We start from the raw sequence: 115343 nt of genomic DNA, 5'->3' as shown, positions 1-115343 counted from the left end.
GGCTGTTCGGCGAGGTGACCGTGTCGTCCGTCCACGTCAAGGACACCGCGCCCGAGGCCATGCGCTGGGCGATGAGGTCGCCGTCCGCCATCGTGATTCCGACGACCGGCACCCCCACGGGCGTCGTCCCTGCCGGTGAGCCCGTGGGAATCGTGACGCCGGGGACGAGCGCGCCGGCCGCATTGTTGTACAGGACGATCGCCGTGGCGCCCGCGGCCTGCGCATTCTTCGATTTCTCGAAGAACGTGCAGCCGCCGCGCTTGATGAGCGCCACCTTGCCCATGAGGCTTCCTGCCGCCGGCGGATTCACGTTGCACGCGTCCGTGGCGATCGTATTCGGCGTCGCCGTGGCCACCAGGGGCAACGTGCCCGTGAACGGCGCGAAAGGCACGCCCGTGCCCGCGTTGTACCCGATGGCCTTGCCATCCGGCGTGATGGCAAACGAGGGCTGTGCGATATGCGTGTTCTCGGCGGAGGCCGAGGCAATGACGTTCGCCCCGACGCCGGGCGCGCCCGTGGCCCAGACGCCGCGGTCGCCATTGTTGCCGCCCGAGCAGGAGACGATCGTGCCGCTCATCGAGAGGTTCGACGCGGCGACGGCCGTCGGATACTGCGGCCATTGATAGCCGGAGCCGATGCTCATGTTGACGACACGCATGCCGTCCTGCTGCGCACGCTCCATCGCCTGGATCATGATGTCCGGGTTCGTCGACCCCGCGCAGCCGAACACGCGATACGCGCCGAGCGTGACGTTCGGTGCGACGCCGACGATCCCCCCGTTCGCGCCGACGATGCCGGCGACGTGCGTGCCGTGCCCGCCGCAATCGTCCGGATCCGCGTCGGGAATGGCATACGCCCCCGCGACACCCGCCTGGAACCCGTCGCCGACGAAATCGTAGCCGTACTGGACCCGGCACCCCGGACCGAAGCACCCGTTGCCGAGATCGGGGTGATCGTAATCGACGCCGCTGTCGATGATGCCGACGCGGATCTTCTCGCCTGTGAGCCCGAGCTGGTTCCGCGCGACGTCGACGCCCGTCATGGCGATCGCCGTCGCCATGTCCATCTGCGCGCCGCCGCTGTCGTCCGGCGTGTCTTCCTGCTGGATCGGGATCACGGGCCACACCGACTTGACGCCGGGAATCCTCGAGAGGTCCGCGACGTGCTCGGGCGCGACCCGGATCGAAAGCCCGTTCCACAGCCGGTGGAACGAGAGCCGCTCGGTGAACGGGATGCCCCGCTTCTCGGCCTCGGCCTTGAAGACGACCTTTTGCTGGAGGAGCAACGACTCCGACCCGCCGCGCAAGAGCGGCGCCTCTTCGAGCTCCACGAACCAGAACGTGGGGGTCTCGTTCTGCTCCGGCGTGACGACCGACGAGGGATCGTACGCATCCCCGTTCTCGAACGCCTGCTCGCCGTCGGGCTTTCCGCCGCAAGCCGCGAGCAAGGAGGGCAATGCAAGTAGGTGAATCCAGCGAAAGCGCCTCATGTGTTACCTCTTCGGCCGCCGCGTTTGGGGCCCTTTCCAGACAAGTGCCCCCGCCGCAACCGGGCGTCAAGAGGGTGGAGGGCTTGCCGTCCGCCCCGTCCGCCCCATTGCCTTCGAACATGCCCCCGAAAGGGGGCGGGCCGGGGAGGGTGAAAATGCGAATCTCATCGCGGAAGACGCTCTTCGTTCTTTTCGGTTTGCTCGGCGCCCCGTCCTTCCTCGCACCGCGCGCCGCGGCGAGCGACGGGGCCGGCGAGATCACGAATCCGCCCGCGCCAAAGCGGGCGCCGCTGCTCGAAGGGATGGGATCCCTGCATCGACCCATCACCACCAGCGTTCCCGCCGCGCAGCGTTATTTCAACCAGGGCCTCACGCTGGCTTATGCTTTCAACCACGCCGAGGCGGAGCGATCGTTCCTCGAAGCCGCGCGCCTCGATCCCCGTTGCGCGATGTGTTTCTGGGGCGCCGCGCTCGTACTCGGCCCGAACATCAACGCGCCGATGAGCGACGACGCCGTCCCGCGCGCGTATGCGCACATCCAGCGCGCACGCGCGCTCGCGACCACGAGCGGCGTCACGCGGCCCGAGCGCGAGCTCATCGAGGCCCTCGTGCTCCGATACGCACCCGTCCCCGTGGCCGATCGCAGCGCGCTCGATATCGCCTATGCCGGAGCGATGAAGAAGGTCGCCGAGCACTTCCCGGACGACGTGGACATTCTTTCGCTCTACGCGGAGTCGCTCATGGACCTGAGCCCCTGGAATTACTGGGAGCGCGGGATGCCGCGGGTGAATACCGAGGAGGTCGTGTCCGCGCTGGAGCGAGCGATGAAGCTCGATCCGAACCACCCCGGGGCAAACCATTATTACATTCACGTGATGGAGTCCTCGCCGCACCCCGCGCGCGCGCGGGATGCGGCCGTCCGGCTCGGGGACCTCGTGCCCGGCGCCGGGCACCTCGTGCACATGCCGTCGCACATCTACCTTCGCCTCGGCCATTATCACGACGCCGCGATGGCCAACGAGCGCGCCATCGCCGCCGACGACAAATACGCGCCCCTCGCCGATCCCTCGAACATGTACCTGATCATGTACCGGATGCACAACGTGCATTTCCTGTGGGCCGCGGCCACGCTCGAAGGCCGGTCCGCCGAGGCGCTGCGCGTGGCGCGCTCGATCCCGAGGCTCCTTGGCCACGCCGCGCACGGCCACGGCGGCGCCATGGCCACAATGATCGAGCATTTCCAGGCTGCACCGCTTTATGCCCTGGTTCGTTTCGGGAGGTGGCAAGAGATCCTGCACGCGGAAGCGCCGCCCGAGGATCGCGCTTACTCTCGCGGAGTGCACCATTACGCGCGCGCCATCGCGTACTCGCGGCTCGGCGACACGGCGGCCGCGGATCGTGAGCTCGCCGCGCTGGAGAAGGTTGCGGCGGAGCCCGCGCTCACCCGCACGACCGTGTCGGGCGTGAACACGCCGAGCGCCGTGCTCGGCGTGGCCCTCGCGGTCGCGCGCGGCGAGCTCGCAGCGGATCGGGGCGATCTCGACACGGCCGTCCGTGAGCTCCAATTCGCGGTGGTGCTCGAAGACCTGCTCCGTTACATGGAGCCGCCGGACTGGCATCACCCGACACGGCAGATCCTCGGCGCCGTCCTGCTCCGCGCGGGCAGGGCCGCGGACGCCGAGCGTGTCTATCGCGAGGACCTCGCGAACCTGCCGGAGAACGGGTTTTCGCTCTTCGGCCTCGCCCAGGCGCTCGAACGTCAGGGCAAGGCGTCCGAGGCCGCGGAGGTCCGGCGCCGATTCGAGATCGCCTTCGCCCGCGCGGACATCCGGCTCGAATCCTCCCGGTTCTGAAACGTCTCTCCCGCCTCGTCCGCCGCTTCGGCTATCCTCGCCCGCGAGGAGGCCTTCGGTGACGAAAACACGTAAGAAGACGCTCGGTTGGATCGCCCTCGGGTTGCTCGGGGCGAGCTTCGCTGCCTGTGGGGACGAGGACACGAAGATCCCGGAACCCCCCCCGACCGTGGTCGATCCGCTGGCCCATTGCCAGTTCGAAACCCCGCCGGAGCGCCCGTCCAAACCGGCGAATGCCCCGACGGAGGTCAAGGCCGGCTACGGCGCCGCCGTCCTGCCCATGCCCATCGGCACGCCCGTGGGCGGCTACGCGTCCCGCGCCATCGGCCTCGGCGGCGCCAAGCCCGTCGACGACCGGCCCCGGCGCTTCGGCAAGAGCCTCGTCCCCACCGTGGGCATCCACGACGCGCCGCGCGCCGAGGCCATCGCCCTCGAAGCCGGCGGCGAGCGCGTGGTCGTCGTGCGCGTCGACGCGCCGCTCCTCAACGAGAACACGCTCTTCGAGCTCGAATCGAAGGTCGCCTCCGACGGCTCCATGCGCGGCCGCATCATCATGACCGCCTCGCATAGCCACGCCGCCTGGGCCGGCTACCAGCCGAGCTTCATCCTGATGCCCGGCGTCGATCGCCCCAAATCCGCGCTCGCCGAGCGCGCCATCGCCGCCATGGCCGACGCCGTGAAGCAAGCGCTCGACGGCCTCGCCCCCGCGAAGATCGGCGTCACGGTCGAGAAGGACTTCGACCCGAACGACGAGGTCAACCGTGACCGGCGCGGCGAAAACAACATGATCCCCGGGCCCGACGGCAACGACGCGGGCAAGAGGAAGGACCCGACGCTCTGGGTCCTGCGCGTCGACAAGGCCGACGGCACGCCCCTCGCGGCCCTCGTCGATTTCCCCATCCACGGCACGATTGGCGGCGGCGACAATCCGCTCGTCTCGACCGACGCCCCCGGCGCCATCGCGCGCGCGCTCACCGCCGAGCTCGGTTATCCCGTCATGCACGTGCAGGGCGCGGCCGGCGACGTCTCGCCCGCGGGCCACGAGGGCCGCAACGCCTGCCCCGACTCGCTCCGCTGCCTCGACATTCCGCGCCTGGAGACGCTCGGCGCCCGCGCGACCGAGCTCATCGCGCCCATCATCGGCGGCGTCCAGACCGGCGACAAGGCCGCGCTCGAGATCGTCACGCGGAGCTATTACATCGGCCGCGAGGGCGTGGTGAAGCGCCCCGACGGCACCGAGCTCCGCTACGCGGCGTACGATCCGAACGTGGAGGAATACGTGCCCGACGGCGTCCTCCTCGACGAGAATGGCAAGGTCAAGAGCCCCATCGACGAGTTCAACACCTACGCCGGCGCGGGCCTCTGCGGCGAGAAGACTGGCTTGGGCGCGATCGCCGGGCTCCCGGGCGCGATCAGCATGCCGGCCTATGGCTCGTGCCTCGAAATCGCCGAGGGCGGCGGCATCATCTTCGGCATCTTCGACGTGAGCGTCGACATGCCCCTGCCGCTCTGCGACTCCGTCCGCACGACGGCCGCGGCCCTTCGTATCTCCGGCACGCCGACCGGCGATTACCTCGTGGTCACGGCGCCTGGCGAGCCCGTCGCGCCCTGGGCCGCATACCTGCGTGGCCTCTCACCCGCAGGCCCGGATCGGACGCTGCTCATCGGGTATGCCGACGATCACGTTGGATACATCCTCACGGGCGAGGATTGGCTCGCTGGCGGTTATGAGCCCAGCATCAACATCTGGGGCCCGCTCGAAGGCGAGCAGATCCTCGCCGGCGTGCTCGAAGCGGCGAAGCTCGCCTGGACGCCCGAAATCGAGGATCCCGAGGTGGGCAGCTCGCGCTTCGCCGCCTGGAAATACCCCGACGAGGCGCCGATCACGAAGCTCGAGACCACCGATCACGGCACGTCTGCGTCTGCGTCGCCCGCGCTCTTCTGGCCCGATACGGTCACGGCGGAGGTCTCGACCGCGGAGGTCCCGCGGGCCGTCGGCGCGGCGCGGTTTGCCTGGTATGGCGGCGATCCGGCCGTCGACATGCCCGTGGTGTTCATCGAGCGCGAGGCGGCGCTCGGCATGTACCAGCCCCTCGCGGACGTGAAGGGCCGACCGGCCACATCGTACGAGGGCGCGATTGTCACGACGTACTCGCCCGACCCGGTGAACGCCGAGGCGCCGGAGCACCACGTCTACACGGCGACGTGGCAGCCCGTCCCGGCGGACCTCTACTCCGCGCAGAAGCCCATGCTGCCGTTCTCGCTCCCGCTCGGGAAATACCGCTTTCGCGTGAAGGGCAAGGCGCTCGCGGCGAGCGGGGAGACGACCTACGAGATCACGAGCCCGCCGTTCGAAGTCGTCGCTGCGCCGCTCTCGGCCGCGTCGACGGCGACGCGGGGCGCCTCTTCGATCGACCTCGCGGCGAACCTCGGGACGGCGCCGGGGCTTCGTGCATTGCGTGTGGGGCCGAGCGATACGGGCGTGCCGCTGCTCGGCCCCTGGACGGTGACGGTGACGTTCGCGAACAACCAGACGAAGGTGGTCGAGGTCGACCCCGACGCCGAGGGCAAGGCCAGCGTGCCGCTCACGATGCAGGAGGCGCAGGACGCGCAGTCCGTCGAGATTCGCGACGTGGCGGGCAATGGCGGCACGCTGAGCGTCCCCTGACCTAGCTCGCGCGCCTCTCGCGCTTCTCGTGCTTCTTCCCGTCGCGCCGCGCCTCCTTGCCGTACTTCTCCTGCGCGGTCTTCTTCAGGTCCTTCGCGAGCTTCTTCACGTCCTTCGCCTCGTCGCGCGTCACCTTGCCGTCCTTGCCGGCTTCCTTCGCGGCGGCGCGGATGGCGGCGGCGCCGGCCTCGAAGTCCTTGCGAATCTGCGCCTTCATCGACTCCGGCAGCGGATGCGCGGCGAGGAGCGACTCCATTTGCTCACGCGCGTGCTTGATCTTCGCCTCGACCTTCTCGTCGAAGCGGGCCGCATCGATGGGGAACTCACCCTTGCCGTGCTTCTTCTTATCGACCTTCTCGACCTTCGGCGCCTTGCCCTTCTCCTCGGCGGAGGCGGCGAGCGGGGCAGCGGCGAAGGCGAAAGCGAGGGCGAGCGCGAGGGGGCGGACGAAGGTACGAAGGGTCGACATGGCGGGGCTCCTTTACGGGCGATTGCCGTGGTTCGAGCAGAGGAAGAGCACGCGGCGTGCCAGGCGCGCGTGCCTTTGATTTCGCTGTTTTGGCGGGATCCCGGCCTGCGGAGCCGACGCCGCACCTGCGGAATCGCGCGCCCGCTGCGGCGCATCGCGCGCACCGGGGCGGATCGGGTACGCTGGCGGAGAAAGGACGGATCCCATGCAACGATGCTCCAGGCTCGGACGAACAGGGCTCGTCGGCCTCCTCGTGTTGGGCCTCGGCGGCTGCGGCATCTTCGGCGGCGGCGACGAGCTCACGGGCGACGCGCTCGTCCAGCACAACATCGAGGAATACGAGTCCCTGCAGGCGGAACTCGAAAGGAACCGCACGGAGGCCATGGGCAAGAGCGCCACCGAGGCCGCCGCCGTGGGCAATCGTCTGTTCTGGCTCACGTTCCCCACCACCGACGCCTCGCTGCACAGCCTCGACACGGTCTCCGGCGCGCGCATCGATTACACGTTCGGGGTCGGGAACTCGAACGCATGGAACTGGCGCGCAAGCGATTCGATCGTCGTCACGGCCAGCCAGGGCGGCGGGGGCCTCGCGTACAATGCGTACGACATCAACCAGCCCGAAAAGGTCCGCGGCACGCTCGGCATGCCTTCGCCGGGCGGGGGGATTCGCTGGTATGCTTATGCGCCGGACGGCAATCAGGTGTACATCGTGGAGAGCGGCGCGACGAACATGCTTTTGCGCTGGACCGTGGGCGCAGTGCAGCCCGAGTCGCTCTTCAGCCTGGAAGAGGCGGGCATGAGCGTTGGCGAATTCTGGGATTTCGGCGTCGAGGGCAATACCGCGATCCTCATCGAGAGCGGCCGCGTCTGGAGCCTCGACATCGCCGCGAAGAAGGCTACGTGGCTCGAAAACGAGACCCAGGCCATGGCCGCGCAATGGGATTCGAAGGGCGTGTTTTACCTCTCGGCCACGGGCCCGTTTTTCTACACGAACGATACCCGGAAAAACCGGGACATCGAGGCGGACATCGCCGCCTCGGGGTACGAGCTCAACAGCACGTACAACGCGATCCACGAATACGACCAGGGTGGCGCCCGGAACGGCGACGACGTCGCGTACATCGGGCGGGACGGGCTCTTCCTGTTCGACCTTGCGACCGGCAAGACGCGCCCGGCGCTCCTGAATGCGCGCGACAACAGCATCGTGTATCGGAACCCTGTCCTTCTGGAGAACGGAAAACTCTTCGTGCAGGGGCTCGAATCGAAGAGCGGCGCGACGGGCGCCGAGGGAGGCTGGTACGAAGTCGATCATTGATCGAGTTGCTGGTACGGCCATCCGGACGGCGGCGGGTCCGTCTTCCAGCGAAAGTTTTCGGGCTCGAGGAGCGATTCGAGGTTCTCCCGCCAGAGCTCGAGCATCGACCGGTACGTCGACGCCGTCACGAGGACCTGCATGGCCAAGCGACCCGCCCTCGTGGCCTGGTTTGGCCATTTCTCCGAGATGTGCGCGACCACCGTATATTCGAGCTCGATGATGCGGTCGACCGAATCCAGGCGCTGCTGGATCCACTCGCATCGGAAGGCGGTGATCTCTTTGAACCAGTCGTGTGCCTCCCCGGTCATCGCGCCCTCCCTTTCCGAGGTGATGGCGCGCGCCGCGGCCCCCCTCCTGGGTTGCCGCGGCGCGCGCCGTCGGCTCGTTCACGGCTGCTGCGGGGGCACCGGGGCCGGGGCCGGGGCCGGGGCGGGGGCGGGCTTCCCGCCGTTTGCGTAGCCGCCCGTCTCCGCGTCACCCTCGAGGAAGCGGAGCACCCTCCCGGCCTTCAGGTAAAGGATGAGGTTCTTGGCGACGACCGCCTCGAGCGTGTCCCGGACCGACTCGTTGATGGCGAGGACGTCGTCCACATCGACAGTTCCCGTCGGCGAGGTGCAACCCTCCCCGAGCGTGCCGAGGATCCACTGGATCTTCTCACCCTCGGCGTTGAGGATGTGCGCGAGACCCATCTCCTCCATGGCGACCGAGGTGAGGATGAGTGCAGCACCGGTTTCCGGGGTGACCGGGTGGTCGGGCTCGGTGAAATCGGGAAGGCTGACCTGGCTCATGGTATTCGTCCTTTTCGTGTATGCAATGACCCGCGGCGTCCGGCTCCCTATGAACCGTTTCATTCATCGCCGCGGTCACTAGCAATGACGAACGAGGCGTCGTTTTCGTGAGCAGAGAATCGACGCCGGCGCGTCGTTTTCCTCGGCCGCTATCGGCATCCGACGCGGACGGACGCGAACGCGCGGCCTCGACGACTCTCGTGTCGATTGGCAAATCGATATTGACGAGGTCGCTGCTTCGTCGAATCATCGGCAATATTGACTTGCCAGCGCGCGCTCGACTGGCGCGTCGCGTCGAATGGAGGTTGCTCATGGGGGGGGAGAACCAGAGCTTCACGCGTGCCGCTTTTCAAGAGGCTTGGTCGCAATCCGAGCCGCAGCTCCGGAAGCTCTGCTTTCGCTGGACGGGAAGGGATCCCGAGGCCGCGCGCGACGCGCTCGGCACGGTTGCCGTGCTCGCGATGGAGGAGTTCGCGCGCAGCAGCGGCGAGATATCGAATGTACGCGCCTGGCTCACCCGGCTCGCGCGGAACGCTTGCGTCGACATCCACCGGGAGCGCGCGATCAAAAGGAGGGCGATCGAGCGGCTGACGGTGGAAGGAGGGCTCGAATCGGCGCACGTGGAGTCCCCCGAGGCCGAGCAGATGCGGCGCGAGCTCAACGTGCTCGTAAGGAGAGCCATCGACGGCTTGCCGCCCGCGCTCGCCGAAACCGCGAAGCTCCGCCTCGTCGAGGAAGAGCCTTACGAGGACATCGCCGGCGAGCTCTCGCTCTCGCCCGAGACCGTACGAAAACGTATCCAGGACGCGCGAACGCGTTTACGCAACGAGCTCTCGACGCACGTCGACGAGGCGAGGATCTGCGGAATCACGCGCTGAGTGGAAAGCCGACTTTCCACCCGTTGATGCATACGGCCCGGGCTGGATGAGTTTTCTACGGCCCGGGCCGGATGCGCTTTCTACGGCCCGGGCCGGATATGACATTCTCGGTCCCATTTTACCTCGAATCCGGCGCGCAACACGCCTCGGCTTGGTGATACGTTGGTCGAACCTTCTTTCCTTGTAGAATCGGGGGACGCATGACGACGACCACGCCGGGTCCTGGATACCTCACGGCGAACGAGGCTGTGATGTTTCTTTCCGTCAAGCGATCGACGCTTTATACGTACGTGAGCCGAGGCCTTTTGCGCAGCGTCCCGTGCCCCGGGGGGCGCGGTCGGTATTACCTGCGCGAGGACGTCGAGCGATTGAAAGCGCGGAGCGAGGCGCACGCCGGCAGGTCCGCGCCCGATTCCGATGTGGAGCGTAGCTCGTCCCGGACGTTCATCACGCAAATGTCACCCGAAGGGCCACGATATCGAGGGTACGCCGTCGCCGAGCTCGTGCGCGAGGGCATTTCGTTCGAGGCCGTGGCCGAGCTCCTCTGGACCGGGAGGCTCCCCTCGAACGAGGTGCGCGGCTCGGCGTGGCCCGCATCCGACGAAGATTGGCGCGACGTCCTTTCCATTCTGCGCCGGACATGCGACGCGCTCGCGCTCCTCTCCTTGCCTTCGGCGCCCCTCGACGTGGTGCGCCTCGGCCTCCTCTTCTGGTCACTGCACCGGCACGGCAAGCCCACCACACACCCGCAAGCGAACCGCGTCGAGGCGCGCGCGTTGCTCCGGCTCGTCGCCGCATTGCCCGCCACCTGCCGCGGGGCCACGCGCGCCCTCGCGGCCGCCCGCGCCCCGTCCCTCGCCGAGAGCCTCGCCATTGCGTGGCTTCCATCCGAAGTGGATTCCAGTGCTTCGAGGCGCGTGGCGCTGCTCGATCGAGCGCTCTCGCTCGCCGCCGATCACGCGGTCGAGCCGCCCGCGCTCGCCGCGCGCGCCGCCGCGCATGCGGGCGGCAGCCTCGCGGCCTGCGTGCTCGCGGGCGTGGAGGCGCTTTCGGGGGGCGAGCACGCCGGGGTATGCGCCGAGCTCGCGGATTGGATCGAGTCCCTCGAGACGACCACGAAGGTCAGGGAATTCGTGGCCGAGCGCCTCGACCATGGAAAATCGATTCCCGGCTTCGGGCGTCTCGCCGGGGCGGACCCTCGCGCGGCGATTCTGCTCGACGCTGCGTCCTCGTTTGCGCCCGCAGATCGACGGGTCCAGGGCGCCATCGCCCTCGTCGAATCCGCCCGCATGTTCGGGGAGCCCGGCCTCGAAGTGGGGCTCGTCGCCCTCGCCGCGGCGCTCGGATTGCCCGTGGGCGCGCCGGCTGCGATTCTGACGGTCGGCCGCGTGGCCGGGCTCGTCGCGCACGTCCTCGAAGCCGAGAATCGTTACTGACGCGCGCGCGCCTCGAACCACGGCCGCAGCGCGCGCGTCCCCCGCGCTTCGGCCACCGAATCCGAGGTCGTGACGGCCGCGACGAACTCCAGCATATCAGAGAGGCGCGGGTGCGGCAGCCGGAGCATGGTGCTCCAGAACCGGAACACGCCCGGCGGCACGTGCAGGATGCGAGGTCGTTTTCCCACGACCTCGAACGCGAGCCGCATGATCTCCTCGCGGGTCAGGATCTCCGGGCCCCCTACGGTGACGATTTCGGGACCATCCTCGGTCACGGACGCCATCGCCTCGGCGACGCAGACCGGATGCACCGGGTTTGCCTTGGCCGTCCCGTCTCCCGCGACGGAGCCGACGCCCCAACGGGCCATGTCGATCAGATCGCCGAGGGCCGAATAAATACCGGTTGGCCGGACGAACGTGCACGAGAGGCCCGACGCGCGGAGCATGTCCTCGGTGTCGAGGTGGGCGCGGATGTACCGCGTGTGATCGTATCCAGGGCCGGGGTGGGCCGAGAGGTACACGAAACGCGTCGCCGAGGCGCGCCGCGCCGCGGCGAGGAGGTTTTCGTGGGCGACGAGGTCCACGTCGCGAAAGGAGCGCCGCTCGGCCGTCCCCAGCGCGACGTTCGCGCCGAGGCAAGACACGACGACGTCGATCCCCGCGAGGGCCTCGCCGAGCGAATCCGCGCGCGTCGCGTCCCCGAGGACGACCTCGCTCGCGAGCGGGCGGATCGTTTCGGCGTTTTTCGCGCTGCGGGAGAACGTGCGCACGAAATGGCCACGCTCGCGGAGCAATCGCAGGACCTCGGAGCCGACGGCGCCGGTCGCGCCGGCGAGGAGAACACGCGGTGGACTCATGGACACCCCCCCAGGGCCCGGAGGATACCGCGCGTCTCACTCGCTCGTCGCGCGGATCCCGAACCTCGCCATCAATCGCTGTAGATGCCGCCGATCGACGCCCGCCTCGCGCGCCGCCCGCGACACGTTGCCGCCGGACTGCGCGAGGATCGCCTCCACGTAGGCCCGCTCGAAGCGCTCGACCCAGGCGTCCTTCGCCTCGTGGTAGGGCAACTTCAGGAGATTCGCCTCGACCCCGCTCGCGTGTGCCGTCTCCTTCGGCGCCTCGAGATTCGGCGGGGCCTCGGCCTTTCGCTCCTCGGCCCGCGGGCTCACGGCCGGCTCGCCCGGCGCGGCGAAGGCGCCGAGCACGGCCCAGCGCTCCACGATGTTGCGCAGCTCCCGCACGTTGCCTGGGAAATCGTAGCGGTAGAGCATCGCGATCGCCGTCTCGTCGAGCCGCGCGCACGGCGGTAGCCCCGACGCCGCGCGCCGCCGCGCGAGCTCGTCCTGGATGTGATCCACGAGCAGCCGGAGGTCTTCGATCCGCGTCCGGAGCGGCGGCACCCGCACGATCACCACCGCGAGGCGATAGTAGAGATCCTGCCGGAACCGACCCGCCTGCACCTCACGCGCGAGCGATCGGTTCGTCGCCGCCACAATGCGCACGTCGACCGAACGTGAGCGATCGGAGCCCACGGCCTTGACCTCGCGCCGCTCGAGCGCGCGGAGCAGCTTCGCCTGCATGTCGAGCGGCAGCTCGCCGACCTCGTCGAGGAAGATCGTCCCTCGGTCCGCCGCCAAGAACGCGCCCGGCCGCTCGCGCACCGCGCCCGTGAACGCGCCCTTTTCGTGCCCGAAGAGCTCGCTCTCCAGGAGCTCCCGCGGGATCGCCCCGCAGTTGACCGCGACGAACGCGCCCGCGCGCCCGCTCGCCTCGTGCAGCCCCTCGGCCGCGAGCTCCTTGCCCGTGCCCGTCTCGCCTTCGAGCAGCACCGTGAGGTCACTCGCGGCGACACGCTCGAGGAGCGCGAACATCTCGCGCATCGCGGGGCTCGCGCCGAGCATGCGGCCGAAACGCGCGCGCGGGCTGATCTCCTGCTCCACCGTCTCGGCGAGGGGTTCGAGGCGCAGCACGCTGTTGCCGAGGCGCACGAGCGTGTCGTCCGTGATGGCCACGCGCTCGATGCGCAGGTCGCCCACGAACGTGCCGTTCGTCGAGCCGAAATCCGTGAGCGAGAAGCCGTGGGGCCCGAGGCGCACGGCGAGGTGTTCGCGCGAGACGGCCGGGTCGCGCAAGGTCACGTCGACGTCAAGGCTGCTTCCCACGCGCACCTCGTCCTGCGCGAAGACGTGCGCCGCGCCCTGATCGCGCCCGTCGGGCGCGTCGACCACGACCACGCGCAACTTGCGGATTCGGCGCACCGAGGGGCCGCTCGTCGCGTCGATGACCTCGGTCACGGGGCGCCGCCCTCCCGAACCGCTCGGGGCGCTGCCGAGCAACCTCGTCCTGCTCTCGCCGTCGCTCATGGCTCGCGCACCTCCGCCTCCTCGTCGTCCTTGGTCGCGCCCTTCTTCGGGGCCACGAGCACCACGTGTTCGTTCGGGCGCACGCGGAACGTGTACTCGCGCCGCGTGCCCTTCGGTAGCACGACCGCGACCGTGTGCTCCCCGCTCCTGAGCTCCAGCCTTCCGTCTGCGGGCAAGGCCACCTTCTCGCCGTCGACCTCGACGTGCGCGCGCGGCGGCACGACTCCGGCGACCGAGATGGAGCCGCGCGGGTTGCGCGGCGGGAGGCGCGCCGAGCATTGCCCCATCGCGAAGAGCAGCACCGCGCCGAGCGCCACGGCCAGATACACGCCGGAGGAGCGTCGCGGGGGCGGCGCAGGGCGGGGCGCAGGTTCGGCCGCAGGCATGGGCAGCGCAGGCGGCAGGATCTTCTCGGACGAACCTCGCGCTTCGGCCGCCGGCAGCCGGACGAGCGACGTTCGATCCTCGGGGGCGCGCGCGCGATGCGCCGCCACGCGCGCGGCGAGCGCCTCCCGATCGAGCGCGAGCGCTTCGAGGCCCTGCACGATCGACGCGCTCGTGGGCCTGCGCGAGGCGTCCCGCGCGAGCGCCGCCAGGAGCCCCGGCACGCGCGCCTCCCACGTGGCGAGCTCCCGCGGCGGCTCTCCGCGCGCTCCGGCCGACGCGAGGTCGTCCTCGGGGAAGATGCGCCTCCCGAGCGCGCACTCGGCCACCACGACGGCCCATCCGTAGACGTCGCTCGTGGCGCTCGCCTCGCCGGGCAGCGCCGCCTCCGGGGCCAGATACCCCGGCGTCCCCGCGACCTCGGGGCGCGCCTCGCCCGCGCGCCGCGCGAGGCCGAGGTCGACGAGCTTTGCCTCGCCGGTCTCGTCGATCATCACGTTCGAGGCGGCGAGGTCGCCGTGCACCCAGCCCTTCGCGTGCAGGGCAGCGAGCGCCCGCGCCACGTCGAGCGCCGCCGCGCGCACCGCGCCCTCCGGCATCGGCTCCGCGCCGGAGGCGAGCTCGTCGAGCGGCGCGCCGCGCACGTGCTCGATAGCCACGTACGGCAGGCCCGCGAGCTCGCCGTGCGCCGCGAGCGCGGGCAGCGCCGAGGCGCGCACCTCCGCGAGCACCTCGCCCTCGCGCTGGATGGCCTGCGCGGCGCGGCCCGAGGCGCGTTCGCCCAGCACAGGCCGTTTCAGCACGAACGTCTGGCCGCTCCGGTCGCCGAGCCGGACGGCGACGAGCACGTCCGACATCGCCCGCCGCGCGAGGAGCTGCACGAGGAGGAAGTCGCCGAAGAGCTCGGGCACGAACGGCGCGGGCACGGGCGGAGGGTAGCCGAGAACGGCCCGCGGCGGACACCTTCGCGCAGGATCCGGGAACCTTCCGCCTTCTGCGGCGTCCACATCCGGCACACAGGGCCGCTCTGCAGGCGTGATCCGGCCCGAGGAAGGTCGTCATGCGTCGTCTTCGTCCTCTCGTCGCGGCCCACACCCTCGTGCTCTTCGCGGCCCTCTCCGGATGCCTCGTCGCGCCCGACGAGGTCGACGGCGAAAAGGCCCCTCCTGCCGCCACCCGCGGCGCCCCCGCCATTCTCGAAACGGCGTCCGGGATCCGCGAGGAGGAATTCATCGAGGAGGAGACGAGGCCCACGGACCTCGCCGCCCCGCGCGGCTTTGGCACGATCACGGGGCGCCTCCCGGGCACGAACACCGTCGTCCCCGGCGTGCGCTTGCGGGCGCATTCCGTGCGCGTGACGATTCGTGACGGATTCGCCCGCACCGAGATCGAGGAGGAGCTCGCGAACGACACGCCCACGGTCCTCGAAGGCCGGTATGTCTTTCCGCTGCCGCCCGACGCGAGCCTGTCGCGGCTCGCGTTATGGGTGGGCGAAGACCTCGTCGAGGGCGAGATGGTCGAGCGCCAGCGTGCGGCCCGCATTTTCCAGGGCATCGTCGACGACACGGTGCGCCCGCGCGACCCGGCGCTGCTCGAATGGACGCAGAACAGCTCCTTCTCCCTGAAGATTTTCCCGATGCCGGCGCGTGGCAGCCGCAAGGTGATCCTCGCGTATGACGAGGTCCTGCCCGTGACGAAGGGCGTGGCGCGGTACACGTATCCGCTTTCGCTCGGCGAGGATCGCGCGGTGCGGATGGATTCGTTCCGCGTGCACGTCACGGTCGAGGACGCGGGCGGCGGGGCGGCCGACGCGAAGGTCCTCGGGCATGCGGCGTCGCTCCGCACCGAGGCGGGCCACCTCGAAGCCGATTTTCAGGCCGAATCGTTTGTCCCCAATGCGGACTTCGTCCTCGAATTCCCGCGCCCGCAGGCCGAGATCCTGCCCGTCGCGGTCGAGGGCAGCGGCGACGGTCGTGGGTTTTTCTCGGTACGCGTCCCGATCCCCACGGCGCCCGAGGCGACGGCGCTCGAGCCGCGCCGCGAAAAGGTGATCGTCCTCGACGCGAGTCACGGCGTCACGCGGGAGGGCCTCGCCGCCGAGGTCACGGTCGCCGAGACCATGATCCGCCGATTGCGCGAAGACGAGCGGTTCGCCGTCCTCCTTTGCGACAGCGCTTGCGTCTCCTACCCCGAGCGTGGCCTCTCCGCGAGGAGTGACGCGTCTCTCGCCGAGGCCGGACGATTCTTGCACGAGCGCGCGCCGCAGGGCGCCTCGGATCTCGCCGAGGCCCTCGTCTCCGCGATTTCGCGGATCGAGACGCAGCGCCGCGGGCAGGTCGTTTACCTCGGCGACGGCGCGCCCTCCGCGGGCGAGCTCAAGGTGGATTCGATCGCCGCGCGGGTCCGGCCGGTCCTTTCGGACAAACAGGCCGAGCTTCGCTTCATGGGCGCGGGGCCCTCCATTGACGAGCTCGTCCTCGGCGGGCTCGCCGAGGAGCTCTCGGCCTCGTACGAGCGGCTCGCGGCCGGCAACGGCTCCCTCGCGCAGCGCGCGCTCGTGCTCGCGAAGAGCCTCGACGCCCCGCTCCTCACGAATGCGCGCCTCACGTTGCCGGCGGGATTCGTCGACGTGTTCCCGCGCAAGCTCCCGGCGTTGCGCGCCGGGGAGGAAATCGTCCTCGTGGGCCGTCTGGCCGGGGCTCCCTCGGCGGAGAGCGCCACCGTGGAGCTCTCGGGCGAATTCGACGGCATGCACAACCTGGAGGCCCGAGCGCTGTCCTTCACCGCGGCGCCGGGCGCCGATCGAAAGGTCGTCGCGCGGCGCTGGGCCACGGAGCGCATCAGCGAGCTCGGCCGGCGCGCGGACGACGACGCGGCCAAGGAGACCATCGCGCTCTCCAAGCAATACCACGTGCAGAGCCGCCTGACGTCACTGCTCGTCCTGGAGAACGACCGCATGTTCGCCGCATTCGGCATTCCCCGCACGCAAGGCAAATCCGGCCTCACCTCCGAGGTCGAGACGGGCCACGGGGGCCTCGGAGGGACGTCGCCCGACCCGATCGGCGATTCGTTTGGCACCGGTGGCCTCGGTTTGTCCGGCGTCGGCGAGGGCGGGGGCGGGACAGGGCAAGGGTTTGGCGCGGGACATGGGAGGCTCGGATCCTTCCGCGACGGCATCGGCATGGGGAGCCGCGCGGGCCAACTGCGCGCAGCGCCGACCCTCCGGATGGGCGCGACGACCGTGAGCGGCCGCTTGCCGCCCGCGGTCATCCAGCGCATCGTGCGGCAGAACTTCGGTCGATTCCGCTTCTGCTACGAGCAGGGCCTCAAGTCGAGCCCGAACCTCACGGGCCGCGTCGTCGCCCGGTTCGTCATTGGCCGCAATGGCTCGGTCGTGAACGTGGGCAATGGTGGCAGTGATCTCCCGAATGCGGAGGTCGTGAGCTGCGTGCTCAGCGGCTTTCGGGGCCTCTCGTTCCCCGAGCCGGAGGGCGGCGTCGTGACCGTGACCTATCCGATCATGTTTTCGAACGGCAATGGGAGTTCGTCCACCGCGCCGGTCTTCAGCCGATCCCACGATTGGGGCGTTGCGTCCTGGATCGGCAAAGGGGACGAGGCCTGGCGCAGCGCCGGGAAGGAGACGCTCGAAACACTCGCGAAGGCTTCCATGGAGGCGCCTGAGAGCCGCCGGGCGCGCGAGGCGTGGGTTACGGGCCTGTTCGTGCGGGGTCGATTCGAAGAGGCGCTCCGCGAGGCCTCGAAATACGTCGAGCTCGACCCCGACCGCGCTCGCGCACACGAGCTTTATGCCGAGGCCGCGGCGGCGCTCGCCGAGGACGACACCGCGCTCGTCGCGCTCGATACCCAGTCCGAGCTCGACCCGTCGAATGCGAAGGCCCACTGGCGCACGGCCCGGGCCTTCGAAGCGGCCGGCGACGAGCGCCGTGCCTGCGCGCATTTCCGCTCGTACGCCGAGCTGCTCCCGCGCGACCTGGGTGCCACCTACGATGCGCTCCGCTGCCGCGCCCGCGTGCTTGGCGAGCGAGAGGCCGTGCTCGCGGCCCTCGCGGCCCAGAAAGACCCGAGCGAGCGCCTCGTGTCCTTGCGGACAGCGCTCGAAAAGGGCGAGACGCTGGCCTACGCGGATGGGTTTTCCTGGGGCGAACGAATCTCGGCGAAGCTCACGTGCGCCGAGGGCGTGGAGGGTTGTCCTCGGGTCGTCTTGATTGATCCCGCGGGCCGCGTCATGACGCCGATCGTGCCGGGGACGGGTCGATCGAGCGCGTCCTCGATCGCAGCGTCCGCGTCGAGCGGGACGTACCGCGTCCTCGTGACCGGGGGCCTGCCTGCCGCGAAGGGAGAGCTCGTGGTTCGTCTGGACGGCACGACCCGGACGTTCGAAGTCCGAGGCGGGAAGGGCGCGCGGACGGCGGCGGTGATTTCGGTCGATTCGTGATCGATCGCTGAAACAGAAAAAGGCCGCGTCTCCCGAGGGAGCGCGGCCTTTTTCGTCAGGAAGGGAGTCGAATCAGACGACCTCGGCGCTCCGATACGGATGCGAATCGTCCATCGTCGGCTTGGCGCCCTTCTTCATGGGGATCAGGCCCGCGGCCCGCGTCGCCACGAGGCTGCCGATCGCCACGAGCACCACGACCACCCGCACGATCTCGCCGATCACCGGCAGCGGGCCGGTCAGCACGAAGAGCGTGCAACCCAGAGCGAGGTGCGCATATTCGTTCTTCGTCTTGTGCCCGATGAGCGCGCGGCCCACGACCTCCAGCACCGAGCACATCGCCGCGAAGAGGCCGAAGACCCCCGCAAGGAGTCCCACCACTGCGACCGGAATGCCCACCAGCGTGATGCAGAGCGCCACGAGCAGCGCAATCGCGCCGAGCGAACCCACGATGCCGAGCGCGAACGAACGCATCGGCCGGGCCGCGATCTCCACCTTGAGCGACTCCGCGCGCTTCGTGAAGAGCGCAATCAAGACCGCGCCGAGCGCGAAGAGCAGCGCCCCGCTCGTCATCGATTCGCTGAAATTACGCATGAAGCGCTGTGCGTTCGTCGGCTCCTCGTCGTGCTCGTCCTCGATACGCGTCGAGACGTCGCCCCCGATGATCGACCCCTCCTCACGATGGAGCTTCCCGCCCACGATTTTCGCGTTGCCGTCGAGGCGCGCGCCCTTCTTCACGTGAATCGAGCCGCCCATCACCTGCGCGTCGCCCATCACGTGCGCGCCCTGCTCGATCGTCACCGTCCCGCCGGCGACCTCCACGCTGCCCGTGACGACCCCGCGAATCGTGAGGCTTCCGCCGACCAAATGGACGTCCTTGACAACCTCGTCCTTCCCAATGACGAGGCTCTGCCCCACCACCTCGCGATCCTTGCCCTCGCCCCTCCGATGTTGTGCCGTGCCGGCGCGAGGCTCGGCGGCGGGGGCGGCCTGTTCGTTCTGTTCGTCCTGTTCGTCCGCCGAATCGTTTGGCGGGACAGGCGGCACGGGCGGCACCGGGGGCACCGCAGGAACGGGCGGCACCGGGGGCACCGGCGGTGCCGCGGGGAGCGCTTCGGCGCTCGGCGCCGCGGGGGCGCGGGAAATCGAAATCAACGTGCCGTCGCGGCGGGCGACGTACTGGCCGCCTTCGAGCAAGAGCGCGAGGACCTTGTCGGCGGGCTGGTCCTTGACGTGCAGGGAGGCGGGCTCCGTCGACGGGGCGTGGATCACGACGCTCCAGCCCGCGGCCTCGGCGAGGCGCTTGATCGCGTCCTCCTGCGACACGCGCTCGACGTCGAGGCTGATCTTCTTCTCGTCCGCCGGCCATTCGCCTTGCTTCTCGACCGCCGCCAGCGAGGGCGCCGCGGTCGTCAATGCAGAAAGCAAGAACGCGAGCCCAGAAAGCCTTCGACCAGCCATTTCACACGCCTCCTTCTTGCGCCAAATCGTTCGAGGACCCCGGACGCGAGATTCGCGATACGACGAGGCCCGAAATCATGAGTACCGCCGACGCCGCGAACGCGAGCGTCGGGAACATGTCACTCTTCGAGACGACCTCCGCGCTCCGCGCGAGCATGAGCACGGCCCGCCCGATCGTCCCGACCAAGCTCGGGACCCGGGCGATTTGATCCAGAATCGCCGGCAGCGCGCCGAGCGCCGCCAGGAGCAGCGCGCCGAACACCGCGCGCTTCGGCAGCGTCGCGAGGCCCCGCACGGATGCAGGCGCCTTCGCCACCGCGGCCGCGGGCTCCTTCACGAGAACCTTCACCGGCGCGAACGAGGGCTCCGTGAGCTCCGCGAGCAATTCGCCCGCGTGCGCCGAAAGCAGCGCTTCCGCGCCGAGGCGCTGCGCACAATGGTCACAACCGTCGAGATGAGAGAGGGCATCCGCTGGGACGATCCCCGCTTCTCCGTCGGCGATACTCGAGAGCACGAACTCCGTCACGTGTCCGTCGTGTTGCCAGGCCAGATCCGGCGGGAGTTTGTCGTGGTCGTCCATCGTCGTTCCTCATCTCGTCTCACGGAATCATTCGCCGACCGTCTCCGCGAGCAGCCGCCGGCCGCGCGCGAGCCACGTCGCCACGGTCCCGAGCGGGACCCCGAGGCGCTTGCAAATATCCTGGTATCCAAGCCCCTCGACGTGGAACATCACGAGCGCGCGCCGCTGCTCCTCGGGGAGCGAGCCGAGCGCCCGCTCGAGGCGGGTCGCCCGTTCCGCGCTCGCCGTGCGCTCCTCCGGACCCGGCGAGGGGTCCGGCACCCAGTCGAGCCACGTTGTCGTGGTGTCCTCGGACGCAGACGCGGTCTCCATCCGCGCCTCGACGCGCCGCGTGCGCTTGCGGCTCCGCAGCGCGTCGAGCGCCACGTGCCGCGCGATGCCGATCACCCACGGACGGAGCGGCTCTCCGTCACGCAAGCGGCTTCGGCCCTCGATGGCGCGGGAGAGCGCCTCGTGCGTACAATCCTCGACGTCCGGGTGGTTCCGGCGCTCGCCGAGGACACACGCCACCACGGCCACGACGATTTGTCGTAGCGAAGCAGTCTCCTCCGGTGAGACGGTCGCCGTTTGGGGCGGCGCCTTCGGGCCGGGGACGTTGGGCGTCATGGGTGCGGGCTGCATCCTCGCCGCCCTGTTCGGCGGAGCGGGGGAAGAAATTTCGAGCCCCCGATCTTTTTCTGGCCGGCGCCCGAAACTCGCCCCCCTCTTGCGCTCCGCGGGCGGTCGAAGGATCCTCGTGCGTGGTCACTGAACAGCGCAAGACCGTCTGCCCGTATTGCGGTGTGGGCTGCGGACTCTTGGCGACGACCGATGGCAAACGGATCCTGAAGCTCGTCGGGGACCCCGAGCATCCGGCGAACCTCGGTCGCCTTTGCTTGAAAGGCGCCCTCGCCGCGCCGTCGCGTCTCGGTCGAGCCCTCCTCCGCGGCGCGGACGGCGCGCTCGTCCCCATCTCGCGCGAGGAGGCGGTGCGCGAGATCTCCACACGGCTCGTGCGTATTCTCGCAGAGCATGGCCCCTCCGCAGTCGCGCTTTACCTCTCGGGGCAGCTCACGACCGAGGCGCAGTACCTCGCCAACAAACTCGGCAAAGGGTTCCTCCGGACGAACCACGTCGATTCGAACAGCCGCCTCTGCATGGCGAGCGCCGCGGCGGGATGACGCTCTCGCTCGGCGCGGACGGTCCGCCGCTGACGTTCGCGGACATCGAGGAGGCCGACGCGTTCGTGTTCATTGGATCGAACGCGGCCGATTGCCATCCCGTCGCGTTCGACCGGGTCCTCCGGCGGATGAAGACCTCGGGCGCACGCGCGATCGTGGTCGATCCGCGCCGAACGAAGACGGCCGCGCAAGGGACGATGCACCTCGCGGTCCGGCCCGGGCATCGCGCTCCTCCATGGGTGACTTCATCTCTGCCTGGAGATGGGCGTCATCGACGAGGCGTTCGTCGCGGCGCATACGGAGGGCTGGGACGAGCTTTTGCCGATGCTCCGCGAATACGATCCGGCGCGCGTCGCTGCGATCTGCGGAATCACCGAGGAGGAACTCCGCGCGTCGGCCGAGATCATCGCGCGCACCGAGCGGCTCATCACGTTCTGGACGATGGGCGTCAACCAGACGACGCTCGGGACCTTCTCGACGAACGCGATCATCAACCTGCACCTCACGACGGGCCGGATCGGCAAGCCGGGCGCGGGACCATTTAGTTTGACGGGACAACCATGCGATGGGCGGCCGGGACATGGGCTACATGAGCCACGGTCTGCCCGGGCAGCGGCGGGTCCTCGACGAGGCGCATCGGGCCGAGGTGGAGGCGCTGTGGGGCCTGCCGCCGGGGGCGATCGGCGAGAAGCCGGGGCATGACGCGGTCGCGATGTTCGACGCGATGGAGCGGGGCGAGATTCGCGCGCTTTGGATCATCGGGACAAACCCGGCGGCGAGCATGCCGAACCTGCCCGTGGTGCGGCGGGGGCTCGAGCGGGCGGAGCTCGTGATCGTGCAGGACGCGTATTATCCCACGGAGACGACGCGGTTTGCCCACGTGGTGCTGCCGGGCGCGCTGAACCTGGAGCAGGAGGGGACGTTCACGAACAGCGACCGGACCATTTCGCTGCTCGAACGGGTGGTGGAGCCGCCGGGGGACGCGCGGCCGGACTGGGAATGGGTGCAGGACGTGGCGCAGGCCATGGGCTTCGGCGCGGCGTTCGATTTTTCCTCGGCCGGCGCGATTTTCCGGGAAATGGCCATGATGACGCGGGCCGGCCGAACGATCAGACCGGCGTCGATTACGAGAGGCTGCGCGCGGAGGGGCCGCAGCGCTGGCCGCAGGAGGCGGGCGCGTCGGTGAACGAGGTGACGACGTCCGCGACAGACCCGCTGAGCATGGAGCCGGCGCTCAAGCGGTGCGCGGTGGCGGTGGAGCCGCTCGGTTAGAGCAATCGCAGGGCTTGCGTCGCGGGGAAAATCGAGGCGGAATACGCCGCATGTGGTTCCGCACGACCCCTTCGGATCTTTCGTACGTCGACAGCGCCCCGCAACGCATCGCGAACGTCGTGACGATCGACGCCACGCCCGAGCGTGTCTTCGATCTGTTCGCCACCGGCGAGCGGCAAGAGGCGTGGTTTCAGGACTTCGTCGCCTGCCGGTGGACGAGCCAGGAGCCGCACGCGGTGGGCACGACGCGCGAGATCGAGCTGAAGACGCTGACCGTGAAGGAGCGTTTTCTTGCCTGGGATCGCGGGCAGCGGCTCACGTTCTCGATCGACGGGATCACGCTGCCGATCGTGAAGCAAATGCTGGAGGATCTGCGCTTCGAGCCGCTCGACGGCGGCCGGCGGACGCGGCTCGTCTGGCACGTGTTCTACACGCCGGCGCTCGTGATGATGCCCGTGCATGGGGCAGCGCGGGCGGTGTTTTCGCAGATGTTCCGGCGCTCGGCGGAGAAACTCCAGCGCTTCGCCGAGCACCATCCGTAGGCGTTGGCTACAGGGCGGTGATCACGACCGGCGTGGCCTTGCCATTGCCATCGCCGGGCCGGACGCCGCCCCAGCCCTCAGGCAGGGCGGGCTCGGTCCATTGAAAAAGGAAATGGCCGTCTTCGGGGGAGACGTTCACGCACTCGGCGCTCTTCGGGTTGCCGAAATCTTCGTGCCAGTAGGCGACGTGCATCGCGAGCGGGGCGCGGAGGTACTGGATGTTCGGGACCTCCGAGATCCAGAGCATCTTCGGTGGCCATTCCTTGTCCGGTGACATGACGGCGACGCGGTCCTTCCACTCGATCGGGAAGACGCCGGTCTTCGTCATCGAATGGACGTACGGGTCGTAGCCGGGGATGGGGGCGCCGCCCTTGCCAGGGGAGAACATCGTCGCGTAGATGGGTTTGTCGCCCTCGTAGGCCGTGAGCGTGCCGGGGTTGATCTTGACCTCGATCCACTTTTCACCGGGTTTGACCGAACGCGGGAGCTTTTTCGCGGTCCGCGTGACCGTGACGTGGTCCGCGAGGACGAACGCGCCGGGCTCGTTCCGGAGGGCGAGGTACGCTTTCTTGCCGACGACGACGCGCTCGCTGACCTGGACGTACCCTTTCGGCGGGAGGGTTTGTCCGGCTGTGACCATTTTTCCGTTTTCACCGCGGGTATACCGCGGGATGGGCTCCTGCTTGCGGTTCCAGGCGAGCGGGAGGCGGACGTCGCTGCCGAGGCGCACGCCGTGGAAGGCGGTGCGGCGGAAGGGGCGCATGCGGTCGGCGGGGACGAGCATGAGGTCGGGCGTGACGAGCCAGGTGCGGCCTTCGGCCTCGAAGGCCCGCGCGTACGCGAGCATCGAGCCGTTCGGGATGACGCGCCAGACGAGTTTCGCAGGATCATAGGCGCCATTGCCGGAGACGGAGCGCTGGCCGTTCGTGAAGATGGCGAAGACCGGGTCGGTCGGGCGGATGCGGTCGCGCTCGTCGGCGCTGATGAGCTCCTCGTGGCCACGCGACCACTCGGCGAGCTGCACGAACGTGCCCGGCGCGCCGAAGCTCCGTTCGGCTTTCTCCTGCTCGGCCTTCGTCGGGACGCGGCTGTACATGGGCGCGCCGTTCGAGAAGGCATAACGATACGGCATGACGGCGTCCTCGCGGGGCGCGAGCTCGGCGAGGGCGCGGTAATACGGGTCGTTCAGATCGAGCGTGGTCTTGCGGGGATCGAGGCAGATGTAGCCGCGGGGGGCGACTTTGTAATAACCGCGGGGGCAGTTTTTCCCCTCGACGGGCTCGTTCGAAAGGAGCGTGACGCTCGTGCCCATGCGCACGTATCCGAGCGGCAGGCCCTCGGGCGCGGGGCGTTTGTAGATGTATGCCTGATCGGCGAGGGCCGCGATACGCGGCGGCTCCGTCTGCATGGCTTTGGGCGCGGAGGTGGGCTCGCTCTTGGCGGAGGCGAACTGGAACGCGGGCGTTTCGCCGGGCGGCGGTTCGGCCTCGGTCTTGTGGAAGGGCGAGTTCCCGTCCTTCTTGCGCTGGTTCCACTCCTGCCACTCGCGGAGCTTGATGTCTTCTTTCCACTGCTCGATCTCGAAGTCCGTGGGCGGGACGACGCGCTCTTGCCTGGGGCGCTGGGAGCCTCCGTCGTATCGCGCCTCGGGTGAGGGCGCGCACGCGGACGCCAGGAAGAGGACGAGCGGAAGGGCACGGCCTTCGAGCTTCATGGTTCGAAGGGTACCGTGCGTGTTTCAAGGGAGGCAAAGATCGATCGATCCTGCCTGGATCCGGGCCGGAAAGTACGGCTCCTTCCCTTGTCGACCCGGCCGGGGTAGCCTGAACGTTGGTCGGGCGACGAGGGTCCTGCCCGGCGCTCTCGGTCGCGAGCGGAGAATCAATGTTCAGGAAGTCGACGGGGCTTTCGTTTTTCACGGCCATCCTCCTCGGGGCCGCGCATGTGTCCGGACAACCCTCCGCCGCGGACAAGGCCGTCGCGGACAAGCTCTTCGACGAGGGGAGGGCGCTGCTCGACCAGAACCGGCTGCCGGAGGCGTGCCTGAAGTTCGCGGAGAGCGATCGATACGATCCCTCGGTCGGGACGCGGCTCAACCTGGGCGATTGTCACGAGCGGCAGGGAAAAACGGCGAGCGCGTATGGTCACTTCGGGGAGGCTGCGCGGCTGGCGCGGGAGCGTGGGGACAAGTCGAGGGAGACCGTGGCGGAGGAGCGGCGGCGGGCGCTGGAGCAGCGGTTGTCGCGGATCCAGATCACGGCGTCGTCGAGCGTCACGGGGCTCGAGGTGTTGCTGGACGGCAAGGTGCTCGGGCCGGCGGTGTTCGGGACGGCGCTGCCGGTGGATCCGGGGAGCCACGTGGTGGAGGCGCGGGCGCCGGGGAGGGCGGGGTTTCACGAGGAGAAGGTGGTGCCGGAAGGTCCGGCGACGGTGGAGGTGGTGATCCCGGAGCTCGCGGCGGTCGCGCCGGCGGCGGGGAAGGACGTGGTGGCGGCGCCGAAGTCGCGGTGGTCGCTGCTGCGGAAGGCGGGGCTCGCGACGGGGATCGCGGGGGTCGTGGGGATCGGGGTGGGCGCGGGGTTCGGGGCGGCCGCGTTGCAGAAGAACGCGGCGTCGAAGGAGAAGTGCGACGCGGGGGATCCGACGCGGTGCACGCAGGAGGGGTACACGTTGCGGAATGAGGCGGGGTTTTCCGCGGATGTGTCGACGGTGTTGTTGGGGATCGGCGGGGGGATGCTCGCGACGGGGATCGTGCTGTTCGTGGTGGGCGGGAACGAGCCCGAGGCGCCGGCAGAGCGCGCGTGGATCTCGCCGATCGTGGGTCGAGGGAGCTTGGGTGTGAGCGCCGGGATGGAGTTCTGAGATGCGAACGCGCGTGACGACGTGGATGCCGGGCGTGGTGGCCCTGGTGGTGGTGAGCGGGTACGGGTGCAAGCAGATCATCGGCTGGGAGGAGGCGACGATCTGGGAGCCGGATGCGGGAGGAGGCGGCGGCGGGGCCGGAGGGATCGGCGGAGATGGAGGCGGGGGCGCCGGCGGGAGTGGAGGGGTCGGCGGGAGCGGGGGCGCCGGTGGGAGTGGAGGGGTCGGCGGGGCGCCGCCGGAATGCATGGATGCGGGGGACTGTCAAGCAGGATTGAACCAGGTGGCGGCCTGCGAGATGGGATCGTGCGTGTCTACGTGCGCCGCGGGGTGGGGGGATTGCACGGCAGCGCCAGGGTGCGAGACGGACCTGGGGACGACGAAGGCGCATTGTGGCGCGTGTGGGAATGCGTGTGCGGCGTTTTGCAAGGTGGGGAGTTGTAATGATCCGGTCAGTGTGGCGGGGGGGTATCAGCACCATTGTGCGGTGCTGAAGGAGGGGGAGGTTTATTGTTGGGGACGGGGTGAAAAAGGGGAGCTGGGTGCAGGAAATCTGCAGACGCAGTTGAAGCCGACGAAGGTGAGCTTGCCTGCGCCGGGGACGGCGAAGCAGGTGGATGGCGGGGGGACGTCAGGAGGTAGCTACCTTGCGAGGACCTGCGCGGTTCTGGCAAACGGTACCGTGGCGTGCTGGGGGGACGGTAATGCGAGCCCGACGCTCGTTGCCAGCGTCTCGAATATCGCTCAAATATCCGTAGGCGACGGCCATACCTGCATGGTCGATGTCGTTGGCAGTGTGCGCTGCTGGGGCTCGAATAACTACGGGCAGGTCGGTACCAGCCAAGGCGGGTACCTGTCTACGCCGGTTCAGGTGGGCACCGGTTACGCGCAGGTTTGCGCTGGAGCCAACCATTCCTGTGCTCTCAAGAAAGACGGAAGTGTCCAGTGCTGGGGGCGTAACTTCCAAGGACAACTCGGGAACGGATCGACAACGGACAGCTCTACGCCGGTCAACGTCTCGAACTTGGCAGGTGTCCTCGAAGTTCAGTGCGGAGGAGAATTCTCCTGTGCAAGGAACCCGCTCGGCCTCTATTGCTGGGGACTGAATGTCGTAGGTCAGCTTGGTACTGGCGGGTTTCTGAACGCATCAGCGCCAGTATCCGTCGATGTAACCGGAGCCGATTCTATCGCGCTGGCCTACAACTTCACCGGAGCCACAGCGGCGGGCACGGCCTACCTGTGGGGATCGAATGCGACTGGACAGCTCGGCAATGGCACAAAGACGAATGCCTCAAAGCCAGTGGCTATCGGTCTGCAGGGGGCAACGATGCTTGGGTTGGCGACGACGTCGTCGTGTGCGTTGTTGGCGGGGGGGCGGGTTCGATGCTGGGGCGACAACACGTTTGGTCAGATCGGTGATGACACCGCGATGAGCAAGTTGACGCCTACACCGGTTGTTTGGCCTTAGGGAGACGGCGCAGCGCTGCCGCCGCTAATGTCGTATTTGAGCTCGACATCCTCGATGTAGGTGCCGACGAACGGGCTTGTCTCGGTGCAGCTCGGGATCTTGTCCCCGCAGGTCGAGCCCGAGCACGCGTACGAGGTCTTCTGGACGGCCTCGCCGGAGATCGCGTTCCCATCCGTGATGATGTTGATCGTCGACGTGACGGTCGTGGTGCGCTTGGATCCGGTCCCATCCGCCATGTCGAAGTCCACGTCGACCACCTTGCCGGAGAACGTGAACCCTTCATCCGACTCGGCGCCTTCCAGCGTAATGGCGCCCGTATCGAGGTAAATCTTGTCCTCGATGCTGGCATAGACGATCCACGTGCCCGTGCCGCGGAGCGTCGAGCTATCGTTCTCCTTGTTCGGCGGCGGGTCCGTCTCCGGATACCAGCACCCGCTGTTCGAATCCGTCTCCCCGAACGAAACCCGATAGATCCACGTATCCCCCGGGGACACCCCGCACCCCGTCAGCCCGGCCAGCGCCGCAACGCAAGGGAGCGCCCGGAGCAAGCTCTTTCCGAAATCCATGGCTCTTTCTCCTCAGTTCAAAGCTGCCCCGACGTCAGCCCCCCGTCCCCCCCGTCATCACGCGTGTGGTCAACCCAACACCCTCCAGTAGTGTGAGGATGCTCGGTCACCAAAATCTGCGTGTGTTGAGAGGGCCGATCGTCCACAACTTTTTTCAGGCGAACGATACATCGCCCGCGCGGACAAACGGAATCTTTTCTGAAGTGAGGCGTCTCGCAGAAAGGTCGACCGCCAGGTGACTCACGTCACCACCCACGAACCGTCGACCCAGCTTCGCCGCCGCTACAAGTGTGGTCCCGCTTCCACACATGAGGTCCGCCACCGTCGCGCCCTCCCGGCTCGACGCCCGGACGATGCGCTCCAAGAGCCGCTCCGGCTTCTGCGTCGGGTACCCCGTCCCTTCGACGCGCAGCGGCGTATTCGCCACCATCGCCGGCACGTCGGTCCAGACACTGCCGAGCCGCCGCCCCTCGTCCGCGTAGTACCGGTACGCCCGGCCATTCACCACACGCTCGCGGTACAGGCGGCCCGCCTCGTCCCGATGCCGGAAGTGCATCTCCAGGCTCGTCGCCGCGTACGGCTCCCGCAGGATCGGGTCACTCGCGTTGTAGACGACCTCCCGGCGCTCCCGTGGATCCCGGACGTAGAGCAAGAGCGTCTGGTGCGTGACCGTGAACCCACGCGCGCCGCGGCTGCCGTTGCCAGGCGTCCAGATGACCTCGCCGAGGAACGCGCCCCGGCCGAAGAGGCGATCACAAGCGACCTTCACCTCGTGCACGGTGCGATGATCGAGGTGCACGTAGATCGTGGCGCCCCGGCTCATCCTGCCGCGGATCACCTCGAGCCGCGGCAGGAGCATCGCCACGAGGCTCTCCGGATCGTAACGATCCTCGTACGCCACCGGGCCCCCCGACGCTTGTTTCTTGCCCCGGGTTTGTCCGAGCGCCGTACGCGCCGTCATCGACGTGCCCACGCCGTACGGAGGATCGAGGTAGACGAGGTCGAAGGAGACGTCCGGCGCGAGCGCGGCGCAGACGTCGGCCGCGTCGCCGTGCGCGAGGAGGTTCATCGCGTCCCGGTCGCCGCCTCGGGCTTGCCCGGGAGGAGATCGTCGAGGAGCGCCGCGAGCGCCTCTGCGTCGCTCCACGGCTCGAGCGCGAGCGGCGCCGGCAGCCACGGCCACGCAGGTCCGCGGCCCTCGCAGCCCGCGACGGCCTCGGCCGGCGCGCACGCCACGCGGAGGTGGATGTGATCGTCGTGCGGCGCGCTGTCCTTCGGCTGGAGCAAGACGTTCTCCGCGCGCCAGACGATCTCTGGATCCTCGCCCCGCGCCCGCGCATGCTCGATGAGCAGCGCTTCGAGCCAGCGCGCGAGGAAGAGCCACTCGACGTCGGCCTCGGGCGAGCTGACGAGCGCCTTCACGAGCTGCCAGTTGCGCTCGGTGTCGAACCGGACGAACGGCAGGCGCTTGTCCTCGGTCTCCGCGAGGCCGTCCGCCCCGAACCGGACGAACCCAGGGCTCGGGATGGAGCGGCCGTCGGGCGTCGTGCAGTAGAGCAGCAAGTCGACGTCGCGGCCCGTGCGATGCGAGCGATGGCCGTTGCGGAAGCCGCCCTGGCGGTTCGAGAGATCCCCGACGAGCAGCGGCGCGCCGGCGCGGAAGGCGGCGACCTCGCGGGCGGCGCGCTTGACCGTCTCGACGAGGCGCGGCGTGCCGTACCGAGCGCTCGTGTTGCGCAGCAGCCGATACCCGGCGCCACGCTCGGGCAGCGCGGTCGCGCCCGTGAGCACGCCCGCGTGGGGCAAACCCACGGACCCCGACAAACCTGGCGCGAGCGGCGTCGGCGTGCCCATGCACCCGACGAGCAGGAGCACGAGCGCGGCACAAAGCACGAGGAGGGAAGCGCGAGGACGCATGACGAGTGGACGAGGCGAGGCTACGCCGAGGCGCGGCGCGCATGGAAGCATCGGACGCGTGTCGCGGGAAGAGGCCAGGCGGCCTTGCGACGCCTCACGCGGGAGGCCACCATCGAGCTGGCATGGAAGAGCTGTTCCGCAGCACGTTCGCGATCGTCACGCGGGAACCAGGGTTCATTCGCGTGCGACGGACCACGGCGCCGATGGCCGTGGTCGGCGCGAACGTGATCCTCGAACGGCTTGCGAGCGAGTTTCGCTTCCGCGTCCCGCTGCGGGAACGCAAGGGCGTCGGCGTGATGCTGGACACGCGGGAAGCTCCGATGATGACCGACGACACGGCGATGGACATCATCCGCCCGCTGATGATGGAAGTCCTCATGGGCTTCTCCCGGAACGCGATCCTCGTGAAGACCGCGGTCGGGAAGCTGCAGGCCATGCGCAGGACGCGCGAGGAGGCGAGCGCCGGCCGGGTCCAGATCCCGGTGTTCGACGACGAGGCGCAGGCGATCGCGCACCTGCGCGGCGAGGATCTCCCCACGCCGCCGCCGCGCTCGTCGCCGTCGAAGCGCTAGCGGCGGCGCGCGGGAGCCGCGATCAGAAGCAGGGGCCGGCGCAGCTCTGCGCGACGCAGTTCGACCACTGGGTGCAGAGGTTGCCGGTGCAGCACTGCTGCTGGCAGCTCGCGGGTGTGCCGCCGCCGACGGTGCAGCGCTGGTAGCAGCTCAGGCTCGACGCGCACTGCGGGTTCGTCAGGCAGTTCTCGGTCTGCGCGCAGCAGCTCCCCACGATGCACTGCGAGCACGGCGTGCCGCCCGGATCGAGGCTGCACGTCCCCGCGTCGACGGGCGGCACGCCGCAGTGGCCGCCGTTGCACGCGAGGCCGACGCAGCACTGCGGATCCGTCGCGCAGTTCGATCCCGTGGGCAAACACGAGCCTGCGCCGCAGACGCCGTTCTGGCAGACGTTCGTGCAGCACTCGTTGCTCCCGTTGCAGGGGAAGCCGTCGAGCTTGCACTGCGCCGCGCCGCAGAGGCCGTTCGTGCAGGTGCCGGTGCAGCACTGCGCGGGCCCGTCGCAGGGGAAGCCGTCGGGCTGGCACTGGCTGAAGCCGCAGGTGAAGAAGCTCGGATCGCAGAAGCCCGAGCAGCAGTCGAAGCCGTTGTCGCAGAAGAACCCGTCGGGCTGGCACTCGCCGGCCGTGCAGAACCCGCCCGGATCGCAGAGGCCGGAGCAGCACTCCTCCCCGAACTTGCAGCCGAAGCCGTTGGGGAAGCACTGCCCGATGCCGCAGCTACTCGAGAGCGGATCACAGAAGCCCGCGCAGCACTCGAAGTCGTTGACGCAGAACAGGCCGTCGGGCGTGCAGCCGCCGAAGTCGCACGAGAAGGTCGAGAGGTTGCAGTTGTTCGAGCAGCACTCGAAGTCGTTCTGGCAGAAGAAGCCCTCGGGCTGGCACTGGCCGAAGCCGCAGATCTGGGTCTCCGGGTTGCAGAAGCCCGCGCAGCACTCGAAGTCGTTCTGGCAAACGTTGCCGTCGGGCTGGCACTGGCCGAAGCCGCAGCGCTCGCTCTGCGGATCGCAGAAGCCCGAGCAGCACTGGTCGTGGAACTCGCAGGAGGTGTTGTCGGGTTGGCACTGGCCGAAGCCGCAGCGGTGCGTCTTCGGGTCGCAGAAGCCCGTGCAGCACTGGCCCGACGCGGTGCACGCGGCGCCGTCGCCCTTGCAGGGGCCGCCGCCGCAGATGCCGCCCTCGCAGACGTTGGAGCAGCAATCAAAGGGGGAGCCGCAAGCCGTGCCGTTGGGGCCGCACTGCTGGAAGCTGCAGACGCCGCCGGGGCAGAAGCCGGCGCAGCACTCGGCGGCGACCTGGCAAGGCGCGCCGTTCGGGTTGCAAGAGCCCGTGCCGCAGACGCCCTCGGTGCAGAGGCCGGAGCAGCACTGGGAGGGGTTCGTGCAGACGAACCCGTCCTGCTGACACGCCGAGCCGCAGACGTTTTGCGTGCAGACGCCGCCGCAGCAGTCGCCGTCGGCGAAGCAGGTGGCGCCCTGAGGCTTGCAGACGGCCGGGCCGCAGAAGCCGCTGGTACACTGGAAGCCGCAGCAGTCCTGCGGGCCCGTGCACGCGAAGCCATCGGGCTTGCACTCGATGCCGCCGCAGAAGCCCTGCCAGCAGTCGAGGTCGCAACACGCGGCGTTCTCGGTGCAGGCGAGGCCGTTGGGTGTGCACGAAACGCCGCCGCAGAAGCCGTTGATGCAGTCGAGGTTGCAGCAGTCGACGGTGGTCTCGCAGGCGAGCCCGTCGGGCTTGCAGATCTGCTCCGGCTTGCAGATCTCGTCGTTGCAGGAGAAGCCTTCGCAGCAATCGCCGGGCAGGCCGCAGCTCTCGCCGATCGCGCCGCAGCTCGTGCCGCCGCCCGTGGCGTAGAGATCGAGGTCCCCGGTCCGTGAGCCGCACGATGCGAACGTCAGGAGCGACACGAGGACAAGGGCGAACGCGCAGAAGACGCGCGCAGCAAGCGAAGGACGCATGCGCGGATTTTAGGGGGCGCGGCGGCTCGGACGCGAGAAATTCGTGGTCTCGTCGGGAGAACCGAGGGCGAACGAGGCGCGTTGCGCAGGCCGGAGGAGGGGCGCAAGATGGCGGGCATGGGGTCTCCTGCGCGGAAGAGGGAGGATCGGCTCGCCATTCTGGAGGGGGACCGGCCGCGTGACGTCATCGACGGGCGGCTCACGCCAAAGCCCTCGCTGGCCAAACGCTCGTCCTGAAAAACGTTTTTCCTCCCGCAACCCCACCCCATGCCCCTGATTTCCCAGAAAATCCCGCCGAAACCCTCCCCCAAAGACCCGACCGAGCCCCGCGACGCCGGCAGCGGGCTCGCGGGCGCGGCGCTCGCGGCCTTCGTGATCGCGATCGTCATCGTCGGGGTGCGGTATTGGGGCAGCCGCGGCGACCCGGGCGCGGCGCGGCCGGGCGTCGACGCCGGGGAGGCGGACGCGGCGCTGGTCGAGGACAAACCTCCGCCGCCCCGGTGCACGGCCGTCTCCGCCGAACCGTTCGTCGTCGGGGAGCCGCAGGCGGCGAAGGCGCCCAAGGCGCCGGATGCAGGGCGGGGGCCTGGGGCGCCGGACGCTGGAGGGGAGCCGATGCCCCCCACGTCGACCCACGACGAGGAGGAGTTCGACGAACTCTCGCCGTTCGCCGTGGAGCTCGGGCGCGGCACGACGTTCGACGGCGGGTTCGCCCTGGGCGCGTTGCGCGACGGGGAGGGCGGGTCCGTGGCCATGGTCGTGACGCTCGGCTTCGACGGGCGTGGCGGGAAGCTCGTGCGGCTCGGGCGCAGCCGCGGGGATTTCGATGCCCCGACCGTGAGCGGGTACAAGGGCTCGGTGCTCGCGGCGATGCTCGAGCCGAACGCGGGCGGGCGCGCGATCCGGCTGGCCCGGGTGAGCGGCGAGCAGGTCACGTGGGGGCCGGAGCTCAGCGAGGGGCGGGACGAGTCGCTCGCGGTGGACCTCGCTGCGTCGGGCGCGGGCGCGGTCGTGGTCTGGGACGACGTGAGCAAGGACGGCAAGCAAACGATGGTGATGCTGGCCCCGTTCGACCCGGAGACGATGAAGGGCAAGGGCGAGCCGCGGCCCGTCTCGCCCCCCAAGCAGGACGCGGAGACGCCGCGGCTCGCGTCCCGGCCGGGTGGCCTCTGGCTCGCGTATGCGGTCGTGGGCACGGCGCGGAAGCCCAAGGACGAGGACACGGGGCTCGTGGGGGAGGCGATCGCGCCGCGGTGGATCGAGGTGGTGCCGCTCGATGAGCACGGCGTGGCGGCGGCCCTGCCGCGCGCGGTGACCCCGAAGGACGGGCACGCGCTCGCCTTCGACGTCGAGCCGAGCGAGGACGGGGGGATGGTCGTGACGTACCGGGACGACGACACGCCGAGCGGGTCGAGCGGGGGGCGCGTCCTGAGCGTGTGGGTGCGTTTGTCCGGGGTGGGGGAGGCGAAGCTGCTCACCGAAGAGCCGAGCTCGGCGGGCGTGCCGGACCTCATGCCGGGCTGGCTTTCCGTCTCGTCGTTGTCAGGGGCGACGCGGATCGGGACGATGACGCCGCGGGGCGAGCTCGTGGGGGAGCTGCGGCCGGAGCCGGTGCTCGGGAACGGGGAGGTGCTGGCGGCGACGCGGGCGGCGCTGCTCGTGGCGCGGCCGGCCGGCAAGGCGATGAAGCTCTCCGTGATGCAGTGTGTCCCAGATGACGCGGGGGCGGACGCGGGTTTGGAGGCCGGAACGTCGCCGCCCTGAGGGGTCGCGAAACATTTTTTGGACGATCTGCCTTTTCAACACATTAGGGCGAGCGTGGGAGGCTCTATCCACCGCACGCCCTCGCGCTCCAGGCACAAGCCCCGCGTCGAGGTCCTTTACGAACTGTTCCTGGTGGAGGTGCGCGATCGCCTCGGAAGCCTGGGGCTGTACGGGGAGGACCTGGAGGAGCTCGTCCAGATTGTTTTTACCGTCGCCAACCGACGGACCGCGGTGATCCCGCGGAATGACGAGGCAGCGAGACGCTGGCTCATGGAGGTTTGTCGGAAGCAAGTCTCGAATTTCAGGAAACTTTACAGGCACGCCTACGAGGTGCTCGACCCGGAGGCGGTCGCCGATGCTGTCGCGCAGCCGGAGGACCCGGAGAAGTACCTCGCGACGATCGTGCTCGTGCAGGCGGCCGCGCGCCTCATGCCCGCTGACGAGCGGGAGATCCTGCTTCGCCACGACGTGGAGGGCGAGTCCCTGCACGAGATCGCGAGGTGGCTGGGGCTCAAGAAGAGCGGTGCGCACGTACGGGTGAAGCAGGCCCGCGCGCGCTTCGTCGAGAAGCTCGCCCTGATCGAGGCGCAGCGGAGGGGCCAGCGCCGCAAGCGCAGGTTCGTCCCTGCGTGGTTCATGGGGGTCTTCGCGTGCCTATGGCACTGGATCCAGGAGAAGCGCGCGCAATGGAAGCGACTCCCCTAGGGGGCGCCGAGCGAAAACTCGGTGCCCTGTGGGCGGGTCGGCAGCTCCTCGCTGAAGGCCTTCCCGCTGAACACGCTCGGGCTCGTGAAGAGCGTGAACGCCCCCTGGCCAGCGCCAGTCTGGGCGAGGTCCTCGATCCGTACGACGAGGGCCTCGACCGGGCTCCGCGGGGAGCGGCTCTCTCGGTGCGGGGGGTCGTCGTACGTCCCGCGCATCGAGGGCCGCCAGGGGACCTCCGGGAAGGTGAACGGGTACACGGAAAAACCTTCGCCGACGTCCAGGGTCAGCCCCGGGGCGAGGGGATCACCGTGGTGGTCGAGCAGGGTGACGGTGACCGGACCGAGCGTACGGTCGCTCGCGAGCACGAGACGCGCCTCGAGCTTGCCGTCAACCACGCAAGAGACGGTCCTGCCGGCTAAGCCGATCGCGGGCTCAGGGACGGGCGCCGGGGCGAAGCTCTCTCGCCACGGCGCCCGTTTGTCCAGGTGGGTCCGGGCTGCCTGGTCGTCGAGCCGCTTCTCGATTGGCGCGTGGATCTCGTAGCCCCGCGCGACAGGGCCGACCATCGCGCGGGGCGCGCCGCCTGCGTCGACGACGAACACGCCGAGCCGCGGGCCATCGGCGCCGAGGTAGGCCACCTGCCCGGCGTTCGTCAGGGTGAAATAGTCGGCGACGAGGTCGGCCGTGCGCGTCGCGCCGATCTCGCGGTCCTCGAACATGTCGAAGTACCAGCCGGTCCACTTGGGCGGCTCGCCGCTGTCGGCGTAGCCGCCCTGGGGGATGTACTCGGCGACCATCGCGAGCCAGGTGGCTTGCTCCTTCGTGGGCGCGCCGCGCGTCAGCTCGGTGCGGGCGATGCCGCGGAGCGTGCCGAGCACGCGGAGGAGGCCGTCGAAGCCGCCGCCCGTGATCTTGCGCAGGCCCTCGACGTGGGCGACGAGCGCGTCGTAGAAGGGCACGAGCGGCTCGACGTACGCGTCGGGGATCTCGCAGCCGTACGCGTCGTACCCCTGGCCCGCGAGCAGCACGAACGTGTGCCGGAGCTGCGCGTACCCGACGAGCGCGGAGCCGAGCCGCAGATCGGCGTAGCCGTCCTTGCCCATGAACGAGGGGCGGGCGCCCTCGGGATCCTTGCGCAACGCGAGGATCGCGCGGAGGAAGCTCGCCTGGACGTCGCGGCCCTTCTCGGCGCCTGCGGCGAGCTCCGCGCGGGCCGTGTCGAGCGCAGAGCGCAGCGCGGGGAAGCGGTCGAGGTCGCTCTTCAGGTATGTCGCCGCGCGATCGTGCCCGAGCAGATACGCGACGTCGGCCGCGCCGAGGTGGGAGCGACCTGGGACGGCGTCGTGGACGAGGCGGCTCAGCGGCGCGATGTCCGGCACGATCCGAGGGCCGAGCAACGTGCTGATGACGGGCAGGTTCGTCACGCCCTCGGGCATGAAGTGGACACGCGTGGTGCGGCGGAAGCCGTCGCCGATCGCAAGGCGTAGTTTCTCCGGGGCGGCCGGGTCCTTCGGGGTGAACCCGCCCTTCTGCATGAGGTGCAGGAGATCCGGCACGCTGACGTCCTCGCGCCGGCCGGCGAACGCGCTGTACACCTCCTCGAAGAGCTTGAGCTCGGGGAGCGCGCCGCCTTTCTCCACCAGCTCGGCCAGCGCGAGCGCGGCGCGGGCCTCGCGCGGCGTCTCGCGCGGGTCGGGCGAGGCGTCGGGGTGGGAGCTTCGTGAGCCGCGCGAGACGAGGTTCCATTCGAGCCGCGAGAGCCACATGACGGCGGCGAAGTACGAGCGCGGCTCCCACCACGTCCCGTTCGAGGGATCCAAGAACGTGTCGGCGTAGTGGCCGCGCGGCTCGAACTGGGAGAAGTCGATCATCCGGCTGCGGCCGAAGAGCTCGACGGGCGTGAGTTGCCTCTCGTGCGTTGCCGCGAGCAGCGCTTCGACCTGTTCGTCCTGTCCGAACAACGAGACCGGCGTGTTGTTCTCGTGATCCGGAAGCACGTGCGCCGCGGCGACCGCGAGGTAGACGTCGAGGTCCTTCCGCGTGGTCTCGTCGAGCGACGCGCCGCTCGCCGCGAGGGCCTTGCGCAGCTTCTTCAGCATCGACTCGAGCGCAGGCTGGAGGCGCGTGCGCTCGATCCGGCCGAGCGAGGCCTCGGTCGCGCGGAAGACGGCGTGCAGGATCGGATCCGGTCCCACGTAGAGCGGCAGCTCCTCCTGGAAGACGTCGTGGAACGCGTTCGCGTAGTCGGTGTACGGGAGCCGATCGAGCACGACGAACCCGTTCTTGCGCAACTGCGCGTGCTCGACATCCGTGAGGTGGACGTGCGCGTCGATGCGGTCGAGGAACCGAGGCTTCGTCACGCCGTCCCACGCGGCGGAGGCGGGCTTGCGTTCGAGGCTCCCGGCGCGGGCCTTCGGCTCCACGCGACGGATCGCCTCGTTCGAGATGAAGCACGCGTCCGCGCCCTTGGGCGTCTTCTCGACGACGTCGCAGTCGAGGTTCCCGCACGACGCTTCGATCGGCTGGAACGCCTTCGCCCCGGCGAGGGCGGGCGTGGACGGCGCCGAGGTCGGCAGGGCGCACGCGCTGTCGTCGCTGAGGGAGCCGAGCAGGTCACGCATGGACGGGCGCGGCGCGGGGGCGACCGCGCGCGCCGCGCTCGCGGGGGCGGTCGTGGAGGCAGAGGGCGCGGCGGGTTTGGCGTGTGCGCCGGGGTGCTCCGTGGCCGCCGGGCGACAGGCCGCGCCGAGGAGCGTCGTCAGGGCGAGTGCGGCGAGAGGGCGCATGGCCCGAGGGTATCAAGGTCTCGAGGCTACTTCCTTCTCCACGAGCACGGCGACGCCGCTGAAGCACTTCGAGAAATCCATTGTATCGATCGTCAGTGGCTGACCTGTCGGCGGAAACCAAGGGTCGAGGAGTTGAAAACTATCTCTTGTGCATCCCACGAGCACAACGGCGTGGAATGGGGCATTGTGAAATTTGCCCGGCGGAAAGAGGTCCCCGTGCATCGACGTCAGTGCAGGGTAGGAGCGCCGCTGCCATTCTGCATAATAGACACCGGATACTCGGACCACGGCCAGACCTCCATCCAGGATGTGCACCCTGAGATCTGCTTCTTCCGTCGGACCGAGCGTTACGCGCCTGGCGGCTCCCAGGGTGCAGACGCGATCGAGGTCATGCCCCTTCTTGTCCGCACCAGCGTGGAAGAGGGACTCCGTGGGTGGGGTATCGCGCCACTTTTGGATGATGCACATGCATGCCGGGACGCACGAATTCCTGGCCGTCTGCTCGTGGTGCCATTCTTTCATGGCGTGAGCGCTGGCGACACCACATCCACGATGAGCTTCGCTTGCTCGGAGAAGATGAGCTGGCCGCGAGGTGCGCGCTCGATGGCTCCTACCCCGCCATCAAACACCGTCACGATCCATCCTGCTTCGTTCCTCTTCGCTTCGCCCGGAACCAGCCCCGCTTCGGGATAGGTCTGGGCCAGATAGACGGACGCGGCGCGGAGCATCTGGTGCTCGGCAGACACCGACGGTGCTGTCATCTCCGCGGGCAACCCCACGAACGGTAGTGGCTCCGTCCGCGCAATGCCGAGGATGGCTCGCGCGCGATCGGGAGAGAGCGCGCGGCTGCTGACGGCCCTCGCGACCAGGGATCGCAATGGCTCTCCGCGCAGCCCGATCTCGGCGGGGGCCGCATCGGCGCTGAAATCGGCGTCGTACCTGCGAGGCTGTCGGTACTCCATCGACGCTCGTTGGACGTCGGTCAATTTGAATACGTCCTGCAAACGATTGATGGCGACGGTTCGACCGACACCGAAGCGCTTGCCTACCGCGCAAATCGCGTCCTCCGAGGTAGGATCAAGAGGAACGACCACGTCCCTTACGCCCTCCGTGGGCGCGAGCAGGCATGCCGCGAAGGCATTGGCGTTTCGTTCAATTTCATCGAGCCACGGTGGAGGTGGAAGAGAGCTTCTGTGCGGACTGACGAGTACCTGACGTGCAGGCTCCGTCAAATCAAAGAGGATATGGCCGAGCTCATGGGCCATGGTGATACGGGCTCGCCACGGGCGTTTCCCTTCCTCGATGATATTGACGAGAATCGCGGGGCGTGGGACGCGCGTACAAGCTCCTTCAACAATCCTGTCAACCTGATCCTCTGACACCCAGACGAGCGCCACGCCCAGTGATTCCACCACCTCTCGCATGGATCGGATCGGTGACAACCCCAGACGCAGGTATTCACGCACCATGCGGGCTCGATGATCACCGGGATGGAGTTTCTGTGGATTGGGTCGATCGGGAATCGTGGGAGGCGTGGGGTGAGGGCGTCCGAGCAGCTTCTCGATATCGGCGATGTCGCGTACGACCCGCTGGAACTCCCCGAGCGCCTGGTCGACCTCCGTCGTGAGCACGCTGCGGATGTCGAGCGCTCGATCCGCGTGCGCTTCGCTGCGCAGAAGGAGCGTCATCGGCGCTGAGCCGACCTGGCCTTCAAGGAGGTCGTCGAGCCGAAGGCCGAACGCGCATGCCACCCGATCGAGCTGGGCAGCCGTCAATCGTGTCCGGCCTGCCTCAGCATCGCGAAGAATGTCAAGATCGATCCGGGTCCACATCGCCAGGTCTTCGATGGAAAGACTGGCGGAACGGAGTGCTTCTTGGAGGATCGCCGTGGTCCGGTTCACACGTAAATGATAACACAAGGCCTACCGTTCGCGCAGTGGTACTAGGCGCCAAGGTCCCGACCCGCCGCCGCGGCGCGCTCGTCGTCTTCCCGCGCGACCACGCTCTTCGGCTCCGTCGCACACGGAATCCACACCCGAAACGTCGTCCCTCGGCCGAGCGTGGACACGCACTCGATGCGGCCTTCGTGGGCGGTCACGATCCGACGCACCGTGGCGAGGCCGATCCCGGTGCCCGGCGCGCGTACGCCGGGGACGCGGTAGAACGGCTCGAAGATACGCTCCTTCGCGCCTTCGGGGATGCCGGGGCCCGTGTCCTCGACGGCGAGCTCGACGAAGCCACCGTCCGCCTCCGCGGCGTGGATCGCGACGCGCCGCTCCTCGCGGCCCGCGATGTACTTGAGCGCGTTGCCGAGCAGGTTGAGCACGACGACGTGCAGGAGCTCGGGCGCGCAGGCGACGCGCGTGTCCTCGACGTGGACCGTCACCTCGGCGTGCACCTCCGCGGCGGCGGGTGCGAGCTCCTCCGCGACCTGCGCCACGACCTCCCGCACCGACGCCATCTGGCTCGTGCCGTCCGGGCGGCTCGATCGCGAGAACGCGAGCAGGCCTTCGAGCACCGCGTTCGCTCGCGTCACCGATCGTTCGAGCGCCGCCGCGATCCGCTCCGTGGCTTCCTTGTCCTCCGCGCGCCTGAGCCGCGGCGGCACGAGCGCGATCGGCGTGAGCAGGTTGCGCAGATCGTGGGCGATGCGGCCGGCGAACGCGTCGAGATCCTCGTTCACCCGCGAGAGCCGCTCGACGGTCTCCGCGAGGTTCCGCCGCGCCTCCTCGGCCTCTGCGCGGGCGCGCTCCTCCCGCGCGAAGAGCGCGAGCTGCTCCTCGGCCGCGCGGTAGAGCCGGTGCATCGTGCGCGTGAGCAGCACGCCGAGGGCTGCGGCGAGCAGGACGGCGCCGCTCGCGACGATCACGACGAGCCTCGACGCGCGTGTCGCAGCGCTCCGCGCGCTGTCACGGGCCACTTCGAGGCGTGAGTCCACGAAGAGCTCGTAGTCGCCGATCGCCACTTCGAGCGCGCCGAGCTTCGGGATCACCTCGGCCGCGACCACGCGCCCCACGTCCTCGTGCGTGCCGCCCGCGCGATGCAGCGCGAATGCCCGCGCGAGCGCCTCCTGGTGCGCCTTCTGCGCGGTCGCGACGCGCTCGAGCCGCGCGCGCTCGGCCGGGTCCTCTGCGCGCGCGAGCAGCGCGCCGAGCCGCGCTTCGAATGCGCGCCGCGCGGCGTAGCTCTCTTCGAGCATCTCGGGATCTCCGGTGAGCAGGTAGGCCCGGCCTTGCGAGGATTTCTCCATCGCGCCGGCGCGCAGCCGCTCCACTTCGAGCAGCTCCGCGCCGTAGATCTCCTCCACGCGGTCCTGGCTCGCGATCACCGATTGCAGGGCGAAGCTCGCCACGCCGCCGATGACGAGCGCGGCGAGGATCGCGACGAGGTACGCCGCGCCGATCGTCTGTTCGAGCTTGCGCCGCGCCATCGCGCGTTCGGCTTCGTCTTCCCCCACGGAAGCGTTCGCGGCGGAGAGGGTCCTCCGCATCGGATCGAACTTCATGGTCCACCGCCGCGTGGGGCCCGTCGGGGCGTGGTGGACGATCCAAAAAGTCCTGGAAAGAAAGGCAAGCGCGGCGCCTTTGCAGGAGGCCGCGGGAAGAAGCTGTCCGGCAGCAACACGAGTCGCGCGGGGAGCAGGGCCCGTACCACCCGCGGGTGCGCGGCCCGTGCCCACGCCCTCGCGTCCGGGGCGGGGAAACACGCGGCGCGAGGGCGCTTTCGGCGCACATCGACGGGGAAAACGTCTATCGTGGTATTCGGGCTTTTTTAATCGGTGAGGTCGATCATGTCCGGACGAATGGGTGACGATCATGCAGCCGCGCGCAGGCGGGTGCTGCTCGGTCTCGGCGCGGCGCTTTCAGCCGCCGCCGTTGGTTGCGGCGGTGCGGGGGCGGCGACGGACGTCGCAGGCGGTGCGGGCGTCGGCGGTGCGGGGGGCGCGGGCGGCGCGGGCGGCGCGGGCGGAATGGGCGGCGCGGGCGGCGCGGGCGGCGGCGATCCGGGCGAAAGCTGCACGGATACGGGCGGCCTCACGCCCGAGGAGCTGCTCGCGCCGATCGACACGTTCGTGATCCTGATGATGGAGAATCGCTCGTTCGACCATTACCTCGGCAGCTTGCGCCTGGTCGAAGGCCGCGACGTGATCGGCCTCGACGGCACGGAAAAGAACCAGGCGCCGGACGGATCGTCGGTCCCCGTCTGGAAGCTCGACGATTTCACCCCCGAGGACCCGCCGCACAACTGGGACGCCGCGCACACGCAGTGGAATGGCGGCAAGAACGATGGGTTCGTCCTGGCGCATGCGGGATCGGCCCAGGCGGACGTGATGGGGTATCATATCCGGGAGCAGCTCCCGATCCTGTATGCGCTGGCCGACGCGCATGCCGTGTGCGAGCGGTGGTTTGCCTCGGTCATGGGACCGACCTGGCCGAACCGGTATTACCTGCACGGCGCGACGAGCAAAGGGCAAAAGGGGAACCTGCCCGTCTTCGGGTATGACAGCGTCTTCAAGTACCTCGACGAAGCCAAGGTGAGCCACAAGGTCTATTACCACGACATCGCGTGGTGCTCGGGCGCGTATTTGAAGACGAGCGGGCTCGCCAAGATCGAGAAGTTCTTCGAGGACGCGGCGGCGGGCACGTTACCGAACGTGGTCTTCCTCGACCCGCAGTTCTTTGGCGCGGGCGCGAACGACGACCACCCGGATCACGACATCCGGCTCGGGCAGGCGCTCCTCGCGAGCGTGTACACGGCGCTCGCCAAGAGCCCGCAATGGGGCCGGTGCATGTTCATCCTCACCTACGACGAGCACGGCGGGTTTTTCGACCACGTATCGCCGCCGACGACGGAGGACGACGAGGCCGACTTCCGGCAGCTCGGCTTCCGCGTGCCCTCCCTCGTGGCCGGCCCGTTCGCGCGGAAGGGGTGCGCGGTGGGCACGCCTTTCGAGCACGTCTCGGTGATTCGCACATTGTGCCGGAGGTTTGGTTTGCCGACGTGGAACAAGCGGATTGCTGCGGCGAACGATCTCTCGTCGTGTCTCCAGCCGGCGTATTTCGCGGACCCGCGGCCCCCGGTGGAGCTGCCGCCGGTGGACATCTCGATGGCGGAGCTTCTGGCGCGCCGCGAGAACACGGAGGCGCACGCGGAGCTGCGGGAGGTGCTCGATCGAGGGCTCGTTCCGGAGCACCTCGATCGGCGCGGGGAGGGGATGGAGATTGCGAAGCGGGTGATCGAGGCGGGCGCGAAGCTCGGGGTGGTGCGAATTCGGGATTGATCGAGGGCGTCAGCCGGGCGCGCCGGAGGCCTCTTCGGGCGCCTGGCTGCGATCGCCGCGCGGGCCGTAGAGGTGCGTCAGCTCGAAGGCGGCGGCGAGGGCGGGTTGTTTCGCCTCGCGGGCCGCCGCGCGCGCGGCTTTGCGGGCGGAGCGGGCGAGCGTGACGATGATTCCGTCGATCAGATCGAGCTGCTCGGTCGCGGCCACGGTGCTTTGCCCTTCGCGCTCCTTGGCGGCGGCGCGCAAGGTGCTCGCGGCTTTCCCGAGGCGCGCAATGGCGTCCGGGCCGCCGCGGTCGTGCACGACGGCCGCCACGCCTTGCTGGTTCAAGGCATCGCGCAGGGTGTCGAGCTGGATGGCGAGCTTTTCGGCGTCGTCCTGGGAAGCGCGTGTTTGATCGAGGGCGACCGCGACCCAATTGGCGGCCGCTTCGTCGCCCTTTTCTTCGAGCGCATTGCGGCCGGTGTGGAGGATGCTGCGCGCGGTCTCGCGGACGCTTTTCCCCTCCTTCATCGCGGCGACAAAACCCTTGTTGGTGAGCTTGCGTTGGCCTGCGACCTCGGCGCGCCCGACGCCGGCATCGATGAGGGAGCCGCGCGCGTCCGAGAGCCGGGCGCCGTCGGCGGCATTGAAGCCGTGGTGTTCGAGGGCGGGGGCGTACTTGTGGAGGGCTTCGAGGGTCTTGTTGGCCTGGTTCAGGGTATCGGTGGAGCCGAACTGCTTGCCGATGCGGAGGTACTCTTGCCTGGCTTTGGGAGCGATGGTGGCCGTGTCGAGCGGCATGGGGTGTCCTTTCCGTGAGAGGAAGGCGAGGCGTGATGTCGCGTGATGACGGTAACGCACCGGGGCGTCTCGGAAAGGACGAAACTGTGCTCTGGAGCGCTGGGGGGCGTCTCGAAGTTGACGGGAGGTGCCTCGAAGCGGGGCCGGGGCGTCTCGGAGGAGGTTCGGGGCGTCGAGGTACGGCGAGGGAGCGCCGATGTACGGGGAAGGGGGCGTCTCGGAGGAGGTTTCGGGCGTCCGTGTAAGGGGAAGGGGGCGTCTCGGAGGGGCTGCCGGGCGTCGAGGTACGGCGAGGGAGCGCCGATGTATGGGGACGGGGGTGTCTCGGAGGAGCTGGCGGGCGTCCGTGTAAGGGGAAGGGGGCGTCTTGGAGGAGCTGCCGGGCGGCGAGGTAGAGGTGGAGGGAGGCGAGGGGAGGACGGGGGCGTGTCAAGGCAGAAGGGACGGGCGGCGAGGTAGGGGGGCGGGGAGGGGCGGCGAGCCGAAAGCGGCGCAAGGTAGCGGTCGGGGGACGAACCGGGTAGGCTGGCGTCCACCATGACGACCAGCCCGCGGGTACGGCGGATCAAGGTGACGGGTCTGTTTGGGATCTTCGACCATGAGATTCCGCTCAATATGGATGAGCGGATCACGATCCTGCATGGGCCGAATGGGTATGGGAAGACAAAGATCCTTTGGATGCTGGATGGTCTACTCCGCGGTGAGTGGAGCCGCTTCGCGTCGGTCCCTTTCGATACTTTTAGGGTCGAGCTGGACAATGAGCATGTCCTCGGGGTTGAGCGCAAGCAGATCGCGAGTAGTGATGGCCCGCCCAGGATCCTGAAAGCACTGGCCGATATCGAATTCTTTCGTCAGGACGGACTTGGCAAGAAAACTCAGGTATTCTCTTGGGAGACTATCAAGGACCGGTATCGTGCCGAGGATGTAGAGGGGCGCGTATACAGAGATGAACTCCCCTCTGCGAGCGAGGAGGTAACGGAGTGGTTTCAAGAATGGCTAGCCAAAGCCTGCGGCGGGTTGGATTCAAGGCTCATTGAAACCCAAAGGCTCAACCACGAAGTATCCGTGTCAGACGAGATGTATAGGCCTCGGCTCGCGGTTAGGGCATATTCCAAAAATGTCGCGATGATTATTAAGTCGACACTTGCTGCGTATGCTAATTACGCTCAAGAACTCGACAGTACATTTCTCGATCGCTTGTTCCAGCCATCGATCACGGTGCTGCCCATGGAGCAAATCGAGAAGCGACTGCGTCGGCTTGAAGAAAAACGAGCGCGGCTCGGTAGGCTCGGTGTACTCGACCCCGAGCACGAGTTGCAAAAAAAATCGCCTCAGCTCGTAGAATCCAAGCTTGATGTCCTAACCGTGTATGTAGAGGATACGGAGAGCAAACTTGCGGTGCTTGAGGACCTGTCACAGCGGATAGAGCTTCTCACGGAGTGTATCAACAGACGCTTCGCTTACAAGCAAATGAGTGTCTCAAGGGAGCAAGGCTTCGTCTTTCACTCCCTGGTCAACGGCGCCTCCGTTCCCCTCGACAGCCTCTCCTCGGGCGAGCAGCATGAGATTGTCCTACTCTATAAATTGCTTTTTAATGTTGAACCGGGCTCGTTGGTTCTGATAGATGAGCCCGAGATCTCCCTCCATCTCGCCTGGCAAAACCAATTCCTCAGTGATGTCTCCCAGATGGTCGCGCTCGGTGGCTATGACGTTCTCGTCGCCACCCACTCCCCGGCCATCATCAACGATCGCTGGGACCTGACCGTCGAATTGAAGGGGCCGGAGCTGCCTGCCAAGGCTGCCGAATGAGCAACGCGATGCGCGATGCTATTGACGGTGCGTACATCGCCAACAGCATCCGGATGCTGCGCTCTCATCACCGCGGGTCCTTTCTCGTCGTGGAGGGGGAGAGCGACAAGCGGTTCTTCGACTGGTTCACCGACAAGGGCGCATGCAAGATCGTCGTGGCCTACGGGCGCGACAAGGCGCTCGCTGCGTTTCAGCGCTTGCAGACGCCACCCTTGGGCGGCGTGCTCTTCGTCCTCGACGCCGATTTTGACATCCTCGAAGGTCGAAGCCCTCCTTCCGTGAGCGTTGTTTTCACGGATACGCACGATCTGGAAACCATGCTCCTCGCCTCGCCGGCCTTCGAGAAGCTGCTTTTGCAGGTCACGAAAGAGGAAAAGGTCGACAAATTTCGAGAGCAGCACGGTGACCTGCGCGCGTGCCTCCTTCGATGCGGGAAAGAGCTCGGCTACCTGCTTTGGCTGTCCCGGAAGGACGGGCTCAATCTCAAGTTCGAGGGGCTCACATTGGGCGACTTCATCAACGAGAAGACGCTCGTTCTCAATCCGGCGGAGATGGTCAAGGCCGTCGCGAATCACTCGCAGCGCCTCGACCTCAAAGGCGAGGCGTTCCTCGCCCGGCTCAAGGCCATGCACGACGACGCCCACGATCCCTGGCATGTGTGCTGCGGGCACCACCTGACCGAGATCCTGGCGCTCGCCCTGCGCAAGGCGTGGGCGACGAACGACCGAGGCAAGCTCGATGGGTCGATGGTCGAGCGGATGCTGATGCTCGCTTACGACGAGGGGCTCTTCGCCACGACGCAGATCTACGCTTCCATCCGCACCTGGGAGTCGTTGCATCCCCCATTCATCGTGCTCCGCTGATCAAGGCACGATCGTCGCCGCCACATGCGTCACATTCGCCACCCCGGGCACCGCCGCCAGCGTCGCCTGCGCCCCATGGATCCGCGCATGTTTCAGCGTCCCGCCCGTCGTATACACGATCTCCGCGTCGGCCCCTGACAACCCCGGGAGCACGACCGGCATGGAGGACGGCGTCTGCGGCACCTCGATCGTCGTGGCCGCGCCCCACGCCCCGTCCTTTCCGCGCACGAAATAGATCCCGTCGTTCAGCACGCCGCGATACGCCACGACGAAATCCCCCGCGGTCGTCGCAGCCACCGCCGGGGAAAGCCCCGTCGTCGCCGTGCCCACGGTCTCCTCCGCAGACCACGTATTCTGCGGCGTGGTCAGCTTGACCATGCAGATCCGATTGTCGCCTTGCCGCACGTAGAAGATGCGCACGTCCTGATCCGCGTCGACGAGCACGAAGGGGCGCAGCCAGTTCGCGACGAGCGAGGTCGGGATCTGCGCCGAAGGCGTCCACGCGCTCCCGGGGCCGATCTTCGCGAGGTGATAAAGGTGCGCGTCGTCGCCCGCATACACCGCGTACACCCCCGCCGCGCCGTCGCTCGCGAGGGCCGTCGCGCTCGGGCCGAAGGCCTGGAATTGCACCATGCCCGCGGGCAAAGGGCCGAACGGGCCAAAGGCGCCGCCCTCGTGTTGCGCGAAGTAATGCTTGTTGTCCGTGCCGAGGAACGTCATCAGCGTGGCCACGCCGAGCGGGGAAGCCGCGGGCCCATCCTGCGCGAATCCGAAGCTGCCGACCTTTTGCACGGCCCCGAAGCCCCCGGCCTTCGTCCACGTCGCCCAGAAGAGCTCGTTGTTTTCGGCCGCATTCGCGCTCTGGCGCCGCAGGACCGCGACCACGCCCTCCGCGCGGGGCGCGAGCCCGGCCGCGGAGAACTGGAGGTTGATCGAGCCCGTGGCCCAGCCAGCGGCCGGATCGTAATGGGCTTCCCCCGCGCCCGGGCCCGCGAGCACGAGCATCGTACCCGTGGGATTCCCGCCGCCTGCGCCGCCCATTCCCCCGGCGCCGCCGCTGCCGCCTGCGCCGCCCGCGCCGCCCATACCACCCGCGCCAGCCATACCGCCCGCGCCGCCTGCGCCCATTCCACCAGAGCCGCCGCCTGCGCCGCCCGTGCCGCCCATTCCGCCTGCACCGCCACCTGCGCCGCCCGTGCCCATTCCGCCGCCTGCGCCGCCCGTGCCGGTGCTGCTCGCGGAGGACGACGAGGACGCGCTGCTCGCGGCGAGCGAGGCGCCTGCCCCGGACGTGAAATCAGGCAACTCGGAGCCTTGCGCGCAGCCGAAGAGGGGGACGAGCGCCGCGAGCGCGACGAAGCGGGGAAGCATGCGCCAGTTGTCGCTCGAATCCGCGCTGCGTCAAGATTTCGGATTCGAACCCGAGAGGCGGGGCCGTCCCGGTCATGCAATGGGAGAAGATTCCGCCGCGGCCACTTTCCCTTGACGGTCAAGGGGTTGACGCGGATATCGTCGCGCATGCGTATGACTTCCATTTTCCGTCACCTCGCCCCCGTTCTCCTCGTCGTGCCGCTCGCCGCGGCGCTTGGATGCAATGGCGCCGAGGCCCCGCCGAGCCGCGCCAAGGTGTATGGGCTCGGCGAGGCCGCCTCGGCGCTCACGGCGCCACGCTGGGACGTGGCCCCGCCCATGAACGTCGCCCGGAGCGGGCACACCGCGACGGGCTTGTCCGACGGCAAGGTCCTTTTGGCCGGCGGAGGGAGCGAGACGGCCGAGGTGTTCGACCCGGCCACGAATGCATGGACGCTCGTCGCGCCCATGGCCACGGCGCGCACGCGCCCGACGGCGACGCTGCTGCCGAGCGGGAAGGTGCTCGTGGCCGGCGGCAACACCGACGCCGTCGAGATCTTCGACCCCGTCGCGAATACCTGGACGCCCGCCGCGCCGCTGCTCGAGCCGCGCGAACGTCATACCGCGACGCTGCTGCCCGATGGCCGGATCCTCGTGGCCGGCGGCGAATTCGAAGGGTGGATGTTGAAGACGAGCGAGATCTACGATCCGGCCACGGATTCGTGGACCGCCGCGGCGTCGATGATATGGGAGCGCACCTCCCACACGGCGACGCTGCTGCCGAACGGCAAGGTCCTCGTGGTGGCCGGGATGGACGAAGGCGGCGACCCCCTCAACGCCGTGGAGCTCTACGATCCGGCCACGAACACGTGGGCCCCCGAGGGCGCGGTCGAGAATCGTTACAACCACACCGCGACGCTGCTCGGGAATGGCAAGGTGCTCGTCGCCGGCGGATACACCGATTACTTCGGGGAGGGCTTCCAGGCCCCGAACCGCAGCGCGGCGCTCTACGATCCGGCGAGTGGTGCCTGGTCGGCCGTGGCGCCGATGGGCGTCGTCCACGATCTGCACACGGCCACGCTGCTCGCCGATGGCCGGGTGCTCATCGCGGGCGGCGGCGCGACCGTGGAGGCGTACGATCCGGCGACCGGGACATGGTCGCTCGGCAAGTTCCTGCATACGAACCGGAGCGACCACACGGCGACGGCGCTCGCGGACGGGCGTGTGCTCGTGGCCGGCGGCGGGAGCACGAGCGTCGAGGTGCTCACGCTCGCCCCCCCGGGCGAGGCTTGCCTCTTCGCGGGCGAATGCGCGAGCGGCTTCTGCGTCGACGGCGTCTGCTGCAATGCCGCGTGTGACGCGGGCGCGTGCGACGCGTGCGCGGTGAGCGCGGGCGCGTCGGCGAATGGCACGTGCACGCCGCTGAGCGGCGCCGTGTGCGGGAGCGCCGACGGGTGCACGGCCAATGGCGTCTGCGAGGCGGGCGCGTGCGTCGGGGCGATGCCGGTCGGCTGCCAGTTCGGGTGGACGTCGGCCGGGAGCATGCCCGTGCCTCGGCAAGCAGGCACGTGGGCCGAGCTCGCGGACGGCCGCGTGCTCGTGGCCGGAGGATTCGACAACAACTGGAGCGATACGCTCTCCGCGCACCTCTACGATCCGGCGACGAACGCCTGGAGCGACGTCGCGCCGCTCTCGCAGGTGCGCCACAGCGCCGCGTCGATCCGGGTCTCGACCGGCGAGATCCTCGTCGTGGGCGGGGATGGGCCGTCGACGGCCGAGGTCTTCGATCCGGCGAGCCAGACGTGGACGCTCACCGGCTCCATGGTCGCGCACCACGATGTGAGCGCCGCGTTCGTGCGGCTTGCCGACGAGCGGATCCTCGTCGCGGGCGGCGGGACGGACGTCGCCGAGCTTTACGATCCGGCGACGAAAGCATGGGCCGCGACGGGCTCGCTCTCCGTTTCGCGCGGGGGGGCCTCGGCGGTGCTCTTGCAAAACGGGAAGGTGCTGGTGAGCGGCGGCGCGGGGGATCCGGCGACGGCGGAGCTCTACGATCCGGCCACGGGGACCTTTTCGCCGGCCGGGACGCTGACGTTCGCGCATGCCGGGCACCAGGCGACGCGGCTGCTCGACGGCCGCGTGCTCGTGGTGAGCGGCAATGGCGCCGATCGATATGACCCGGCCACGAATGCGTGGACGCCGACGCAGGCGTTGCTGATGCCGCCCGCCGAGTTCACGGCGACGCTGCTCGGCACGGGTCGGGTGCTGGTCACGGGCGCGCAGAACATCCCGCACGCGCAGGTCTACGATCCGGCGACGAACGACTGGACGGTGACCGGGCCTCTGGAGGTCGCGCGGCGACGTCACACGGCGACGTTGCTCGGAAATGGCCTGGTGCTCATCGCGGGCGGCACGGAATGGGGAGGCGGCAACCAGTGCGACCTCCGCAGCGCCGCGGTGTACAACCCCGCGACGAATGGCTGGTCGACGGTGGCGGCCATGGGCACGACCCGTCGTTACCCGTCCGCCGTGCAGCTCGATGGCAATCGTGTCCTGGTCTTCGGGGGGCTCCTCGGCAGTTGCTCGTCCGGCGATGGCGACCCCGAGGCCCACGGAAGCGCGGAGATTTACGAGGGCGGCGTCACCCCGGAGGGCAGCGGCGGAAGCGGAGGCGCGGGCGGCGTGGGTGGAATGGGCGGCGCGGGTGGCTCCGGCGGCGGCGCGGGTGGAATGGGCGGCGCGGGTGGTTCCGGCGGCGCAGGTGGTTCCGGCGGTATGGGTGGCGTGAGCGGCACCGGCGGCGCGGGCGGCGCCGGCGGCGACGAGGTGCCGGGAGGCGGCTGCCGCGCCGCAGCCGGATCCATGGAGAACAGCGGACGCGGACTCGCGGCTCTCGTGGCCCTGGGCGCCCTCTTCGGGCGCCGCCGCAAGCGCTGAAGCGCGAAGGAGGCCCCGCGATGTTCCGCTGCTGCGGGCCATCGCGGGGTCCCCGCGGGGGATTATCGGATGGTGAGCGCGAGCTTGTAATCGAACACGGCGATGGGATTGCCCGGCGTCGCCGAGAAGGGCGAGGCCTGCACGAGCAGGTAGTACGTGCCGCCCGCGAGGTTCTTCGCGAAGGCGTGCGGCGGCGTCGCGCCGAGGCCGTCGATCGCCGAGCAATACCCGCGACCGCCGTCGTCGTCCACGCCGAGCTCCAGGCCCGTCGCATCGAAGAGCGTCAGGTAGCTATCGATGGGATCGGCCCCGTTCGCGCACGACTCCGCGGCCGTGCCCTCGATGATCTCGGCCCGGAGCGACTTGCCCGCCGGGACCGTGATCTCGAAGTAATCGTCATCGTCGAAGGCCATGTGCAAGCCCGTGATAACGGAGTCCGAGCCCGTCATCCCATTCGCGTCGGCTTGCTGGTTGTTCGCCTCGATCTCGGCGCCATTGTCCGCGAGCACCTTCGCCCGCAGCAGGTACGAGGCGATGGTCCCGTCGTTGTTCGCCTCCTCGACGCCAACGTAATACGCGCCCGCGGCGAGGTTCATCGTGAGCGCCGAGCAGGAGCCTTCGCCGCTCACGTTGTCCGTTTCGAGGAGCACCCCGGCCGCATCGTAGAGCTTCAGCGTCGACGTGAAGCCGCAGCCGATGCCCGTGTCGTTCAACGTTTCGAGCACGAGCGCCGCGTCCGCCGCGAGCTCGATGCGGAAGAGGTCGACGTCGCCCGCCGCCGCGATCGAGCCCACCACGTTGGCGCTGCCCGTGAGCAGCAGGCCGGCGTCCGCCTGGGCCGTCGAGTTGTTCGGTTCGATCTCGCCCAGCACCTCCAGCGCGCACATGCCGGAGCAGCCGTCGCCGTCCATCAGGTTGCCGTCGTCGCAGGCCTCCGTGCCGTCGAGCAGGCCGTCGCCGCAGGTCGGGACGCGATCGCAGGTCGCCTCGCAGCCGGCGCCGCCGTCGCACTCCTCGCTGCCCTCGACCACGCCGTTGCCGCAGGTGGACTCGATGGCCATTTCGAGCAGGTAGCCCGGGATGACCGTGTTGTTCTCGAAGTCCTCGACCTTGACGAAATACGTGCCCGGGGCGAGGCGCCGCGCGCCCGCGTGCGTCTTGCCCGAGATGCGCGAGCAGATGTTGATGCCGCCGTCGTCCGCGTTCGCGAGCTCGGTCGTGCCGTCGGGGCCGTAGAGCGTGATCACGGTGTCGAGCGGCTGCGCGCACGAGCCGGGGCCGTTCGCGTCGTACGTTTCGAGGCGGACGTCCGAGGTCGCGGTCAGCGTGAAGCTGTGGAAGTCGATGTCGCTGCCCGGGTTGATCGCGCCGCTGACGATCGCGTACGGCGTGAAGGGGCCGCTCGCGGTCGCCGAGGTGTTGTTCGGCTCCGTCTCCGGCGTCGACTCCTTCATGCACGTAGCGTCGCAGCCGTCGCCGACCGTCGTGTTGCCGTCGTCGCAGGTCTCGGGCGCGTCGATCTTGCCGTCGCCGCAGACCGCGATGCGCTCGCAGATCATCGAGCAGCCCGCGCCGCCGTCGCACTCCTCGGCGCCCTCGACCTTGCCGTTGCCGCACGTCGCGTCGAGCGTGACGAGCAGGCGGTAGCCGGGGATCTCGTTGTTGTTGAGGAAGTCCTCGACGGAGACGAAATACGTGCCCGCCGGCAGGTGCCGGGCCGCGCTGTCGCCGGGCTTTTTCGAATCGATCTTGCCGCACGCGCCGAGGCCGCCGAGGTCACGCTCGAGCAGGACCGTGGTGCCGTTGGTGTCGTAGAGGCGGAGCAGCGTGTCGACGCCGACGCACGAGCCGGGGCCGTTCACGTCGAACGACTCGACCGTCAGATCACTCGTCTGGTCGAGCTTGATCGCGTAGAAGTCGACGTCCGTCGCCGGGCTGATCGCGCCCTGGTAGAGCACGGGCGGGGCGAAGCCGCCCGACGCCTGCGCGCTCGTCTCGTTCGGCTCGGTCTCCATGAGGATCGACGTCTCGCAGGTCGCGCTGCAGGTGTCGCCGTCCATCGTGTTGCCGTCGTCGCAGGTCTCGGGCGCGTCGACGAAGCCGTCGCCGCAGACCGGGACGCGGTCGCACGTCGCCGCGCAGCCGGCGCCGCCGTCGCACTCCTCGGCGCCGCTCACGGTGCCGTCGCCGCAGAGCGCGTCGTACGTCACGGCGAGCTTGTAGCCCGGGATGGTCTTGTCGTTGCCGGTCTCCTCGACCTTCACGTAGTACGTGCCCGCCGGGAGGTGCCGCAGCGCCGCGTTCGCCGTGCCGTCGAGGCGCGAGCACGCGTTCGTGCCGTTGTCGTCGTCCGAGGCGAGCACCGTGGTGCCGTCGCTCGCGTAGAGTGTGACGAGCGTGTCGATGTTCAGGCAGCTCGTGGGGCCGCTCGCGTCGTAGGTCTCGATGTGCAGATCAACCGTGGCGGGCACGGTGATCCGGTACCAATCGGCATCACTGCCGGGGTTGATCGCGCCCGAGATCAGGACGCCCGGCGAGAACGGGCCGTTCGCCGTGGGAGCGCCGTTGTTCGGCTCGGTCTCCGTGAAGGTGTCGACCACGCACGTCGAGCTGCAGCCGTCGAGGTCCTTCGTGTTGCCGTCGTCGCACGCCTCGGTGCCGGCCACGATGCCGTCGCCGCAGGTCGTGTTGCACGCGCTCGGCTGACCCGTGCAGGTCCAGCCGTTCTCCAGGACGCACGCACTGCAACCGTCCATGTCGGTCGCGTTGGCGTCGTCGCACGCCTCGGCGCCAACGACGATGCCGTCGCCGCATTCGCTGACGCACACGCTGGGCGCGCCCGCGCACATCCAGCCCGCTTCCTGCGCGCACATGGCGTCGCAGCCGTCGCCGGCCGTGGTGTTCGCGTCGTCGCATGCCTCGGCGCCGGTCAGGTCGCCGTCGCCACAGACGTCCATCGAGCCGCCCATGCCGCCTTGGCCGCCCATGCCGCCTTGGCCGCCCATGCCGCCGCCGCCTTGGCCGCCCATGCCGCCTTGGCCGCCTTGACCGCCCATGCCGCCCATGCCGCCGCCGCCTTGGCCGCCTTCGCCGCCGACGCCGCCTTCGCCGCCGACGCCGCCTTCACCCCCCATGCCGCCAGGGCCGCCGCCTTGGCCACCTTGACCGCCGGACCCGCCTTGTCCTTGCGGAATCTGGCTCCGATCGACCGCCGCGATCAGCTCGCAGCCCATGGATCCGAACGATCCAAGGCCGAGCACGAGCGCCATTCCAAAATGCCTCGTTAGCCTCGTCATGCGCGATTCTTCGCTCCCAATGGTTAGCGATGTCTCGCCCGACGCCTGCGCCGAGACGCATACCCGAGGGCCTCTGCAAGCGAAGAGCCCGGATACCTCAATGAATCAACGGGCCGGCGTCAAGCCTTCGTTGTCCATCTTCCCATCACGGGAGCGTCGCGAGGAACGAGCGCACGGCGGCGTCGAAGGCTTGAGGCGCATCCATGTTCACGCAGTGGTTCGCGTCTGCGATCACGACGTCGCCGCGACACGAGGGATCCCGCCGGGCCCACGCGGGCCCTTGTTTCGCGATCGATCCGGCGCGGCTCAGCGCCCCGCGCACGAGCAAGAACGGCTTCGGGATGCGGGCGTCCGGCTCGTCACGTATGCAGCCGAGGACCGCCATCATCACCTCGAGCGTCTCGTGCTTTTCGAGGCGCCTCATCGCCTCCAAGCAGTACACACGCACGCTCTCCAAGGCCGAGATCGAGCGCGCGCTCTGCTTGATCAAGGCGTCGTAGGGATAGAGCCGGAGCATTGCGGGCGTGAGCCGCACGCCGAGGCGCTCCATCCAGGAGAGCTCCGCCGTGTTGCACGCGCAATCCACGAGCACGAGCGCGCGCACGCGATCGGGATGCCTGCGGACGAGCTCCTGCGCGAGGTTCCCTCCCATGCTTTGCCCCACGTGCACCGCCTCTGGCGCGCCGATCGCGTCGAGCAGCGCGACCAGGTCGTCGATCACCGTCTCGACCGTGAAACGTGTCCCCATCGGTCGCGAGAGCCCGTGCCCGCGCACGTCCCAGAGGAGCACACGATGGTGCTCGGCGAGCGCCGCGGCGTTGTCGCGCCACATCCGATGATCGAGCCCCGCGCCGTGGGTGAGCACGACGAGCGGGCGCCCCGCGTCGCCGACGAGCCAATAGTGAAGCGGACAGCCTTCTCGCTCGAGGACACGCGGCTCCGGATCCACCCACGTCATCCCGTGCAAGGTAGAAGCTTCGCGCGGCGGCGAGGAGGCGCTTTCACCGGCGGCAGGGAATCTCCAGCGTGAACGTGACCCCGTGGCCGGGGCGATTGTCGACGATCACCCGCCCGCCGTGCGCCTCCGCCACGCTCTTCACGATCGCGAGCCCGAGCCCCGTGCCGTCGCGATCCGCGTCCGTCGTGAAGAACCTGTCGAAGATACGCGGCAGGATCGCAGGCGGCACGCCGGGGCCACGATCCTCCACGGAGATACGGATCACGGCCTCGGGCGGCCCTCCCTCGACGCGGAGCCGCACTGGCTCGCCGGGCGGCGAGAATCGCACCGCATTGTCGAGCAGGTTCCCGAGCGCCGTCTCGACGTCCGTGGGCCGGCAGAGCACGTCGCGCACGCGCGCCGCGTATTCGACGAGGACCGGCTGATCCGGACCCGACGCGCGCTCTTTCGCGGCGAGCGCGAGCGCCGCGAGGTCACACGCGCGCATCGGCTCGGCCGAGGCCTCGATGCGCGAGAGCTGGAGCAGGCGCGAGACCAGCCGATCGAGCCGCTCGACGTCGAGCTCGATGTTCCGCAAGAAACGCACGCGCGCCTCCGGATCGTCGTGCGCGCCTTCCCCGAGCAGTTCGGCCGCGCCGCGGATCGAGGTGAGCGGCGATTTGAACTCGTGCGCCACGTCCGCGGCGAACTCCGAGATGTACCGCATGCGCGTGTCGAGCCGCTCTTTCATCGCCGCGAACGACTCGCCGAGCTCGCGGATCTCGCCGCCGCCGCCGATCGGGACGACCACGTCCCGCTCGCCCGCCGCGATGCGCTTGGCCGCGCGCGAGAGGCGGCCGAGCGGGCGCGAGATGCTCCACGCGAGCACGAGCGTCACGAGGCCCGTGCCGAGGAGCGCGACGAGGAGCACACGCCCGAGGCCCGCGCGGATGCGGTAGAGCTCGAAGAGGACGGGCTGCGTCGATCGCGCCACGTACACGACGCCCGCCACCACGCCGCCCACGCGGATCGGCTCTGCGAGGAAGAGGATGACGCCCGGGTCGCGGTCGCGGATGCGCGTGCGTGTGGCCTTTTTGCCCGCGAGCGCCGAGCGCACCTCGAAGCGCTCCGCGAGCGCCGGCCACGCCTCGCCGGGCGCCGCGCGCATGTCGAGCACCCTCCGCACGTCCCGCGGGCGCGGCAGCATCAAGGGCGGCGGCGGCTCCGGCCCCTCGGGCGGGCCCTCGGCGTGCGAGTCCGCCATCACCTCGCCGTCCTTGTCCACGAGCCGGATCCGCGTCCGCGTCCGTTGCGCCGCCGTCGCGAGGATCTTCTCGTGCTCCGGGTCCCCGAGCGCGCGGCCCGCGGCGAGGTCTTGCTCGACGAACGATCGCACGAGGACGGCCTGGTTCGACATGTCGCGCTCGAGCGCGTCGAGCAGCTCCCGCTCGTGGATCCGCGCGAATTCGAGCCCGATCGCGGGCACGAAGAGCGCGAGCAGGTTCACCGCGAGCAGCCGCACCCGGATGCGGCCGAGCAGGACGAGCAGCCTACGCACCGGCGACCTTGTACCCGACGCCGTGCACCGTCGCGATCGGGTCCTCGCCGCCGGCCGCGCGGAACTTCGCGCGGATCCTGCGGACATGGGTGTCGATCGTGCGCTCGGTGATGAGGTTGTCGTAGCGGTAGGCGCGCGTCATGAGCTGGCTCCGCGAGAGCACGATGCCGGGGCGTTCGAGCAGCGCGCCGAGCAGGCCGAGCTCCGTCGCCGTGAGCGTCACGGGGGCGCCGTCGAGCCGCGCCTCGTGGCGCTCGACGTCGACCTCGATCCGGCCGTGCGTCAGCACCTTGCGTGCTGCCTCGCCCGGCGCTTCGAGCCTGCGGAACAAGGCCTTTACGCGCGCCACGAGCTCGCGCACGGAGAAGGGCTTCGTGAGGTAGTCGTCGCCGCCGAGGTCGAGCCCGAGCACGCGATCGATCTCGTCGCTGCGCGCGGACAGGAAGAGGATCGGCACGCGGCTCTCGGAGCGGATGTGGCGGCACGCGGAGAGGCCGTCGACCTCGGGGAGCATCACGTCGAGGATCACGAGGTCCACAGAGCCCTTCGCGACGGCCTCGATCGCCTCGCGGCCGTCGGTCACCACGGAGACCTCGTAGCCCTCCTTGTGCAGCGCGTACTGCAAAACCTCCCGGATGCGCGCCTCGTCGTCGACGACCAGGATGTGCTTGCTCACGTCTCGATCGGCTCCTCGGCCCGGAGGCTCTCTTCAGCTTCGAGGGCAGCGCCGAGGCCCTCGACCCGCGCCTGCACCTCCGAGACGATACCACCGATGTCCGCCGCGGAGGATCCGCTGAAGCGCGCCACTGTGACCTGCGTGCGCAGCGCCTCGGCGAGCGCACAGAGCTCCTCCAGGGCGCGCGTGTCCCGGTCGCGCAGCGAAGACAGACGGCGGACGTTGTCGAGGTCGAGCCGCGCCGTCGCGAGCGCGCGGCTCGATCCCGAGGCGCGCTCGAGCTCGCGCACGCGCGCCTCGGCCCGCGCCAGATCAAAGGCGTCTTTCCGGAGGAGCGCTTCGAGCTCTGCGTGCCGCTGCACGCGCCGCTCGACCTCCGCCTCGATCCGCGCCGCGGCCTCGGCCGGCAGCACGCTCGCGAGCGGCGTCCCCCGCGACGCCGCGACGGCCTCCCCGAGCGCCGTCTTCACCCGGGCGAGCGCGCTGCCTGCGGCGCCCTTCGGCGTGTCCACCGCGCGCTTCGCGGTCAGCGCGATCGGCGCCCAGAGCGGCCAGAGCGGCACGGCGAGCGCCGCCGACACCGCCGCGCGCGAGCCTCCTGCGGGGGACGATCGGTAGATCGCGACCGCGCAGCAAATCCCCGCGACGAGGTAGAGCACCGACAGGTCCCGCAGGCTCATTGCCCTCCCTCCTCCTCGTTGTCCTCCTCCAGCACCTCGCGCGACCGCGTGCGTTGGTTGCGCTCCCACGCATCGGACGCGGGCGCAGGCGGCGCGTCGATCCGATACGGCCGGTCGCTGTAGATCGCGGCCGACGTCAGGCTCGTCAGCACGGCTTCGGCAAAACTGCCCTCGCGCTCCCGCAGGAACGGGATGTTCGTCGCGCGCGGCCGCACCAGGTACGGACGCAGGATCCATGCGGTTTGTCCGCCGACCGCGAAGAACACGCCGATGAACGCGATCGCCGTCGTGATGCGCCCTTTCCCATCGCCGAGGCCGCGCACGAGCAAGGACAGCGCCGCGAACCCGGCCACGGCGTACGCGCACGACGCCACGATCGCCGCCGTGTGGTAGCCCATGCCGAGGTCGAGCATGAGCCAGAGCGCGGGCGCGAACGCGAGCAGCACGAGCGACGAGCGCCCCGCCGACGCGAGCGCGAGCGCCACGATCGAGCGCATTGGCCAGGGCCGGCCGAGCACCGCGGCGAGCGCGTGGAACGCCGGCACCGAGAGCGCGAGCGTCGCGAGCACGGCGAGCGGCACCTTCGCGGCGCCGTAGAAGATCTGCGCGCCGCCGCGGAAGCTCCCGAGCACGCCGCCGAACGCAGCGGCGCCGAGCGCGATGGAGGCGAGCGAGGTCGCGGCGATGGCGCGCACCTCCGGGTCGTCGTCGCGGCAAGCGCGGGCGATGTCTCCGGGCGCGCGGAGCAAGCGGGCGAGGACGGTGGCGCTCACGGGGCACCTCCGAAGATCGGCAGCGTGCTCCACCAGACCCGCGCCGACAGCGCCGTCGCGAAGATCGCGAAGCCGGCGAGCGCGAACCCGCTCATCGTCCGCACGCCCGCGGAGGCGCGCCCGAGCGGCGTCCCGATCGCCCCGAGGAACGCGCGCAGACCGAAGGCCCCGGCGAGGATCAGGCCGAGCCCCGCGGAGAACGCAGCGCCGATGCGCGAGCTCGACGTCGTCACGAAGAGCGCCATCGCGGGCGCGAGACCGCCGAGCACGAGGCCCGTCGTCGCCGCCCCGCGCGCCGCGGCCTTCACCGCGGCCGGCGGATCGATCGGCGCATCGAAGAGCGTGAGCACGATGAAGAGCGCGGGCACGCCGAGCCCTGCGACGGCGAGCGGCGCGAGCGGCACGGCGGCCGCGTGCTTCAGGATCGAAAGACCGCCGTCCCGCGTCCCGATCGAGAGCCCATAGAGCGCCGACAGCGCGAGCGCCGTGGCAAACCTCTGCGCGTCGTCGCGCAGCGCGCCCGGGGCGCCTTCCGGCCCGCCGCCGAGCAGCGACTTCGCGAACGACGGCGCGCCCTCGTCTGCGGGCATGGGCGGCGCGACGCGCGTCTCTTCGGGCGGATCCGGGGGCGTGACTTCCTGGGGTTCGGGCGGGGCGTCGCCCGCGAGGGCATCGACGTACGAGGCGTGGGCTTGCATCTTTCCTCCGGTGCTCGCGGCCGTGGCCGCGCCAGACCTCGCTTTCGTATCCCGCCGGTTTGGCGCTCCTCTGCCTTCCTCGCGGAAGACTCGTGGAATGAATGCGGCGAAATTGTGGCAAGGTGGATCAACGAGGATCCACCCCTGCTCCGCCGTTCCGTTGTATCGGCTTCGGCTTCGCTGCTAGAAGGGGAGCCATGCACGTTCTCGTCATCGGCGGGACGCGGTTCGTCGGGCCGCTCCTCGTGCACCGGCTGCTCGCGGGGGGGCACCAGGTGACCTTGTTCAATCGCGGGACCCTGCCGGATCCGTTCGGCGCGCGGATCGAGCGGCTCCAGGGCGATCGGACGACGGCGGATCTGTCGCGGCTCATGCAAAACCGCCACTTCGACGCGGCGGTCGACTTCGCGGCCTACCGCTGGGAGGACACGCGCAGCGCGGTGGAGGCGCTCGGCGGCCGCGTGGGGCACTACGTCTTCATCAGCACGGGCCAGGTCTACCTCGTGCGCGAGGGCGCCCCGCGGCCTTCACGCGAGATCGATTATGACGGCCCCGTGATACCTCGCCCCACGGACGAGGACGAGCTCGCGAACTGGGAGTACGGCACGGGCAAACGCGACTGCGAGGACGCGCTCGTGGAAGCCTTCGAGAAATCGCGATTCCCTTCCACGCGGGTCCGTATCCCCATCGTGAACGGCGAGCGCGACCATTATCGCCGGCTCGACCGTTACCTCCTCCGCCTCGTCGACGGCGGCCCGGTCATCGTCCCGGATGGCGGGACGCTCCCGGTTCGTCACGTTTATGCGGGCGAGGTCGCCCGGTTCCTCGTGGAAATCCTCGGCCGCGAGCCGACGTTCGGCAAAGCGTACAACGTCTGCCAAAAGGAGACGCCCTCCCTCCTGGAGCTGCTCGCGATGCTGCAAGGAATGCTCGGATCCCGGGCCAAGCTCGCGCCCGTCGCGTCCGCGGACGTCCTCGCCGCGGGCCTCGACCTCCGCGCCGTCTCGCCGTTCAGCAGCAAATGGATGTCGATGCTGGATCCCTCGAAGGCCGAGGCCGAGCTCGGCTTCCGCCACGAGCCGCTCGCCACGTCCCTCGGCAAGATCGTCGCGAGCTTCCTCGCGTACGGGTATGCGACGCCGCCGGACGGATATGAGCACCGGCCGAGGGAGATCGAGCTCGCCGAGCGCTGGCTCAAGGAGCGGGCGACGGTGCGGCCTCCGCCCACGATGCGCTTCGAGTAGCCCGCCTCCGCGCGGAAACGCAGCATCTGCGCCGCCACGCAAGGCGCGCGCCTCCCCAGCCCGTTCGCTCCGCCCTCCCGCCGAAATACAGGCATTCGTGGAGATGGCATGGCCCTTGCCGAGGGTTTGGCGCAAAAGCCACCTGCACCGGGAGAGCGATGATGCAACGTACGATGAAGGCCGCGGTCGTTCGGGCGCTTGGACAGCCGCTTGCCATCGAGGAGGTCCCCGTCCCCGCGCCGAGCGCCGGCGAGGTCCTCGTTCGAATCGTGGCGAGCGGGGTTTGCCATACCGACCTCCACGCAGCGAACGGCGATTGGCCGGTCAAACCCGCGCTCCCGTTCATCCCCGGCCACGAGGGCGTCGGGTACGTCGCCGCGCTCGGCGCCGGCGTCACTACGCTCAAAGAGGGCGACCGCGTCGGCGTCCCCTGGCTCCACAACGCCTGCGGCGCTTGCGATTCTTGCATCACCGGCTGGGAGACTTTGTGCCCGTCGCAGAAAAACACGGGCTATTCGGTCAACGGCGGCCACGCCGAATACGCCGTCGCGTCTGCGGCGTACGTGGGACGGATTCCGGACGCGCTCAGCTTCGTCGAGGCGGCGCCGATCCTCTGCGCCGGCGTGACCAGCTACAAGGGCCTCAAGGAGACGGAGGCGCGCCCGGGGCAATGGGTCGTCATCTCGGGCATCGGCGGCCTCGGGCACCTCGCGATTCCTTATGCGAGAGCGATGGGCCTACGCGTCGTGGCCGTGGACGTGGGCGCGGACAAACTCGAGCTCGCCCGCGAGCTCGGCGCCGAGCTGGTCGTCGACGCCCTCCACGCCGACCCGGCGGCCGAGGTGCAGCGGCACATCGGCGGCGCGCACGGGGCGCTCGTCACGGCGGTCTCGCCGGGCGCCTTCCGCCAGGCCCTCGGGACCCTTCGTTCCGGCGGGTCGTGTGTGCTCGTCGGCCTGCCGCCCGGCGATTTCCCGACGCCGATCTTCGACGTCGTGCTCAAGCGCCTGACGCTTCGTGGATCGATCGTGGGCACCCGCATGGACCTGAAGGAAGCGCTGGAGATTGCCGCGCACAACGGGATCAAACCCACCACCGAGGTCCAGCCGCTCGAGGCGATCAACCGTGTTTTCGCGCGGATGAATGAAGGAGCGATCCACGGGCGTGTGGTGCTCGCCCTTCGTGAGGATGAAAAGAAGTTGGTCAGCGCTGCGCCGTGAGGGTGGTGCGACAGAAGACCGCACGTTCGCCGGACTGCGACGGCGGGCAAACGCGTGTCTTCTGCGGCCCGCCTGCGGGGATCGTGGCCTTCGCCGCCCCGCGCTCGCGCCGCTGGGCCGGCGTCTCCGGCTCGATACGATCGCCGCGGTCGACCTTCGCGTCCTGCGTTCCTCCCGTGCCGTTGCCCATTCCGTTGAACCAGTTCGAGGGGACCGTGCTCGGATCGAGCGCCGGGTAGAACATGGCCGCCGGCACGTCATTCGCGTCGGGGTGGTCCACTTTGTACGCCTCGGCGGGTTCGCCGGGAGGAACCGCGTGCTCCGTGTCGTTCCGCACCGGCCCCATCGTGCCCTCGTCGTAACGCCCGTTCACTTCGCGCTCGCCGCCTCGCTCGTCCGCGACCGCCTCTCCCGGCACGGCGGTCACGAGCAGCAGCGTCTGCGCGCGCGGGAGGTGCTCCTCGCTCGACGGCGCGTCGTACGAATTCTGCGGCCCGAGCAGCGCGGCCCCGCCGAGAAGCAGCACGTGCGCGGCCAGAGAAAAGCCGTGGCAGAGCGCGGGGACGACAGACTTCACAGAGGGGAGGGCGGGGCTCATGTCCATGTGTCGTGGTCCTGGGGCAGCGGCTCCTCACGGACAGCGCCGCGCGCTCCAAGTTCCCGGCATTCTTGCGGCCCCCCCACGATCCAGGCATCCTGCCGATCCTGTTCATGCGCGTGTCCACCTTCGCCCTCGCCCTCGCCGTGCCCGCCCTGCTCCTCGCCTGCGGCGCTCGCAGCGATCCCACGGAATTCGATCTCGGGAGCGGGGGCGACGGCGGCGTGGGCGGCGCGGGCGGCGGTCCTCCCGTCTGCACCGTCGAGCTCTGCAACGGCGTCGACGACGATTGCGACGGCGTGATCGACGAGGAGAGCCAGAACGCGGGCGCCGATTGCATCACGGACCTGCCGGGCATTTGCAAGGACGGCACCGTGGTCTGCACCGGAGGCGCCCTCGCGTGCGCACCAGACCTGGACCCGAAGCCGGAGATCTGCGGAAACGGCATCGACGAGGATTGCAACGGCATCATCGACGACGCCTGCGCCAAGGGCAACGGCTGCAGCGACGATACACGCGAGGTGTTCGTCGACGAGCAGCAATTTCCGCACTTCGCCGCTTGTTCGGGCGGATGGAGCGTCCCAGGCCTGGGTTCCCTCCCGCAATGCAATCACCTCGCCGGCGACACGAGCCCGAATCCGAGCGGTGACGGCTGCAGCGCGGCCGATCTCTGCTCGCCAGGCTTCCACATCTGCAAGGGCTCGGACGACGTCGCCTCGCGCTCGCCTGGGGGCTGCTCCGGCGTGGGCTTCCCGCCGAACGTCTTTTTCGCCACGCGGCAGGGCTCGACTGGCTGCGGCATCTGCACGCTCGGCACCCTGGAGGATCCCGACATCTGCAATGGCTGTAGCTGTGGCGGGGACTGCGCGACCACCGAGCTCACGGCGAACGACCTCTTCGGCTGCGGTACGCTCGGCGAGTTCCACGACAACTGCGGCGTCCTGAACGTCACCTCGAACAACGGTTGCGGCGCGCTGTTCTGGCCGTGGCAATGCGGGGATGGGGATCTCTGCGCCGAGGCGCACAACGTCACGAAGCCCGGCCCCGAGGGCGGCGGCGTGCTCTGCTGCGCGGATTGAGCAGGGCGGTGGGCCTTGACGTCCGCGCGCCGTCCGCGTTTCATGATCCCATGCCGTCGGGTGGGCCGAGGCTCTGCGTGCTCCACATCTCGGACCTGCATTTCTGCGCGACCGAGGCGCGCGGCCACTACTGGAACACCGAGGCCACCGAGCTCGCCGTCGCGCCCCACAACCGCCGCGGGCTGCTCGGCAGCCTGCTCTACGACCTCCGCAACGAGGGCCTCACGCCCGATCTCGTCGTCGTCTCCGGCGATCTGCTCGACCGCGGCAACGAGACCGGCGTCGAGCCCGTCGTCGTGTTCCTGAAGGCCCTCGCCGAGGGCCTCGGCCTGTCGGTCTCGCGGCTCGTGATCGCCCCGGGAAACCACGACGTCCTGCGCGGAGGTGAGCCCGCGGGCCGGTACGTCCTGTACGACCGCATCCGCGCCGCGCTCTACGGCGACACGCGCCCGGCCTTCGCGGACGGCACGCCGCCGCACAAGCGCGTCGAGCACCACGTCTTCGAGGACCTCGACGTCGAGGTCGTCGCGTTCAACTCCTGCGAGGAGCTCGAAGCGAGCGCGCAGAAGGAGCACGGGTCGGTGGGCGTTGGCCAGCGCGACCACGCGGACGGGCTCCTCCGGCGCACGCGGACCAAGGGCCACTTCCGGATCGCGGTCGTCCACCACCACCTGGAGAGCCCGGCGGGCGTCGGGCGCACCGATTACAGCGTGATGACCGACGCGGGCGGCATGCGGCGCTGGCTCGCGCGCGAGCGATTCCAGCTCGCGCTCCACGGCCACCAGCATGTCGATTGGCACGACGTACGCGAGCTCGACGGCTGGTTCCTCGCCATCGCCGCGGCAGCGAGCGCGGGCGTCGCCGAGTATGGCCGCAAGGAATGGGCGCTTCCCATTGCCTACCAGATCCTCGTCGTCGAGGGCCCGACGCGCGGGCGCCGCATTCGCCGCGAATACGATCCGCAAACCATGGAATGGGCCGACGCGGGCCGTGGCGAGGACACCCAGGCCCTCCGGTTCGGCCCTGCGGACGCGGCCGTCTCCTCGGGCCCCGCGCGGGCAGGGCAAGAAGCCAAGGCCCCTCCCCCGGAGGAAGCGGCCCCGCCGAGCCTCACGCGCAAGGGCCGCATCGCCGTCAAGATCCAGCACCTCGAGCGCGCGATCGACTCGCACCGCAGCACGCTCCGTGTGCAGCTCGTGAGCCTCGGCGCCGCCGTCTTCCTCGCCGTCGCGCTCGCGGCCTACCTCTTCCGCATGTTGCCGCCGGTCCTCTCGGTCTCGGGCGGCTTCGCGCTCCTCTTCGCGGGCTCGATTGGGCTGCCGATGCGCCTTGCGTCGTATCGCGATGCGATCGACAGGCTTCATTTTTTGAAAGACGGCTATCAGCGTTGCGCGTCGCACCGCGACGACGAGCTCGTGCGGGTGCTCGACGAGCGATTCCAACGGCTCATTTGAAGGGCGAGCCATGAGCATGGACGAAAAAGACAAGTTGGAAGCGGAGCTCTCGGCGCTCGAACATCGCGCGCGCTCGCGGCGCCAGCGGAGCATGCTCGTGACGCTCGTCCCGGTCCTTCTGACGGCGCTCATCGTCGTGTACTTCGCGATCGACATCGCCCAGAAGAACGTGGAGCTTTACGACACGCGCAAGGCCAGGGAAGAGCTCGACCAGAGGCTCAGCGAGGGGCAGGCCAAGCTCGACGAGGTCGAGAAATCTCGAAAGAAGCTCGAAGAGGAGACCCGCCGTCTCGAGGATCGCAAAAATGACCTCGAAGCATACCTGCGCAACCAGCGGGGGGAATTGCACCCCTCCGCCACCGCTGGGGCAACAGCGGGGGCGCCACGCACCACCGATACCCCCGAGAGCGTCGTGCTGGCCGAGGAGGGCAAGGTCCCCGAGGGATTGCGTCCGACGCCGCGCGTGAGGGTGGCGCAGCGCCCCGGCGTGCGCGGCAGTTTCGTGTTCGACGTCCTCCTCTCGCTCGACGTGCCCGAGGTGCAGAAGGAGATGATCAAGCGCGTCGTGTACGATCTGAACCCGGTCTTTTACATCGCGAAGAGCGAGCTCGTCGGCGGCAACGCGCCGTCGTTCGAGGCTGCGGTCACGGTCAACGCCTGCAAATCGACCGTCGTCGTGAAGATCGAGCTTCGCGACGGCTCCCGCATGGAGCTCGATCTCGATTGGTGCCGGGCCGAGGGATGGCCGCAGAAAAGAGCGGAAAAACAGGTCGTCGAGAAGCAGAGCCCGAAGGAAGTCGAACGGTTGCTCGGCACGGCCTCGCCGCCGCAGCACGCGACCCCGCCGGCCCAGCGCATCGTCAATGATCCGTACGTCGACGATCCGTACCGGTAGGACCTGTCCGGGTCCTCTCCACTTGCTCCACGATTTCGATTTTAGCCGTTCTTCCCGCCAGACGATCGACGCGTCCACGACGAAATCGTCCTGCTGAGCGTGAATCGTCCGCGTCGCGCCGCGTCGAAAAGTCGCTGCCGACGTCATGGCTGCGTGGAGGATTCGAAATGAAGAAGTACGCGACGATCCTGGCATTCTGCGCCCCTCTGCTCGGACCGGCGATGGAGGCACGAGCGGACGTCGGGATCGATGCTTCGTTTCAGGCGCAGATGCAGATGAGGACGCCCGCGCAAATGAGGACGCCGGTGCAATGGCAGCCGCCCGTCCAGGTGCAACCGCCCGTCCAGACGGCTCCCCCGGCGGTGCGGCCTTATGGTCCGCGATCGGTCCCGCGCCCGCAATATGGGCCCGTCCCCACGCCGAGGCGCTACGGGTACGCGTCCCCCGGCTACACCGAGCTCCGCATCGCGCCGGCCTTCGGCGGGATGGCCTGGATCTACGACGGCGACACCCTCGTCGGCTCGATCGAGGGGCGCCCGGGCGTCCTGTTCGTCCCCGAGGGGCGCGCGTACGGCGTCGTCATGACCCGCGGCGATCGTAGGGTTTGGCAGGGCCATGTCCAGGCCACGCCCGGCGTCGTGGCCCTCTCTCTCGACCGCTACGGCGCCCCGCTCGTCGAGCGAATCCCGCCCCCGCCCTCGCACGGTGGCTATCCGCCGCCCGCCTTTGAGCTCGAACCGCCCCTCTCGGCCATCCCGTTCCGCACCACGATGGCCGACCTGGAGGCCTTGCGGGACGACCGCAGCCGCCTCGCGTTCCTTGGCGAGGCCTTCGGGGCTCGCGCCGTCACCGTCGGGCAAGCGCACGATCTGATCGCTCGCTTTGCATTCGAAGAGTCGCGCCTCCGCGCGCTCGAGCTCCTCGCCCCGAACCTCGTCGGCCGCGGCGACGCCTCGCGCCTCCTCGACGACTTCGTCTCCTACGAGGGCCGCGCCCGCGCCGCCGCCATTTTGCGCCTGCCGTGACTACCCGCAATGCCCGCTCGATGTCCCGTCCGGCGGCACGCACGAGAGCCCGAGGGTCGCGCAATCGATCGTGACCTTCGATCCCGCCACGCAAGCCGCGATCGACGAGCCATTGCAGACGTCGATCCCGGGATCGAGCGGCGAGCATGCTTCTCCGGACCGCGCGCAACGCGCGCCCCCGTCCTCCTCGACGCAATTCGCGCCCATCGCCGCGCAATCGAACTCCGAGGCGAGCGAGCCGTCGCAAACGCGCACCCGCGCTTCGTTGGGCGCGCAGGACGTCGTGCCCGGCTCGTCGCACGGAAACACCCCGTCTTCGGTCGCGCATTGCGCGTCCGCGCCCTCGGCGCCCTCGGGGCAGGTGAGCCCCACCGTATCGCAATCCTTCGCGACCTTCAGGTTCGACGCCGGATCACACCGCACGTACACCCCCGACGTGCAGCGCGGCGGCGCCGCCGTATCGGGCAAGCACCCGCTGAGCGCGCATCGCCCCTCGCTCCCGAGACCGAGCCGGCATTCGCTCCCGGCGCCCCAATGCGGCGATACACAACGCTCGGCGTACCGGCTCGTGCAATCGACGAGCATCCCCTCGGACGCGCACGCGTCGCCCGCCACGCCCGCGCAACGCGCGTCGTCCTCGGCGAGCGGCTCGACGAAGGCGCATGCGAGCGCCTCCGTGCACCCTTCGGCCTCGCTCACGCAGCCGAGCAGGCTCGCCTGTGCCGAGAGCCCGAACCGGTTCGGCGGCAAGGGACCTGCGAGCCACCCGAGGCACGTCGAGTACCGCGTCGCGCTCGCCGGCACGCCGATCGACCGCGCGAGGGCCTCGGAGAGCCTCGGACAGCGGAAGACGAGGCTGCACGCCCGCGCGCCTTCCTCGATCGAGAGGTACCCGGGCAGCGCGTTCGCCTGCGGGGGCACCGTGAGCCCATCGAACACGGTGCATCCGAGGAGCCCGAGGAAGAGCCACGCCAAAAGTTTTCCACGCATCACCGACGATTGTCGCCGATCTCCCCCGCCCGATACGGATTCGCGTGCAAATCCCACCGCGGCGCCGGTGCTTTCGGGCGCGCCGATCCCGACGCACCGCCCGAAGACGGCCTCGCCTCGGCCGTCGCCGCCGCTGGAACGGGCCCGCGCTCGCCCGGCGCCTCTTCGCCCGGCGCATTCATCCCGACCATCCCCGCGGCATCCCGCGCCGACGCCACGCGCGCCTCCACGCCCGCGTTCGCGCGTGCAGGGCCCGGCCCCGCCCGTTGCATGGCGAAGAGCGCGAGGAAACCACCTCCCGCGAGCGCCGCCGCCGAGGCCAGCATCAAGATCGACCGCGACGACGATCGCCGGCGCGGCTTGTTCTCCGTGGCCTCGACCCTTGGTTGGTCCAGAAAAACGCGCACGGCTTCCCGCCGCCGCTCGAGCTCCGCTGCCCCGAGCCGCGCGAGGATCGCAGAGACCTCGCGCGCCGGCGCCGGCGGGAGCGCGCGTTCGAGCGCCTCCGCGAATGCCGCCGCCGAGGCAAAGCGCTCCTCGGGATCACGGCAGAGCGCCGCCTCGAGCACCTCGTCAATCGCAGGCGAGAGGCCCAGCGCCTCCTCCGAGAGCCGTGGGATCTCGTCTGCGAGCACGCCGATCAGCACGTCGGCCTCGTCGTGCCCGTCGAAGAGCCGCTCGCCCGTGATCGCCTCGTGCAGCACCACGCCTGCGGCGAACACGTCCGCGCGCCGATCGAGCTCGCGACGCCGGAGCTGCTCCGGCGCCATGTACGCGATCGTCCCCTTCATGATCCCGCTGCCCGTCTGCGTGATCCGCCGCGCTGCTTTGGCCACGCCGAAATCGATGAGCCGCGCGCGCCCGTCCGTGCCGACGAGCACGTTCCGCGGGCTCACATCGCGGTGCACGATCTCGAGCGGCTCGCCGCGCAGGTCCTTCGCTTCGTGCGCTGCGTCGAGCCCGGCGAGCACGTCGAGCAGGATCCGGCTCGCCACCGCGGGGGGCAGCCGCTCGCCCGCGCGCCGGGCCGCGTCGACCAGCGCGCCGAGCGAGAGCGACTCGACGTACGGCATCACCAGGCAAAGCTCGCCGGACGCGTTCACCACGTCCTCCACCGGCACCACGTTCGGATGCCGCATCGACGCCGCGACGCGCGCCTCGTCGGCCAGCATGTCCCGGAGGTTCGGCTCCTTCAGCAGGTGCGGATGCACGCGCTTCATCACGACGAGCCGTTCGAAGCCGACCTCGCCCGTCTTGCGCGCCAGGTACGTCGTCGCCATGCCCCCGGAGGCGAGCTCGCCGATCACCTCGTACGGACCGATCCGCTCGATCGATCGCGCCATTCAAAAGCTCCCCGTGGCCTCGACGAACGCCGGGCTTCCGAGCACGGGCGGCGCGAGCCCGATCTTCACGTTCCGCCCGCTGCGATCCACGAGCCAGATCGATCCGAGCGCGCCCGTGACCGCGCCGAGACCGAGCGACACCCCGATCAGCACGTTCGTGCGAAACTGTTTGTCCCGACCATCGTAGAGTTTGTCCCAGGTCGGCGCCGCGTCGAAGTCCGAGAGCGCGGCCAGCGTGTCGACCCCCGACCACACGACGAGCCCTGCGCTCACGACCGTCGCCGCCCCGCTCGCGACGAGCGCCGGCACGAGCCAAGGTTTTTCGGCGCGCGGCGCGGGCGCGGGCGTAGGTGTGGCCGGCGGGCGCGTGGCTTTCGCGGCCGGCCGCGTCGGTTCTTGAGGGGATTCGTTCGGCGTCGAAGCAACACCCTCCACGATGAGCGCCACGCTGCGCACGCTCCCTGCTTCGAGCGCCTCCGTCCGCTGCACCGCGATCCCACGCACGCGCCCTTTGATCACGTGCGTTCCAGGGTGCACGTAGACGCTCGTCCCATCGAGCCGCTGATCATCGACCTGCACGTCCTCGGCCTCGGGCGCGAACACCTCGATCCGCCCGAGCTTCGCCGCGAGTTCTGCGAGCGCCTTGCCGGCTTCGTCGCGATCCGGCGCGCCTTGCGGCGCCTCGCGCAGATACCGCGCGTAGCCGTTCGCCGCGCGCGCGATCTCGCCGGCCTTGTCCCATGCTCGCGCCAGGTTCCAGAGCGGCGCCGGGTGCGGGGCTCTTCGGTACGCCTCCTCGAAGCGTTCGGCTGCTCTTGAAAAATCACCGGCTCGATACGCGCGTTCGCCCTCCTCGAATGCGCGCGTCGCGGCGGCGCGATCCTCGGCCGTGACCGCGTGCTCCTCGGCCTGCGCTGCTGCGATCCCGCCTTCCGCCGGCGTCGCAAGGAGCGCGAGCGTGGACACGACGAGGCCGGCTCTTTTTCGAGAAACGGAGCGGGCGAGGAGGTGCATTCCGCGATAAGATACCACGCCTTCCGAGCGCGCCGAGGCTCCCTCCGGCGCGGGGAGCAGGGGTATGACACATCTTGTCCTTCCCTCTCGAGCGACTCGTGCGTCCATCGTTGGGCTCCTCCTTGCGGCGACCGCCTGCGGCCCTGCTGCCGAGAGCGAGGACGAGAGCGTCGACGTCGAGCAGGCCCTCGACGCGTTCGACGTCTCGCAGAACGAAGCGGCGCTCGTCATCGCTTCGATCGCGCGCCTCGATCCGAAGAACACGAATCCCGACCTCGCCGCCGTGAAAGCGGCGGCGACGGCGGGCCTCGTTTTCCGCCCCATGGATTGCGTCACGTCGACGCGAAAAGACAACACGGTGAAGTACCTGCTCTCCGGTTGCATCGGCCCGTTCAAGACGGGGAAACTCGACGGGAAGCTCGACGTCGTCTTTTCGGTCGGCGCGAGTGGCCTGCACGCGCTCGCGTCCGCGCGGGATCTGCGTGCCTCGCGGGCGATCCTCGACATCGACTCCGAGGGGTTTTTCTCGCTGGACCCGGACGGCCAGACGCGTCGCCTCGTGGTCGAGGCGAGCGGGGCGGGGCAGGGACCACGGGGGCATCGCGTCGAGCGCGCAGGCGACTACACGGTCACCTGGAATGCCACGGAGAAATGCGCCACGTTCGAAGGTGATTTCGAGACCCGCGTGGGCGCGCGGGTGTTCCGCACCGCCGTGAGCGATTTCGCGCGTTGCGCGGGAGAATGCCCCGCGGCCGGCGGCGAGATCGTGCACGAGACGAAGGATCTCGGCATCAGCATCCGTATCACGTTCGACGGCAGCGCCGTGGCTTCCTGGTCGAGCTCGCGTGGCAAAAGCGGGACGATTCCGCTATTCTGTGGCGCTGAAGCATGAACGAACGAGCGCCGCGGCGCGGAGGAAAACATCGATGAGCGAGGCGGCAGAGGAGGACGACGTTTCGCTCGTCGAGCGGGTCCTCGCGGGGGATCGGAGCGCGGCGGACGCGCTTGTGAAGGAGCACCAGGCCGGGATTTTGCGCCTCGTGCGCCGGTATGTCCGGCGCCCCGAGGACGCGGAGGACGTCACGCAGCGGGCTTTTCTCAATGCGTTCGAAAAACTCGCCGATTTTCGACGCGAATCGAGCTTCCGCACCTGGCTGTATCGGATCGCGGTCCACGTCGCGCTGAACCACGTCCGTGGATCCTCGCGGGAAGGCCCGCTCGCCGACATGGATGATCTGCCTGCGTTCACGAACTCCCTCGAGACGAGCCGGCTCGTCGCGGCCGAGGTATGGGGCCGCGTCGCGCAGCGCCTCGAAGAGCTTCCCCCGAAGCAGCGCCTCGCCGTCGAGTTACGCCTCTTCCACGAGCTCAGCTTCCGCGAGATCGCGGTCCTCGCCGATTGCAGCGAGGACAGCGCCAAGGTGAACTTTCACCACGGCATCAAGCGTCTGCGGGGGTTGATCCCGGATCCGAACGCTTGAGCGCGCGGGCGTTTCGCCGCCTCCTCCACCCGAAGATCCCCGCGCCGATGGCTCCGATCGCCGCCGAAAAGGCGAAGGCCCGCGGGGCCGACACGAATGACCCGCCCGGGTCTGTCCGGACCGACGGTTCGTCCTTTCGTATCGATGCAGGCGCTGCATATACCGCGCACATCCCCGCCACGTCGTCCGGATCGAGCGCGCGCCTCGCCGCGTGCCCCGGCTTGAGCCCTGCGCGCATCACGACCGTCGTTTGCCCGCTGTGCGCGAGCCCCGCCGCGTGCCCGAGCTCGTGGAGCAGCACCGTCTCCAGATCGAGCGCATCCGCCGGCACGCGCTCCACATCGCTCCACCGTCGCGTCGCGTCGAGCTCGATCTCCACGCGCCGGATCTCGCCCGTCCATTTGTCGCTCTCGACATCCGTATGCGCCGCGATCGCCGCGCCGTGACGCCACCCCGAAATCACGACCCGCACCTCGATCGACGCGTCTTCCCCCGCATTCGCTTCGACAAACGAACCCCCGAGCGACCCGCAAACCACGCCCGACCAGGTCGCCATCGCCCGGCGCAACGCGCCGCGGCCCCCGTCGGAAACACCCGGCATGGGTGTGGCAAGACGCACCCGTGCCGGAAGCGAAGGAAAATGCAGGCGCGCGCCGTACTCGGATCGTCCGGTTTCGTAAGCCTCGGCTTTCGGCGTGAACGAAAGGCCCACGAGCACCCCGAGGGATGCCCGGACGAACACGAGGACGGCGCGCGCCCGGTTCATGCTTTCACGGGGCGATCGGATCGGCCGCGTCCGCCTCGGCCGCGTCGATGTCCATCGAGCCCGACTCCTCGAGCAATGCATCGAGCTCCGGATCCGCGTCCAGCCCGTCCGCGCTCACGTCGGCCTGATCCGGCGGCGCTTCCTCGGCGAAGCCGGCGCACATCTCGACCGTCCCCTCGTCCGGGTTCATCGCGTCGTTGTTCGGGTTGTCGTCCTTGTACGCCGTGCGCAGGCCATCCTTGTCCCAGCATTCGTGCGCCGTGCCGAGGAGCTTCGGGTTCGGCCCGAGCGAGGCCACGGCCGCCGCGGCGCGCCCGCCTTCGCCGGCCTTCCACAGGATCCGCAGGCCGATGGCCTCCTGGCCCGGCAGATCCGGGATCGCATCGCCCACGCCGACGGCCCGGAACCGACCGCCCACGCCCACGAGCCGCACGAGGTCGGCGCCGTAGTTGACCTTCTGCATTTGCGGGTCGTCCCGACGAACCACATTTATGTACGCGATACGCCGGCCGCGCTTGTCGCCCTTGTGGTTCGCGAACCAGAAATGGACCGACCCGTCCGCGCCCGGGGCATTGTAGAGATCACTCACGTTCGTCAGGTTCACGTGGAACCGCCCGCCGCCCGTCTTCGGGCCCTTCTTCACGAAAATGCCCGTGAGCAGCGCCTTCTTCGCGCCGTCCGCGGCCTTGCCCTGCACCAGGTACCGCAGCCGATCCTGCGTCGTGCGCACCACGGAGAACGTGATCTCCACGCTCTGGATCGTCTTCACCCATTGCGCGTAGGCACGGCCGTCCGCCGTCGCGCCCTTGCGCGTGGGCTCGCCCTGGGCCGCCTCCTTGATGAAGCTCAGCACGGCCGCGACGTCGCCGCGCGCCTTGTCGCCCTGCTTCTGGCCCTCAGCGAGCAGCGTCGCCGGATCCCCGATCATCTCCGCCGCCGCGGCCGCGTCCTGGTCCTGCTGGATCAGATCGCCGAGGTCGACGATCTCGTCCTGGGCGATCGGATCGACCGACGCGTCGGGGTCGGGTTCAGCGCTGCCGCCGCCGCAGCCGGCGAGCGCCAGGGCCGAAGAAAGGACGAGGCTCGAGAGCGTGTAACGAAGCCATTTCATGCCGAGATCTCTCCCTTCGATCCTCCACGCGTGGCGGAGGATCGTCATTCGAACGACGCGTTTTCACACCTCGTTCGCGCTTCTAGACACCCCGGCGGGCGAAAGGGAAAATCAGCGCTTCGCGTGGACCTTCACGGCGAAGAGCCCCGGGCCGTCGCCCTCGCGGTAGCCCTCGAAGCTCACCTCGTACTGGAAGTAGCGGGCCCTCGGCACGACGAGCTGCATGTCCGTGGGCGGGCCCAGCGTGCCCGTCGGATCGACGAACCAACCGTCGCTCCCGTCCGCGCCCACGAACGGCGGATCGCCGTCCTCGCACGCCGGGTCGTTGCAAGCGCGCACGCGCAGCGCGAGCCGCGCCCCGCCGCGCCGGTAGATCGACATCACCTCGTCCGGCCCGAGCGCGCGTTTCCAGATGGCGACCTCGTCGTAGGCCCCCTCGGCTTGGAAATCACCTTTGGACAGCGCGCCGACGCTGAAGTCGTCGCCGGTCAGGAAGATGGGGGTGTTGAACGTGGTCCCGAGCGTCGCCTCGGCGATCCCGTCGACGTAAAGCACGACCTGGGCCTGCGCGTGCCCCTTCTTGACGGCCGCGAGGTGATGCCATTGGCCGTCGTTGATCTGGCTCGCGCCGCAGAACGGGACACCGTCGTTCGGGTCATCGAAGTTCGACATGAAGGTGCCTGCGGCGCGGCCCTCGGGCGAGCCCTCGCCGCAAGGTCCGAAGTCGGCCGGCGCGCAGCCGAGCCAGAGGTGCGGGCCGCTGAACCCGGTGTCGACGCCGAGGAAGACCTTGTTCCCCGAGCAATTCGACTCCGTCTTGGCCCAGAGCGCCCAGGTGAAGTCCCCCTGGTTGAAATCGTAATCCCCCGAGATCGTATCGAGCGCGAGGTACGTATTGAGTTTGTCCGCGAGGCCCTGCCCGATCGGACCCTCCTCGAACGAGAGCGTCGTGCCCACGGGCGCGGTCACGACGGCGTTGCCCTTCTGGCCGGACGTATCCATCGCCGCGGCCCCCGGGGTCAGGGCGCCTGCGCCGTCGAGGTGGAGCAGGAGGACGTTCGCGGACATGTCCATCGACCCCTCCGCGTACCCCACCTCCTTGCCACGGGAATCCGGTAATGCTTTCAGGTACGGCCCGGCCGGGGTCCAGGTGAACGTGGTCCAGTCGACGGGCTCGCCCGCGTCGAAGACCCGCGAGCGGAACGCTCCGTCGAGCGAGCTCGCCTTCAGGCGCAATCGCGCGGCCGCCCACTCCGTGTCCGAGAACGACCCGAACTCGAATTCGCCGTCGAACCCGTCGTCCACGAATTCGAGCGTCCCATCCGGCAGCTCGACGGGTCCACTCCCGCTCCCGCTCCCGCCCCCCGACGAGAGCGCGTCGAGATCGACGAGGGCCGAGCAGCCCAGCGTGAAGGAGAGGGGGACGAGCGCTGCGAAAAGGTGCGTCTTCATCAGAAGGTTCCTCGAAGGCCCACGAATCCGCCGCCGATCGTCGGGGCAAACTCCAGGCGGGGCATCGCGCTCTTCTGTTCGTCGGTCGGCTTGGGCTTCGACACGAAATACACGACCGCCGCCGCCCCCAGGAGGGCGAGCGACGCCCCGGCCGTGATGTCCGCCGCCAAGAGCTTCGTACGCACGGGATCCACCGCCGCGTCCGTGCAGCGCGGCGCGCACGATGCTTCGAGGTCCGATTTCGCCGAGAGTGCGAGGAGCCCGATCACCCCGGCCGCGCCGAGCCCGAGGAGGCCCACGCCGCCGATCACGATCGGCGCGATCGGCACGCCGCTGCCCTTCTCGTCCTCGGGTGAAGGCTCCGGGGCCTTCGGCTCCTTCTTGAACGAAGCCTCGATCCGCACGAGTTTGTCCCCCTCGTGCACGATCACCTTGCGGGTCACGGGCTCCGCGCCGTCCCGCTCGAAGCGCAGCACGTGCTCGCCGGGATCCATCGGCATGGCCTTCCCATCGAGCCGATCGCGCACGAGTTTGTCCCCCTCGAACACGCGCACGTCCGCCGTCTCGTCGCCCTTGTCGTCACGCGCGACGAGCACCACGGTCGGCAGGCTCTTCTCGATCTCGGCGAGCCACTCGGCGCAGTCGCCGCGCACCACGCGCGGGCAGGTGTTGTCCGAGCAGACGAGCGCCGCCTCGCGCGCCTGCGCGAGCTTGCCTTCCTTGCGCAGCGACTGCGTTTGCTCGTACGACGCCACGCACTCTTTTTTCGTCGTGGCAGAGGCGGGGGCCGCGAGCGGGATCGTCGCTGCGGCGAAGAAAACAAGGGCTCGGGTCTTCACAAACACTCCGGCTTGATGCGGCGGATCCCCTTCGCGTCGATGGTGTACGGCGGGCTGCAGCCCTCCGCGCGGGGCGCCGTCTTTCCGCTCGTCGTCGTCGCTGTCGCCGCGCCCGTCGGCGCGCTCTTCGCCGTCGATCGCGGCGTCGCCGCCGTCGTCGCGACGGGCGCGCTCGTGCTCGTCGTCGTCGTCTCCGGGGGCGCGGGCGTGACCGTGGGCTCGGGCGGCTTTGCAGACGCGCTCGCCGTCGTCGCGGCGCTCGTGGGCGCGACCGGCTGGATCCCCGTCGCATGCTCCGCGCGCCCTCGATCGAGCCAGAGCACGGTGGCGCCTCCGAGCGCGACGACGAGCACGGCGGCCGCGAGGATCACGACGGATCGAGGAAGCGCCACGGATTGCGGCGCATGGGGCACCGCGATCCCCGAGACCTGCGAGGAGCGCATCGCCGACGGCATGCTCGCCGCGTCCACGCTCCCGTCGTGCGACGCCGGCAACGGCACGTCCGCGTCCGACAGCGACGCGTTCTCGATGGCTTGCACCTCGCGCGCGCGCCGCGTGATCCCCTCGGGCGCCACCTGCGCGAGCCACTCGCCGACCTCCCATGCGGGGGCCGGCGGCACCGCGGCTTCGAGCGCCATCGCCATCTCCCGCGCGGTCTGGAAGCGCTCGGCCGGATCCCGCGACAGCCCTCGCATCACGACGGCTTCGAGCGCGGGCGGCACCTCGACGCCGATCTGCTTCAGCGGCGGGATCTCGTTCATCGTCACCTGCGCGATGATCGCGAGCTCGCTGTCGCCGTTGAACAACCTGCGCACGGCGAGCATCTCCCAGAGCACGATGGCTGCGGCGAACACGTCGACGCGCCGGTCCACGCGGCTGCCGTGCTTGATCTGCTCCGGCGCCATGTACGCGTATTTCCCTTTGAGCTCGCCCTCGCGCGTCACCTGAGCGCGGCCCATCGCCTTCGCCACGCCGAAGTCGAGCACGCGCGCCGTCCCCTCGGCGCTGAGGATCACGTTCTGCGGCGACACGTCGCGGTGCACGATCCCGAGCGGATCACCGCGCTCGTCGACGGCCTCGTGCGCGGCGTGAAGCCCGTGCAGCACGCTCGTCATCACGCCCGACACGATCTTCAGCGCCGGCCGTTGCGACCCGTCGCGCTCCATGTTCCGGAGCACGCGCGCGAGGCTCTCGCCGTGCACGTAGTCCATCACGAGCAAGAGCTCGCCGCCCTCGGCGATCATGTCGAGGATCGGCACCACGTTCGGGTGCTTGATCCGCGCGGCGAGGCGCGCCTCGTCGAGGAACATCGTGCAGAACTCGGGGTTCTTCGCGAACTGCGGGTGCAGCCGCTTGATCGCGACCGTCCGCGCGAACCCCGACGGCCCGAGCAGGCGCCCGAAATGGACCGTGGCCATGCCTCCCGACGCGATCTCGCCGTAGAGGGCGTACCGACCGACCTTGCGCGCGCCCGCGTGCCCTCCTGTCATGAGGCCGTCGCCACTCTAACAGACCGCGCCCTTTTGCGGCCACATCTCTTACCCACCCTTCTTCTGCCGCGCCTTCCAGGCCCAGAACGCCTTCGAGCTTCCGCTGCGCTTCCCCTTCGCCTTCCCGCTCCCGCGCGCCTTCTTCTTCGGCGCCTCGTCGAGCGTGACGAACCGCGTGGGTGCGCCGCCTCCGTGGGTTTGTCCTTCCTCGGTCAACGACACCCGCTGGAACTCGATCCACTCCCCGCCCTTTTGGAACGAGTCCGAGCGCACCTCGCAGAGCCCTGCGCGCACGAGCCCGTTCACGAGGTGCTCGAACGAGCGCCGATCGAGCGACTCGCCAAACGTCTCGCGATGCAGCCGCCCCATCGGCTGCCCGTCTTCGTCGGCGAGCGCGTCGAGGATCTTCTGGATCGCCGCCGTCTCGGCGCGGCTTGGCTCGCGGAACTTCCTCCCGACGCACCCGTCCGGCGCGCACACGTCGCACACCCCGCAGGGCCTTCCGTCGTCCTCCTGGTCGCCGAAATGCCGGACCAGGTGCAGCATCCGGCACCCGTGCCCTTCGGCGTACCGGGCCATCTTGGCCAGGTCTTCCTGCTTGTGCTTCCGCTGCGCCACGTACTCGCCGAGGAAATCTTCGCTCCCCCGCCGGATCCCCCCGTCTGCGTCGAGGATCGCGCCCCCGCTGATCCAGAGCTTTTCGAGCACCTTTTCGAATTTCTCCGGATCGGACTCCACCCGCGGGGCCAAGGCCTCCTTTGTCTGCGGCCGCGTCCCGAGCGCCGCGAACAGCGCCGAGAGCAGCGCCGGCTCCGGGTAATCGCGCTCGAAGAAAAACTCGTGCGTCCGTCGATCCGTGAACGAATGCATCAAGATGGCCCGTGACGGCAACCCATCCCGCCCGGCGCGCCCGATCTCCTGGTAATACGCCTCCACGCTCCCGGGCAGCGCCAGATGGACCACGGTCCGCACGTTCGATTTGTCCACCCCCATTCCGAACGCGATCGTCGCGACCACCACCTCGAGCTCCCCGCCCAGAAACGCCGACTGGATCCGGTCCCGTGTCCCCGTCTCCATCCCTGCGTGATACGCCGCTGCCCCCAGCTCCGAGAGCTCCCGCGCCGTCTCCTCCGCGTGCTTCCGCGTCGGCGCATACACGATCGCCGGCCGCCGCTCCTTCGGCGCCAAAAGCTTCTTCACCGCGTCCGCCCTCGCCGAAGGCGAAAGCTCCACCACCTCGATCCCGATGTTGGTCCGCCGAAATCCATGAATGAACCGCGCCGCCTCGGACAGCCCGAGCTCCCGCGCGATATCGTCTTGCACCATCGGCGTCGCCGTCGCCGTCAGCGCCACCACCGGCGCCGGCCGGAGCGAAGGCAACCGCTGCCCCAGCATCCGATACTCCGGCCGAAAATCATGCCCCCAATGGGAAATGCAATGCGCCTCATCCACGGCGACCAGCGTCGGCTTCCGCCGGGCCAGCATCTCGGGAAACCCCGGCACCCGCAACCGCTCCGGCGCCACGAACAAAAAATCCAACCGCCCCGCCAAATACTCTGCACAAGCGGCCCGCGAGCTCTGCCGATCCCGCCCCGAATGAATCCGCTCCGCGGCAAACCCTTGCGCCCGCAGCTTCCCCACCTGATCTTCCATCAAAGCAATGAGGGGACTCACCACAAGCGTCGTCCCCCGTCGTGCAATCCCTGGCAACTGATAACAAAGCGACTTCCCGGCCCCCGTGGGCATCACCAAAAGCACATCCTGCCCCTCGGTCACGGCCCGACAAACCGCCTCCTGATAAGGCCGAAACCCAGGAAACCCAAAACGCTCCCTTAAAATCTCCCCCAGCGTCGCGTCCGCCCGAACCTCCCGCCGCTCCCCCAGCGGCAGCTCCGCCTGCCCATTCAACCTCCGCGCTTGTCCCATACCCTTCACCACCCCCGCCGAAGCAAACGCCGTCACCTTGCTCGGCACCACCCCCGGATCGACCTTCCCCTTCTTCCCCACCCCCTCCTTCTCCTTGCGCGCACTCTTCGCGCGAGCCGCCGTTGGTTCGAGGCCCGCGGGTGCCGGGGCTTTGGAGGGCCGGGGTGGTGGGTCCTGTTGTTTGAGGGCCCGCTTTGCGGGCCCGAGTTCGGGGGAACCGCCCCGGCCCTCCAAAGCCCCGGCACCTGCGGGCCGATCGTCCCCATCCTGCACCGCGCCCACCACATACTTCACATACGCTTCAATCCCCCGCATGAACGCCTTCAAATCTCCCTCCCCACGCGACAACCTCGCCAAACGCGCCTCCCATTCCCCGGTCATCGCGGCGCTCTTCACATGCGGATGAACCGACCCTACCAGCAGAATCCCCTTGTCCGTCGCCGCCAAACTCTTCCCCATCCGGACCACGTATTCCCGCTTGATCAGCGTCTCGATGATCGCCGCGCGTGTCGCCGGCGTCCCGAGCCCCGTGTCCTTCATCGCGTCCGACAGCTCTTTCTCCTCCACCGTCTTTCCGGCCGTCTCCATCCCCGTCAAGAGCGTCGCTTCCGTGTACCGGTTCGGCGGCTTCGTCGTCTTTTTCTCCGCTTTGGCCCCCAGCACCCGCGCGGTTTTTCCTTCCGAAAGCCCTCGCGGCAGCTTTTGCGCCTCTGCTTCCTCCTCGGCCCCCTCCGCATCGCCCTTCTTTCTTTTTTTCGGCCCCTCTTTCGTACCGGCCCCCCCGAGGTCCAGCACCTTCCAGCCCACTTGCTCGACCACCGTCCCCGCCGATCGAAATCGATCCACCGCTTCCGGCGACGTCACTTCCGTGATCACCGTCGTCGTTCGCTCGATCAGATCCTCGTGCCACGCCGCGAGCAGCCTCCGGCAGACCAGGTCGTAAAGCTTTTGCTCCTCCGCCGACAATGATCCGCGCGCGGCCGTCGTCGTCGGCACGATCGCGTGGTGGTCGGTCACCTTCGTGTCATCCACGAACCGCCGCCCGAGCGGCCTTTGCCCCGTCCCCGGCGCCAGAAGCCCCTGGTAGTTCCCCTCGATCGTCTTCACCACCGACGGCAGCGTCTGCGCCACGTCCGTCGACAGATGCCGGCTGTCCGTGCGGGGATAACTGATCAGCTTGTGCCGCTCGTAAAGCGATTGCGCAAGGTCGAGCGTTCGTTGCGCGCTCCACCCGAACAGCCGGTTCGCGTGCCGCTGCAGCTCCGTCAGATCGTACAGCAATGGCGGCGGGATCCGGCGCGTCTCCGCCGACACCTTCGTGATCACCGCGCGCCCCGCGCTCACCCGTCGCGTGATCCGCTCCGCCTCCTCCCCGTCCGGCGGCAGTCGCCTCGGTTTTTCCGGGCCGCCTGGTTTTTCCGGGACATCCAGCAGGATCCCCTCGTACCGCCCGTCCGGCCCGTCCGGCGCTCCTTCCGGCGCGAACGTCGCCCGCACCTCCAGGTAGTCTTCCGGCACGAACGCGCGGATCGCTTGTTCTCGCTCGACCACCATCGAGAGCGTCGGCGTCTGCACCCGCCCGACCGACAGATCGTGCCCGAGCGACAGCGAGTAGGCCCGTGACAGGTTCATCCCGACGAGCCAGTCGGCTCGGCTCCGCCCGCGCGCCGCGTCCGCCAGCGCGTCGTAGTCCCGCGCGTCCCGGAGCTTCCGGAAGCCCGTCCGGATCGCGTCCGCCGTCAGCGAGGAGATCCAGAGCCTCCGCACTGGCTTGTTGCTGCCTGCGGCGTCGTAGATGTAGCGGAAGATCAGCTCGCCTTCTCGCCCGGCGTCCGTCGCGCAGACCACCCACTCCACGTCCGCGCGGAGCAGGATCTTCTTCACCACGTCGAACTGCTTGCGCGTCTCCTCCAGCACCGTCAGCGGCCAGGTCGGCGGCAGCATCGGTAGCGTTCGCAGGTCCCAGCGCTTCCAGGCCGGGTCCATCTGGTGCGGCTGCGCCAGCGCCACGAGGTGACCGATCGCCCAGGTCACCACGTAACCGGCGCCTTCGAGCGCACCTTCGCTCGCCTTGTTCGCGCCGAGCACGTGGGCGATGTCCCGGGCCACGGACGGCTTTTCGGCGACGACGGCGATGGTCATGGGCAGCGGCCCCCGGCTCGGGGGCGGCGCATCATGACAAAGGGGGCGGGGATGGGCAATCCATGCCGCGCTGGGCTTCGCGCTTCAGGGCGCGACCGCTTCGCAACCTGGCGCCGGCGGTTCGGCCGGGAACGACGCGTTCGTCTCCGCGCATACCTGCGTGGGGTTCGTGGGGGGCGGCGGCAGCGTCTCGTCGCAGGGCGCGTTCGCTCGGTGGCTCGGGTGCCGCGCCAGCGTATCGCAGGCGAACCTCGTCGTGCGCCGGGCGTACGCGAGCGCCCCCTCGATCGTGCGTAGCGTGCTCTCGCCATACGCGAGCTGCTTTTGATCTCGGGGCGGCGAACGCTCGAGCTCGCTACAGGCACGGAACGCTTCGTCCTCCATGGCGAATGCCGTCTGCGCCATCCGGTCCACGATGCGGATCCAGTCCGCGTGCTCCTTCGGCGTCGCGCGGAGCAGCCGCTCCAGGAGCTGAAGCTCCTTGGCGAGCGGCAGCCCCCGGCAACCTCGCCGCGACATCGCCCCGAAACGCTGTGCCCCGCGTGACAGCGTGTTCGTACTTCCTGTTCCTGGCGGATCCGGACATACAGCTCTTGCTTTCGCACGCAGCCCTTCGATCTGCGAGGGCGTGGTTTTTGCGTTTTCCTGGTCGAGGGAGGTGATCCAATCCGTGGCGGTGCCGAGGGACGGGCCTTCCGGCGGCGTCGTCGTGGCGCGTGCCTGTGCGCAACCGACGAGCAGGCATGCGAGGACACATGCGATCCAGCGGGTCCCCGTGGAATTCGTGTGCACCATGTCCGTGTACGTACACCTCCTGGGGCGTGTCCTTGGGCAGACGTCAGCTATCGGCCGTCGTCTTGGACGATGGACCGCCGTCGTGGACGGGTATATCGTGTGTTCCTGATAGGCACGTTTGGGGGCGCGTCACGGCTCGTTCGCGACGCAGCCATCCAGCGCAGGAAGGGGCTTCGATGAGCAGCATTGGCATCGTGGGAGCCGGCATCGCGGGGTTGCAGCTCGGATTGTACCTCCGGAGCCGCGGCATCTCCTGCTCCCTTTATACGGACCGATCGAGCGACGAGATCCGATCCTCGCGCCTGCCGAGCACCGCGGCGCTGCTCGGATCGACGCGCGCGCGGGATCGCGAGCTCGGCACCAACCATTGGGACGACGCGACGTTCGGATGTTTTCACGTCGACGTGCGGGTCAAAGGATTGCCCGAGCTCTCCTCGCAGGGCCGGATCGATCCCCCGGCGCTTTTCATCGACATGCGCCTCTACCTCCCCCGGCTGCTCGAAGATTTCGAGGCGCGCGGCGGCCGCGTGATCCGCTCCGGCGTCCTTCCGGCGTCGAACCTCGCGCGCCTCGGCGACGCGCACGACCTCGTCGTCGTGGCGACCGGCCGCGGCGATCTCGGCACCGTGTTCCCGCGCGACTACCATCGTTCTCCCTGGCTCGAACCGCAGCGCCGCCTCTTCGCGGGCCTCTTTCGGGGCATCGATTTTCCGCAGGAGCTTGGCCTGCTCTTTCAGATCGTCCCGGGGCACGGCGAGATCTTCGAGAGCCAGCTCCTCACGGCGGAGGGGCCCGTCAGTTGCCTCCTCTTCGAGGCCATCCCCGGCGGCGCGCTCGACGCCCTCACGCGTGTCCCCTGCGACGACGATCCGCACGTGGTCGAGAGCCTCGTGCTCGATTTGCTGGAAGCGAACGCGCCGAACGTCCATGCCCGCGTCGATCGCCAGACGTTTCACCTGACGCGCCCGCGCGATTGCATGCAGGCCGCGATCGTCCCGACGGCGCGGCGCGCGTATGTCGAGCTCGGCGAAGGCCGTTACGCCGTCGCGGTCGGGGATGCCTTCGCCACGCACGATCCCGTGCTCTGGCAGGGCGCGAACGCGGCCTCGCGCAGCGCATGGGCGCTCGGCGAGTCGATCGTCCAGGCGCTCGCCGCGGGTCGTCCGCTCGATCGCAGGTTCTGCGAGGGCGTGGACGAGCGGCTCTGGTCCCTCGTCGGCCCCTCGATGGAGTGGACGAACGCCTTCCTCTCGCCGCCGCCGCCGCACACGATGGCGATCTTCTCGGCGGCGTCGCGGGATCAGCGCATCGCGGACGCGTTCGCCTCGAACCTGGACAACCCTGCCTTGCAATGGCGGATCTTCCGCGGCCCCGAGGGCGTTGATGCGTTCCTCGAAGGGTTCCGACGCGCGAAGACCTCGCGGAGCGCGGGCGCGGTCTCGGTGGCACCGGCCTCTGCGTAGCCCCCCTTCCGCCTGCGTGTGGTAGGGTGCGCGCCTGATGCGGCGCCGCCTCGAACGAGTCCTCCTGCTCCTCGGGCTGCTCGCCCTTCCGCTCGTGCTCCTGCGCCTGCCGGCCGTACGTAACGCGCTCGTCTCGCTCGTCGGGTACATGCGCGAGGCGGGCGCGGCCGGCGCCCTCCTGTTCCTCGGCGTCGAGGTCCTCGCCCTCGCGATCACCACGCCCCTTTGGGTCATGTCGGGCCTCGCGGGGTACGCGTATGGCTTCAGCAAGGGGATGATGATCGCGTGGCCGGGCGTCACCCTCGGCGTTTGCCTTTGCTTCCTCTTCGGCCGCGCCTCGATCGGCAAGCTCCTCTCGATGCGCGCGGGCGAGGCCCATTTCTGGCGCGCCGTCGAGCGCGCCGTCCGCGCCGACGGGTTCAAGATTACCTTCCTCCTGCGCGTCACCTTCGCCTTTCCACAGAACATCGGGACGTACATGCTCTCGGCCACGCCGCTCTCGCTCCGTGCATTCGCGGCGGGCTCGTTCCTCGGCCTCTTGCCGGCCACGCTTTTTCACGTTTACGTCGGCGCGAGCGTGGAGAGCGCGGCCGCGTTGCTCTCGGGGGAGGCCAAGGCGCCCGGGTCGCTCGGCTGGATCACGCTCGTCCTCGGATTCGTCGTGACGCTCGGCGCGCTCGTCGTCACCTCGCGGATCGCGCGCCGCTCCCTGGACAAGGCGCTCGCTGCGCCCTCGCAAGCGGCGGAGCCCTGATGGCGGCCCGGAAAAACACCTTCGACGACAAACTCGCTCGTATTCGCGAGCTCGCCCGCGCCGAGCCGCCGTCGGCCGCCACGCCCGATCTCGCGCGATTCCTTTCCGATCCGAACCCTTTTCTCGTGGGCGAGGCGGCGAAGGTCGCAGCCGATCTCGGGCTCCGCGCGCTCGCGCCCGACCTCGTCGCGGCTTTTGATCGGCTCCTCGGCATGCCTGCGATGTCCGATCGCGGCTGCCACGCGAAACAGAAGGTCCTGGAGGCGCTGATCACGCTCGAAGCTGATGTGTGGGACACGTATCGCAAGGGCCTCCGGTACGTGCAGATCGAGGTCACCGTGGGCCCGCCCGTCGATACGGCGGGGCTCGTCCGCGGCCTCTCGGCGCATGCGCTCGTCCGGACGAACTTTCCGCGCGCCGCGCTCGAAGTGACCCCGCTCCTCTTCGATGAAACGCCCGAGGCCCGCGTCGCCGCGGCCGAAGCGCTCCGGGACACGTGTGAGGTCGTCTGCGCGGCCGTGCTTCATACACGCGTCCTCGTGGGCGATCCCGAGCCCGACGTGCTCGGCGCGTGTTATCGAGGAATGCTCGCGCTCGAACCACGCCAGTATTTGCCTGTCGTCGCGGCCGCGCTCGAAGCCGGGGTCGAGACCGCGGCGCTCGCGCTCGGCGAGTCGCGCTTGCCGGAAGCGCTTTTGGTGCTCAAGGAGGCCCTCGCGCACGCGAACGCCGAGATGGAGAAGACCGTGCTCCTCGGCGTGGCCTTGCTCCGCACCGGCGACGCCTTGACGTATTTGCTGGAGCTCCTCGCAGAGGCCCCGGAGAGCCGCGCGATCCACGTGATCCAGGCGCTCTCGCTCCACCGGCACGACACCCGGCTCACGTCGCGGGTGGGCGAGATCGTCTCCGCCCGCAAATCACGAAAGCTCGCGCGTGTTTTCGCGGAGCGGTTTGGCCCAAACGAAGGCGGATGAGATCGTCACAGTGATCCGCACGCTGGATCACGCGGCCGCGTATCCCTCTTCGCTCCATGACGCCGCGGTGCAAACCATGGGTTGCATCGTGACGTTTTCGCGACGTAAAAGTGCCGAAATCGTGGACAGCCGAGCGTGCGTGGCTTTATTCTTAACCTCGCCCATGACGTCCGTCGCTTGCCGCAGCCATCGCCGTTCGTTCCGGGGGGGCAACGTGTTCTGGGAGGAGTGGGCTCCGCATGCCGGGCATGCCCACGAGCGTCAAAGGCCCGCCGTTCTGGTGCACGGCCTCGCAGATACCTCCCGGACCTGGAACAAGATCGCCCCGGCGCTCGCGCGGGATCGGCGGCTTTATGCCCTCGATCTGCCGGGCCACGGGCAGTCGAGCCGGTACGACGCGTCGTATGACGTCTCCTGGTACGCGAGCCTCGTCGTCGAATGGATTCGTTCGCTGGGACTGTCAGATTTCGATCTGATTGGCCATTCCCTTGGCGGCGGCATCGCGATGCACGTGCTGCTCGAACAGCCGGGGCGCGTGCATCGGCTGGCGCTCGTCGCCGCCGGGGGGCTCGGCCTCGAGGTCGCCGCGCCGCTGCGCCTCGCCTCGTCGACGGGCCTGCTCGACCTCGCGGCGCCCGTGCTCATGGGCCTCGGCACGAACGCGGGCGTGCGCGTGCTCGGCGGCAATTTCGATGAAGCGGAGCGCAGGCACCTCGTGGAGATGAATGGCCGCCCGGGCTCGGCGCGCGCGCTCTTCCGGACGCTGCGCAATGCCGTCGATTTGCGGGGGCAACGCGAGCACCTGCTCGATCACGCCCACCGGCTGCGCGAGCTGCCGCCGCTCGCGGTGTACTGGGGGGATCGGGATCCGGTGATTCCTGTCAAGCACGCGGAGACCGTGCACCATTACGTCGACGGCGCCATCGTCCGGCGTTTCCCGAACGTCGGCCATTACCCGCACCGCGAGGCCGTGCCGGAGATCCTGTCCGAGCTCTTCCGTTTCCTCGACGAACCCCAGCGCGCGCCGCGGCTGCGCCCGGGCGCTCGTCCTCCGCGCGCGCCCGAGGACGCGCGCCCCTCGCTCTGGCGCAGGCTCGCGGGGACGCGGCTCGCCGAGGTCGAGTGACGCCGCTCCCTCACGCATTCGTGGCGATCGCGTCGTATCCCTTCTCGGAAAACTGAATCAGGCAGAGCCCGTGCCCGAACGGATCGGCGAGCAGCACGATCCGGCCCCAGGCGTGCGCGCCTACGTCGCCTTCGCGAACCGCCCCGGCGGCCTCGGCCCGCACGAGCGCGCCGTCGAGGTCCTCCACCACGAAATCGAGGTGGACCGGCGTCCAGTGGCGGGCATACGACCGCGGCGAGGTCGACCCGGGAAAGGGAGGGCGGTCCGCCTGCTTCACGAGCAGATAGATCGCGGCGTTCGCGCCCACGACTCCACGCCGGCGCCGCCGAAGCGGCGGCCGATGCGGAGATCGAAGGCGCCCGTGTAAAAGTGGATCGCGCGGTCGAGATCATCGACGTCGATGTTGACGAGCAAGGTGGCCATGGGTTTGTCGACGCTCATGGAAGCACGGTTCGCTGCTGGCTGGAAAGCCACGAGAGCCCCGCGTTGTAGATCACGTCGTGTCCGCCCTGAAAAACCACCACCGTCGCGCGTTCGCTCGTGCGTTCGAAGACCACCTTCGCCTTCGCGGCCTCGTAGAGCGGGCGCGCCTCCGGGGCGCCGAGGGTCTCCGGGATGCTGCGCGTCTTGGTGATTCGCCCGATGTCCTCCACCGGCACCTGATCCGCGGGCGCCGCGAGGTCATTAAACGCGCGCAGCGCGTGATCCGGGGGGACGAGCTGGTCCCAGAGCCCCACGCCGAGATAGACGTTCACCCGTCCGCGCGCCGCTTGGAGGTGCGAGCGCGGGCTCCGCCGGCGGCATTCGTCCGCGGCGGCCGTGCCCGGCCGGGGCGCGCCGCCGCAGGCCGCGGCGACCTCGTGCGCGTAATGGCGCTCGGGCAGGTTCGAGCGCAGCCAGCCGTACCAGTCCACGAGGTCGTAAATGGGCACCCAGGACACGACGCCGGCCCATATCCCCGGGTGCCGCCCCGCCAGCACGAGCGACGTCATCGCGCTGCCGGAATACCCGACGAGATAGATCCGTGTCGGATCCACGCGTGCGCGTTGCTTTGCGTAGTCGATCGCGTCGAGCACGTCCCTCTGCGCGAGCTCGGAGGCCGTCGACGCGGGGGACCGGTAGGGCCCGCGGTGATCGGGGTGGATGAGCACCCAGCCGTTTCGCTCGGCAAAGATCCCGTACGGAATGCCGATGTTCTGCAAATAATTCTCGCTCCAGCTATGGAGCGCCACGAGCAGCGGGCGCGGCTCGGGTCGGCCCGGATCGTAAAGCAGCGCGCGCTGCTTGCTCCCGTCGAGGGACGAATTTATCTCGACCTCCTCGATCCGCGGGATGCGTGCTTGCCACACCGAGAAATCCTGCGCGCCGAACGGGAACGGGCCGCCGGCCGCGCGTGGGAACTCCGGAATCAACGAAAGCGGCTCTCGCGTGCGCTCGCCTGGCATGGGCGCTGGCCGAGGCGCGGACGCCTGCGGAGGTGCGTGGGGCTCCGCGTGCGCCGTGGGGGGTTCCCGACACCCGGAGACGAGGAGCCCCGCGAGGAGCACCAGCATGGAAACGATGGGGCTCGGCATTGCACCCTCCCTGCGCGGCCTCGCGCGCCTGGATACGTTCGTCCCGTGCCCGCGGAGAACGCAATCGCCGTGCCTCATTCACGTCGTTCCCCGGCGCGCGGACGGGCGAACGCAGCATTCGCAATTCATGCGTGATGCATGGCCTCGGCTGGGTGGAGCCGCTATACCCGCGCTCCGAGAGACGACCGCATGCATCGTATCCAGAATCGTGTTCGGTTCCTTGCCCTGGTGGCGCTCGTGGCGCTTTTTTCGATCACGGAGGGGCCTGCGCGCGCCGAGGGCGTGAAGCGCGTGGAGCCCGCGTTCACGCTCGCCTCCCGATTTCCAGGCGGCGAGGGCGCCTCGGGCCTTGGGGCGTGGAAAGAGCGCGTCCCCGGGATCGAGGCCGTGACGCTCAAATCGTCTGCCGACGGCGCGGCGCAGCGGGCCATGTTCTTCGATTCGGGCGCGGCCGGCAAGCGTCCTCTCCTCGTGGTCTTGCATAGCTGGAGCACCGACTGGCGGCAGAACATCGGCATCCCGTATGCCATGTTCGCCGCGCAAAACGACTGGGTCTTCGTGCACCCCGATTTTCGGGGGCCGTACCTCCGGCCCGAGGCCGCCGCCTCGGACCTCGCTGCGCAGGACATCCTCGACGCCATTGTCTACGCGAAGCAGCGCGGCCACGTCGACGAGACGCGCATCTATCTCGCGGGCTTCTCCGGCGGTGGCATGACCGCGCTCGCGATGGCGGGGCGGCACCCGGAGCTATGGGCGGGCGTCGTGGCGTGGGCGCCGGTCTACGACATCCCCGATTGGTACGTGTACAACCGGAAGCACGCCCCGAAGCGGCATTATGCGCGTTTCATCGAGGGCGTGTGCGGAGGCGCGCCGCGCCCGGACACGCGCGCATTCCACGAGTGCTCCCGCCGCAGCCCGAGCGCGCTCCTCGCAAAGGCGAAGCAGGCCGGCGTGCCGGTCTATGTGGCCACGGGCATTCGTGACGACATCGTGCCCCCGCGGCATTCGATCTCCGCCTTCAATGACCTCGTCGAGCCGGCCGATCGCGTGGGGGACGACGTGCTCGCCAAGCTCCTCGCTCCCACGGCGACGCGGCGTGTGTCGACCTCCTCCTCCCATGACCTTTATGAGCGCGCCGGCGCGCCGTCGTACCTCACGCGCACCTCTGGCAGCGCCACGCTCGTGCTCTTCGAGGGCGGGCACGACGTCGTCTTCGACGCGGGCCTCGCCTGGCTCCGCGACAAGCGCCGCACGGCGAAGACCCCCTGAGCCGCGCCTCACGCAAAGAATTGCCGTTGTGAGGGGGTGGGAAAGCTTGTAGAAGGCGAAACAGGGCGACGCTGTCCTCGCGTGAGCCCCACAGAGGAGCTTCTACATGATCCCTTCCCGCCTCGGTTTTGCTTCGATCCTCGGATTGGTCCTCGTGTGCGCGTCCGTCGCTGCATGCGGCGACGACAACAGCGGCAGCGGAGGCGCGGGGGGCAATGCGGGCGCGGGCGGTAGCGGAGGCAGCGGCGGTAGCGGAGGCAGCGGCGGCAGCGGCGGCAGCGGCGGCAGCGGAGGCGCGGACCTCGTCATGACCGACGCCGATTTCGATTGCATCCTCGATTGGGAGAAGGTCCGCTCCTTCCGCATCACGAACAAACTCGGCAACCTCGACGCTACGCTCGCCGCGGCCAATGCCCCCGGCACGACGGATTACCCCGTGGGGACCGTGATCCAGCTCATCCCGACCGAGGCGATGGTCAAGCGCGCGCCGGGCTTCGCCGCGGAGTCGGGCGACTGGGAGTTTTTTTTCCTGGAAGTCTCGGAGATGGGCACGAAGATCGTGAAGCGCGGCGTCACGGACGTCGTGAACCAGTTCAACGGCAATTGCCTTGATTGCCACGCGAAGGCCACGCCCGAGTTCGATTTCATCTGCGAGAAGGGTCACGGCTGCGATCCGCTGCCCATCGGCGACGACGTCATCCAGATGACGCAAAACGGGGACCCGCGCTGCCCGATGCCGTGACCGCCTATTGAATCGATGCACGAGGACATCCACATCGGCAGGCACGTGCTCCGCTTCGAGCAGGAGGACCTGCTCGTGATGGAGTTCCATGGCGACCTGGAGTCGGGAGAGATGGCCGCGATGTGGCGGGTGCACGACGAGCGGCTCCTCGCGCTCGGCCGTATCTTTGTGCTCGCGGACGTTCGGCACGCCGCGGGCATGTCGCGCATTGCGAAAGGAGAAGGGCTCGGCCGGCCGAAGTCCTTGCCGCCGCACATCGCGGCCGTCGTCGGCGCGCCTTACTCCATCCAGGTCGTGATCGAGCTCCTCGCGCGCGCCACGAAGCTGCTCACGGGCGGTGTGGCGACGCTGCGGTTCTTCGAGACAATGGCGGAGGCGCGGGCCTACCTCGAAGAATGCAGGCGTACCTGGAAGCCGACCGCGCGGCGCGGCGCGTGAGCCGCACGCCGTTCCTCCATCCTCCGGAGGACGGCGTGTTTTTTTCGGATGCGTTAGGGCCCGCGGTCCGCTAAGTAGGCGCCCCGCATGATCCGGCTCGACTCCATTGGCAAGCGCCACGGCAAGCAGATCCTCTTCGTCGAGGCGTCTGCCGCCGTCAACCGCGGCGAGAAGATCGGCCTCGTCGGCCCGAACGGCTCGGGCAAGACCACGCTCTTCCGCTTGATCACCCGCGAGGAGGCGCCGGACGAGGGGCAGATCTCCATCGATCGTGGCGTCACGGTGGGGTATTTCCGGCAAGACGTCGGCGAGATGAAGGGCAAGAGCATCGTCGCCGAGACGATGGACGGCGTCGGCCCCGTCTCCGAGATCGCGGCCGAGCTCGCCGAACTCGAAGCGGCGCTCGCCGATCCGGACCGGGCCGACGAGATGGAGGAGCTGCTCGAACGATACGGGCAGGCCCAGGCGAAATGGAGCGAGCTCGACGGGTATGCGCTCGACGCGCGGGCGCGGGAGATCCTCGCGGGCCTCGGCTTCTCGAACGAGCTCATGGATCGCGACGTCGGCACGCTCTCCGGCGGCTGGAAGATGCGCGTGGCGCTCGCCCGGATCCTCCTGCTCCGGCCCGACGTGCTCCTGCTCGATGAGCCGACGAACCACCTCGACATCGAGTCGATCATCTGGCTCGAAGGTTTTTTGAAGTCCTACGAGGGCGCGCTCGTCATCACCGCCCACGATCGGGCGTTCATGAACCGGATCTGCACGAAGATCCTGGAGATCGACGGCGGCGAGCTCACCACGTTCACGGGCAATTACGATTTCTACGAGCGGCAGCGCGCGATCGCCGCCGAGCAGGCCGAGGCGCAATACGAGCGCCAGCAAGCGATGCTCGCCAAGGAGATGCGCTTCATCGAGCGGTTCAAGACCCACGCGGCGAAGGCGGCGCAGGTCCAGAGCCGCGTGAAGAAGCTCGACAAGATCGACAAACTGGAGCCGCCGAAGAAGAGCAAGCGGCCGCAGATGTTCGATTTCCGCGCGCCGCCCCGCTCGGGCGAGGACGTCGCGAAGCTCGACGGCGTGGTGAAGCGTTACGGGAGCCGCACGGTCTACGACGGGCTCGATTTCCTGGTCCGTCGGCGCGAGCGGTGGTGCGTGATGGGCGTGAACGGCGCGGGCAAATCCACGCTGCTCAAGATGATCGCCGGCGAGCTCACGCCCGACGCGGGAGGTGCTTCGATCGGGGCGAGCGTGAAGCTCGGGTATTTCGCGCAGCACGCCATGGACGTGCTCGATCCGGAGCTCACGGTGACGGGCACGCTCATCCACTCCTTCCCCGACGCCTCGCTCGGCACGCTACGCACGCTGGCGGGTTGCTTCGGCTTTTCGGGCGACGACGTGGACAAGCCCGTCCGCGTGCTCTCCGGCGGGGAGAAGGCGCGGCTCGTATTGGCGCGGATGCTCTATGATCCGCCGAATTTCCTGGTCCTCGACGAGCCGACGAACCACCTCGACATCGCCACGAAGGAGATGCTGGTGGAGGCGCTCTCGAATTTCGAGGGGACGATGCTGTTCGTCTCCCACGATCGCCATTTCCTCGCGCAGCTCTCGAACCGCGTGCTCGAATTGACCCCGGAGGGCGTGCACAAGTACGGCGGCGGCTACCTCGAATACGTGGCCACGAGCGGGCACGAGGCGCCGGGGCTCCGGCGGTAGCGGCTAGCTCGCCGGGGGCGGCGGGGTGCAGCCGCAGACCGACATCTGGCCCCACACGGTGGTCGTCCACTGACCGCTCCAGGTCACGCGGCTGATCTGGCTCGGACATTTCGTCTGCGCGTCGTCGTTGTTCCAGATCGGCCCGACCGGTACGTCGACCCCCTGGACCGTCCCGCAAACCGACATTTGATTGGGCACGGTGGTCGTCCACTGCCCATTCCATTGCAGGCCGTTACAGACGGCCGGGCATTTGTTCTGCGCGTCGGCGTTGTTCCAGATGGGGCCCGCGTTGACGTCGAACGCCATGGCCGTACGGAGGAACAAAAGCCCGCCAGCGATCGCAAAGAGACTGGTCACGAGCAGCTTTTTCATGATTCACGACTCCCCTTCGCTGTCGGCAATTTGGGTTGAAACCGTCGACGTCGTCGATCTGCGCTGAATCGAGCGGCGCACGGCTCTGCAACGCACCTTGTGCTGACCGACATGACGTCAATCCGTCGGCCAGGTAGCGCGGGGCGCCCTCCCGCGTGAGGTCGGGACGATAAGGAGAAAGCTGCGACGCCCGCGCCGGTTCTGACGGGGTGTCAAAGCCTGGGCGGCGGCCGGAGCGCCAGATAGACGGTGCTCCAGAGCTGCAGCGCGTTGGATTCGTCCACGTGGCCGCGCGCTTGACCAAACGGGAGGAGCACGGCCTTGCCGCCCGCAGGCTCCCAGCTCCACAGCTCCTCGGCGCGCCGCGCGTGGGTGGCTTCGATGCCCTCCCACAACACGCGCTCGGCCAGGACGAGTGCTTCGCGCGTGGCGGCGGGTAGATCCTTGCGCGCGAGCTGCCGGGAAAGGCCCGCGGCCATCGCGGCTTGTTGCCACGACCAGACCACCGTCCCGTGGTAATCGGCGCGCGTGAACATTGCGGCGAGGGCAGCATCACCCGCATACGCAGGATTCGCGACCAGCATGCCGACGTCTGTGTGAAGCCCGGCCGGGAAGGGGCGCAGGAGCTCGTGGGCCACGAGGGTGAGAACCTCGGGCGAGGGTTCGTCGAAGAGCAAAACGAACGCCGTGTCCGAATGCATGACCGGGATCGGTTGGCCCGCAGCATCGAGCGCGAGGGCGAAGAAGCGAACCGGGGTATCGATGGATGCGACGGCGGCGGCACCGTCGAGACCCACCGAGACCGCGTATTCGTTGACGCGCGCGCGTGCCGTCGCCGTGGGGATTTCCACCCTGAAATGGCGCTCGACCCCTTTCCATGCGTCGGCGTAGGCTCGCGCCTCGTCGGCCGCAGCGGGGTCCGGGCCGAGAAGGTCGCTCGCGAAGAGGCGCGCGGCGGCGCGCAGGGCCGCGGGGACGAGCGCCACATTGACATCGAACGGGATCAACCCACCCCCGAGGCCTTGCTCCGAATCGCGCCAGTTGCCCACGCGAAGGCCCGGCTTCAGCGCGACCAGCGTCCCCGGGCCCGGGTGCGCCGCATAAGGGGCCGCGCGCGCGAGGACGAGCGCGAGGTTGTTCCGCAGCGCGTCGCGATAAAGCACGCCTGAAGGCGTCTTGCGGGCGAGGAATCCTCGGGCGCGCGCGCTCCCCGCGGGCATGTCGAGCAGGTACGCGGCGGCCATGGGGGCGAGGAGGAAGTCGTCGTCGATCATCTTGTAATCGAGGACGGGCGCGCGTAGATCCGCGGGGCGTGGGGTCGCCATGGAATGGAGCCACGCCGCGTATTCGCCGATGGCCTCCTCGTGCGCGACCTCGCCGTCCGGGGCGAGCCGATCGAGCACCGAGCCGAGCCCGGCCTCGATGGCAGGGGTTTCGAGTGCGGGCCGGAGCATGTACAGCGCGAGCAGCGTGTCACGCCCGAAATAGGTCAAGAAGCGCCAGGAGCCGGCGAGGAACTTTTCGCGGTATGCGAGGAAGGCGAGGGCCTTTCGCGCCTGCGGATCGTTTGCTGCCTGCGCATCGAGGAGATCCTCGACCGGAAACGGCGCGAGCGGCGGCTCGTCGTGGAGAGCCGTGACGAAGAAGTGAAGGTCGCCGCTGGGGCCGGCGTGCAGGACGATATCGTTGTTTTCGAGCGCGAGCGTCGACCCTTCCACGGGCTCGATGCGGAGCTCGATGCGTCGGCCATCGAGCATGGTGCGGCGCAGGGTGAGGGGCGGTCCGGGATCGACCTCATGCGCGAGTGACGGCGCCCCAGGGCCGAGGCCTCCGGCCATGTCGTCGCGCAGAAATCGGATCCCGGCCAAGAGGGCGTGGTCGACGCGCAACGCGGGCGCGCGGGCGGCGAGATGCGCCGTGACGCCGCGCATGCCATCGGGCAGCTCGACGCCTTCGAGCGTGGTGGAATGCGCGAGGTCGAACGCCGTAGGCTGCGCGAGAGGCGCGAAGCCGAGGACGAGGCCGGCATTGCCCGCGGGAAACGCCACGAGGAGGCGGGGGGCGGCGCCGGACGTCGTGAGGAGGTGCGCCGCGACCGCGCCGCGGCGATAGAAGTGATTGGAAATGGATCCAGACATGATGTCGAAGCGCAGAAGCTCGGGGGCAGGGGACGGAGCGGCGTGCCGTAAGGGCGCGACGTCCGTGCGTGGATCTGCATAACCTCTGCCCGTGCACGCGGCGAGCGCCAAGATCGCGCTCATCAAAATGCGGAATCCGTGGGATCGCGGAAGGTGTGGCGTGCGCGGCATGCGCATGGTCTCCCCCACCGCGGGTGAATGCAAGGAAGGCGCCGACGCCGCCGCCCTTTCCGCGGCAGCAGCCTTTTCCAAAAACTTCGGCGCGCGCCCCTACACGAGTTCCGCGATCGAATCGATCTCCGCGCGCAGCGCCGCCACGAACGCGTCGATCTCGGCCTCCGAGATATCGAGCCGCGGCTGGAGCCGCAGCGTATTCCAGCGGTGCCCGCACACGAAGCAGTAGTAGCCCCGCTTGTACATGCGGTGGCAAACGAGCAGGCCGATCGGCGAATGCCCGTGGAGCTCCTCCATGCCGAAATGCTCGAACGAGAGCCACGGGTGGTCCGTCGCCGTGAGCTCCACGCCCGCGATGAGCCCCGCGCCGCGCACCTCCACGACGAGCGGCGAGCCCGCGAGCCCGCGCCCCAGCGCCGCCTGAAAATGGTCGCCGCGCGTCTTGGCCACGGCGAGGACCTCGGGCGAGAGCAGGTCGAGCATCGCGAGCGCCGCGACGCAGGACATCGCATTGCCGCCGAACGTCACGTTGTGCGCCTCCGCCGTGGCCATGTCCTTCCCATATGCGCGCAAAAAGATCTCCTTGCGCGTGAGCATGGCCGAGCACGGCAAGAGGCCGCCGCCGAGCGCCTTCGCCAGCACGATCACATCCGGGCGGCGCGGCCACGTCGAGGTCCCGAGGAATCGACCGAGCCGGCCGAGGCCCGTCTGCACCTCGTCCGCCACGAGCAAGGTTCCGTGCGCCTCCGTGAGCTCGCACAGGGCCGCAATGTATCGCTCCGACAAAGGGAACACCCCTCCTTCGAGCTGGATCGGCTCCACGATGATCGCGGCCACGTCGTCGGATGCGAGCGCGCGCGCGAGGGCGTCCACGTCCTCGCGCGGGACGGGCGCGACGTCGGGGAGGTGGGGCGCAAACGGATCCCGGAACATCCCCGGATTCATGAGCGCGCAGCTCCCCATCGTGGTGCCGTGGTAGGCGCCGAGCAGCGAGAGCACGCGCGGGCGCCCCGTGGCGGCGCGCGCGAGCTTCATCGCCGCCTCCACCGCGTCGCTGCCCGACATCCCGAAAAACGCGTTGTCGTAGCCCGTCCGCTCGAAGAGCGCGCGCCCGAGCCGCCCCGCGTAGGGATTGACCCGCGACGGATACCAGGACGGCGCGTCGGTCGCGAGCCAATCGCGCACCGCGTCCGCCACGGCCGCGACCCGGTGCCCGAGGGATTGCGTGCCGTGCAAATCCTCGATGAGCTGCCCGCCCTCCTCGACGAGCTTCCCGTCCCGTGTTCCCGCCATGCGGTGCGGCTCGCCCGTCATGACCACCCGCGCGGCGACGAGCGGATTGACGAACCGACGAAAGTCCTCGATGCCTTTGCGCAGGATCTCTGCGTGATCCATCGGGGTCATTTCGTCACCTCGCGAGATCGAGCGGCTCGATCCCGGCTTCGCGCAGGAGGCGGCAGAGCGAGAGCAAGGACAGCCCCACGATGGCCGACTCGTCCCCGCCGCGCACGGATTCGAAGAGCCCAATGCCGCGTTTTTCGAAGAGATACCCGCCCGCGCTCCCCACCGGATCATCGAGCGTGACGTACCGATCGATCAAGGCCGCCGAGAGCGGGCGCATCGTGAGCTCGACGGTGACCGTCTCGCCGAGCATCCGGCCCTCGGAGGCCGACCAGAGCACCACGGCCGTATGCAACATGTGCGTGCGGCCGGCGAGCGCGGCGAGCTGCGCGCGGCACTCGTCCTGGCTCTCGGCTTTTCGTAGGATGCGGCCGTCGAACTCGGGCACCTGATCGGCGCCGATGACCCACGCGCCCGGCGTGGCCTCGAGGCTCTTCGCTTTGCCCTCGGCGAACACGCGGGCCACATCCCGGGGCGCCATGCCCTTGGGCGGGATCTCATCGAAGTGGGGCGCGCGGGCTTCGTAGGGGAGGCCGAGGCGGTCGAGCAGCGCGCGGCGGAAGCGAGACGTGGATGCGAGGATCAACCGGTCCATCGCCGCGGAGCATACCCCTGGCCTTCGGTCCCGCGAAGCGCGCGCGCGACGCCGTCCTGGAGCGTGCTGCACGTGACGAGGCCGAGGTTGCCGAAGTTCGCGTCGAGGGCGAGGAGCGTCTGCGCGACGGGCCCGCGGATGCCCGTCAGGAACACCCGCGCGCCGAGCAGCGCTGCCGCGCGGGCGGCCCGCAGGATGCCGTGCGCCACGTGCGAATCGACGTCGCTCACGCCCGTGATGTCGACGATCGCCACGCGCGCGCCCCGCTTCGAGATGCCTTCGAGCAACGTCTCGAGCATCTGCTCGGCGCGCTGCTCGCTCAGGGCGCCCACGAGCGGCATCACGAGCACGCCCGGCGCGATGGGCAAGAGCGGCGTCGAGAGCGCGCGGATCGCCGCCGCCTGCGAGGCGATGAGCTCCTCCTGGAGCTGCATCTGGAGCTGCATGCGCGCCTCCTCCGCCGCGACGAGCGGGCCCTTGTCGCGGAGCAACATGAATCGCGCCGTGATTCGATCGCCCGTGGCGCGCGCGTCGAATGCCGTCACATCCGCGCTGTACACGCCGCCGTCCGCGCGCCGCATGCGGATCTCGCCGCGCCCGCGCCCCGTCCGATCCACCGCATCGTGCAGCTTCGCGAACGCTTCTCTCTGGTCGTCCTCGACGAACGAGGCGAGCATTCGGCCCGGGATGTCCTCGCCGAACGTCTGCTTGAAGGCAGCGTTTGCGTAGAGCACGCCCTCGCTGCGCAGCGTGAGCGCCACCGGATCGGGCGAGGCGTCGACGAACTTCCGGAAGAGCCGATCGCCCGCGACCTCCTGCTCCGACGCGCCGTGGTAACACGCGTCGAGCTCCGCGTGGACCGCGCCGAACGCATCCATCAACCGAAGCGCGCCTTCGCGGGCTCCGGGGACGCCCCGGGCGAACGCTTCGAGCGTGAGCTCCAGGTAGTCCTTCCGGACCGCCTCGACGGTCTGGAGCACGAGCGCGCTGCCCTGGTCCAGGGTGATCTGACTCTCGCACCAGCCGCGCGCCCGGGCGCGTAGATCGGTGAAATCAGCCGCCACGAGCGCGTGCGCATACGCGAGCGCGTCCTCTCCGATCGAGTCCACGAGGGCGTCCCGGGGCAGCTCGTCGAGAAAGGGGATGAACGCCTTCGTCCGTTCGATGGCGCGATCGATGAGGACGTCCTTCTGCGCGAGCAACGCGTCGCGGAAGAGAGCGAGGGGGTGTTCTTCCGAGGGGCGTCGGGTCTCTGCGCTCATACCCGCGTGGGACAAGCGAAAATCGTGCACGGGCCGGCGCCGCGAGATCCAGGGCCGAGGAGCGCGTGCGCCTTTCGAATTTGCGACGCGCCCCCGCCGCGCCTTTCATTCGTGCACGGCCCTTCAGATGGCCGGTATCTCCGTCCCTGCCAGATCGAGCTTGCGCCATGCGCCGCTCCGGAAACGCAAGAACAGCACGAAGGCCATGATCGCGATGTACCCCGTCAGCCAGAAGACGACCCACCCGATGCCGCCGCCGAGCACCCGTACGGAGATGAACGAGCCCGGCACGAAGACACACCACGCCACGATCCCGCGGACCCAGGCGGTGAAGGCCGTGTCTCCCGCGGCGCGCAGCGCCTCGGCCAGCGTCATCACGGTCGCGTCGAACATCTGCCACGTGATCGAGAGCGTGAGGAGCTGCGCCGTGATGTCGAGGAAGGCCTCGCGCTCGGGCCCGGGCGGCGCGAAAGGGAGCATGCAGTACCGCGCGAACACGAGGTAGACGAGACCCACGAAGCCCATCCAGCCACACGCCACGAGGGCCGTGAGCTTCACCGTCTTCGGCACTTGATCCACGTTCTTCGCGCCGATCGCTTGCCCCACGAGGATCGCCCCCGCGCTCGTCAGGCCGAACGCGGGCATCGCCGCGACCTGGTTCACCTCCATCGAGGCCATGAACCCGGCGAGCGTGGTCGTGCCGAGCCCGTTGATCACGAGATTGATGAACAAGGAGAACGCGCCGAACTCGACGAACCAGTTGAGCCCCGAGGGAATGCCGAACCGCAACATGCGCACGAGCTCGGCGAGCCGAAGCTGCGCCTTGCCTTGGCGGGCGCTCGGGTGCTCGCCGATGCCGGCGAGGAAACACCCGAGGAGCACGAGGAAGGCGGTCAACGTCGCGAGGGCGCTCCCCAGCGCCGAGCCGACCACGCCGAGCGCGGGCGCGCCGAGGTGCCCCGAAATGAACACCCAGTTCAGCGCGACGTTCAGCACCATGCACAGGACCTGCGTGGCCATGGGCAGGCGCGGGTTGCCGAGCCCGCCGTAATAGTTGCCGAGCGCTTCGAGCCCGATCGCCGCGCCGCCCGTGCAGAGGCGCACGGTGAGCCATTGCTGCATGAGCGTCGCAACGGCGGGCGTATAGCCGATCGCCGCGACGGCGCGCGGCATGACGAGGGCGCCTGCGAAATAGAGGAGCTGCGCCATCGCAGCCACGGCGAGCCCATAATACCCGTACCGGCGCGCCCCGGCGTGATCGCCGCGGCCGTAGAGCTGCGAGGCGAAGCTCGACACGATGAAAACCACCCCCATCGGCAGGATGAAGAAGGCCATCAAGTTGAGCCCGCCCGTGGTCGTGGCGGCGAGGCTGTCCTGCCCGAGGTGCGAGACCATGGCGGCGTCGGACACGCTCACCACGACCTGCGCCGAGCGCGAGATGATGATCGGCCACGCGAGATCGAGCAGCCTCCGAAGCGAGGGGGTCTGCTCGACGGGCACGAGGTGCGCGGCGGCGTCGGTCATGGGGGGGCCGAGGATGACACCGGAAGCGTCGCCGCGCCCGCGCCGCTCGCTTTGCGGGCGGCTTTGAGGCAAGAAGGCGGCATGAACCGACCCCGCTTGGCGATCGCCACGTGCGCCCGTCTGCCGAAGCTCGACGTCGACGACGCGCGGCTTTGCGAGGCCCTCGACGCGCGAGGGATCTCCTACCGTTGCTACGTGTGGGATGATCCGGCCGCGCCCTGGGACGAAGCCGATCTCGCGCTGCTTCGCAACCCGTGGGATTACTGGGACGGGCCCGGCCGCAGGGAGATGTTTGTCGCGTGGGCCGAGCGGACCCACGCGCGCGTGCCGCTCTGGAACGGTCCCGACGTCATCCGCGAAAACACGCACAAGTCCTACCTGCGCTCGCTCGAAGCGGCCGGCGTGTCCGTGATCCCGACGCTCTGGCTCGCGCCGGGCGAAGGCGCCGTGGGCCTCGCGCAGCGCATCACGTCGCGTGGTTGGTCCGAGGTCGTGATCAAGCCGGCGGTCTCGGCGGGCTCGGTGGGCGCGTTGCGGATCGACGCGCGGACGAACCCGATCGAAGCGGAGGCGCACGCGGCGTCGCTCACGGCGACCGGCGAGGTGATGGTGCAGCCGTACCTGCGCTCGATCGAATCCGAGGGGGAGCTCAGCGTCGTGTTCTTCGACGGCGAGGCGAGCCACGCGGTCCGGAAGGTCCCGTGCGCCGGGGATTTCCGCTCGCAGCCGGAGTTTCAGAGCCGCGTCTCGGCGGCACCGATCGAGGCCGAGGCGCTCGCCGTCGCCCGCGCCGCCTTCGCGGCCGTGGACAAACCGCTCCTCTATGCCCGGGTCGACCTCGTGCGCAGCGATGACGGCGCGCTCCAGCTCATCGAGCTCGAGTTGACCGAGCCGAGCCTGTATTTCCGCTGGAACGAGGGTGCGGCGGCGCGGCTCGTCGACGCGATCGTCGCGCGGATGTGAGGCGGTCGCTGGGGAGTCCTTCCTGCGACAACATGTCGCGTTCCCATCCTACTTCAGCCGCCTACACTCCCGGCTCGAAGAGGTGATGCATGAATCGACTCCCGATCCGCCGTGCCACGCTCGGCGTGATCTCGCTCGTGGCGTTGACCGCTTGTGGCGGCGACGCGGACGAGAGCCCGCAGACGGTCGCGCTCCAATTCGCCGCCAAAGTGGGCGACGAGCCCTTCGCGTGCGCCACCACGTTCGAGGGGCTCGGCACCACGAAGTCCACGGCAAACCCGCTCGATTTCCGGATGTACGTGCATGACGTGCGCCTCGTCCGTGCCGACGGGGCGGAGGTGCCGCTCGCGCTGGAGCAGGACGAACGCTGGCAGCGCGACAACATCGCATTCCTGGATTTCGAAGATGGGACGGCGACCTGTACGACGGGGAGCCCCGAGATGCGCACCGAGATCGTCGGTGACGTCGCGCCCGGCGAATACGTCGGTGTCGCGTTCGACGTCGGTTTGCCGCCGGAGCTGAACCACCTCGACGCGGCCACGGCGCCGGCGCCGCTCAACATTCCGGGGATGTGGTGGTCGTGGAAAGGCGGCTACAAGTTCGTGCGGCTCGAGCTTCGCACGACGGCGAACCCCACGTATTTCTTCCACCTCGGCTCCACGTCTTGCGAGGGGACCGTCAAGGACGGCTTCTCCTGCGCGGCGTCGAACCACGCGAAGATTCGCCTCGATGGATTCGATCCGACCTCGAAGACCATCGTGTTCGACGTCGCGTCGTTTTACGCCGGCTCGGATCTGGATCTCCAGATCGATCCCATGGCGGATAGCATCTCGGGCTGCATGTCGTTTTCAGGAGATCCCGAATGCCCGCCGGTCTTCGAGGCGCTGGGTATGCCCTTCGAGGGACAGGCTTCGGGCAGCGGGAAGCAGACCGCTTTCCGGGTGGAGTGAGGCGACGTGAAAGCGCGTATCGCATCGACCTTGTTTGCTGGTTTGCTCCTCGCGCCGCTCGCCGCGTGTGGCCCCGCGGACGAGGAGCCCGAAGAGGTCCCCGCTCCGGGGGATCCCGCGTTCGTCCGGGATCCGGCGCTCGACGTGGACAACATCAGCGCCCATGGGGAGGCGCGGAGCCACAACATGGGCCTGAACTGCATGAATTGCCACCAGGCGCACGGCCCGGGGAAAGGGCGCTTCACGGCCGCGGGGACCGCGATCGGACCGGCGGACGTGCCCCTCGCCGGCGGAACCGTGGAGCTGCGCACGGCGCCGAATGGCCAAGGGGACCTCGTGCTTGCGCTCGAGATCGACGACAACGGCAATTTCTTCTCCACCGAACCCTTGCCTTTCCCGGAAGAATCCCTCTTCCCGTTCGTGCGGGCGCCTGGGGCCGGCGGCACGGCGTTCATGCCATTTCCCACCATCTCCGGAGCTTGCAACGTATGTCACGTGGGGGCGCAGCGCGTACGCGTGGAGTGAGATCGGGCCTCGTCGCCGCGCTCGTGGTGGCGTCCTGCGGAGGGGAGCCGGAGGCGCCACCGCCGCCGAGCTACGATTTCGGTTTGCCGCCAGGCTTTGCCGACCCTTGGGTTCCTCCCGACAACCCCATGCGCGCGGAGAAGGTCGCGCTCGGGCGCCGGCTCTTCTTCGACGCGCGACTCTCTGGCAATGGGACGATGTCGTGCTCGTCGTGCCACGACCGGGCAAAGGGATTCGCGGATGGGAAAGCCAAGCCCACGGGCTCCACGGGCGACCTCGTGCCGCGGAACGCGATGGGATTGGCGAACGTCGCCTGGTTCCCGCAGCTCACCTGGGGCAATCCCACGCTGACGACGCTCGAACAGCAGGCCCTCGTGCCCTTGTTCGGCGAGGTCCCCGTGGAGCTCGGGGTCACGGGCGCCGAGGAGATCGTCCTCGGTCGGTTGAAGGCGGACGACGACTACATAAAAGCCTTCGCGGCTGCATTCCCGGGGGAAGCGGCGCCGATCGGCTTCGCGAACATCGCGAAGGCCCTTGCTTCCTACGAGCGAACGCTCTTTTCGGGCCGTTCGCCGTACGACCAGTACACGTATGGCGGCAAGGCGGACGCGATGTCCGAATCCGCTCTCCGGGGAATGGATCTGTTCTTCTCCGAGCGCATGGAGTGTTACCATTGCCATAGCGGCGTGAACTTCACGACCGCCTACAGGAGCGCCGACACGAAGCACCAGGAGATGGACTTCCACAACACGGGGCTCTACAACCTCGGCGCGGACGGCGCGTATCCGCCCGGCGGGGAAGGGTTGTTCGAGTTCACCGGGGATCCCCGCGACAAGGGAAAGTTCCGGGTCCCCTCCCTGCGGAATGTGGAGCTGACGGCGCCCTACATGCACGATGGCAGCATCGCGACGCTCGAGGACGTGGTGGATCACTATGCCGCAGGCGGACGAACCCTCCCCGACGGACCCTTCGCGGGCATCGGCAGCCAGAACCCGAACAAGAATCCGCTCGTGAAGGGGTTCGTGATCACGGCGGACGAGAAGGCGGATCTCGTCGCTTTCATGAAGAGCTTTACCGATACCGAATTCGTCAGCGAACCGGATCCTCCGGCACCCTGACGTGTCTCGCTCGGACGTGGGAGCGCCCGCGCAAGCGGGCTCGGCAGCGTCCATCCTCGCGCGACATGTGCTATTTGTGTCGCGCGGGAGGGGCGTTCGTGCCGACGATCAAGCACATCATCGAGACGCAAGGAGGCCGCATCCTCGAACGGTGGGCCGAGGAGGCGCAGAAAACGGCGTCAGCGCGTGGGCTTTCGCGGCCCGAGTTGATGAACATCATGCCGCTCTACCTCGCGTCCCTGGTCGGTCCCGACGGGCCTGTGCCGAGCGGCCGTCAGCTCGAGCTCGTGGAGAGCCACCTTGCTGCCCGCCTCCGTTCCGGCTTTGATCTCGTCGAGCTCCAGAGCGAGTTCGCGCTTCTCGGCCGCTGCGTCTTCCAGGCGTGGGCGGCTGTGCCGCCCGAGGAGCGGTGCGACCCGCTGGAGGTCGACAGGATCCTCGAAGTCGTGCACGCGTCGACCATGCTGCTATCCGATATGTTCGTCCGACACCTCCTCGACGACGCGCAATCGGAGAAGCGGTTTTCCCGGCTGATACGACAGGCGTTCACGGGCGAGCCGTCCGACGTGCTCCGCAAGTCCCCGACCCTGGCCGGGCGGCTCGGCGCCGCCATGCCGATCGTCATGGAGGCGCTCGGCGCCGCGACGGCGGCCATCCTGCTTCGCGAGCCCATGACCGAAAAGCTCGTGATGACTGCGTCCGCGGGGATCGCCGACGAGCGCCTCACGCAGTACGCCCGCTCGCTCGCGCCCTCCTCGTTTGCCGGGAAGATCGCGTCGTGCGACGAGACGACGACCCTCCTCGACGCCGAGACGACCGAGCTCGACGTCACCGACAACCTCCGCCACAGCGGCATCCATGCGCTCCTCGGGGTCCGTATCCCCCTCCAGCGCGAGCTCCTCGGCGTGATGTACGTCGGCCTGCGCGAGCATCGGCCTTTCTCGGCGCGGGAGAAGCGGCGCATCGAGGCGATCGCCGAGCAGCTCGCGCTCCTCATCGAGAACGTGGAGCTCTACAACATGCTGGAGGAGCGAATCGCGGCGCTGCACCAAGAGCAGCGGATGCGGGACGTCCTCTCGTCGATCCTCGTGCACGACCTCCGCGGCCCCCTCGCTGCGGCGCGCGTGGCCGCGCAGATGGCGGACCGCTCGACCGAAGACCCCAAGCTCAAACGCTGGACATCGACCGTCCTCCGGAGCCTGGACCGCACCGAGCGCATGGTGAGCGACCTGCTCGACGCGCAGCGCGTCCAGGCTGGCGAGCGCCTCCCGATTGCACGCGAGCGCTGCGATGTCCTCGATATCGTGCGAGACCTCGTGGCCGAGCTCTCCCAGCAGCACGGCGATCGTTTCGTCGTCGTCGCGCCCGAAGGGCCCACGACGGGAAATTTTGGTTGCGAGGAGCTCCGACGAGCCTTCTGGAACCTCGCGTCGAATGCGCTCAAATACGGATCGGCGGACCCGGTGCGTTTCACGGTGCGGTCGCTGCCGGACCAAGTCGAGGTGGAGGTGCACAACGAGGGCCCGCCGATCCCCGCGGACGAGCAGGCCACGCTGTTCGAGCCCTTTACCCGCGCGCGCCACGAGCACGCGTCGCCGGGCGGCTGGGGGCTCGGGCTCGCCGTCGTCCGCGGCGTCGCGGAGGCCCACGGCGGGAGCGTCGACGTCGTGAGCGCCCGTGGACGCGGGACGTCGTTCACGATGCGGCTCCCGTTCGACGGCGAGGGACCTCGGCGACCGGCCGCCCGCTGAGGTGGCCGTCGCGGCGCGTGCCCCCTTGGGAGGACGTCCCGCGGGCCTTACGATCGATTGTGCTGCATTCCTATCCACCCCAGCTCGCCAGGCTCGTGCGTGAGCGATGGGACGAGGTGGCAGCGGTCGGGAGTTCACGGCTCCCGGGGCAGGAGGCGCTCGAGGAGCTTCTCTCGATCTGTTATCAGGCGAGCCTGCTCCGCGAGGAGGAGCGGCCGGTCACGTTCCGCTTGATCCTCGGGGACGCCGAGGGGTATCCGGCCGAAGCCGGCCCACCCTGGGGGCTGCACCGCCTGGTGTTCACGCGCGCCCGCTCGCTCGACGCGCACGAGCTGCGGCGGCTGTCGCCGGCCATCAAATACCACCGCGCGCTCATCGGTGTGCGCGAGGATGGCCGTGGCGGATTCGAGATATGGGGCATCCTGCATTCGGGTCCCCGCTGGCTCCACGCGGCGCAAGGCGGGCGGGGTTCGTGGTCGAGCCTGCCGCCGTGGGCGCTCGTCATTCGCGCGTCGGGACCGGGGCAACTCGCGGTGGCGAGGGGGTCGATCACGCTGGGCGAGCTGCAGGGCGGCAGGCTCATGGGGCCGGCGATGGACCTCTTCGAGGCGCGCTGGCTCTCCGAGGGATTCGAGGAGGTGCACGCCGAGCTCGCGGCGCTGCACGAGGAGGCCCGGCCCTTCGCGCGCGCCCCCGGTGCGGAGCTCGAACCCGAAGTGACGCGGCGAATCACCTGGCAAATGCTGAAGCGCCTCATCACCACGATTCGCCGGGCGCACCACGGCGGCACGCTGGTCATCCTGCCGCCGGGCGAGGTGGGCGAGGCGGCGGACCTGCTTCGCATCAAATACGAGTTTAGCGAGGGAGAGCCGCGGCGTCGTTATCGCACGTTGTTCCTCGCGACCATGGACGTGCTCGCGGGGCGCAGCAAGGCGTGGGCCTCGCCCTCGGCGTCGGTCGGCTGGGACTTCTACGAGTCCAGCACCGACCCGCACCTCGTGAGTCTCGACGAAGCCGTCTCCGAGCTCTCGACCCTGATCGCGGGCCTCGCGGACGTGGATGGTGCCGTCGTATTGACGAGGCGCCTCGAGCTGCTCGGGTTCGGCTGCGAGATCGGCGGGGATTTGTCCGAGGTGCCGTCGGTGAGGCGGGCGCTGGACATCGAAGGGACGCGTTTTTCGATCGAGCCGACGGAGACCGTCGGGACGAGGCACCGCTCCGCCTATCGCCTTTGCCAGCACATTCACGGCGCGCTCGTGATCGTCGTCTCCCAGGACGGCTGGGTCCGCTTCGTCACATGGAAGGAGGGCGGCGTGATGTACTGGGACCACGCGGTGACGTCGGGGGACGTGTAGCCACCCGCGCGCGAGAGAGCACACCACCACCTCCGGAGCGCGTTGACGTTCCTGCGGCCGCGGTGCGACCATCGCGCCCATGCAGGAAACGATGAACCACGTCAGCGCGACCCTCACGAGCTTGAAGACCACGCTCGTCGAATTCGCCGTGCGGTACGGGTTTCAGATCCTCGGCGCGTCCGTCATCGTCTTCGTCGGGTTCAAGACCGCGGGATACCTCACCCGCATGCTCGACACGTGGCTCGAAAAGAAGACCACGATCGACGTCGCGCTTCGGAGCCTCATCGTCCGCCTGCTCCGCTTCGCCGTCGTGGGCGCCACGATCGTCATCGCCGCGGAGAAGATCGGCGTCCCCGTCGCCTCGCTCATCGCTGGCCTCGGCGTCGCCGGCGTTGGCATTGGCCTCGCGATGCAGGGCGTGCTTTCGAACCTCATCGCGGGCATGACCATCTTTTTCCTCAAGCCCTTCAAGGTCGGCGAATACATCGACGTCCTCAAGGAGCACGGCGAGGTCGTCGACATCACGTTGTTCTCGACCACCCTCCGTCACACCGATCAATCGCTGATCGTTATCCCGAACCGCCAGATCTCCGGGGAAATCCTGCACAACTACGGGACGAAGCGCCAGCTCGACATCGAGATCGGCATTGCGTATGCCTCCGATATCGGCAAAGCGATCGACGTCGCGACGGAGACCGTCCTCGCCGACCCGCGCGTCCTGAAAGAGCCCGCGCCGCTCATCGGCGTTCGCAAGGTCGGCGATTCCGCGCTCACCGTCTCCGTGCGCCCCTGGGTGCCCGTCCCCGAGTACGAGCAGACGCTCCTCAGCCTTTATCGCGCGATCTTCGAGGCGTATCGCGAGCACGGCGTCGACGTGCCCCACCCCCAGCGCGAGATCCGCGTGATCCACGCGGAGACCGGCGCGGCGCGGGCCGTCCTCGGCGCGCCGGTCGTCAAGGTCAATTAGGAGAGCCGCTCACGCGTCACTCGTCGTGCACCTTGAGCCCCGGGATCCCCAGCATCACGGCTTGACCGCTCACGGCCGAACCCCCGATGTGCAGGTTCTTCAGGCTCTTGAGCTCCTTCAGCGGCGCGAGATCGGTCACGCGCGTGCGCTTCATCTGTAGCATCTCGAGCTTCGTCAGCTTGGAGAGCGGCGTCAGATCCGTCACCTCGGTCTCGTCGATCTGCAGCTCCGTCAGGCTCGTCAGCCCGGACAGCGGCGTCAGGTCCTTGATCGGCGTGCGGCCGATGTCGAGCCGATCGAGCTTCGCGAGACCCGCGAGCGGCGTGAGGTCTTTGACCTGCGTGGCCGCGATGCGCAGCGACTCGATCGTCGTGAGCGTCTTCAGCGGGCTGAGATCGTCGATCTTCCCGGGCGGCAGGTAGAGGCCCTTCACCGACGTGAACAGCGGGAAGATGCACGGGTCGAGCTCGTCGAGCTTCGCCTCGGTCAGGTTCAGCGTCCTCGCTTTGCCGAGATCCGCCTTCGTCAAGGCGCCCTCGGGCTTCTGCGCCTGCACGCGCACGACCGCCTCGAACTTCGGATCCGTGAACGTGATCGTCGTGTCCTTCGAGCACACGACGTCCTTCTTCTTCGGCGGCGGGGCCGGCTCCGCGGCGCTCGGCGTGGGCGCGGACGTGGGCGCCTGTGCCTGTGCGGCGGAGGCGACGGGCGCGGCGCTCGGCTTCGGGGCCGCGGCGTCGGGCTTCTTTTCATCGCATCCGAGGAGCGACGTGAGGGCGATCGAGAGGGCGATACCCGCGAGGGGCGCGATCGTTCGGGGCAGCATCGGCGCGGATGGTACAAGGGCCGTACGCGGAGGGGTAGACCCTTGGCTTCGCGGGACGAACGCGTCGTTGCGCTGGGTCTCGAACACCCGTACCATCCGGTCTCCCGCGAACCGCGAGGGAGCCCTTGACCGCCGCACGACTCGACTTCGGCCACACGCTGAGCGAATTGGCGCTCGCCCCGACGTACAGGGCGTTCGAGTGTTTTCGCGAGGTGCGCGTCCCGCAGGGCCTCGCGGAGGTCTCGCACGAAAGGCTGCTCGGCGCGCTCACCTCCGCCGTCGCGGTCACGGCGAAGCGGCTTGGCCTGAAGGCCCGCGACGTCGAGGCGATCCTCCCGTGGGCCGGGTACATGGGCCAGCTCCAGCAGCTCGAGCGCGCGCGCGTCGAAGCGCAGACCGTCTTCGATCAGTACGCCGTCTCCGTCGGGGGCCTGCTCACGGGCCTCGCGGGCGCCACGATGGAGGTCGATCCCAAGCGCAAGAGCGCCGCGCAGACGCTCACGAACGTCGCGCGCCGCTTCTCGCGCGAGCGCGCGCTCGTGGGCCCGCTGAAGGTGCTCGCGGCCGAGCTCGAAGCCTGGGAAGAGGCCATGGAGAAGGCCGGAGAGCTCATCGATCGGAGCCGGCTCGTCCATCGGCACCTGCAGCGCCGGCAGCTCTTTCGTGTCTCGCTCGTGTTCTTGATCTTCGCGATCTGCTCGGTCGCGGGCGCGTTCATGATCCGCGAGCGCCGCATCGCCGCTGCGCGTCAGAAGCTCGACGCGCGTATCACGGCCGCGCCCGACCCGTGTTCGATCACGGACATCAACGAGGAAGAAAAGCGGCACGCGCTGCCCGAGCATTTCGCGCGGATCGACGAGAAGAAAAAGGCCTGCGAGGAGCGGCGGGCGCGCGAGCGGTACGAGGCCTCGTGCGACGCGCTCGTGAAGGCCGTCGAGTCGGGCAAGCTCTCCGCGGAGGACAAGGCGACCGCGAAGGGCGCCGCCGAGAAGCTCGAACGCGCCGCGGAGGGGAAGCTCGTCGCCGCGGACCTCCTGGCCAAAGAGTCCGAGATGCCGTGCGGCGATACGAAGGCGAAGGGCCGCATCTGGCTCGCGTACGCGCGCGGCGCGGCGCGCTCCACGGCGGCGTGGGCCGACGTGCCGGAGATCTCGGAGGACCTCAAGAAGGCCCTCGCTTCGAAGGAGCTCGAAAAGGAGACGGCCTACAAAGAGGGCATCGCGCCGGACGCCGAGGAGGTCGCGTCGCGCGCGATCAAGGGCGACGCCGTGGCCATGGAGCGCGCCGAAAAGCTCTGCAACGGTCGTGCGGCCTACGGACTCGAGGTCGGCAAGAAGTGTCAGCGGTTCCTTCAGATTCTCGAGGGGCTCGCGAAGCAAAAGAAGAAGTGAGCCCGGCGTCCGTGAAAAGCCGGCGTTGACGTTGGGGGCTCCGCTCCGCGAGCGGAGCTGTGCCCCCAAACCCCCCCGTGCGGCTTGACAGCTTCGCGGCGAGACGGTTCGATCGCCACGATGGAGCACGTGGCTGACGACGTCTTCCAGCGAGCCCGGGCGCGCGTAGGCCAGGTCTTGCGCGGCAAGTGGCGTCTCGACCACCTGCTCGGCGTCGGCGGCACCGCGTGCGTCTATGCGGCGACGCACCGGAACGGCAAGCGCGGCGCGGTGAAGCTCCTCCGCTCCGAGTTCGCGACCGACGAGGAAGCGCGCCATCGCTTCCTGCGCGAAGGCTACGTCGCGAACCGGATCGAGCATCCGGGCGCGGTCGCCGTGCTCGACGACGACAGCGCGGAGGACGGCGCGGTCTTCCTCGTGATGGAGCTCCTCGAAGGGCAGAACCTCGAAGAGCGCGGGCGCTCGCAGCCCGGCGGTCGCCTGCATCCGTCCGAGGTCGCGTTCGTCGCGGAGCGCCTGCTCGACGTCCTCGCGGCCGCGCACGACAAGGGCATCGTGCATCGGGACATGAAGCCCGAGAACGTCTTTTTGACGCGCGCGGGCGCCGTGAAGATCCTCGATTTCGGCATCGCGCGCATGCGGGACAACACGGCCGTCGGGGGCGCGGGTCGGGCCACGGAGGTCGGCAGCATCATGGGCACGCCGGCCTTCATGCCGCCCGAGCAGGCGCTCGGGCACACGGCCGAAATCGACGCGCGCACCGATCTTTGGGCGCTCGGCGCGGTCATGTTCTACGCGCTCTCCGGCAAGCTCGTCCACGAGGCCGAGACCGTGAACAAGGTCCTGCTCGCGGCGATGACACGGCAAGCGCCGCCGATCGGCTCGATCGTGCCCGGCCTCCCGCCTGCCTTCTGCGAGGTCGTCGATCGCGCGCTCGCCTTCGATCGCCAGCGCCGCTGGCCCGACGCGCGCACGATGCAGCGCGCCCTCCAGGCGGCGATGCAGCACATGCCGCCGGCGCCGCCGATCACGATGGGGCCCGCGACCGGCGGCGCGCAGGGGCCCGGCGCGGCGCGGATCACGAGCGCGCCGTTCTCGCGCGACGCGTCCGCGTCGCCGCTGCCCTCCCGAAAAACCCTCCTCGTCGGCCTCTCGCTCGCGGCGGCCCTCGTGCTCGGCGGCGTCGGGTTTTTCCTCGTCCGCGTCCGCGGGGCGACGACGACCCCGGAGACCACTGCTCCTGCCGCCGTGCCCGTGCCGGCACCTTCCGCGGCCCTCGCGCCGCCTGCATCTGCGGCGACCCTCGCCGCCGCGCCCACGCCTGCGCCTTCGGCGAGCGCCGTGTCCACGGCGACGGCGGGGACGCGCGCCCTGCCCACGCCGACCCCACAGAAGAGCACGAAGCCGCCGCAACAAGGCGGCTCGAAGGACATCTTCAGCGAATGGTGACCTCGATGAACGACCGCTCGACCTGGGATCGGCGCAAGCTGCGCGTCGCGGGGATCGGCGCGGCCCTCCTCGTGTCCTTGCTCGCGCGCCCTGCGGCCGCCGACAAGACCGACGACGACGCGCTCCGCGCCGAGGAGCTCTTCAAAGAGGCGCGCGCGGCCATCGACAGGAACGATTACGCCGCGGCGTGCCCCAAGTTCGAGGAGAGCCTCGCGCTCGTCCGCCGCGCCGGCACCCTCTTCAACCTCGCGCAATGCGAGGAGCACGAGGGGCGCCTCGTCACGGCGATGCGTTATTACAAGGAAGGCATCGTCGTCCTCGACCCCGGCGACCCGCGCCTCGCGCCCTCGAAGAAGAAGCTCGCGGAGATCGAGCCGCGCATCCCGTTCCTCACGATCAAGCCCAAGGCGGAGCTGCCGAAGGACACGCGCGTCACCATCGACGGCAAAGAGGCCGAAGGCGTCGGCGTCGCGCTGCCCGTCAATCCGGGCAAACGCACGATTGCGGTGCTCGCGCCCAAACACACGGAGGAGACGTACCTCGTCGAGGTCGGCGAGGCGGAGCAGGTGGAACTCCTCGTCAGCGCGGGCAAGGTCATCGTCGAGCCGCCGCGGCTCACGCCGGCGGATCTCTTGAGCATCCGGCAGCGGCGTATCGCGGCGGTCTCGTTGCTCGGCGTCGGGGCGCTCGGGTTCGTCGCCGCGGGCATCACGGGCGGCCTCGTGGTCTCGACGTATAACGAAGTCGAAAAAAATTGCGTGGGCGGGCGCTGCGCCACGAAAGACGCATATGAAGCGGCCCAGAACGGACAAACGCTGCTCGTCGTGAACACCGTCGCGTGGGGCGTGGGGATCGCCGGGGCGGGCGCCGGAGCGGTGCTCTACCTGCTGGCCAACAAGAAGCAGGCGGAAAAAACAGGGCCCGCGCAGTCCCTCCTCGTGGGGCCGGGTTTCGTCGGGGTACGAGGGAGCTTTTGATGTCCTCCACGAACACGCCCCGCGCGCTGCGCGCCATTCTCGCCTCGGCCCTCGTCGCCCTCGTCGGAGGCGGGTGCATCGCGCTCGGATACGATTTCGACCGGAAGCCACCGCTCGCTTGTAGCAGCGTCGCGGAATGCCCCGGCGAAGACACGTTCTGTGGCACGCGAAAGTGCGAGCAGAATGTGTGTACGTTCGTGAACGTGCAACCCGCGGGGGTGAAACCTCTCGGCCAGCCGGTGGACGATTGCCAGGATCTGACGTGCGACGGAGCGGGCCACGCGGTCTCGAAGCCGGCGTCGGATCAGCCCCCCAAGGATGCAAGTGATTGCACCGAGGACAAGTGCGTGGATGGGACGCCGCTCTTCGTGCCCGTGGACAAGGACAAACCTTGCGGCAAGGGGGGCGCCCTCGCGTGTGACGGACTCGGGTCGTGCGCGGGTTGCACGGCGGCGACCGACTGCGGAGACGACGGGCCGTGCGTGAACTGGTCGTGCACCGAAGGCGTCTGCCTCCGGGTCAACGCGCCCCGGGGGACCCTCGTCACCGACACCGTGAAGGGGGATTGCCTGGCCGAGGGCTGCGACGGCGACGGGAATGTCGTCACCCTCTCGTTTCAGGATCCGATGGACGACATGGATCCTTGCAAGGACGACATCTGCAAGGACGGCGTCACCGTGCATGAGCCCGCGGCGAACGGGACCCCCTGCGCGGAGGGCTGCCGAGCGTGCACGGACGGCGTATGCGAAATGATGTGCAGCCCTGGATTCGGCTGCAACGACGGCGTGATCTGCAAGCCCCTCGCGCAACAGCCGAACGGGTCGGCTTGCCAGGAGGCGATCGATTGCACGAGCGGCTCCTGCGTCGACGGGGTCTGCTGCGAGAACGAGTGCTCCGGCAAGTGCATGGCTTGCTCCAACCAGAAGACCGGGCAAGCGAACGGCATGTGTGCCCCTGTGATCGACGGATCGAACCCCGACATGGATTGCGGAGGGTCGGACGTCTGTTTCGGGGGGAAATGCCGTTGCGAGAATGGTGTGAAAGACGGCGCCGAGCTCAAGGTCGACTGCGGGGGCATCTGTGCGCCGTGCGGCGGAACGTGGGTTTGCAATGGCAGCAATGGGTGTGAAGGGCCCATCCCGGCGTGTTGCTCGTTCGAGGTCAACTGTTTCGATTGCGGCAACGAGACGGCCGATTGTTCGATCGTCGAGGGCACACTGTGCACGGTCGAGGTGGACAAGCCGAAGTCCTTCACCGGCGGCACGTTTTGGGATGGCTGTCTCAAGTGCAAACGCATGACGTGCATCTGCCAGTAATCGTCCGTCCCACTTGACCTTGCCGGCCCGCCGGCCGAAGCTTGCCACGTGCCCCCGTTCCGTCCGCTCCGAGGCGTCCTCCTCGCGCTGATGTGCTTGGCGCTGCCGATCGGCGCCCACGCCGCGCCCGATGCTGCGGCGCTGGCGCCCGAGGCCGCTTCCGCCGCCGCCGCATCCGCTTCCGCTCCCGCCGCCGCTCCCGCCGCCGCTCCCGCCGCCGCATCCGCTCCCGCTCCCGCTCCCGCATCCCCCTCCGCCTCCGCCGCCCCTCCCATCGCCGAAGGCGCCCCCGTCCGCCTCCGCGACGCGCGCTTCTTCTCCCTCCGTGTCCCCCGCGCGGGCGAATCTCCCGAAGAGCGCGCGCGCGCCGCCACGATGGCCCTCCGCGCCGCCGCCGAGAGCGGCGAAGAGGCCGCCGTGCGTGTCGAGCGCCGCGGCGATGAAGCCGCCGTCCTCGTTGGCACTCGAACGATCGTCACCATCGGCCCCGACGACGCCGCCGCCTCCGGCCAGCCCAGCGTGGTCGCGCTCGCCGAGGACGTCGCCGGCCGTGTCCGCGTCGCCCTCGCCAAGGAGCAATCGCGAAGCGCTGCGCTCCTCACCTTGCTCTCCGTCGCGCTCGTCGTCCTCTCGGGCATGGTCGCCCTCTTTTTCGCCCGCAAAATCGGCCAGATCGCCGACCGCGCGCGCGCCTTCCTGGAGGAGCACCCCGAGCGGATCCCGGCGATTCGCCTGCAATCGATCGAGGTCGTCCGGCCGGAATCCTTCCGCGCCGCCATGCTCATCGCCACGAAGGCCGGGCGTATCCTCTTCCGGCTCGGCATTGCTTATGGCTGGGTCCTCATCGGCCTCTCGCTCTTCGAGCCCACGCGCGGTTATGCCGAGCGCCTCAGCGGGTTCGTCTTCGGCCCCCTTTATTCGCTCCTCGCGCGCCTCATCGGCTCACTCCCCTTGCTCGTCGTCGCGGTCATCGCCGCGATCGCCCTCATCGTCCTCATCCGCTTCATTGGCCTCTTCTTCGAAGGCGTCGCGCGGGGACAGACGACCCTCGATTGGCTCCCGGCCGACCTCGCCGCGCCGACGAGCATCCTCGTCCGCGCCTCCGTCGTCATCGGGTTTTTCCTCGTCGCCGCCCCGCTCGTCCTCGGCAATGACGACGGCGCCCTCGTGCGCGCCGGCACGGCCGTGATTGCGGCGCTCGCGCTCTCCACCACGCCCGTCGCGGCCAGCGCGGCTGTCGGCATCGTCGTCGTGTACGGCCGCCGGCTCTCGGTCGGGGATCACGCCGAAATTGGCGGGCGCGCGGGCAGGGTGCGCGCCGTCTCGCTCCTCGAAGTCGAGCTCGAAGGGGAGGACGGGACCTTCCGGATCCCGCACCTTTATTCGCTCGTAAGGCCCACGCGCCTCCTCGGCCCGGAGCCGCCCGTCTCGGTCGAGGTCACGCTCGAAAAGACGGCCCTCGACGACGAGGCGCGCGAGCTCTTGCGCGAGGCGGCGGGCGCGGTCGGCAGCCGGCCGCGCGTCGAGCTCGTGCGGCTCGACGCCGAAGGCGCTTGTTATCGGGTCACCACGCATCGCGCCGGCACGGGCGCGGCGAGCGAGCTCGTGGTCCTCCTCGCCGAGGCGCTCTCCGCTGCGGAAATCCCGCTCGGCCGGGCCGGCCTGCGGATCGTCAAGCCAACCGAAAGATCCTGACGGGCTCTTTTCGACCGCGCACATGCAGCGGCGCCGTCGCCGCGGCCTCGGGCAGATCGAGCCCGCACGCCTCGAAGACCCGCGCCGTCACGAGGATCTGCGAGCCAAGCTCCTTGTTCAGCCCCTCGACGCGCGAGGCCACGTTCACCACGTCGCCAATGACGGTATATTCTTTCCGCTCCGACGAACCCACGTTCCCGATGAGCGCCTTGCCCGACGCGATCCCGATGCCGACCCGCGTCGCCGGGATCGACCCGTCCGCGACCAGCGCTTCGAGCCTCGCTACGATCTCCAGCGCCGCCTCGATCGCGTTCTTGCAATCGTT

94 protein-coding genes and 2 pseudogenes (2 of these 96 running past the window's edge) are annotated in these 115343 nt (G+C 69.1%); 47 read left to right on the top strand and 49 right to left on the bottom strand.

Translation table 11 applies throughout. The annotated features are described in order from the left end of the window. Positions 1 to 1489, bottom strand: partial view of a S8 family serine peptidase gene (locus QHF89_RS05375; RefSeq protein WP_136967189.1) — the 5' portion only. 1148 nt of this gene lie to the left of the window's left edge; 1489 of the gene's 2637 nt are visible here — the first part of the coding sequence; the start codon lies at positions 1487 to 1489; its stop codon lies off the left edge, out of view. Between the two features lie 155 nt (positions 1490 to 1644). Between QHF89_RS05375 and QHF89_RS05370 the strand changes: the two genes are divergently transcribed. Both QHF89_RS05370 and QHF89_RS05365 read left to right on the top strand, forming a co-directional pair. After that, positions 1645 to 3342, top strand: coding sequence for a tetratricopeptide repeat protein (locus QHF89_RS05370; RefSeq protein ID WP_136967190.1), 1698 nt, complete (start codon positions 1645 to 1647; stop codon positions 3340 to 3342). A 58-nt stretch (positions 3343 to 3400) separates the two neighbouring features. Beyond that, entirely contained in the window at positions 3401 to 6010 is a 2610-nt protein-coding gene (locus tag QHF89_RS05365) for a neutral/alkaline non-lysosomal ceramidase N-terminal domain-containing protein (protein ID WP_136967191.1), read from the top strand. 1 nt (position 6011) lies between these two features. Here the strand turns inward: QHF89_RS05365 and QHF89_RS05360 are convergent, their stop codons facing one another. Next, a complete protein-coding gene (locus tag QHF89_RS05360; RefSeq protein ID WP_136928511.1) occupies positions 6012 to 6479 on the bottom strand; it encodes a hypothetical protein in 468 nt (155 codons plus the stop codon). 205 nt (positions 6480 to 6684) lie between these two features. On the opposite strand from QHF89_RS05360, the gene QHF89_RS05355 reads away from it, so the two are divergent. Continuing rightward, positions 6685 to 7794 carry a hypothetical protein gene (locus QHF89_RS05355; protein ID WP_136967192.1) on the top strand — a complete coding sequence of 370 codons (1110 nt, stop codon included), beginning with the start codon at positions 6685 to 6687 and terminating at the stop codon, positions 7792 to 7794. Here the strand turns inward: QHF89_RS05355 and QHF89_RS05350 are convergent. Both QHF89_RS05350 and QHF89_RS05345 read right to left on the bottom strand, forming a co-directional pair. Beyond that, the gene (locus QHF89_RS05350) at positions 7788 to 8102 is read right to left on the bottom strand and encodes a hypothetical protein (protein WP_136967193.1); all 315 of its coding nucleotides are present in this window, start codon (positions 8100 to 8102) and stop codon (positions 7788 to 7790) included. The genes QHF89_RS05355 and QHF89_RS05350 overlap by 7 nt on opposite strands. Positions 8103 to 8180: 78 nt before the next feature. Next, positions 8181 to 8582 carry an alpha-helical endospore appendage domain-containing protein gene (locus tag QHF89_RS05345; RefSeq protein WP_284720093.1) on the bottom strand — a complete coding sequence of 134 codons (402 nt, stop codon included), beginning with the start codon at positions 8580 to 8582 and terminating at the stop codon, positions 8181 to 8183. 311 nt (positions 8583 to 8893) lie between these two features. Here QHF89_RS05345 and QHF89_RS05340 point away from each other — a divergent pair, with 311 nt between their 5' ends. Together QHF89_RS05340 and QHF89_RS05335 are read left to right on the top strand one after the other, a co-directional pair. Next, on the top strand, positions 8894 to 9460 hold the full coding sequence (locus QHF89_RS05340) for an RNA polymerase sigma factor (RefSeq protein WP_136967194.1): 567 nt from the start codon (positions 8894 to 8896) through the stop codon (positions 9458 to 9460). A 200-nt stretch (positions 9461 to 9660) separates the two neighbouring features. Further along, positions 9661 to 10896 carry a citrate synthase gene (locus tag QHF89_RS05335; RefSeq protein ID WP_136967195.1) on the top strand — a complete coding sequence of 412 codons (1236 nt, stop codon included), beginning with the start codon at positions 9661 to 9663 and terminating at the stop codon, positions 10894 to 10896. Here the strand turns inward: QHF89_RS05335 and QHF89_RS05330 are convergent. The 3 genes from QHF89_RS05330 to QHF89_RS05320 are packed head-to-tail and all read right to left on the bottom strand — an operon-like array spanning position 10890 to position 14572. Next, positions 10890 to 11753 carry an SDR family oxidoreductase gene (locus tag QHF89_RS05330; RefSeq protein ID WP_136967196.1) on the bottom strand — a complete coding sequence of 288 codons (864 nt, stop codon included), beginning with the start codon at positions 11751 to 11753 and terminating at the stop codon, positions 10890 to 10892. The genes QHF89_RS05335 and QHF89_RS05330 overlap by 7 nt on opposite strands. Positions 11754 to 11789: 36 nt before the next feature. After that, the gene (locus QHF89_RS05325) at positions 11790 to 13262 is read right to left on the bottom strand and encodes a sigma 54-interacting transcriptional regulator (RefSeq protein ID WP_170228974.1); all 1473 of its coding nucleotides are present in this window, start codon (positions 13260 to 13262) and stop codon (positions 11790 to 11792) included. Then, entirely contained in the window at positions 13259 to 14572 is a 1314-nt protein-coding gene (locus QHF89_RS05320; RefSeq protein WP_136967197.1) for a serine/threonine-protein kinase, read from the bottom strand. Before QHF89_RS05320 ends, QHF89_RS05325 begins: the two co-directional genes overlap by 4 nt. A gap of 134 nt (positions 14573 to 14706) precedes the next feature. Between QHF89_RS05320 and QHF89_RS05315 the strand changes: the two genes are divergently transcribed. Beyond that, entirely contained in the window at positions 14707 to 18102 is a 3396-nt protein-coding gene (locus QHF89_RS05315) for an AgmX/PglI C-terminal domain-containing protein (RefSeq protein WP_136967198.1), read from the top strand. A 72-nt stretch (positions 18103 to 18174) separates the two neighbouring features. Here QHF89_RS05315 and QHF89_RS05310 read toward each other — a convergent pair whose 3' ends face one another. The 3 genes from QHF89_RS05310 to QHF89_RS05300 are packed head-to-tail and all read right to left on the bottom strand — an operon-like array spanning position 18175 to position 20746. Then, positions 18175 to 19560: a DUF8173 domain-containing protein gene (locus tag QHF89_RS05310; protein ID WP_136967199.1), complete on the bottom strand. Its 1386-nt coding sequence runs from the start codon at positions 19558 to 19560 to the stop codon at positions 18175 to 18177. Position 19561: 1 nt separating this feature from the next. Beyond that, on the bottom strand, positions 19562 to 20140 hold the full coding sequence (locus QHF89_RS05305; protein ID WP_136967200.1) for a hypothetical protein: 579 nt from the start codon (positions 20138 to 20140) through the stop codon (positions 19562 to 19564). Positions 20141 to 20167: 27 nt separating this feature from the next. Then, positions 20168 to 20746, bottom strand: a complete 579-nt coding sequence (locus QHF89_RS05300) for an RNA polymerase sigma factor (protein WP_170228973.1) — start codon at positions 20744 to 20746, stop codon at positions 20168 to 20170. A 134-nt stretch (positions 20747 to 20880) separates the two neighbouring features. Here QHF89_RS05300 and QHF89_RS05295 point away from each other — a divergent pair, with 134 nt between their 5' ends. Next, the gene (locus QHF89_RS05295; RefSeq protein ID WP_284720092.1) at positions 20881 to 21300 is read left to right on the top strand and encodes a molybdopterin-dependent oxidoreductase; all 420 of its coding nucleotides are present in this window, start codon (positions 20881 to 20883) and stop codon (positions 21298 to 21300) included. Further along, positions 21297 to 21464, top strand: a pseudogene (locus tag QHF89_RS50125) (hypothetical protein); the annotation flags it as partial. The gene QHF89_RS05295 and the pseudogene QHF89_RS50125, both read left to right, overlap by 4 nt. A gap of 81 nt (positions 21465 to 21545) precedes the next feature. Here the strand turns inward: QHF89_RS50125 and QHF89_RS05290 are convergent. Then, the gene (locus tag QHF89_RS05290; protein ID WP_284720091.1) at positions 21546 to 21791 is read right to left on the bottom strand and encodes a hypothetical protein; all 246 of its coding nucleotides are present in this window, start codon (positions 21789 to 21791) and stop codon (positions 21546 to 21548) included. Between the two features lie 98 nt (positions 21792 to 21889). Here QHF89_RS05290 and QHF89_RS05285 point away from each other — a divergent pair, with 98 nt between their 5' ends. Next, positions 21890 to 22486: a molybdopterin-dependent oxidoreductase gene (locus tag QHF89_RS05285; RefSeq protein WP_284720090.1), complete on the top strand. Its 597-nt coding sequence runs from the start codon at positions 21890 to 21892 to the stop codon at positions 22484 to 22486. A 136-nt stretch (positions 22487 to 22622) separates the two neighbouring features. Then, positions 22623 to 23114 carry an SRPBCC family protein gene (locus tag QHF89_RS05280; protein WP_136967204.1) on the top strand — a complete coding sequence of 164 codons (492 nt, stop codon included), beginning with the start codon at positions 22623 to 22625 and terminating at the stop codon, positions 23112 to 23114. Between the two features lie 7 nt (positions 23115 to 23121). On the opposite strand, the gene QHF89_RS05275 is transcribed toward QHF89_RS05280, so the two are convergent. Continuing rightward, positions 23122 to 24828 (bottom strand): L,D-transpeptidase, encoded by a 1707-nt coding sequence (locus tag QHF89_RS05275; protein WP_136967205.1) that lies wholly within the window; start codon positions 24826 to 24828, stop codon positions 23122 to 23124. A gap of 170 nt (positions 24829 to 24998) precedes the next feature. Between QHF89_RS05275 and QHF89_RS05270 the strand changes: the two genes are divergently transcribed. Both QHF89_RS05270 and QHF89_RS50120 read left to right on the top strand, forming a co-directional pair. Then, positions 24999 to 25976: a tetratricopeptide repeat protein gene (locus QHF89_RS05270; RefSeq protein ID WP_284720089.1), complete on the top strand. Its 978-nt coding sequence runs from the start codon at positions 24999 to 25001 to the stop codon at positions 25974 to 25976. Between the two features lies 1 nt (position 25977). Beyond that, positions 25978 to 27444, top strand: coding sequence for an RCC1 domain-containing protein (locus QHF89_RS50120; protein WP_425440837.1), 1467 nt, complete (start codon positions 25978 to 25980; stop codon positions 27442 to 27444). Here QHF89_RS50120 and QHF89_RS05265 read toward each other — a convergent pair. The 3 genes from QHF89_RS05265 to QHF89_RS05255 form a co-directional block, all read right to left on the bottom strand. Beyond that, the gene (locus QHF89_RS05265; RefSeq protein WP_136928493.1) at positions 27441 to 28010 is read right to left on the bottom strand and encodes a hypothetical protein; all 570 of its coding nucleotides are present in this window, start codon (positions 28008 to 28010) and stop codon (positions 27441 to 27443) included. The two genes, QHF89_RS50120 and QHF89_RS05265, sit on opposite strands and share 4 nt — an antisense overlap. Before the next feature lie 154 nt (positions 28011 to 28164). After that, the gene (locus QHF89_RS05260; protein ID WP_136967207.1) at positions 28165 to 29079 is read right to left on the bottom strand and encodes a DNA-methyltransferase; all 915 of its coding nucleotides are present in this window, start codon (positions 29077 to 29079) and stop codon (positions 28165 to 28167) included. Continuing rightward, positions 29076 to 29927 (bottom strand): penicillin-insensitive murein endopeptidase, encoded by an 852-nt coding sequence (locus QHF89_RS05255; protein WP_136967208.1) that lies wholly within the window; start codon positions 29925 to 29927, stop codon positions 29076 to 29078. Before QHF89_RS05255 ends, QHF89_RS05260 begins: the two co-directional genes overlap by 4 nt. A 122-nt stretch (positions 29928 to 30049) precedes the next feature. Here QHF89_RS05255 and QHF89_RS05250 point away from each other — a divergent pair, with 122 nt between their 5' ends. After that, positions 30050 to 30499 carry a hypothetical protein gene (locus tag QHF89_RS05250; RefSeq protein ID WP_136967209.1) on the top strand — a complete coding sequence of 150 codons (450 nt, stop codon included), beginning with the start codon at positions 30050 to 30052 and terminating at the stop codon, positions 30497 to 30499. Between the two features lie 22 nt (positions 30500 to 30521). On the opposite strand, the gene QHF89_RS05245 is transcribed toward QHF89_RS05250, so the two are convergent. After that, positions 30522 to 32456, bottom strand: a complete 1935-nt coding sequence (locus tag QHF89_RS05245; protein WP_136967210.1) for a hypothetical protein — start codon at positions 32454 to 32456, stop codon at positions 30522 to 30524. A gap of 267 nt (positions 32457 to 32723) precedes the next feature. Here QHF89_RS05245 and QHF89_RS05240 point away from each other — a divergent pair, with 267 nt between their 5' ends. Both QHF89_RS05240 and QHF89_RS05235 read left to right on the top strand, forming a co-directional pair. Then, positions 32724 to 34220: a hypothetical protein gene (locus tag QHF89_RS05240; RefSeq protein WP_136967211.1), complete on the top strand. Its 1497-nt coding sequence runs from the start codon at positions 32724 to 32726 to the stop codon at positions 34218 to 34220. A 54-nt stretch (positions 34221 to 34274) separates the two neighbouring features. Further along, positions 34275 to 34925: a sigma-70 family RNA polymerase sigma factor gene (locus QHF89_RS05235; protein WP_136967212.1), complete on the top strand. Its 651-nt coding sequence runs from the start codon at positions 34275 to 34277 to the stop codon at positions 34923 to 34925. Here the strand turns inward: QHF89_RS05235 and QHF89_RS05230 are convergent. From QHF89_RS05230 to QHF89_RS05220, 3 genes are all read right to left on the bottom strand, one after another. Beyond that, positions 34922 to 37711 carry a DUF3160 domain-containing protein gene (locus QHF89_RS05230; RefSeq protein ID WP_136967213.1) on the bottom strand — a complete coding sequence of 930 codons (2790 nt, stop codon included), beginning with the start codon at positions 37709 to 37711 and terminating at the stop codon, positions 34922 to 34924. The genes QHF89_RS05235 and QHF89_RS05230 overlap by 4 nt on opposite strands. 518 nt (positions 37712 to 38229) lie before the next feature. Next, positions 38230 to 39612, bottom strand: a complete 1383-nt coding sequence (locus tag QHF89_RS05225; RefSeq protein ID WP_136967214.1) for an ImmA/IrrE family metallo-endopeptidase — start codon at positions 39610 to 39612, stop codon at positions 38230 to 38232. 41 nt (positions 39613 to 39653) lie between these two features. Then, a complete protein-coding gene (locus tag QHF89_RS05220) occupies positions 39654 to 41216 on the bottom strand; it encodes a sensor histidine kinase (protein WP_284720088.1) in 1563 nt (520 codons plus the stop codon). 285 nt (positions 41217 to 41501) lie between these two features. Between QHF89_RS05220 and QHF89_RS05215 the strand changes: the two genes are divergently transcribed. Continuing rightward, entirely contained in the window at positions 41502 to 42992 is a 1491-nt protein-coding gene (locus tag QHF89_RS05215) for an alkaline phosphatase family protein (RefSeq protein WP_284720087.1), read from the top strand. A 9-nt stretch (positions 42993 to 43001) separates the two neighbouring features. Here the strand turns inward: QHF89_RS05215 and QHF89_RS05210 are convergent, their stop codons facing one another. Beyond that, complete coding sequence (locus QHF89_RS05210) at positions 43002 to 43775, bottom strand: hypothetical protein (RefSeq protein WP_136967216.1); 774 nt, start codon at positions 43773 to 43775, stop codon at positions 43002 to 43004. A gap of 537 nt (positions 43776 to 44312) precedes the next feature. Here QHF89_RS05210 and QHF89_RS05205 point away from each other — a divergent pair. Together QHF89_RS05205 and QHF89_RS05200 are read left to right on the top strand one after the other, a co-directional pair. Further along, the gene (locus QHF89_RS05205; protein WP_136967217.1) at positions 44313 to 45584 is read left to right on the top strand and encodes an AAA family ATPase; all 1272 of its coding nucleotides are present in this window, start codon (positions 44313 to 44315) and stop codon (positions 45582 to 45584) included. 8 nt (positions 45585 to 45592) lie between these two features. Continuing rightward, entirely contained in the window at positions 45593 to 46447 is an 855-nt protein-coding gene (locus QHF89_RS05200) for a DUF4435 domain-containing protein (RefSeq protein ID WP_284720086.1), read from the top strand. Here QHF89_RS05200 and QHF89_RS05195 read toward each other — a convergent pair whose 3' ends face one another. After that, complete coding sequence (locus QHF89_RS05195) at positions 46448 to 47818, bottom strand: hypothetical protein (RefSeq protein WP_284720085.1); 1371 nt, start codon at positions 47816 to 47818, stop codon at positions 46448 to 46450. 147 nt (positions 47819 to 47965) lie between these two features. Between QHF89_RS05195 and QHF89_RS05190 the strand changes: the two genes are divergently transcribed. Beyond that, complete coding sequence (locus QHF89_RS05190) at positions 47966 to 50734, top strand: Kelch repeat-containing protein (protein ID WP_284720084.1); 2769 nt, start codon at positions 47966 to 47968, stop codon at positions 50732 to 50734. Positions 50735 to 50796: 62 nt separating this feature from the next. On the opposite strand, the gene QHF89_RS05185 is transcribed toward QHF89_RS05190, so the two are convergent. From QHF89_RS05185 to QHF89_RS05155, 7 genes are all read right to left on the bottom strand, one after another. After that, positions 50797 to 54030, bottom strand: coding sequence for a DVUA0089 family protein (locus QHF89_RS05185; RefSeq protein WP_284720083.1), 3234 nt, complete (start codon positions 54028 to 54030; stop codon positions 50797 to 50799). A gap of 145 nt (positions 54031 to 54175) precedes the next feature. Then, a complete protein-coding gene (locus QHF89_RS05180) occupies positions 54176 to 54988 on the bottom strand; it encodes an alpha/beta fold hydrolase (protein WP_136967219.1) in 813 nt (270 codons plus the stop codon). A 43-nt stretch (positions 54989 to 55031) separates the two neighbouring features. Then, complete coding sequence (locus QHF89_RS05175) at positions 55032 to 56525, bottom strand: ATP-binding protein (RefSeq protein ID WP_284720082.1); 1494 nt, start codon at positions 56523 to 56525, stop codon at positions 55032 to 55034. Further along, the gene (locus QHF89_RS05170; RefSeq protein ID WP_136967221.1) at positions 56518 to 57201 is read right to left on the bottom strand and encodes a response regulator transcription factor; all 684 of its coding nucleotides are present in this window, start codon (positions 57199 to 57201) and stop codon (positions 56518 to 56520) included. The genes QHF89_RS05175 and QHF89_RS05170 overlap by 8 nt, the downstream gene beginning before the upstream one ends. After that, on the bottom strand, positions 57198 to 57881 hold the full coding sequence (locus QHF89_RS05165) for a hypothetical protein (protein ID WP_136967222.1): 684 nt from the start codon (positions 57879 to 57881) through the stop codon (positions 57198 to 57200). The genes QHF89_RS05170 and QHF89_RS05165 overlap by 4 nt, the downstream gene beginning before the upstream one ends. Further along, positions 57878 to 58654, bottom strand: a complete 777-nt coding sequence (locus tag QHF89_RS05160) for a hypothetical protein (RefSeq protein WP_136967223.1) — start codon at positions 58652 to 58654, stop codon at positions 57878 to 57880. Before QHF89_RS05160 ends, QHF89_RS05165 begins: the two co-directional genes overlap by 4 nt. After that, the gene (locus QHF89_RS05155) at positions 58651 to 59352 is read right to left on the bottom strand and encodes a hypothetical protein (RefSeq protein WP_284720081.1); all 702 of its coding nucleotides are present in this window, start codon (positions 59350 to 59352) and stop codon (positions 58651 to 58653) included. Before QHF89_RS05155 ends, QHF89_RS05160 begins: the two co-directional genes overlap by 4 nt. Before the next feature lie 197 nt (positions 59353 to 59549). Here QHF89_RS05155 and QHF89_RS05150 point away from each other — a divergent pair, with 197 nt between their 5' ends. Together QHF89_RS05150 and adhP are read left to right on the top strand one after the other, a co-directional pair. Continuing rightward, entirely contained in the window at positions 59550 to 60596 is a 1047-nt protein-coding gene (locus QHF89_RS05150) for an NAD-dependent epimerase/dehydratase family protein (RefSeq protein ID WP_136967226.1), read from the top strand. 161 nt (positions 60597 to 60757) lie between these two features. Then, positions 60758 to 61816 carry an alcohol dehydrogenase AdhP gene (gene adhP, locus QHF89_RS05145; protein WP_136967394.1) on the top strand — a complete coding sequence of 353 codons (1059 nt, stop codon included), beginning with the start codon at positions 60758 to 60760 and terminating at the stop codon, positions 61814 to 61816. On the opposite strand, the gene QHF89_RS05140 is transcribed toward adhP, so the two are convergent. Beyond that, complete coding sequence (locus QHF89_RS05140; RefSeq protein ID WP_136967227.1) at positions 61800 to 62393, bottom strand: hypothetical protein; 594 nt, start codon at positions 62391 to 62393, stop codon at positions 61800 to 61802. The two genes, adhP and QHF89_RS05140, sit on opposite strands and share 17 nt — an antisense overlap. Positions 62394 to 62425: 32 nt before the next feature. Here QHF89_RS05140 and QHF89_RS05135 point away from each other — a divergent pair, with 32 nt between their 5' ends. The 4 genes from QHF89_RS05135 to QHF89_RS05120 all read left to right on the top strand — a co-directional run bounded on the left by QHF89_RS05135 (position 62426) and on the right by QHF89_RS05120 (position 66867). Next, the gene (locus tag QHF89_RS05135) at positions 62426 to 63493 is read left to right on the top strand and encodes a MopE-related protein (RefSeq protein ID WP_136967228.1); all 1068 of its coding nucleotides are present in this window, start codon (positions 62426 to 62428) and stop codon (positions 63491 to 63493) included. A gap of 77 nt (positions 63494 to 63570) precedes the next feature. Next, the gene (locus tag QHF89_RS05130; RefSeq protein WP_284720079.1) at positions 63571 to 64947 is read left to right on the top strand and encodes a metallophosphoesterase family protein; all 1377 of its coding nucleotides are present in this window, start codon (positions 63571 to 63573) and stop codon (positions 64945 to 64947) included. Positions 64948 to 64957: 10 nt separating this feature from the next. Next, positions 64958 to 65842: a hypothetical protein gene (locus QHF89_RS05125; protein WP_136967230.1), complete on the top strand. Its 885-nt coding sequence runs from the start codon at positions 64958 to 64960 to the stop codon at positions 65840 to 65842. Positions 65843 to 66009: 167 nt separating this feature from the next. Further along, on the top strand, positions 66010 to 66867 hold the full coding sequence (locus QHF89_RS05120) for a proline and serine-rich protein 1 family protein (protein WP_136967231.1): 858 nt from the start codon (positions 66010 to 66012) through the stop codon (positions 66865 to 66867). Here the strand turns inward: QHF89_RS05120 and QHF89_RS05115 are convergent, their stop codons facing one another. Genes QHF89_RS05115 through QHF89_RS05105 form a run of 3 tightly spaced genes read right to left on the bottom strand, consistent with a single transcriptional unit; the run spans position 66868 to position 70166 of the window. Next, the gene (locus tag QHF89_RS05115; RefSeq protein ID WP_136967232.1) at positions 66868 to 67857 is read right to left on the bottom strand and encodes a hypothetical protein; all 990 of its coding nucleotides are present in this window, start codon (positions 67855 to 67857) and stop codon (positions 66868 to 66870) included. Next, complete coding sequence (locus QHF89_RS05110; protein ID WP_136967233.1) at positions 67857 to 69200, bottom strand: serine/threonine-protein kinase; 1344 nt, start codon at positions 69198 to 69200, stop codon at positions 67857 to 67859. The genes QHF89_RS05115 and QHF89_RS05110 overlap by 1 nt, the downstream gene beginning before the upstream one ends. Further along, the gene (locus QHF89_RS05105; RefSeq protein ID WP_284720078.1) at positions 69201 to 70166 is read right to left on the bottom strand and encodes a tetratricopeptide repeat protein; all 966 of its coding nucleotides are present in this window, start codon (positions 70164 to 70166) and stop codon (positions 69201 to 69203) included. 112 nt (positions 70167 to 70278) lie between these two features. Between QHF89_RS05105 and QHF89_RS05100 the strand changes: the two genes are divergently transcribed. After that, the gene (locus tag QHF89_RS05100; protein ID WP_136967235.1) at positions 70279 to 71106 is read left to right on the top strand and encodes a hypothetical protein; all 828 of its coding nucleotides are present in this window, start codon (positions 70279 to 70281) and stop codon (positions 71104 to 71106) included. Positions 71107 to 71140: 34 nt separating this feature from the next. Further along, entirely contained in the window at positions 71141 to 71695 is a 555-nt protein-coding gene (locus QHF89_RS05095; protein ID WP_136967236.1) for an RNA polymerase sigma factor, read from the top strand. On the opposite strand, the gene QHF89_RS05090 is transcribed toward QHF89_RS05095, so the two are convergent. The 7 genes from QHF89_RS05090 to QHF89_RS05060 all read right to left on the bottom strand — a co-directional run bounded on the left by QHF89_RS05090 (position 71655) and on the right by QHF89_RS05060 (position 81940). Next, entirely contained in the window at positions 71655 to 72461 is an 807-nt protein-coding gene (locus QHF89_RS05090) for a matrixin family metalloprotease (RefSeq protein ID WP_284720077.1), read from the bottom strand. The two genes, QHF89_RS05095 and QHF89_RS05090, sit on opposite strands and share 41 nt — an antisense overlap. Positions 72462 to 72465: 4 nt before the next feature. Next, the gene (locus QHF89_RS05085) at positions 72466 to 73572 is read right to left on the bottom strand and encodes a hypothetical protein (protein ID WP_136967238.1); all 1107 of its coding nucleotides are present in this window, start codon (positions 73570 to 73572) and stop codon (positions 72466 to 72468) included. Positions 73573 to 73683: 111 nt separating this feature from the next. Then, a complete protein-coding gene (locus tag QHF89_RS05080; RefSeq protein WP_136967239.1) occupies positions 73684 to 75024 on the bottom strand; it encodes a LamG domain-containing protein in 1341 nt (446 codons plus the stop codon). Beyond that, the gene (locus QHF89_RS05075; RefSeq protein ID WP_136967240.1) at positions 75024 to 75863 is read right to left on the bottom strand and encodes a hypothetical protein; all 840 of its coding nucleotides are present in this window, start codon (positions 75861 to 75863) and stop codon (positions 75024 to 75026) included. Before QHF89_RS05075 ends, QHF89_RS05080 begins: the two co-directional genes overlap by 1 nt. Further along, complete coding sequence (locus QHF89_RS05070; RefSeq protein WP_136967241.1) at positions 75860 to 77353, bottom strand: serine/threonine-protein kinase; 1494 nt, start codon at positions 77351 to 77353, stop codon at positions 75860 to 75862. Before QHF89_RS05070 ends, QHF89_RS05075 begins: the two co-directional genes overlap by 4 nt. 48 nt (positions 77354 to 77401) lie before the next feature. Continuing rightward, the gene (locus QHF89_RS05065) at positions 77402 to 81421 is read right to left on the bottom strand and encodes a DNA topoisomerase 3 (RefSeq protein WP_136967242.1); all 4020 of its coding nucleotides are present in this window, start codon (positions 81419 to 81421) and stop codon (positions 77402 to 77404) included. Between the two features lie 84 nt (positions 81422 to 81505). Beyond that, on the bottom strand, positions 81506 to 81940 hold the full coding sequence (locus QHF89_RS05060) for a hypothetical protein (RefSeq protein ID WP_136967243.1): 435 nt from the start codon (positions 81938 to 81940) through the stop codon (positions 81506 to 81508). A gap of 452 nt (positions 81941 to 82392) precedes the next feature. Here QHF89_RS05060 and QHF89_RS05055 point away from each other — a divergent pair, with 452 nt between their 5' ends. The 4 genes from QHF89_RS05055 to QHF89_RS05040 all read left to right on the top strand — a co-directional run bounded on the left by QHF89_RS05055 (position 82393) and on the right by QHF89_RS05040 (position 86533). Continuing rightward, entirely contained in the window at positions 82393 to 83679 is a 1287-nt protein-coding gene (locus QHF89_RS05055; RefSeq protein WP_136967244.1) for a styrene monooxygenase/indole monooxygenase family protein, read from the top strand. Between the two features lie 37 nt (positions 83680 to 83716). Beyond that, positions 83717 to 84433 (top strand): TVP38/TMEM64 family protein, encoded by a 717-nt coding sequence (locus QHF89_RS05050; protein WP_136967245.1) that lies wholly within the window; start codon positions 83717 to 83719, stop codon positions 84431 to 84433. After that, positions 84433 to 85407, top strand: coding sequence for a hypothetical protein (locus QHF89_RS05045; protein ID WP_136967246.1), 975 nt, complete (start codon positions 84433 to 84435; stop codon positions 85405 to 85407). Before QHF89_RS05050 ends, QHF89_RS05045 begins: the two co-directional genes overlap by 1 nt. Positions 85408 to 85687: 280 nt before the next feature. After that, positions 85688 to 86533 (top strand): alpha/beta fold hydrolase, encoded by an 846-nt coding sequence (locus QHF89_RS05040; protein ID WP_284720076.1) that lies wholly within the window; start codon positions 85688 to 85690, stop codon positions 86531 to 86533. 10 nt (positions 86534 to 86543) lie between these two features. Here the strand turns inward: QHF89_RS05040 and QHF89_RS05035 are convergent. Together QHF89_RS05035 and QHF89_RS05025 are read right to left on the bottom strand one after the other, a co-directional pair. Continuing rightward, positions 86544 to 86956, bottom strand: a pseudogene (locus tag QHF89_RS05035) (VOC family protein). Positions 86957 to 86970: 14 nt separating this feature from the next. Beyond that, entirely contained in the window at positions 86971 to 87945 is a 975-nt protein-coding gene (locus QHF89_RS05025; RefSeq protein WP_284720073.1) for an alpha/beta hydrolase family protein, read from the bottom strand. A gap of 351 nt (positions 87946 to 88296) precedes the next feature. Here QHF89_RS05025 and QHF89_RS05020 point away from each other — a divergent pair, with 351 nt between their 5' ends. The 4 genes from QHF89_RS05020 to QHF89_RS05005 all read left to right on the top strand — a co-directional run bounded on the left by QHF89_RS05020 (position 88297) and on the right by QHF89_RS05005 (position 92269). Continuing rightward, positions 88297 to 89376 carry an alpha/beta hydrolase family protein gene (locus QHF89_RS05020; protein WP_284720072.1) on the top strand — a complete coding sequence of 360 codons (1080 nt, stop codon included), beginning with the start codon at positions 88297 to 88299 and terminating at the stop codon, positions 89374 to 89376. A gap of 106 nt (positions 89377 to 89482) precedes the next feature. After that, complete coding sequence (locus tag QHF89_RS05015; RefSeq protein ID WP_136967249.1) at positions 89483 to 90118, top strand: hypothetical protein; 636 nt, start codon at positions 89483 to 89485, stop codon at positions 90116 to 90118. Between the two features lie 15 nt (positions 90119 to 90133). Then, the gene (locus QHF89_RS05010; RefSeq protein WP_136967250.1) at positions 90134 to 90556 is read left to right on the top strand and encodes an STAS/SEC14 domain-containing protein; all 423 of its coding nucleotides are present in this window, start codon (positions 90134 to 90136) and stop codon (positions 90554 to 90556) included. Between the two features lie 87 nt (positions 90557 to 90643). Then, positions 90644 to 92269, top strand: coding sequence for an ABC-F family ATP-binding cassette domain-containing protein (locus QHF89_RS05005; protein WP_136967251.1), 1626 nt, complete (start codon positions 90644 to 90646; stop codon positions 92267 to 92269). A gap of 3 nt (positions 92270 to 92272) precedes the next feature. Here QHF89_RS05005 and QHF89_RS05000 read toward each other — a convergent pair whose 3' ends face one another. The 6 genes from QHF89_RS05000 to QHF89_RS04975 form a co-directional block, all read right to left on the bottom strand. Further along, a complete protein-coding gene (locus QHF89_RS05000) occupies positions 92273 to 92641 on the bottom strand; it encodes a mannan-binding protein (protein ID WP_136967252.1) in 369 nt (122 codons plus the stop codon). Between the two features lie 212 nt (positions 92642 to 92853). Next, positions 92854 to 94902, bottom strand: coding sequence for a hypothetical protein (locus QHF89_RS04995; RefSeq protein WP_284720071.1), 2049 nt, complete (start codon positions 94900 to 94902; stop codon positions 92854 to 92856). Between the two features lie 147 nt (positions 94903 to 95049). Continuing rightward, the gene (locus QHF89_RS04990; protein WP_136967253.1) at positions 95050 to 96357 is read right to left on the bottom strand and encodes an aspartate aminotransferase family protein; all 1308 of its coding nucleotides are present in this window, start codon (positions 96355 to 96357) and stop codon (positions 95050 to 95052) included. Between the two features lie 4 nt (positions 96358 to 96361). Further along, complete coding sequence (locus QHF89_RS04985; protein WP_136967254.1) at positions 96362 to 96949, bottom strand: Maf family protein; 588 nt, start codon at positions 96947 to 96949, stop codon at positions 96362 to 96364. Further along, positions 96937 to 98211, bottom strand: coding sequence for an STAS domain-containing protein (locus tag QHF89_RS04980; RefSeq protein WP_136967255.1), 1275 nt, complete (start codon positions 98209 to 98211; stop codon positions 96937 to 96939). Before QHF89_RS04980 ends, QHF89_RS04985 begins: the two co-directional genes overlap by 13 nt. A gap of 123 nt (positions 98212 to 98334) precedes the next feature. Then, positions 98335 to 99735: an MATE family efflux transporter gene (locus QHF89_RS04975; RefSeq protein WP_136967256.1), complete on the bottom strand. Its 1401-nt coding sequence runs from the start codon at positions 99733 to 99735 to the stop codon at positions 98335 to 98337. A gap of 81 nt (positions 99736 to 99816) precedes the next feature. Here QHF89_RS04975 and QHF89_RS04970 point away from each other — a divergent pair, with 81 nt between their 5' ends. The 7 genes from QHF89_RS04970 (at position 99817) to QHF89_RS04940 (ending at position 107364) form a co-directional block, all read left to right on the top strand. Beyond that, positions 99817 to 100698, top strand: coding sequence for an ATP-grasp domain-containing protein (locus tag QHF89_RS04970; protein WP_136967257.1), 882 nt, complete (start codon positions 99817 to 99819; stop codon positions 100696 to 100698). An 89-nt stretch (positions 100699 to 100787) separates the two neighbouring features. Next, positions 100788 to 101648 (top strand): MbnP family copper-binding protein, encoded by an 861-nt coding sequence (locus QHF89_RS04965; RefSeq protein ID WP_136967258.1) that lies wholly within the window; start codon positions 100788 to 100790, stop codon positions 101646 to 101648. A 6-nt stretch (positions 101649 to 101654) separates the two neighbouring features. Then, positions 101655 to 102173 (top strand): hypothetical protein, encoded by a 519-nt coding sequence (locus tag QHF89_RS04960; protein ID WP_136967259.1) that lies wholly within the window; start codon positions 101655 to 101657, stop codon positions 102171 to 102173. Then, on the top strand, positions 102137 to 103291 hold the full coding sequence (locus QHF89_RS04955; protein WP_136967260.1) for a methanobactin export MATE transporter MbnM: 1155 nt from the start codon (positions 102137 to 102139) through the stop codon (positions 103289 to 103291). Before QHF89_RS04960 ends, QHF89_RS04955 begins: the two co-directional genes overlap by 37 nt. A 98-nt stretch (positions 103292 to 103389) precedes the next feature. Then, entirely contained in the window at positions 103390 to 105042 is a 1653-nt protein-coding gene (locus QHF89_RS04950; RefSeq protein ID WP_284720069.1) for a sensor histidine kinase, read from the top strand. Between the two features lie 59 nt (positions 105043 to 105101). Next, a complete protein-coding gene (locus tag QHF89_RS04945) occupies positions 105102 to 106397 on the top strand; it encodes a putative sensor domain DACNV-containing protein (protein WP_136967262.1) in 1296 nt (431 codons plus the stop codon). A gap of 91 nt (positions 106398 to 106488) precedes the next feature. Then, positions 106489 to 107364, top strand: coding sequence for a mechanosensitive ion channel family protein (locus QHF89_RS04940; RefSeq protein WP_284720068.1), 876 nt, complete (start codon positions 106489 to 106491; stop codon positions 107362 to 107364). Positions 107365 to 107380: 16 nt separating this feature from the next. Here the strand turns inward: QHF89_RS04940 and QHF89_RS04935 are convergent, their stop codons facing one another. Continuing rightward, entirely contained in the window at positions 107381 to 108190 is an 810-nt protein-coding gene (locus QHF89_RS04935) for a leucine-rich repeat domain-containing protein (protein ID WP_136967264.1), read from the bottom strand. A 125-nt stretch (positions 108191 to 108315) separates the two neighbouring features. Here QHF89_RS04935 and QHF89_RS04930 point away from each other — a divergent pair, with 125 nt between their 5' ends. The 5 genes from QHF89_RS04930 to QHF89_RS04910 all read left to right on the top strand — a co-directional run bounded on the left by QHF89_RS04930 (position 108316) and on the right by QHF89_RS04910 (position 115018). Next, complete coding sequence (locus tag QHF89_RS04930; RefSeq protein WP_136967265.1) at positions 108316 to 109581, top strand: hypothetical protein; 1266 nt, start codon at positions 108316 to 108318, stop codon at positions 109579 to 109581. Between the two features lie 120 nt (positions 109582 to 109701). After that, the gene (locus QHF89_RS04925) at positions 109702 to 111030 is read left to right on the top strand and encodes a serine/threonine-protein kinase (protein WP_136967266.1); all 1329 of its coding nucleotides are present in this window, start codon (positions 109702 to 109704) and stop codon (positions 111028 to 111030) included. 5 nt (positions 111031 to 111035) lie between these two features. Beyond that, the gene (locus QHF89_RS04920) at positions 111036 to 112007 is read left to right on the top strand and encodes a tetratricopeptide repeat protein (protein ID WP_136967267.1); all 972 of its coding nucleotides are present in this window, start codon (positions 111036 to 111038) and stop codon (positions 112005 to 112007) included. Next, entirely contained in the window at positions 112007 to 113323 is a 1317-nt protein-coding gene (locus QHF89_RS04915) for a hypothetical protein (protein WP_136967268.1), read from the top strand. Before QHF89_RS04920 ends, QHF89_RS04915 begins: the two co-directional genes overlap by 1 nt. A gap of 375 nt (positions 113324 to 113698) precedes the next feature. Continuing rightward, complete coding sequence (locus tag QHF89_RS04910; protein WP_284720067.1) at positions 113699 to 115018, top strand: mechanosensitive ion channel; 1320 nt, start codon at positions 113699 to 113701, stop codon at positions 115016 to 115018. Here the strand turns inward: QHF89_RS04910 and QHF89_RS04905 are convergent. Continuing rightward, positions 114996 to 115343: the end of an adenylate/guanylate cyclase domain-containing protein gene (locus QHF89_RS04905; RefSeq protein WP_136967270.1), read on the bottom strand. 1020 nt of this gene lie beyond the right edge of the window; only the last 348 of its 1368 coding nucleotides appear in the window; its start codon lies off the right edge, out of view; it ends in the stop codon at positions 114996 to 114998. The two genes, QHF89_RS04910 and QHF89_RS04905, sit on opposite strands and share 23 nt — an antisense overlap.

It is taken from the genome of Polyangium sorediatum (assembly GCF_029946465.1).
GTDB lineage: Bacteria > Myxococcota_A > Polyangia > Polyangiales > Polyangiaceae > Polyangium > Polyangium fumosum.
The sequence above is the reverse complement of the archived record's forward strand: the minus strand, read 5'-3'. Positions and strand labels throughout refer to the sequence as shown.

Coding starts and splice junctions, on each gene's coding strand:
- QHF89_RS05190 (WP_284720084.1), top strand. CDS start 47,966: ATGCGTATGACTTCCATTTTCCGTCACCTCGCCCCCGTTCTCCTCGTC.
- QHF89_RS05185 (WP_284720083.1), bottom strand. CDS start 54,030: ATGACGAGGCTAACGAGGCATTTTGGAATGGCGCTCGTGCTCGGCCTT.
- QHF89_RS05205 (WP_136967217.1), top strand. CDS start 44,313: ATGACGACCAGCCCGCGGGTACGGCGGATCAAGGTGACGGGTCTGTTT.
- QHF89_RS04980 (WP_136967255.1), bottom strand. CDS start 98,211: ATGAGCGCAGAGACCCGACGCCCCTCGGAAGAACACCCCCTCGCTCTC.
- QHF89_RS05100 (WP_136967235.1), top strand. CDS start 70,279: ATGACACATCTTGTCCTTCCCTCTCGAGCGACTCGTGCGTCCATCGTT.
- QHF89_RS05095 (WP_136967236.1), top strand. CDS start 71,141: ATGAGCGAGGCGGCAGAGGAGGACGACGTTTCGCTCGTCGAGCGGGTC.
- QHF89_RS05345 (WP_284720093.1), bottom strand. CDS start 8,582: ATGAGCCAGGTCAGCCTTCCCGATTTCACCGAGCCCGACCACCCGGTC.
- QHF89_RS05165 (WP_136967222.1), bottom strand. CDS start 57,881: ATGAGCCTGCGGGACCTGTCGGTGCTCTACCTCGTCGCGGGGATTTGC.
- QHF89_RS04955 (WP_136967260.1), top strand. CDS start 102,137: ATGTCACGTGGGGGCGCAGCGCGTACGCGTGGAGTGAGATCGGGCCTC.
- QHF89_RS05115 (WP_136967232.1), bottom strand. CDS start 67,857: ATGCGTGGAAAACTTTTGGCGTGGCTCTTCCTCGGGCTCCTCGGATGC.
- QHF89_RS05260 (WP_136967207.1), bottom strand. CDS start 29,079: ATGAACCTCCTCGCGCACGGCGACGCGGCCGACGTCTGCGCCGCGCTC.
- QHF89_RS05310 (WP_136967199.1), bottom strand. CDS start 19,560: ATGGCTGGTCGAAGGCTTTCTGGGCTCGCGTTCTTGCTTTCTGCATTG.
- QHF89_RS05315 (WP_136967198.1), top strand. CDS start 14,707: ATGCGTCGTCTTCGTCCTCTCGTCGCGGCCCACACCCTCGTGCTCTTC.
- QHF89_RS05250 (WP_136967209.1), top strand. CDS start 30,050: ATGGAAGAGCTGTTCCGCAGCACGTTCGCGATCGTCACGCGGGAACCA.
- QHF89_RS05200 (WP_284720086.1), top strand. CDS start 45,593: ATGCGCGATGCTATTGACGGTGCGTACATCGCCAACAGCATCCGGATG.
- QHF89_RS04935 (WP_136967264.1), bottom strand. CDS start 108,190: ATGCTGCCCCGAACGATCGCGCCCCTCGCGGGTATCGCCCTCTCGATC.
- QHF89_RS05010 (WP_136967250.1), top strand. CDS start 90,134: ATGCACGAGGACATCCACATCGGCAGGCACGTGCTCCGCTTCGAGCAG.
- QHF89_RS05290 (WP_284720091.1), bottom strand. CDS start 21,791: ATGATCGCGTTCGTCGAGAAGGTCCCGAGCGTCGTCTGGTTGACGCCC.
- QHF89_RS05000 (WP_136967252.1), bottom strand. CDS start 92,641: ATGAAAAAGCTGCTCGTGACCAGTCTCTTTGCGATCGCTGGCGGGCTT.
- QHF89_RS05215 (WP_284720087.1), top strand. CDS start 41,502: ATGTCCGGACGAATGGGTGACGATCATGCAGCCGCGCGCAGGCGGGTG.
- QHF89_RS05125 (WP_136967230.1), top strand. CDS start 64,958: ATGAGCATGGACGAAAAAGACAAGTTGGAAGCGGAGCTCTCGGCGCTC.
- QHF89_RS05060 (WP_136967243.1), bottom strand. CDS start 81,940: ATGTCGCGGCGAGGTTGCCGGGGGCTGCCGCTCGCCAAGGAGCTTCAG.
- QHF89_RS05015 (WP_136967249.1), top strand. CDS start 89,483: ATGATCCCTTCCCGCCTCGGTTTTGCTTCGATCCTCGGATTGGTCCTC.
- QHF89_RS04985 (WP_136967254.1), bottom strand. CDS start 96,949: ATGGACCGGTTGATCCTCGCATCCACGTCTCGCTTCCGCCGCGCGCTG.
- QHF89_RS05275 (WP_136967205.1), bottom strand. CDS start 24,828: ATGAAGCTCGAAGGCCGTGCCCTTCCGCTCGTCCTCTTCCTGGCGTCC.
- QHF89_RS04940 (WP_284720068.1), top strand. CDS start 106,489: ATGAACCACGTCAGCGCGACCCTCACGAGCTTGAAGACCACGCTCGTC.
- QHF89_RS05180 (WP_136967219.1), bottom strand. CDS start 54,988: ATGACGTGGGTGGATCCGGAGCCGCGTGTCCTCGAGCGAGAAGGCTGT.
- QHF89_RS04990 (WP_136967253.1), bottom strand. CDS start 96,357: ATGACCCCGATGGATCACGCAGAGATCCTGCGCAAAGGCATCGAGGAC.
- QHF89_RS05255 (WP_136967208.1), bottom strand. CDS start 29,927: ATGCGTCCTCGCGCTTCCCTCCTCGTGCTTTGTGCCGCGCTCGTGCTC.
- QHF89_RS04910 (WP_284720067.1), top strand. CDS start 113,699: ATGGCCCTCCGCGCCGCCGCCGAGAGCGGCGAAGAGGCCGCCGTGCGT.
- QHF89_RS05285 (WP_284720090.1), top strand. CDS start 21,890: ATGAGCCACGGTCTGCCCGGGCAGCGGCGGGTCCTCGACGAGGCGCAT.
- QHF89_RS05005 (WP_136967251.1), top strand. CDS start 90,644: ATGATCCGGCTCGACTCCATTGGCAAGCGCCACGGCAAGCAGATCCTC.
- QHF89_RS04965 (WP_136967258.1), top strand. CDS start 100,788: ATGAATCGACTCCCGATCCGCCGTGCCACGCTCGGCGTGATCTCGCTC.
- QHF89_RS05240 (WP_136967211.1), top strand. CDS start 32,724: ATGCCCCTGATTTCCCAGAAAATCCCGCCGAAACCCTCCCCCAAAGAC.
- QHF89_RS05265 (WP_136928493.1), bottom strand. CDS start 28,010: ATGGATTTCGGAAAGAGCTTGCTCCGGGCGCTCCCTTGCGTTGCGGCG.
- QHF89_RS04925 (WP_136967266.1), top strand. CDS start 109,702: ATGGAGCACGTGGCTGACGACGTCTTCCAGCGAGCCCGGGCGCGCGTA.
- QHF89_RS05280 (WP_136967204.1), top strand. CDS start 22,623: ATGTGGTTCCGCACGACCCCTTCGGATCTTTCGTACGTCGACAGCGCC.
- QHF89_RS05085 (WP_136967238.1), bottom strand. CDS start 73,572: ATGAAATGGCTTCGTTACACGCTCTCGAGCCTCGTCCTTTCTTCGGCC.
- QHF89_RS05150 (WP_136967226.1), top strand. CDS start 59,550: ATGCACGTTCTCGTCATCGGCGGGACGCGGTTCGTCGGGCCGCTCCTC.
- QHF89_RS04915 (WP_136967268.1), top strand. CDS start 112,007: ATGTCCTCCACGAACACGCCCCGCGCGCTGCGCGCCATTCTCGCCTCG.
- QHF89_RS05350 (WP_136967193.1), bottom strand. CDS start 8,102: ATGACCGGGGAGGCACACGACTGGTTCAAAGAGATCACCGCCTTCCGA.
- QHF89_RS05330 (WP_136967196.1), bottom strand. CDS start 11,753: ATGAGTCCACCGCGTGTTCTCCTCGCCGGCGCGACCGGCGCCGTCGGC.
- QHF89_RS05120 (WP_136967231.1), top strand. CDS start 66,010: ATGAAGAAGTACGCGACGATCCTGGCATTCTGCGCCCCTCTGCTCGGA.
- QHF89_RS05045 (WP_136967246.1), top strand. CDS start 84,433: ATGGCGGCCCGGAAAAACACCTTCGACGACAAACTCGCTCGTATTCGC.
- QHF89_RS05300 (WP_170228973.1), bottom strand. CDS start 20,746: ATGACGCCCAACGTCCCCGGCCCGAAGGCGCCGCCCCAAACGGCGACC.
- QHF89_RS05325 (WP_170228974.1), bottom strand. CDS start 13,262: ATGAGCGACGGCGAGAGCAGGACGAGGTTGCTCGGCAGCGCCCCGAGC.
- QHF89_RS05070 (WP_136967241.1), bottom strand. CDS start 77,353: ATGACAGGAGGGCACGCGGGCGCGCGCAAGGTCGGTCGGTACGCCCTC.
- QHF89_RS05355 (WP_136967192.1), top strand. CDS start 6,685: ATGCAACGATGCTCCAGGCTCGGACGAACAGGGCTCGTCGGCCTCCTC.
- QHF89_RS05050 (WP_136967245.1), top strand. CDS start 83,717: ATGCGGCGCCGCCTCGAACGAGTCCTCCTGCTCCTCGGGCTGCTCGCC.
- adhP (WP_136967394.1), top strand. CDS start 60,758: ATGCAACGTACGATGAAGGCCGCGGTCGTTCGGGCGCTTGGACAGCCG.
- QHF89_RS05305 (WP_136967200.1), bottom strand. CDS start 20,140: ATGGACGACCACGACAAACTCCCGCCGGATCTGGCCTGGCAACACGAC.
- QHF89_RS05360 (WP_136928511.1), bottom strand. CDS start 6,479: ATGTCGACCCTTCGTACCTTCGTCCGCCCCCTCGCGCTCGCCCTCGCT.
- QHF89_RS05210 (WP_136967216.1), bottom strand. CDS start 43,775: ATGCCGCTCGACACGGCCACCATCGCTCCCAAAGCCAGGCAAGAGTAC.
- QHF89_RS05195 (WP_284720085.1), bottom strand. CDS start 47,818: ATGCTTCCCCGCTTCGTCGCGCTCGCGGCGCTCGTCCCCCTCTTCGGC.
- QHF89_RS05155 (WP_284720081.1), bottom strand. CDS start 59,352: ATGCAAGCCCACGCCTCGTACGTCGATGCCCTCGCGGGCGACGCCCCG.
- QHF89_RS05340 (WP_136967194.1), top strand. CDS start 8,894: ATGGGGGGGGAGAACCAGAGCTTCACGCGTGCCGCTTTTCAAGAGGCT.
- QHF89_RS05090 (WP_284720077.1), bottom strand. CDS start 72,461: ATGAACCGGGCGCGCGCCGTCCTCGTGTTCGTCCGGGCATCCCTCGGG.
- QHF89_RS05020 (WP_284720072.1), top strand. CDS start 88,297: ATGCATCGTATCCAGAATCGTGTTCGGTTCCTTGCCCTGGTGGCGCTC.
- QHF89_RS05230 (WP_136967213.1), bottom strand. CDS start 37,711: ATGCGCCCTCTCGCCGCACTCGCCCTGACGACGCTCCTCGGCGCGGCC.
- QHF89_RS05110 (WP_136967233.1), bottom strand. CDS start 69,200: ATGGCGCGATCGATCGAGCGGATCGGTCCGTACGAGGTGATCGGCGAG.
- QHF89_RS04970 (WP_136967257.1), top strand. CDS start 99,817: ATGAACCGACCCCGCTTGGCGATCGCCACGTGCGCCCGTCTGCCGAAG.
- QHF89_RS05270 (WP_284720089.1), top strand. CDS start 24,999: ATGTTCAGGAAGTCGACGGGGCTTTCGTTTTTCACGGCCATCCTCCTC.
- QHF89_RS04920 (WP_136967267.1), top strand. CDS start 111,036: ATGAACGACCGCTCGACCTGGGATCGGCGCAAGCTGCGCGTCGCGGGG.
- QHF89_RS05055 (WP_136967244.1), top strand. CDS start 82,393: ATGAGCAGCATTGGCATCGTGGGAGCCGGCATCGCGGGGTTGCAGCTC.
- QHF89_RS05080 (WP_136967239.1), bottom strand. CDS start 75,024: ATGAAGACGCACCTTTTCGCAGCGCTCGTCCCCCTCTCCTTCACGCTG.
- QHF89_RS05245 (WP_136967210.1), bottom strand. CDS start 32,456: ATGCGTCCTTCGCTTGCTGCGCGCGTCTTCTGCGCGTTCGCCCTTGTC.
- QHF89_RS05065 (WP_136967242.1), bottom strand. CDS start 81,421: ATGACCATCGCCGTCGTCGCCGAAAAGCCGTCCGTGGCCCGGGACATC.
- QHF89_RS04995 (WP_284720071.1), bottom strand. CDS start 94,902: ATGAGCGCGATCTTGGCGCTCGCCGCGTGCACGGGCAGAGGTTATGCA.
- QHF89_RS04975 (WP_136967256.1), bottom strand. CDS start 99,735: ATGACCGACGCCGCCGCGCACCTCGTGCCCGTCGAGCAGACCCCCTCG.
- QHF89_RS50120 (WP_425440837.1), top strand. CDS start 25,978: ATGCGAACGCGCGTGACGACGTGGATGCCGGGCGTGGTGGCCCTGGTG.
- QHF89_RS05220 (WP_284720088.1), bottom strand. CDS start 41,216: ATGAAGTTCGATCCGATGCGGAGGACCCTCTCCGCCGCGAACGCTTCC.
- QHF89_RS05335 (WP_136967195.1), top strand. CDS start 9,661: ATGACGACGACCACGCCGGGTCCTGGATACCTCACGGCGAACGAGGCT.
- QHF89_RS05370 (WP_136967190.1), top strand. CDS start 1,645: ATGCGAATCTCATCGCGGAAGACGCTCTTCGTTCTTTTCGGTTTGCTC.